The following is a 115343-nucleotide window of genomic DNA, read 5'->3' on the forward strand; positions in this document are numbered from 1 at the left end:
GCAATCAGGAACCGCCATTTCTGAAGGTAGTTCCGTTCAATCGTCCGATCGAAGCTATTGTCGCGCATCGAACCCTCCCTGCTGGGCTGGATTCGATCACCGAATTAATGAACTTGCACAATTGCGAGCGAAGCGAAGCAATCCAGAATCTGTCCGCGGAAACAGTCTGGATTGCTTCGTCGCTTCGCTCCTCGCAATGTCGATGGTTAGCGTTGGTGCAGCCTTACGCCGCGTTGAAGCCGGCGACCGCTTTCACCTCGAGGAAGTCCTCGAGACCGTACTTGCCCCACTCGCGGCCGTTGCCCGATTGCTTGTAGCCGCCGAACGGCGCAGAGCGATCGTTGGGCACGCCCTGGAGGTTGACGTTGCCGGCGCGGATCTGGCGCGCGACCTTCTTGGCGTTCTCGACCGTGTCGGCCGAGACGTAGCCCGCAAGACCATAGGGCGTGTCGTTGGCGATCTGCACGGCATCGGCTTCGTCCTTGGCGCCGATGATGGTCAGCACCGGTCCGAAAATTTCCTCCTTCGCAATCGTCATGTCGCTGGTGACGTCGGCGAAGATGGTCGGGCGGACGTAGAAGCCCTTGTTGACGCCCTCGGGCAGGCCCGGGCCACCGGCAACGAGCGTCGCGCCCTCGTCGATGCCCTTCTTGATCAGCGCCTGGATCTTGTCCCACTGGCCGCGGTTGACGACCGGGCCGATGGTGGTGCCTTCGCCGCGCGGATCGCCTGCCTTGGTCTTGTCGGCGACCGCCTTTGCGATCGCGGCCACTTCCTTCATCTTCGACAGCGGCACGATCATGCGCGAGGGCGCGTTGCAGGACTGGCCGGAATTGTTGAACATGTGCATCACGCCGCCAGTCACCGCCTTCGTGAGGTCGGCACCTTCGAGGATGACGTTCGGCGACTTGCCGCCGAGCTCCTGGCTGACGCGCTTCACAGTCGGGGCTGCACGCTTGGCAACATCGATGCCGGCGCGGGTCGAGCCGGTGAAGGAGATCATGTCGATGTCGGGATGCTCGCTCATGGCGGCACCGACCTCGGGGCCGAGGCCGTTGACGAGGTTGAACACGCCCTTCGGCACGCCGGCTTCATGGAGGATTTCCGCGAAGATCAGCGCCGAGGTCGGCGTGAACTCCGACGGCTTCAGGATCATGGTGCAGCCGGCGGCAAGCGCAGGCGCCACCTTGCAGGCGATCTGGTTGAGCGGCCAGTTCCAGGGCGTGATCATGCCGACCACGCCGACCGGCTCACGCAGCACCATGGCGGTGCCGACCGGCTCCTCGAAATGGTAGTTCTTGAGCACGTCGAGCGTGGTCATGAGGTGGCCGAGGCCGGCGCCGGCCTGGAGCTTCTCCGCCATCGGCAGCGGTGCGCCCATCTCGTCGGACACGGCGGCCCCGATCTCCTTGAGACGGCCCTTGTAGATCTCGATGACCTTGGAGAGCAGCGCAACACGCTCCTCACGGCTGGTCTGGGAATAGGTGACAAAGGCGCGCTTGGCAGCAGCGACGGCCTTGTCCACGTCGGCCTTGGAGCCGAGCGCAACTTCGTACATCGCCTCTTCCGTCGCCGGATTGACGACCGGCGTGGACTTCTTGACGGTGGGATCGACCCAGGCGCCGTCGATGTAGAATTGCATGCGATTGACCATTGTGAACCTCTTCTTGGGGAGCATTGGAGGGGGCGTTTCGGCAGGCATCCTTGCACGAAAGCCGGGGGAGTTGAACCCGCCCCCATGCCTGACCTGCGATGCGACGGACGCGCGGGAATATGATCGCGCGCCGGGGAACTGGCAAGACATCCGCTGCGTCATTCCGGGGCTCGCACAGCGAGAACCCGGAATCTCGAGATTCCGGGTTCGATGCTTCGCATCGACCCGGAATGACGGGCGGATGCCTCTAACGGCCCGGTTACTTCCGTCACACCGCCATCTTGCGATGGACGATCGGCGCCCCCGTGGTGAGGCTTTCCGCCGCATCGATGATGGCGTTCGCGTCGATGCCGTAGTGACGATAGAGGTCGGCAATGGTGCCGGTCTGGCCGAACTGCTCGACACCGAGCGCCTCGACGCGATGGCCGCGGACGCTGCCGAGCCAACCGAGCGTCGCCGGGTGGCCATCGATCACGGTCACGAGACCGCAATCGCGCGGCAGCGGTGCCAAGAGCTTTTCAATGTGGCTCAAATGCTGCACGCCGCGGCGGTCGCGGCGCAATTTCCGCGCGGCGGTCCAGCCTGCGTGAAGGCGGTCGGCCGAGGTGATCGCAAGCAAGCCGACGTCGCGCCGACTCTCGCCGATAAAGCCGGTCGCCTCGATGGCCTCCGGTGCCACCGCGCCGGTATAGGCGATCACGACTTCGGCATTGGGGCCGGGCTTGCGCAGCCAATAGGCGCCATCGGTGATGCCCTGCACGAGCTCGCCCGTCATGATCCGCTGCGCCTGCTCGATGGTGCGCGTCGAGAGGCGCAAATAGACCGAGCCGCCCTCGCCCGCCTCGCGCTGCATGTGGTCGAAACCCCAGCCCATGATCACGGCGAGCTCGTCGACGAAAGCCGGCTCGAACGATGCGAGCCCGTCCTGTGCCATGCCGATCAGCGGCGTGGCGATCGACTGGTGTGCGCCGCCTTCGGGGGCGAGCGTGATGCCGGAGGGCGTTGCCGCCACCACGAAGCGAGCATCCTGGTAGCAGGCATAGTTGAGCGCATCGAGGCCGCGCTCGATGAAGGGATCATAGAGCGTGCCGACCGGCAGCAACCGTTCGCCATTGATGTGGTGCGAGAGCCCCAGGGCCGACATCATGATGAACAGGTTCATCTCGGCGATGCCGAGCTCGAGATGCTGCCCCTTGGGCGAAGCGTCCCAGTTGAAGGTCGACGGAATTTTCTCGCTGCGGAATAAATCCGCCTTCTCGGCGCGTGCGAACAGGCCACGCCGGTTCACCCAGGGACCGAGATTGGTCGAGACGGTGACATCAGGCGACGTCGTGACGATGCGCTTTGCAAGTTCGCTGTCGCTGCGCGCGATCTCGTTCAGCACCAGGCCAAAGCCCTGCTGGGTCGACATCTGCGCCGACGGCTTGAAGGTGAGCTGCGAGGGCACCTCGACGACGGGCGCGGTCAGCCGGCGGCCGTCGTGATTGAAAGGCACGCGCGCGAGGAAAACTTCGAGCCCGGCGGCATCCTGTGCCATGCCTTCGAACTTGTCCCACTCGTGTCCGGGGCGGATGTTCTGGCTCTCGCGAAACTTCTCCATCTGCGCGACCGTCATCAGGCCGGCATGGTTATCCTTGTGACCCTGGAACGGCAGGCCGACGCCCTTGATGGTGTAGGCTATGAAGCAGACCGGACGATCGTGATCGATCTTTTCGAATGCCTCCAGCATGCTCGCCATGTCGTGGCCGCCAAGGTTCGACATCAGCGCCAAGAGCTCCTCGTCGCTGCGACGGTCGATCAGCTTCGTGATCGGCCCCTGGTCGCCGATTTCGTCATGCAGATGCTTGCGGAAGGCGGCGCCGCCCTGAAAGCACAACGCCGCGTAAAGCGCGTTCGGGCAGTTGTCGATCCACGCTCTAAGCGCTTCGCCACCGGGTTCGGCAAAAGCCTCGCGCATCAGCCGGCCGTATTTCACGATGACCACGTCCCAGCCGAAATTGCGGAACATGGTTTCGAACTTTTCCCAGAGCCCCTCGCGCACGACGGCGTCGAGCGACTGCCTGTTGTAATCGACGACCCACCAGGTGTTGCGCAGGCCGTGCTTCCATCCCTCGGCCAATGCCTCGAAGATGTTGCCCTCGTCCATCTCGGCGTCGCCGACGAGCGCGATCATCCGCCCTTCGCGGCGATCCTTCATCCAGCCATGCGACTTGACGTAGTCCTGCACCAGCGAGGAGAACAGCGTCTGCGCGACGCCGAGGCCGACCGAGCCGGTCGAGAAATCGACGTCGTCGATGTCCTTGGTGCGCGAGGGATAGGACTGCGCGCCTTTGAAGCCGCGAAAGTTCTCCAGCTTCTCGCGGGTCTGCCGGCCGAACAGATACTGGATGGCGTGGAACACCGGGCTCGCATGCGGCTTCACCGCGACACGATCCTCGGGTTGCAGCACGTGGAAATACAGCGCCGACATGATGGTCGCGAGCGAGGCCGAGGAGGCCTGATGGCCGCCGACCTTCAGGCCATCCGCATTGGCGCGGATGTGGTTGGCATGATGAATGGTCCAGGACGACAGCCACAGCACCTTGCGGGCGAGCGCGGACAATGTGTCGAGGCGGGCGGAATCGACGGGCATGGCAATGCTCCGAAAAAATGATCGCCCATGATACGCCTGCGGGGGCCGGCAAAATTCTCAAATTTTCGCACCGTATCAGCCAAGATTGGGATACTTTACCAAAATATAGCCCCTTCACACAGGTTTCATTCCAATGCCCGAGCTCGACGCCATCGACCGAAAGATCCTTGCCCTGCTCCAAGCCGACAGCCGGTTGACCATGCAGGAGCTCGCCGACAAGGTCGGCCTGTCGGTCTCGCCCTGCCATCGCCGGGTCAAGCTCCTGGAGGAGCGCGGCGTCATCAGCCGCTACATTGCGACCGTCGACCAGAAGGCGCTGGGGCTGCATGTCAGCGTCTTCATCTCGATCAAGCTGGCACGGCAGAAGGAGGAAGACCTCAACCGCTTTGCGCGAGCGATCTCGAAATGGGACGAGGTGCTGGAGTGCTATCTGATGACCGGCAACCGCGACTACCTCTTGCGCGTCGTCGCCGCCGACCTCGCCTCCTATGAGACCTTCCTCAAGACCAAGCTCACCCGACTAGAAGGCATCGCCTCGATCGAATCGAGCTTTGCGCTGAGCCAGGTCAAATACTCGATCGCGCTGCCGGTATAGTATCGTCATTGCAATGACGTCGTGTCAGCGCCACGGCTCCACGATGATCTTGGTGTGCGCCTCGGGATTGGCGAGATCGGCAAACGCTTTCGCCACGCTGTCGATGCCCACGGTCGCCGTCACCATTGCCGCCGCATCCACCTCCCCCTCCGCGATCAGGCGCAGCGAAGAGGCGAACTCCTCCGGTGTATAGCCGAGGACGTATTGGACGCTGAGCTCCTTCATGATGCCGAGCATTGGCTCGCTCTTGTCGCTCTCCATGCAGACGCCGACCACGACGATGCGGGCGTCGCGCGGGGCACCTTCGAACACCTGCTGGAGCAGGCCGGTCACGCCGACGCATTCGAAGATCAGCGCGGGCTTCAGCGCCGGCAGCATGGCCTGGAGCGGCGGCCGCGCGGCTTTCTCCTGCTCCGACATCTGCGCGTGCTCGGCCCAGGTTGCATAGGGTTGCGACGTCCGGGGATCGACGACGATGTCAGCGCCGAGTCTTGCCGCAAGCGCGCGCCGCGCCGGCGAATAGTCCGCGGCGATGATCGGGTGCAGGCCCTTGATCCTCAGCGCAGCGATCACCGCAAGCCCGACCGGCCCGCAACCGATGACGAGCGGCACTTCACCACCCTGCACGTTTGCTTTGGCGACGGCATGAACGCCGACCGCGAGCGGCTCGGTGAGCGCGGCGTGCTCCGCGGCGAGGCCGTTCGGCACTTCGAGCAGCAGCGGTTCGCTGAGCAGCATCGCCTCGGCATAGCCGCCGATGTTGTCGTTGGAGTAGCCAATGCCCTGGATGCCCGCCGGCGTCAGCAGCGCCGGCAGCGAGCAGACGCGCGCGCCGGGCTTCAGCCTGCGTTCGGTACCCGAACCGTAATCGACGATCTCGCAACAGAACTCATGGCCGAAAACGACATCGCGCGACAGGTCCATCGGCGTGCGCCCGACCTTCCTGGTCATCTCGACCATGCGATGGGCGTGCTGCCGCGCATGCAGGTCCGAACCGCAGATGCCGCAGGCAAGCGTCTTGACCAGCACCTGGCCGGGACCCGGCTTCGGTTCCGGCATCCTGTCGACGACGATCTCTCCGTTCCTGAAAACCGCGACCCGCATCCGGCTCCTCCCATTTTCGTTGGAGCCGTTGATAGCACAGGGCCAGCACTGAGATATTGCGTCAGGCGTTCGGCGAACGCTCTTCGCGTACCAAAAGATGGGCGCGGCGGACGCGCTCGCGATGGGCGATATAGAGGCCGCTCGCGACGATGAACGCGGCGCCCGTGATGGTCCAGACGTCGGGCAACTCACCGAAGATGAAGAAGCCCAGAATGCTGACCCACAGCAATTGGGTGTAGGAGAACGGCGCCAGCACCGAAGCATCGCCATAGCGATAGGCGAGCACGATGATCCACTGGCCGACCGTCGAGGCGATGCCGATGAAGATGCCGAGCCCGATGGCAGTCCAGCTCGGCGTGACCCAGACGAACGGCACCATCGCGGTAAGGAGGGCAACGCCCGTGAGCGCGGAATAGGCCATCGTGGTGAGCACAGCTTCCCGCCCGCTGATCATGCGCGTCAGGATCAGCGCAGCGGCCCAGCAAAACGCCGAGACGATCGGAAAGAAAGCGGCGACGTGAAATGCACTCGAACCCGGCCGAAGGATGATCGCAACGCCGACGAGGCCGAGCGCAGTTGCGAGCCAGCGACGCAAGCCGACCTTCTCACCCAGGAAGATGATCGAGAGCGCGGTGACGAATAGCGGAGAAACGAAGCCGGTCGCAGAGGCCTCCGCGATCGGAAGGAAACGCAGGCCGGTGATGAAGAACAACGAGGAGCCGAGCAGCGCCGCGCCGCGCATCAGCTGAAGGCCGAGCCGCTCGGTGCGCATCGCATAGAGCGGCGAGGCCGGCAACATCACCGGCGTGAACATCAGTGCGAAGGTCAGGAAGCGGATCCAGGTGATCTCGATCGACGGCAGGCCTGTCGAAAGATATTTCGCGGTAACATCGGAGCAGCCGAGGAACACGGTCGACAACAGGACCAGCGCAATGCCTTTGAAGGGATGGTCGACGCGGGCAGGTGCGCGGCGCGCGACCTGCTTCTTCTCTGGCATAGGCACGGAAATACTGTCGAGCCTTGCGGCTACGGCGGGCGGCGGTGTCACGGCTGGAACTCGGGAAAATGCGAATCGTACAAGTGTATAAAAACGCCAACTGCGCGCGCTTCACAACGTCCGAAAACAGGATGCCGATATGCGCTGATGGGCACGCGTGTAAACGCTCCATTAAGGAGGAGCGCTTTTTTGCACTACAGCATCGGCAGGCTGCGCGGCTTGCTCCCGCGCGGAAACGCCGCATCCAGCGCGGCGATGTCGTCCGTGGTCAACACGAGATCGCCGCTCGCCGCATTTTCGCCGGCATGCTCGGCGGACGACGCCTTCGGGATCGCGAACACCGTAGTTGCACGGGTGAGGAAGCTCAGCGCCACCTGACGCGGCGTCGCGCGGTGCGCTTCTGCGATGCGCGCGAGCACCGCGCCACCCTTGCTCGTCGCTGTGGGAAAATCGTCATGGCCGAACGGCGAATAGGCCACTACCGCGACACCGTGCTGCTCGCACCACGGGATCACTGCATGCTCGATCGCGCGCTCCTTCAGATGATAGAGCACCTGATTGCAGGCGATCCTGCCTTCGCCTGCGACGTCGAGGATGTCGTCGAGATCGTCGGCGTCGAAGTTGGACACGCCCCAGGATTTGATCTTGCCGGCCTTCACCAGTTCCTCGAACGCGGCAACGGTGTCATCCAACGCATAGGAGCCACGCCAGTGCAGCAAATAGCAATCGAGCCGGTCCGTCTTCAGTCGGTTGAGCGAGCGCTCACAGGCAGTGATGGTGCCGCGGCGCGACGCGTTGCTCGGCAGCACCTTTGAGACCAGGAACACCTCGTCGCGGCGACCGGCAATCGCATCGGCAATGACAAGCTCCGCATCGCCATACATTTCGGCGGTGTCGATATGCGTCATGCCAAGATCAAGCCCGCGCTGAAGCGCCGCAATCGCGCGCTTGCGGTCGCCGTGGTCGAGATACCAGGTGCCCTGTCCGATAACGGAAACATTGGTGCCGGTGCGGCCGAAGGGTTGTGTGTTCATGTTTTTCTCCACAGGCGAGAACGGGGTCGCCCTCTTCCCGCTGGCAGGGCAAGGCGAACAGCGCGTGGCTCGCGCGTCATCTCACAACGACTATCGTATGCCAGAGTTCACCGATATCGGCCTTTCCAGTTCATGATGGTTGTGTGTTGTCAGCATGTCCCGGCGGGCGATCACGCCAGCATAAGCGACAATCTCGGAACCGTCGATCGGTGCACACATCATCGCTGCCGAAGCATCGAGCCGGCGCCACACTCTCCGCCGCCCCCGGGGCAAACTTGTCGTACCGGCTCAGCACCGTCATTGCGAGGAGCATTTGCGACGAAGCAATCCAGGCTTTCCCGCAAAGATACCGGATTGCTTCGCTGCGCTCGCAATGACGCCGGGCTTACATCAGAGCAAGTTTCTTCAATGGCCCTCGCCGGTCACGCAGCACGCGCAGCGCATTCAGAATCACGGCAACGTCGATCACTTCCTGGAGGATCGCGCCCTCGACCGGGGTCAGGTAGCCGAAGGCGGCGGCGATCATGCCGAGCGTCGACAGGCCGATGCCGGCAATGACGCTCTGAAGCGCGATGAAACGTGCGCGGCGCGCGATCTCGATCGCGGGCACGATGCGGTCGAGCGTGTCGACCAGCAGCACGGCGTCGGCTGCTTCCGCCGACGCGGCGGCACCCGTCGCCCCCATGGCGACGCCGACATCGGCAGCCGCAAGCGCCGGGGCGTCGTTGACGCCGTCGCCCACCATCATGACTCGACCGGCCTTGCGCTCGGAGAGCACCACCATGACCTTCTGGTCCGGCGTCAGCTCGGCACGAACCGCATCGAGGCCGAGACCGGCCGTGATGGCCTCGGCCACGTCGCGGCGGTCGCCGGTCGCGAGCACGATGCGCTCGACACCAAGGCGCCTCACCTTGGCAAGCAACCCTTCGATGCCGGAGCGCAGCTCATCGGCCAGCACGATCCGGCCGGCAAGCCGGCCGTCAAGCGCGAGCCACACGGCGGCCGCGCCCGGCGCGGTCAGCGTGGGCTCGGCTGTGCCCCGGCTCGGATCCGGCAATTGCGATCGCACATAGCGGCGACCGCCGACGGCGACGAAGCGCCCTTGCACGCGTCCCTTGACGCCTTCGCCGGGCGTCTCCGCGACATCGGCCGGAATCGACAGGGCAAGCTTGCGGCGCCGCGCCTCGGCAACCAGCGCCTGCGCGATGACATGCTTGGAGGCCTGATCGAGCGATGCGGCGATCCGCAGCACGTCGTCCTCAACAAATCCTTCCGCGGCGTGGACCGCAACCACTTTCGCCTTGCCATCAGTGAGCGTGCCGGTCTTGTCGACGACGAGGACGCGGATGCGCGCCATGGTCTCGAGCGCCTTGCCGCCCTTGATCAGGATGCCGTGATGGGCCGCGCGCGACAGGCCGGCCACGATGGCGACCGGCACAGCGAGGATCAGCGGGCATGGCGTCGCCACCACCAGCACGGCCACCATGCGGATCGGATCCCGCGTCCAGGCCCAGGCCGTGCCCGCGATCGCGAGCGTCGCGATCAGGAAAACGATCGCATAGCGATCGGCGAGCCGCGCCATCGGCGCCCTGGCGCGCTGCGCGGCCTCGACCAGGCGGACGATACCTGCATAGGTGCTTTGCGCCGCCGGACGCGTGGCGATGATGTCGAAGGCTTCGCCCGCATTGGTGGCTCCGCTCATCACGGCTTCGCCAAACTTGCACTGCACCGGCAGCGATTCCCCCGTCAACGCAGACTGATCGAGCACGGCGAGCGGGCTTGCGAGCGTGCCGTCGGCCGGTACTATCTCGCCCTGGCGGATCAACAAACGGTCGCCGATCGCGACGAGCCCGACGTCGATCTCCTCGAGCCGATTGTCACGATGGCGCATCGCCTTGCGTGGGGCACGGGCGAGCAGCGCCGTCATCTCGCGCCGCGCGTGGCCTTCGGCAAAATCCTCGAGGTATTGCCCGCCGGCATACATCAGCGCGACCACGGCGGCCGCAAGTTCCTCGCCGACCGCCAGCGCCGCAGTCATCGAGAGCGCCGCCACGATGTCGAGCCCGACATCGCCACGCCTCAGGCTGCGCACGATCTCGACCAGGAGTGCGAGCAATACCGGCAGCGTCGCGATCGCCCAGACCAGATCCGCCCGCGCCGAAAAGCCCAATGCGCGCAGCAAGAAGCCGAACACGAGCCCCGCGGCGGGAAAGCCGATCAGGAACGGCCGAATGGGAACGTCGGACAAGGACACGGAAAACGCCGGGCGAATTGCGCGGACGGCGAGGATGACAGTGAGTGCGCGATGCAGCGATGATTTAGATCAAGCCGGTGAAGCTGCGGTCCGCTCGTTAGCAAGCAAACCAAGTGACCTGCCATGATAAGTCGTCCTGGCGAAAGCCAGGACCCGTTACCACAGGGAGATGTTGTCGCAGACGGTGATGGCCACAGCGCGTTCTGACAACGCTGACCGGGATTATGGGTCCTGGCTTTCGCCAGGACGACCGTAGTCTAGCTCGCAGCCCCCGCGAACTTTGTTTCCTTTGCCGCCCCACCCGTCTCCGCAATCAGCCGCTTCAGCTCGGGGATGCAGGAGCCGCAATTGGTGCCGGCCTTGAGTTTTGCTCCGATCTCGGCCGCGCTGCGCGCGCCGGCGGCGATGGTGTCGCAGATAGTTGCGCGTCCGACGCCGAAGCAGGCGCAGACCACGGGACCGGTCGAGGCGACGCCTTCGGTCGACTTGCCCGAGAGCAACAGGCGGCGCTGCTCATCGCTGACGACGTCTGCCGCGAACAGGCTCTTCACCACCTCCCAATCGCCGGCATCATGAGCAGGGCCGATGAACAGGCAGGCCGCGATGCGATCGCCGTCAAAGGACGCGGCGCGATAGATGCCACCACCGAAATCGCGGTACTCGGCGATGTCATCGCCCCCGATATCGTGCAGCCAGGTTGGCCAACGCGAAAGATCCGCGTTGTCGGCGAAGAGATAGCCGTAGCCGCCGCTGATCGCAACACGTGCCCACCACAGATGCGGCGGCAGCGCGAGCGCTTTCCGCGACAGCACAAAGCCGCGGAAAACGTATTCGTACGGCGCTATCGCGGCCGGGGTTGCCTTGGTTTCCGGCTGCCCCGAGAATGGATCGTTGAACGACTGCACCAGCGCGCCGATGCGGCCATGCGAGGTGTTCATCGCGCTCCAGTGGATCGGCGCGAACAGCGTGCCGCGCTGCTGCCGCTCGCTGACCACGACTTTCAAGATGCACTGGCCGTAATCGGTGGTGACGCGGGCAAAGCTGTCGTCGGTGACGCCGTATTTGCCGGCGTCATCCGGATGGATCTCGATGAACGGCTCTGGCAAATGCCCCCCGAGCCGCTGGCTGAGGCCGGTACGGGTCATGGTGTGCCACTGGTCGCGGATGCGACCCGTATTCAGCCGCAGCGGTCGCGCCGCGCTGGTCTCGCCGCGCAGCGCCGGCACCTCCGGCGCAACGAAGCGGCCCTTGCCGTCGTTGGTGAAGAAGCCGCCTCCCGCAAAGAAGCGCGCGCCGGGTTCCTGTTGCCCTTCGCGCGCGGGCCATTGCAGCGGAACGAGCGCGTCGTAGGCCTCATCGGACACCGATTGCAGCGCGCCGATATCGAAGTCACGGCTGCCATGGTTCTCGAACGCAGAGAGCGCGGCATGCTCGCGGAAGATCTCGGCGGCCGATTTGTAGTTGAAGCCCTCGCCGAAGCCGAGGCGCTTTGCGACCTCGCTCAAAATCCACCAATCCGGTCTCGCCTCGCCGGGCGCCGGCAGGAACGAACGCTGCCGCGAAATGCGGCGCTCGGAATTGGTCACCGTGCCCGACTTCTCGCCCCATGCGAGTGCGGGCAGCAGCACATGCGGCCCCGCTTCGACCGTGTCGTTGGAGAGCACGTTCTCCGAGACCACGAACAGTTCGAGCTTCTTCAGCGCCTCGCGCACGAGATCGGCATCCGGCAGCGATACCGCAGGATTGGTGCCCATCACCCACAGCGCCTTGACTTCGCCGCGGTTGATCGCCTCGAATAGCTGCACCGCCTTGAGTCCCTCATGCGTGGCGATGCGCGGCGCCTTCCAGAACCGGCGCACACGATCGATCTCGGGCGGCGTGAACATCATGTGTGCGGCGAGCTGGTTGGCGAGCCCGCCGACCTCGCGCCCGCCCATCGCATTGGGCTGTCCCGTCAGCGAGAACGGCGAGCCCCCCGGCTTGCCGATGCGGCCCGTGGCGAGATGGCAATTGAGGATCGCGTTGACCTTGTCGGTGCCCTGCGCCGACTGGTTGACACCTTGCGAATACAATGTGACGACGCGCTCAGTCTCGCGGAACATCGCAAAGAACGCCGCGACGTCGTGCTCCGACAGGCCGGTCGCGAGCGCCGTCGCAGCAACGCTGCCGGCGATGCTGCGCGCACGCGCGAGCGCATCGTCGAAACCCGACGTGTTGTTCGCGATGTAGTCCTTGTCGAGCGCGCCGCTGTCGGCGAGATGGACGAACAGGCCGGAGAACAGCGCGGTGTCGGTGCCCGGCTTGACGCCCAAAAACAGGTCGATATCGCTAGCGGTATCGGTCCGGCGCGGATCGATCGCGATGATGCGCGCGCCGCGCTCCTCCTTGTTCCTGCGCATACGCTGGAACAGAATCGGATGGCACCAGGCCGCATTGGAGCCGACCAGCACGAGCAGGTCGGCCTGGTCGAGATCCTCGTAGCAGCCGGGCACGGTATCGGCCCCGAAGGCGCGGCGATGGCCGGCGACCGACGAGGACATGCAGAGCCGCGAGTTGGTGTCGACATTCGCCGTACCGACGAAACCCTTCATCAGCTTGTTGGCGACGTAATAGTCCTCCGTCAGCAACTGGCCGGAGAGATAGAAGGCGACGGCATCAGCGCCGTCGCGCGCCACGATATGCTGCATGCGATGGGCGACATGGTCGAGCGCATCGCTCCAGGCGACACGTTCCAGGACACCCTTGCAGCGGATCATCGGATAGAGCAGACGTCCTTCGAGGCCGACAGTCTCGCCGAGCGCCGAGCCCTTGGAGCAGAGTCGGCCGAAATTGGCAGGATGCTCGGGGTCGCCGGCGATCGCCGCGCCACCGTTGCCGTCGGGCGTAGCCAGCACGCCGCAGCCGACGCCGCAATAGGGGCAGGTCGTTCTGGTCGTGCGGAGCGTCGGATCGATCGCAGTCATTCAGGCGGCATCCATCAGGCGGCTTTGGACGGAAGCGCAAGCGCGCGGCCGAACATCATATCGGTGCGGATCGCGGCGACTTTGTCGCGATTGCGGATCAGCTCGAGATACCAGAGCGCGTCCACGGTATCGCCGATCAGCACCGCACCGGTGAGCCTGCCGTCGGCGATGACCAGCTTCTTGTAGGTGCCGCGCCTGCGATCGGAGAGTACGAGGCTCTCACTGCCCTCGCCGCCGACGAAATCGCCCGCCGAGAACACGCTGACGCCGGACACCTTCAGATTGGTCGAGACCACGCTGCCCTGATAAGCGGCACTCTTCCCGGCAAGATGCCGCGCCAGGACGCGGGCCTGCTCATAGGCCGGCTCGACAAGCCCGTAAGCCGTGCCGCGATGCTCGGCGCATTCACCGAGCGCGAAGATGTCGGGCTCGCTGGTCTGGAGGCAATCGTTGACGACGATGCCGCGGTTGACGGCAAGCCCTGCCTCCTTCGCGATCGCGACGTTCGGCCGGATGCCGGCCGCAAAGATCACCGCATCGGCCTCGATGCGGCTGCCATCGGCAAGCTCGACAGCCTCGACGCGGCCGTCGCCATGAATGCATTTGGTGCTCGCATTCAGAACGACGTCGATGCCCTTGCGCTCGACCAGCGTCTTGAGCAGCTCAGCCGCCGGCAGATCGAGCTGCCGTTCCATCAGGCGGTCCATGAGATGCAGCAGCGTCACCGGCGCGCCGGCCTTCGCAAGGCCGTAGGCCGCCTCAAGTCCCAAGAGGCCACCGCCGACAACCACGACGCGCTTCTTGGCCGCTGCGAGCGTCAAGAGCAGATCGACATCGCGGCTGTCGCGAAAAGTGTGTACGCCCGTGAGATCGGCGCCCGGCAGGTTCAGCCGCAGCGGCGTCGAGCCGGTGGCAAGGACGAGCTTGGAATATTCCATGCTCTCCTCGCCGGCGATCTTCAGCTCGCGCCGGCCGACATCGATCTCGGTGACGCGATAACCGTAGCGTACGGTGACGCCCCGCTGGCGCCACCAATCGGCCGGCCTCAGCTCGATCTCGTGCGAGCCGGTCTCGCCCGCGAGCACGGACGACAGCAGCACGCGGTTGTAAGCGAGCCGCGGCTCTTCGCCGATCACAGCGACTGCGTAACGGCCGAGCGAAGTCTTGGCGAGTTCGTCGACCAGACGCGCGGCGGCCATACCGTTACCGACGATGACGAGCGGCTCACTCACTTTGCTCTCCTATTCTGCGGCCTGCGGCCGCGCGCCATAGGCCTCTGAAATCATGAAGTTCGACAGCAGTCCGTAGGCTGCGGTCCACGCCCCCGCGACGTCGGGCGTCCAGGCATCGCCCAGCCCCTTCTCCAGCGTCCACAACAACGTCGAGCCAACGACCGGATAGTGTTCGGGCTTCGCACCATAAGCGACGTGACGTTGCGCAAGCGCGGAGGCCGCCGGCAGGATCGAATCGAGATTGGTCAAACCGTTCACGACGACGGCAAGCGTCGCCATCAGCTTCTTGCGCTGCTCGGTCATGTCGGCAGGAAACATTGCCTTCACGGATGGCGCGACCTCGAACAGACGGTCGTAGAACAACACCGCAGCCGTCTCCGAAATCGGCGCGACCTTGGCGAAGCTCTGCTGAACGAGGTTGATCTGTTCGGGCGTCATATCGGTCTCCTTGCTGGTTTGAAGTCTGCCTTTGTCCGCGCCATTGCGGATAAGGTTCATGGGTCAAACTCTCCGGCAAAACTTCTCCCCGCGTACGGGGAGAAGCGAGATTCGTACCAAGTCTCTACACTCGCGCTTCGGCAAGGCTCGGCGCGCCTTCGGCCTGCGGACCACGACGCAGATAGAACCACCAGGTCAGCCCGAGGCAGGAGGCGTAGAAGACGAGATAGATCGCGAGCGCGAGCTGCGGGCCGCCAGTCAAGGCGATCGACTTGCCGAAACCGCTCGGGATCAGATAGCCGCCGACCGCACCGACCGCGCCGATGAAGCCGACAGCCGCACCGCTTTCGATGCTCGCCGTCTTCAGCGCGATCGCGCGAGCCGCATCACCCTTGCCACGCACCTTGAACAGGTTCTCCTCACGGAAAATCGAGGGAATCATCCGGTAGGTCGAGCCGTTGCCGATGCCTGTCGTGAGGAACAGGATCAGGAACATCGCAAGGAAGCCGACGAAGTCCTTCTGTCCCACGAAATACAGCGCGCCGATCGTGGCCGCCGCCATCGCGATAAAATTCCAGAAGGTGATGATGGAGCCGCCGACCTTGTCGGCGAGCCAGCCGCCGAACGGCCGCGCCAGCGAGCCGACCAGCGGCCCCAGGAACGCGATCGAGATCGTCACTGCCGGGAATTGCGTCTTGAGCAGCAACGGAAACGCCGCCGAGTAGCCGATGAAGGAGCCGAAGGTCCCGATATAGATGTAGGCCATGATCCAGGTGTGCTTGCGCTTGACGATCGCGAGCTGGTTCTTCACCGACGACTTGGCCGAGGTCAGGTTGTTCATGAAGAAGACGGCGCCGAACACGGCGATCGCGATCGGCAACACCCACATCAACCCGGCGTTCTGCAGGAAGATGCCGTCGACGGGCGTTGCCTGGAACAGGTTGATGACGCCGAGCGTCATCAGGATGGGCGTCAGGAGTTGCACGCTGGAAACGCCGATATTGCCGCCGGCGGCATTGAGGCCCAGCGCCGATCCCTTCATCCGGTCAGGAAAGAAGAAAGAGATGTTGGTCATGCTTGAGGCGAAATTGCCGCCGCCGAGGCCTGCTGTCGACGCAACGAGCAGCATCAGCCAGAACGGTGTGTCCGGCTGGCTCACGAAATAGGCAAGCGACATCGTCGGGATGAACAGGATCGCCGCGCTGAAGATGGTCCAGTTGCGGCCGCCAAAGGTCGTGACCGCGAAGGTGTAGGGGAAGCGCATCAAGGCGCCGATCAGGCCCGGCACGGCGACGAGCTGGAAGAGCTGGTCGGTGGTGTAGTGGAAACCTGCCTGCGGCAGCTTGGTGGTGACGATGCTCCAGATCAGCCAGACCGAGAAGCCGATGTGCTCGGCCACGATCGACCAGATCAGGTTGCGTCGCGCGATAGCCTTGCCAGTCGCATTCCAGAACGCCTCATCTTCGGGGCGCCAGTCTGAAATCCAGGTCGGACTTGAAGCCGGATTTCCATTCGGGTTCGTCGTCATTGATAATCCCTTCTAGGCTCACCGCTGCGTCGTTGCAGGCTTAGCCTCCAGGCATGGAGGCACGCTCCGAGGCTTCTCCCCGGTGGCGAGTTCACGATGCTGATTGATGATGTTGAGGGACGTCTTCGTTGGCGTCGCAAAATGACATTTCAAATTCCATGCCAACTGCACGCATCCTGGAAATGCAGGGATTTCAGCGAGTTATTCGCGTGGCCCGAATTTCTTGCAGGACTTTTTCGCTCGCAAATTTTGCGATTCGCTCAATCCTTGTGCGGCGCACAAGGATTGAGCGAGATGTCGATTATTTAGGCGCGGAGAATTCTCGCGTTAACCACTCGTTTACGCCGCCTCAACGAAGCGATGACGCTCGTAGAGAAATTCGAGCACGCGCTGGCGGCACTTCAGGTAAGTGACATTCGACGCGAGCTCGATACGCTTGCGGGGACGCGCAAGCGGCACATCAAGCACTTCGCCGATGCGCGCGCTCGGCCCGTTGGTCATCATCACGATGCGGTCCGACAGGAGCACGGCCTCGTCGACGTCGTGGGTGATCATCAGGATGGTGTTGCCGAGCTTCTGATGCAGCGCCATCACCGAGTCCTGGAGGTGCGCGCGGGTCAGGGCGTCGAGCGCGCCGAATGGCTCGTCGAGCAGCAGCACCTTCGGCTCCATGGCGAGCGCACGGGCAATGCCGACGCGCTGCTTCATCCCGCCGGAGATTTCCGACGGACGCTTGTCCTTGGCATGGGCCATCTGCACGAGGTTGAGATTGTGCATCACCCAGGCCTCGCGCTCGGCCCGATTCTTGGTCCGGGCGAACACCTTGTCGACGCCGAGCTTGACGTTCTCGTACACCGTCAACCAGGGAAGCAGGCTGTGGTTCTGGAACACCACGGCGCGATCGGGTCCGGGCGAATTGACCTCGCGGTTCTCCAGCAGCACACCGCCGGTCGAGGCGCCGGTCAGTCCTGCGATGATATTGAGCAGGGTCGACTTGCCGCAGCCGGAGTGGCCGATGATCGAGACATACTCGCCCTTCTCGATGGTGAGGTTGATGTCCTTCAGCACCTCGGTCGTGGCGGCGCCGCGGGTGAAGATCTTGTCGATGTGATCGAGCTTCAGATAGGCGGTCATGTGCCCCCTCCTTCAGTTCTGCGCCGTGCCGTGGGTGACGAACCTGCCGAGGCCCGCGATCAGGCGATCGAGCACGAAGCCGATGATGCCGACATAGAACAGCGCCAGGATGATCTCGCTGATATGCGAGGAGTTCCAGGCGTCCCAGATGAAGAAGCCGATGCCGACGCCGCCGATCAGCATTTCCGCCGCGACGATCGCGAGCCAGGACAGGCCGATGCCGATGCGCAGGCCGGTGAAGATGTAGGGCGCGGCCGCCGGAAGCATGATCTTGGAGAAGAACTCCAGCGGATTGAGCTGCACGACGGCGGCGACGTTGCGATAGTCCTGCGGGATGTTGCGGATGCCGACCGCGGTGTTGATGATGATCGGCCACACCGAGGTGATGAAGATGACGAAGATCGCGGAGGGCTGGCCGTCGCGGAAGGCGGCGAGCGAGAGTGGCAGCCAGGCCAGCGGCGGTATGGTGCGAAGGACCTGGAACAGCGGATCGAGCCCGCGCATCGCCCAGACCGATTGCCCGACCAGCGTGCCAAGCGCGATGCCGACGATTGCCGCGATCGAATAGCCATAGGCGACGCGCTGGAGACTGGCGGAGAGATGCCAGAACAGGCCCTTGTCGATGCCGCCATGATCGAAGAATGGGTCGAGGATCAGCTCCCTCGTATCCTTGAACACTTTCGACGGCGGTGGCAGCGTCGAGCCGGCGCGGCGGCAGACGAGTTCCCAGACCAGCATCAAGAGCGCGAGCACGACAAGTGGCGGGATAATGCGGACCGCGGTCTCCTTTGCCATCCGCGCATATGGCTCGGCGCGCGGCGGACGCTTCGGTGTCATCGCGACGACCGGCGCGGTGGCGCCGGCGGAAGGCGCAACACCTTCAGTGTCAATCTTCTTCACGGACATGTTCATCGAATCTGTTCTCCGGCTGCAATGGCGATGCGGCCGCCCATGGGCGGCCGCAGGACCCATCAGACTTCGACGCGCTTGATCGCGAGCGACTTCAGATAGGCGGCCGGATTTTCGGGATCGAACACCTTGCCGTCGAAGAAGGTCTCCTTGCCGCGCGAGGTGGAGGCCGGGATGTCGGAGGCCGCAACCCCGAGTGTCTTGGCCGCGTCCCTCCAGAGATCCTCGCGGTTGACCTTGGCGATCAGTGCCTTGGTGTCGAAGCCCGGCTCGTACTTGCCCCAGCGGATATCCTCGGTGAGGAACCAGAGATCGTGACTCCTGAACGGATAGGACGCGCTGTCCTTCCAGAAGCGCATCTGCTGCGGCGAGTTCTCGACGATACGGCCGGTGCCGTAGTCGAACTTGCCCTTCATGCGGTCGGTAACGTCCTCGACCGGGCAGTTGATCCACTGGCGCTTGGCGCAGATCGTCGCTGCTTCCTCGCGGTTCTCGACCTTCTCCGCCCATTGCTGGGCTTCCATCACCGCCATCAGCAGTGCTTTCGTCGCCTTCGGATATTTGTCGACGAAAGCCGCGCGCATACCGAATGACTTTTCGGGATGCTTGTCCCAGAGTTCGCCGGTGGTGATCGCGGTGTAGCCGATCTCCTGATGGATGAGCTGGAGATTCCAGGGCTCGCAAACACAGAAGCAATCCATGGTGCCAACCTTCATGTTGGCGACCATCTGCGGCGGCGGCACCACGATGGTTTCGATGTCCTTGTCGGGATCGATGCCGCCGGCGGCGAGCCAATAGCGGATCCAGAGGTCATGTGTACCGCCCGGGAACGTCATCGCGGCCTTCACGGCCTTGCCGGAGGCCTTCTTCTTATCCAGCGCGACCTTGAACGGAGCAGTGTCGATTCCAACCTTGATGTCGGCATATTCCTTGGCGACCGAGATGCACTGACCATTCAGATTGAGCCGCGCCAGGATGTACATCGGCGTCGGCTGATTGTTCTGCGTCACCTTGCCGGCGGAGATCAGATACGGCATCGGCGTCAGAATGTGCGCGCCGTCGATGCCATTGCCTTCGGAGCCGAGCACCAGGTTGTCGCGCGTCGTGCCCCAGGAGGCCTGCTTCTGCACCTCGACGTCGGGCATGCCGTATTTGGCGAAGATGCCTTTCTCCTTCGCAACGAACAGCGGAGTTGCATCGGTGAGCGCGATGAAGCCGAGCTTGGCGCCTTTGACCTCGGGGCCGGCATCTTGGGCGAACGCACCGGCGGGGAAATTCAGCTTGGCGGCGGCGAGAAGGGCGGCGGTGCTGCCAGTCGCCTTCAACAATTGACGGCGGCTCAGGCCGCTCTCGGAGGGCCGGCGGATGCGCTTGGTCATAAGTCGGGTCGTCCTTTGCGTCGTTGCAGAAGTAATGCGTCAGTGCACACGAGCCCGCCTGTCCGATGACGCCGCCATTGGCGCATGCGAACGCACGGCGGGAGGAACCCCCGTCTGGTGGCGTCGGCAAATTCGGATGAACAGTCTCGCGGGACGGCATCAATGGCGTCGGCACTAACTATTCAAGCTTTGTGCCAAGCGGCACGAGCCAAATAACTTATATAAATCAATAAATTATGGTATCGGAACAGATTGTCGCAGGCCGCTGTTCCGCACGCCGAATTTGCGATTTGCCCATTTCATATGCACGCACATAAAATGGGCATATACTGATACGACGCGATCAGGCGTGCTCCGCGGCCTTCACCCCGAGTGGCTTGGGAGCCAAACCGCTGCCCGGCTTGAGGTGGAATTCATAGGTCATCAGATGCCAGGGCGCGGTCGCCTTGCCGCCGTCGGGCATCGCCGGATCGGCGCGTTTCTCGACCTTGGCGACCAGCTCGTCCTTGACCCCGAATACCACGTCGGAATCGAGATATTTGTCGCCGCCGATGAAGACGTGGGTGATCAGGGGCTCGTAGCCCTTCGCGTTGACCAGGAAGTGCACGTGCGCGGGGCGCATCGGGTGACGCCTGGTCTGCATGATCATCTCGCCGACCGGACCGTCGGTCGGGATCGGATAGCTGCACGGCAAAATGGTGCGGAAGAAGAACCGGCCGTCGGAATCGGTGATGAAGCGCGCCCGGGCCGAGGCGCCGGTCTGCTCGTAGTTCGGCTTCTGGGAATCGTAGAAGCCATCGTCGTCGGCGTGCCAGACGTCGACCGGAACGTTCGCAAGCGGCTTGCCGCTCAGATCCGTGACACGGCTCTGCACGAACATCTTCTCGCCGGTCTGATTGTGCGGCGAGATGTCGGTGCCGTGCGCGGTCACCTTGTGCTCGCCGACATAGAAGGGACCGAGCACCGTCGTCTCGGTGGCGCCCTCGCGGTCGCGGTGGTTCACCGCGTCGACCAGCATGGAGACACCGAGCACATCAGAGAGCAGGATGAACTCCTGGCGGGTGTCCGTGCACTTTTGTCCGGTGCGCGTCAGAAAATCGATCGCGTAGTCCCACTCCTCGAAGGTGAGGCCTGTCTTGCTCACATATTCGTGCAGCGACTTCACCAATTCCTGGAGCAGGAACTTTGCACGCGGATTCGGCGTATTGTCGAAGCTTTTGATGACGGCTTCGGTGAGCTCGGTTTCGTTGAACTGGGTCATTTCTCTTTCCCGCTGTCCGATTTTCTCGTTGTTTGGCCTGACGGCGTTCCGCTGCGGAGCCTACACCAATCGGGCAGGCGGCGTTAAGCGCGACCGGCTTGGAATTGGGTCCGCATTTCGGCTATCACGTCCCTATAAAATCGTCCGGAGGAACGTTCCCGATGCTCGCCCCCACCCCCGCCTCACCCGAATCCGTCGGCATGTCCAAGGCCGCGCTCGACCGCGTCGATGCGCATCTGAAGAACCGGTACATCGATGCCGGCCGCTTCCCGGGAACGCAGCTCCTCGTCTATCGCCGCGGCAAGATCGCTCACCGCTCGGTGCTGGGGTTTGCCGATGTCGAGCGCGAGGTGCCGGTCAAGGACGACACCATTTACCGCATCTATTCGATGACCAAGCCGCTCACCAGCGTCGCCTTCATGATGCTGGTCGAGGAAGGCCTCGTCGCGATCGACGAACCCGTGCACAAATACATTCCGGAATGGAAGGACCTCGGCGTCTTCGTCGCGGGTACGAACCCCGCGTTCCTGACCCGGCCACCGTCACGGCCGATGCAGATCGTCGATCTCCTGCGGCACACGTCGGGACTGACCTACGGCTTCCAGCAGCGCTCCAACATCGATGCGGCCTATCGTGAGCAGAAGATCGGCGAGGTGGAGAAGGCCGGCACGCTGCAGACGATGATCGAGGGACTGACGAAAATCCCGCTCGAGTTTTCTCCGGGAGAGGCCTGGAACTACTCCGTCTCCACCGACGTGATCGGTTATCTCATCGGAAAGATCTCGGGCGTTCCCTTCGAGCAATTCCTGAAGCAGCGCATTCTCGACCCGCTCGGTATGACCGACACGGATTTCCACGTGCCGGCCTCGAAAGCGCATCGCTTCGCCGCCTGCTATTCCGCCGACCCGCAAGGCGGCATGACCTTCCACGCCGGCCAGCGCCGCCAGGGCCTGACGCTGCAGGACGACCCGACCACGAGCTCGTTCCTCGCCCCGCCCTCCTTGATCTCCGGAGGCGGCGGATTGTGCTCGACCGTCGCCGACTATCTCACCTTCTGCCGCGCACTGCTCAATGGCGGAGAACTCGGCGGTGTCAGACTGATCGGGCCGAAGACGCTGGCGTTGATGACGACCAACCACATTCCGGGCGGACGCACGCTGCCCGACGTATCCCGCTCGCTGTTCTCTGAGGCGACCTACAATGGCATCGGCTTCGGCCTCGGCTTCGCCGTGACCATGCGGCCGGCAGAGACGCTGATCGCCGGCAGCCCTGGCGAGTACAATTGGGGCGGAGCGGCGACGACCTCGTTCTGGATCGACCCGGCGGAGGAGCTGATCACGATCTTCATGACGCAGGTGCTGCCGTCGAGCGCCTATCCGATCCGGCGCGAGCTGCGCAGCATGGTCTACGCCGCGATCAGCGAGAGCAATCTGTAAGCGCAACATGAGGGGCGGGCCTCGGCGCTTCAGCGCGGAGGCCCGTTCGTTCCAACCTCGGCCTCGTCCTCCCAGTCTTCCCAGGCCACATCATTGATCTCGAGATAGCGAGAGACGGCCACCCCGATCGTTGGAAAGAAATATTTCTCACCGAGCTGCGCGAACAAGCCAAAGCGCTTCAACTTGTCCTTGACGGGATCCTTGAGCTCGGCAAAGCACAGCTCGATCTCCCGCGTGTGTAGCGCTTCATCGAGTTCGGCGACCACATCGCAGGCGGTGACGTCCACGCTCGTGACCGGCTCCGCTGCAACGACCAGCCAGCGTACGGGTGTCGGCGATGTCGCTATCGCATCCAGGATGCGTTCCTTGAAGAATTCGGCATTGGCAAAGAACAGGGGCGCATCCCAGCGAAACAGCACCAGCCCGGGGATCCGGCGTGCATCCGGATATCTTGTGATGTCGTGATAACCTTTGACGCCGTGGGCGCGTCCCAATATCGCGGAGTGTGGCCGCCAACCGTCCCAGAGGAACTCGGCGATGGCGATTGCGATTGCCAGACCTATTCCTGGAATCACTCCGAGCACCGCCACACCGACAAAGCAGGCGATCGCCAGCCAGAACTCCCACCGCTGAATGCGATAGATCCGTTTCAGGTCGGCGACCTCGATCAAGCCGATCGCCGAGGTGATGACCACGGCGGCCAGTGCTGCGCTCGGCAAATGCTGCAGCAGGTTTGGCGCCGCCAGCAAGAGCACGACGATGGCAAGTGCGCCGACGATGCTGGTGAGCTGGGTGCGCGCGCCGGCGGCTTCCGCAACGGGTGTACGCGAACTGCTACTGCTGATCGAAAACCCCTGAAAAAAGCCGGTCGCCAGATTGGCGACGCCGAGACCCACCAACTCCTGGTTGGGATCGACCCGCGTCCCCAAACGGGCAGCATAGGCCCGCGATAGCACGCTGGTATCCGCAAATGATATGAGCGCAATTGCACAACCGCCGACCAGCACAGGGACCAGGTCGCTGGAGCTGATCCAGGGAACGACGAAACCCGGTAGCCCCTGAGGAAGAGGACCCAGGACCTTCACGTCGTAAGGCGCTGCGAGCCCGAGCGCGCCGACGACGACCGTCGCGCCGAGGACTGCGATCAGAATGCCCGGGAGCCGCTTGCTGTTCTTGAGAAGCAGGATCACGATCAACGTGCCGAGCCCGATCCCAAATGCGACCCAGTTCGTCCGCCCATCATGGATCGCACCGCCGATCGCCCACAGGCTCCGCAGCGGCCCCTCGCTCTCGATCGAGAAGCCCATGAGCTTCGGCAACTGGCTGATCAATACGGTCAGCGCGATTCCGTTCATGTAACCGTAGCGTATCGGCTTGGAAAGAAGCTCGGTCACAAAGCCGAGGCGCGCGACACCCGCCAGAATGCAGACGATCCCCGAAACGATCGCCATCATGCCGGCGAGTGTCGCGGCCCGCACGGGATCACCACCGGACAGCGGAGCGACGACGCCGAGAATGACGCCTGCCAGAGCCGAGTCCGGACCGAGGACGAGGATGCGGCTTGGGCCGAACAACGCGTAGACCAGCAGCGGCACGATCGTTGCGTACAGACCATAGATGCCCGGCAACCCCGATGCCGCAGCGTAGGCAATTCCAACCGGGACCAGCATTGTCGCCAGCACGATCCCGGCGAAGATATCGTGCCTAAGCCACGCTGCCTCGTACCGACGGAGAGTGTAGAGCCCCGGCAACCATCGGATCCAATGCTTCATCGGCGATCACCCCAAACCCGGGCGGGGCTCGTTGGCCGCGCTCTATACGCTGGCCGAGATTAGAGCGGCTGGAATCCGGCGTAGGCTAGTATGCCCGCAGCAAGCTGAACAGTGGCGCGGTGTCACGCGAGCAACGCAGAATGCAGTGCAAAATTCGATGCGCCGTCATCTGCCGTGAGCTCGGAAATCCGTGGCGCAACGGAGAGGCTCCTCGTATGCTCTTTCATCTTCCGGCGCCATCGCGACGGAACCAGGGCGTCCGCGTTTGTCCAAGCTGACCTTACCTGTGCGGCTCGCGCTCCTCGTCATGGGGACGATGCTGCCCTTGATCGTCTTCGCCGTCGGTATCGTCTTCTACAACTACACCCAGGACCGCAGCGACGCGAACCGCCGCGTGCTGGAAACGGTGCGCAGCATACGCCTGGTGCTCGATGCCGAGGTCCAAAGGATGACCGGAGGCTTGCAGGTGCTGGCGCTGACCAACGCACTGCGCGGCGGTGACTTCCAGAACTTTCGCCGCATCGCCTTGGGCTTTCTCGACCAGTATGGCAAGGACGGCGTCGTGCTGGTCTCCGACCGCAAAGGGCACCTGCTATTTTCCTCGATGACGGAGGACACGGCCGGCCTGCCGCCCCGCAACAACACCGAGATCGTGGAGAAGGTCTTCGCGACCAAGCTGCCGCAATATTCCGACCTGTTCCTCGGCGCGATCAAGCAGCGCCAGGTCGTCACCGTCGAGGTTCCCGTCTTGCGCGATGGCGAAGTGATCTACGCCCTCACCTTCAGCCCGCCGCTCGACATCTTCCAGACGCTGGTCGAGAAGCAACGGCCCGATGAGCACTGGACGGTGTCGCTGCTGGACAGCAAGGGCGTCGTGTTCGCACGCGCGCCCAACGCCGGCGACACGATCGGCAAGCGCGCAACGTCCTCGCTCTATGACGAGATGTTCCGCAAGGGCGAGGCGTCACTCTCCGCGGTCTCGCTCGATAACGTCCCGCTCAGTGCCGCCTATACGCGATCGCGCCTGACAGGCTGGACGGTTGCTGCCGGCGTCGCCGAGAGCTCGCTGGTCGCGCCACTCTGGCGCGACATCGCAATCACGAGCCTGATCGGTGGCGTATTGCTGCTGACCGGGCTTGCCTTCGCCTTGCGGATGGCCGCCACCATTGCGCGTGGCGAAATGCTGCACAATCTGCTCATCGAAGAGCTCAACCACCGCGTCAAGAATACCCTTGCCTTGATGCAGGCGATCGCGGTGCAGTCGTTTCGCAGTGCGAGCCGCGACGAGCGCAAGAAGTTCGAAGGGCGCCTCGGCGCGCTCGCGGAAGCGCACAATCTCCTGAGCCAGGAGAAGTGGCAGGGTTCGGATCTGAAGGACGTCGTTTTCCGCGCATTGGAGCCATTCCTGCTGAACAATCCGGACCGCATCCGGATGAACGGACCGGCGGTGCCGCTGTCGCCACGCCTCGCCGTCGTGCTGTCGATGATCGTGCACGAGATGGCGACCAACGCCGCCAAATACGGCGCATTGTCCAACGAGACCGGGATGGTCACGCTGGACTGGCAAATCGCGTCCGATACGCCAAAGCCGCGGCTGCGGCTGATCTGGACCGAGCGCGGTGGCCCGCCGGTGACCGCGCCCGTGCAACGGGGCTTCGGCTCGCGCCTGATCGAGCGCAGCGCGCGCGATCAGCTCGGCGGCGAAGCAACCGTGGACTTTTTGCCGCGCGGCGTCGTCTACACGATCAGCTGCGCGCTGGACGAGCCGCGGTAGCGACCGGTCCTAACCGATACTCTGGAGCACTGGAAAGGTCTCGAGCAGCCAGATGCTCATGTTGCTGATCGCGCCCGTGAGAAAGAAAATGCCGGTGATCACCATGAGCACGCCCATGGCCCGCTCGACATTGACGAGATGGCCCTTCATGCGCGCGAACAGCACCGAGAATTGCTCGATCAGGAGCGCAGCAATCAGAAAGGGAATGCCGAGCCCCGCGGAGTAGACCGCGAGCAGGCCGGCCCCCTTGGTCACCGTCGCCTCCGCTGCGGCGATCGAGAGGATCGCCGCGAGGATCGGCCCGATGCAGGGCGTCCAGCCGAAAGCGAAGGCCAATCCCATGATATAGGCGCCCCACAGCCCCACAGGCTTGGGGATCGGCAGCCGCCCTTCCCGCATCAACAGGCTGATGCGAGTTAAACCGAGGAAGTGCAGGCCCATCACGATGATGACGACGCCAGCGAGGATCGAGAGCTCGGCCGACCAGGCGCGGATCACGCTGCCGATCAGGGAGGCACTGGCGCCGAGCGCAATGAAGATGGTCGAGAAGCCAAGCACGAACAGCAGCGCCGACATCATGACCGCGCGCCTGGAGGCGGAAGGCTGCTCCTCGCTCTCGACGTGCTCGATCGTGGCGCCGGTCAGATAGATCAGATAGGGCGGGACGAGGGGCAGGACGCATGGCGAGAGGAAGCTGACGAGGCCGGCAAGCAGCGCCGCCGTAATCGAAACATTTTGCATGATGCAGTCGGGACCATCTCAAGGCCCGCCCCGCGCGCAAGGGGAAGCGCGCCGGAATTGGGCCTAATGGCCTCTGGTGTAACCGATGCAGGGCAATGCGCAACAGAGGCGCGGGAAACCAGGGCTCCTCCCGATGCCGCCTCTGATCACAGATGCGGCATCGGGACGCGCACAAATCTCGCGGATGCGAGAGATGGCGGCGCGGTTATTTCACCACGCGGAGCAGCGGACGCCGGGGCTGGTCCTGCGTCTGCTTGGAACGGGAGGCGGATTCGCTGGCAGCGCCCCGCAGCATTTCGTCGCACAACGCCCGAAGCTCGGCATTGTCGACGCCTTTGAGTTTCATCCGTAAATCGAGGATGGCGATCGAGACCAACTCGACCGTCTCGCGGATCTGGTTCTCACCGAGAATCCGACGGCACTCCTCGAGCGTTTCGAGCACCGACTGCAATTGTTCATCTGAATGCGACACCGGCGTTCTTTCCGTTAGTTCAGCCTCGGAGAATGAATGGCAACGATCCCCGCGGCCCGTGGTTGCGGGCGAGGATAGCACGACGAATCCATGCCTTCGAAGGCGGATTCGGCGCGTCCAAGCTCGAAAATCGCTGTTCCATTGCAAGAAAAGCCTTGCGTGATCGCCAGAGCACACGGCGTCAGCACGATTGGATTTGTCGGCAACGATGTTTCCGCAGAGGACAATCGGAGGATGGACGCGAAGCCGGACTTGCGACCAATGCTCTTCGTTTTCGGAGAGCCCGATATCCACACGGTCTTCTCAAGGCTCGCAACGGAACGCACGCGATACCCCTCATCCGGACGATCGACCGTCCGATTCCCAGTCCTGGCGCACTCAAATACCTCCCACGACACGGTAAGTATGGAGTTAAAAACCCGCAACCCCCGCAACCCGCCGTGGTTGTGGTTTACGCAAGATTCTGCCAGTTTAGCCAGCTGAAAGGACTTGTATGCACCTCTTGGCGGAAAGGGGCGTTCCACTGGAAGAACGCCAAAAAGCACTCCTCGGCGGCCTCTCGGATTGGGATGCGGCCAGGATATTCCTTGAGGTCGTGCGCTGTGGCAGCTTCCGCTCGGCGGCCGAGCGCCTTTCGCTCTCCATTAATGCGGTCCGTCGGAAGATCGACGATTTCGAGCGCCAGATCGGCGCCACCCTGTTCACCCGCGACGTTCACGGTACCCATTTGACCGATGAAGGCGCGCTGGTGGTCTCGGCCGTGGAGCGGATGGAGGCTGCGACTTTCGACGTGCTGCGGGCCAGCGATACGCTCGCTGGCACGTCCGGCGAAGTGCGGGTCGCCGTCACCGAGGGACTCGGCACCTTCTGGCTGGCGCCGCGGCTGGTCGAATTCCAGCAGAGCTATCCGAACATCCTCGTCGACCTGCACTGCGCGATGCGCTCGGCTGACGTCTCCCGTCATGAGGCCGACGTCGCCATCCATCTGTCGCGGCCCTCGGCGCTCGACATCAAGCTGGTGCGGCTAGGCCGCATGCATCTGATGTTCTGGGCAGCCGAAAGATACATTCAGAAACATGGCGCGCCGCGCACGGCTCACGAATTGATCAAGCACCGCCTGGTGCTGCAATTCGCCGACCAGATCGCCGCCAAGGAAACATTCGAGAGCTTCTTCCCGGGCGTTGCCGAGCGTGACCTTCTGGTCATGAAGACCAACGTCTCAAGCGCCAACTATTGGGCTGTCGCGAACGGCGCCGGAATCGGCGTATTCCCGAGCTATGCCATCGCGCTTGGCGGGAAGTTGATACCACTGGAGGTCGCGTTGAACCGACCACTGGATATCTGGTTGTCCTACCATCCCGGTAGCGGCCGGATTCCAAGGGTGCGGCACATGATTGACTGGCTGATCGAAGCCTTCAGTCCGGCTCGCTTCCCGTGGTTCAAGGATGAATTCGTGCATCCGCGCGAATTCAAGGAAGTGTACATGGGCGAACCCCTGACCCAGCTCTTCGGGGGATTTTCAACCGAAGAACGGTGAGAAAAAGTATGAAAACAGCGGCGAAGAGAATGAAGCAGCGCAGTGCCGGCAAGCCGGACATTGAGCTTGGCAAGCGGATCAGGTTGCGGCGCGTCGAGATGAAAATCTCGCAGGCTGAGCTTGGCGAGAAGCTGGGCGTCAGCTTCCAGCAGGTCCAGAAGTACGAAAAGGGCGTCAATCGTGTCGGCGCGGCCCGTCTGCAGCAGATCGCTTCGGCGCTCGATGTGCCCGTCACCTTTTTCTACGATGGCGACAACAAGGCGCGCGAGGTCGAGAGCCTCCTGTTCCTCGACAGTGCCTTCAGCCTCCGGCTGCTGCGTGCCTACAGCAAGATCAAGGACCAGACGGTACAGCGTCAGCTCGTTTCGCTGATGGAATCCATTGCCGCAAACGAAAGCTGAGCGATCGACGGCTGGGCAGTCGGCCGTCCATCGGATTTGATGTTCAATCCGCCGCGTCGCGGGGGCGCGGCTGGATTGGACGGGACCTCGCCGCGCGGCTGACGCGCGGCTTTTGCGTTTTTGCGCTCCCTTCTGATCGAGCCCCAGGGGCTTTTCGTCCATTTCCGGCACGTTTTCACGAACCAATCCGAGCCATCGAACGACCAAATCGAGGGCGGATGGGCCCGACGCCTGAGTTTAATCGGACCGCAAGCCCCACGGCCTAGGCCTGCCGCCGCCTCACGAATCACCAAAAGCCGCGCCCGCGGCAGTGCTGCACGAAGAACATCATGCGAGCGCCCGTCCGGGCCTCGTCTTTCCGAGGGGAAGATCAGAGATATGTTGAAGCGCCAAGCCATCATCCTTGCTGTTGGCATGCTCGCGAGCGCCTCGGCCCTTGCACAAACCGAAACCACCGGCCAGGCCGGCCCCGCCAAGCCCGTTGCCGCAGCGCCGGGCGGCACGACGCCAGCGACCGCCAATCCGGCCCACATGACGGCACCGAAGACCGCCACCACACCTGCCTCGACCCCGGAGTCTCGCTCTGCCGCCGCGCTTGCGCTGTCGCACGAGCCGACCTTCGACGAAGGCTCGGCCCAGCGGATCAAGGATGCGGCTCTGAGCTACTCCGACCTCGCCGTGCGCGGCGGCTGGCCCACGCTCCCCGCAGACGCGAAATTCGCAGCTGGCACGCAGGGCCCCAATGACGAGTTGCTGCGCAAGCGCCTGATCGTCTCCGGCGACCTCGCCGCCGACAAGGCAACCGGCGCCTTCGACCAGGATGTGGCAGACGCCGTGAAGCGCTTCCAGGCACGGCATGGCCTGGCACCGACGGGCATCATGACGCCGCGTACGATCGCGGCCATGAACGTTTCGGTTCAAAAGCGTATCCGGCAGCTCGAGGCGTCGCTCGAGCGGCTGCAGAACAACAGTTTCAGTTTCGGGCAACGCTACGTTGTCGTCAACATTCCCGCGGCTTTTGCCGAGGCAGTCGAGAACGACGTCGTGGTACGGCGTTATCGCGTGATCGTCGGCAAGACCGAGAAGCCTTCGCCAACGCTGACGGCCGAGATCACCGGCGTCGTCCTCAATCCGACCTGGACCGTGCCCTCCTCGATCGCCAAGACCGAAATCTCGGCGCACATGCGCAAGGATCCGACCTACCTGTCGCGCATGCACATGGAGGTGCTCGACAGCCACGACACCCCGATCGATCCGCATTCGGTCGATTGGTCGGGCTCGCACACGCCGAACTTCACGGTGCGCCAGCAGAACGGCACCTGGAACGCACTTGGCGCGGTCAAGATCGACATGCCGAACTCCTATTCGGTCTACATGCACGACACCAACCAGCGCAATCTGTTCAGCGACGACTACCGCTTCGATTCCCACGGCTGCTCGCGCGTCGACAATGTCCGCGATCTCGCGGCCTGGCTTTTGAAGGACCAGCCGAAGTGGAACCGCGCCGCGATCGACACGGAAATTGCCACCGGACAGCATCTGGAAGTCCCGATGGCCAGGAAGGTGCCGGTGGCCTGGATCTACTTGACGGCGTGGATGAGCAAGGACCAGGTCATCCAGTTCCGCAACGACGTCTATAACCAGGATGAGCAGTTGCTGGAGGCCACGGCCGAAGAGGCCGCATTCTTCAGCAATGCGGCCAACCATCCGCTGACCGCACATATGGCACAATAGGCGCGGCACGGCCGCTCGACCAAAATCCCAAGGAATGGGCCCGCCACGGTTGACCTCGCTGCGGCGCCTGCCGCACATTGCACCCGCGAACGACGAGCGGGTGCGCGATGCCAGACGTTTTCCAGCCGGAGACTTCATTCGCTGACGGCAAGATCCTCAAATCGTCCGCCGACGGCGTCGGCGTGATCACCTTCAACAATCCGGACAAGCGCAACGCGATGTCGCTGGAGATGTGGGAAGGATTTGGCCAGGCGCTGACTGAGCTGCGTGATGACGATACAGCGCGCGTGGTGATCCTGCGGGGAGCCGGCGGCAAGGCTTTCGTGTCGGGCGCCGATATCAGCCAGTTCGAGAAGCAGCGCCACAACGCGGCAGCCTCCGAGGACTACGCCAAGCGCAGCGCCGCACAGCGGGCGCTGCTCGCAGACTATCCCAAGCCGACGATCGCCTGCATCCAGGGCTTCTGCCTCGGCGGCGGCATGCAAGTCGCAATGCTCGCCGACATCCGCATCGCCGCCGCAAGCAGCCAGTTCGGAATTCCCGCGGCAAGGCTCGGCATCGCCTATGGCTATGACGGCTTGCGCAACCTCGTCTCGCTGGTCGGACCGTCCTGGGCTCGGCTGCTGATGTTCACGGGCATGCGCATCGGTGCGATGGAAGCGCTGCGGATCGGGCTCGTGGAGCGCGTGATCCTCGACGATGAGCTGTGGGGCGAGACCATGGCGATCGCCAAGACGATTTCCGAGAACGCGCCGCTTGCAATCAGGGCCGCCAAGATCACCATTGCAGAGGTGCTGAAGGACGAAAGCCAGCGCGACATGGACGCGATCAAGGCAATCGGCACTCTCTGCATGGACAGCGAAGACTTTCGCGAGGGTCGCCAGGCCTTCATGGAAAAGCGCAAACCGCGGTTCCGGGGGCGCTAGGGGGAAGATGATGAAGAGCATCTCGGCGGACATGATACCCGAGCATTTCTGGCGAATTAGGTACGATCCAAACCACGATCCCAACACGCCCATGCTGCCAAGCATTTCTGAAAGTCCAAACTGCCAGAATTTCGCGTACGCTCTGCTCAAGCACTTCGGATTTGAAATATTCCCGTTCCGGTCAAGCAACCTATGGGAGGACAGCAGCGAGACCCATTTGGTATCAGACGAGCTGAGGCCGTTCGACCTTTTGCTCTTCAATCGGACCAAGAATCCCTGGGGAGCCCACGTCGCACTTCACCTCGGTGAGGACCACGCCATTCATCTGAGCAAGAAGCAGTCAGAACCGGTGATCTGGCCATTGGCTCAATTCCTCGAACTTGCTGAGTATCGAACCTTCATTGGAGCAAAGCGGCTCCGAAAAACTGGCGTTGGCCTATTAGTCGAAGGCAATACCTCGCCTTGACCGCTCCGGGATCGCAGGCCGCCGACCAGGGCCAAGCCGGGGAACTTCCGCTTTGCGGTCGAGCGCCGACTTTATGAGTACGAGTGTTAGCTCATCGCGCAGCTGAACCGATATTCAGGAAGATTAAATCCCGCTCGAGTCCGTTCGAATATTGCAACCAACTGATCGCGCGACGGTTCTCTCGGCACCAACGAGGGAGATTGTGATGAAACTCAGCTTTGCTGTGCTTGGCTTGGCGGCGATGGGCGGCGTTGCGCTCGCGTCAGGGCAAGCTCTGGCGGCAATGCCGAACGGCATTCCGCAGGCCGATCGTATCGCCAGCGGCCCGGCTGCCAATGTCGATCAGGTGCGCATGGTGTGTAACGCCTGGGGCCGCTGTTGGTGGCGCCCGAACTACTATCGTGCCTACGGCTTTTATGGTCCGCGCCGCTTCGGACCTCGCCCATGGGGCTGGGGTCACCGTCACTGGCGCCGCTGGTGAACGATGAAGGGGCCCAACGGGCCCCTTTTTCCTGTGATGCGTCTTGCCTACAACTCACTTCGTGAGATTTCAGAAACATCTCATTACGCAGACGACTGAAACAGCACGGCGCGCGCGAGCATGATGGCGACTCGCCGCTGTAGTTTTCTAGGATGGCCGCTCGACGAAGGAGACGGCCTTGTTGCTATAGGTCCATGTCGCGCCGTCGCGTTTGCTGATTCCGAGAAAGGCGGTCGGCGTTCCGGCATATGTCATGGCCTGATTGCCGCCCTCGATGCCATAAGCCCATGGGTCGAGGCACAGAAACTCGGTGACCTTGTTGTCGGCTCCCGTAGTACGGTGGCCGACGATGCCGACATAGTGAGCGCCGCCGAGGGAGGTCCGCACCGGCACCTTGTTTTCGAGATTCTTGATTGTCCAATCCACCGCTGTGCTGGGATCCCGGCCCACGCTCACCTGGTCGCGCCCCGTCGGTTCAGCCATTTTCCAGCCCATGTAACGGACGAAGACGATCTTGAGGATTGAACCGCACCAATATTCATCGTTCACCGCCTTGAGGAAGCCGCCATTGTTCTGGTTCCATGGCAGCTTGCTCTTCTTGTAGTTCTCCATCGTTGCGGCCGTCGAACTCTCGATCTTGGGATGGGTGTGCAGCGCCTCATCCACCAGCATTTCATAGACACGATGGCGGTTGTCGAGTTCGTCGGTGGGGTCTTGGTTGCTGTAGAACTTGCGATAGGCAGCAGGCGCCTTGGCCGCCGTCGTGACGGTGTGGAAATAATGCCAGATCAGATCGGTTTTCCACGAGGGGTCGCGGGTATGGGTGTCGGACATGGAGACGTTCCATATAAGGCATTCCGCCGCGGCGGCTTCGCGGCATTCCCATTTGCGGTCAGACCAGCCGCACTGAAAGATTAGTCCCCGCTCGCTTGATGACGGTTCAATCGCATTCGCTGGGGATGAAGTCCCGGGCCTCGACAGCAACATCGGCGCCGGTGCTTGGAATGATGCAATTTTGGCGCTTCGCTTTTAGCGATCGTTAGTCAATTTCGCAGGCGGAACTCGCGCGAAGCCAGCGCAGCTCCTGGCGACGCCGCAAGTCCGGCTCTGACCTCCAGCGACGCCCGCCATCAAGCCGCTGTCGGCGACCAAGCGGACATCAAGGGAGATAACCAATCAGTTTGTGAATCCACGGCCTAGAGTGCCGCAAGCACCGCTCTCGCGATGTCGGCAGTGCCGTTGTTGCCGCCAAACTCCATCGGCTTGATGCCGTCGGCATAGACCTGGTCCACCGCGCGCTCGATCTGCTCGCCGGCCTCCGCGGCGCTTTCCACGCCATGCTTGTTGGCGAGCCAGTCGAGCATCATCGCCGCCGACAGGATCATGCCTGTCGGATTGGCCTTGCCCTGCCCCATGATGTCTGGCGCGGTGCCGTGGCAAGGCTGGAACACGGCATGCTTGTCGCCGATGTCGGCCGATGGTGCCATGCCGAGACCACCGATCAGGCTGGCAGTGATGTCGGAGACGATATCACCGAACATGTTCTCCATCACCATCACGTCGAAATCCCAGGGTCGCTTCACCAGCATCGCCGAACAGGCGTCGACATAGAGGTGATCGGTCTTCACGTCCGGATGCTGCTTGGCGGCTTCGTCGAAGATTCCGCGGAAGAAGGCAAAGGCCTTGAACACGTTCGCCTTGTCGACGCAGGTCAGCGAGCCCGGGCGACCGCGCGCCTTGCGCCGCTCGGCAAGACGAAACGAGAAATCGAACAGGCGCTCAGATGTCTTGCGCGTGATCACCATCGTCTCGCGCGCATCCTCATGCGTGACGACGCCCTTCCCCATGGAGGCGAACAGCCCCTCGGTGGATTCGCGAATGACGACGAGATCGATGCCGCGCTGATCCGCGCCGACGATCGGGCTCGGCACGCCCGGGATGAGGCGTGCCGGGCGCACGCCGGCATAGAGATCGAAGATGAAGCGAAGCTCGATCTGCGGCGCGATCTCGGTATTATCGGGGTAGCGCACCGACGGCAGGCCGCACGCACCAAGCAGGATCGCGTCGGCCTGCTCGCACAGGCGAATCGTCGAATCCGGCATCGACTTGCCGGTTGCGAGATAATTATCGGCGCCGGCCGCCGCCTCGCTGAAGCGGAAGCTGAGCCCTGCCTTCTCACCGACCTTCTGCAGTATCTCCATTGCCGGCGCCATGACTTCGGGACCGATGCCGTCACCGGCGAGCACTGCAACGTGGAAGGCGTTATTTGCGGGCATGTGGGGATTTCCTGAGCAAAGACCGGAGCCACACTGTCATTGCGAGCGAAACGAAGCAATCCAGAAATGCACCCGCGAAGAGAGAGCGGATTGCTTCGCCGAGCCAGTCATCGGGCCGCGCTCCGCGCGGGTCCGTTGGCCTCGCAATGACGGAGGATAGAACGTTCACTATGGCGTCAGCACCGTGCGTCCAACTACAGCACCTTGCTGCAATTGCACGAGCGCGTCGTTGGCCTTGTTGAGCGGCAACGGCGTCACGGGGATCGGCGGCACTTTCTTCGACCGAACGAGATCGAGCAATTCCTGCGTCTCGCGCAAATTGCCAACATAGCTGCCCTGGATCGTCACCGCCTTGATCGGGATCAAGGGCAGCGCCCAGGTGGCGCCGCCACCGAACAGGCCGACGATGACGAGCTTGCCGCCCTTGGTCAGGCAGTCAAAGCCGAGTTGCGTGGTCGCGGCGTTGCCGACGAGATCGATCACCGCACGGATCGGACCGCCCGCCTTCCTCGCAAGCTGCTCCAGCGCATCCGGCACCTTGGGATCGACGGTGGCGAGCGCGCCGGCCTTCTCGGCCGCCTCACGCTTCTTCGCATCGATATCGACCATGATCGCACCTTTGCCGCCCATCGCCTTGAGCAGCGACAGCGCCATCAGACCGAGGCCGCCGGCGCCGAACATCACGATCGGCGTGTCGAAATGCTGCTCGACCTTCTTCAGCGCGCTGTAGGTGGTGACGCCCGAGCATGCGTAGGGCGCAGTGGTAGCGGGATCGAGCCCCCTGAGATTGAGAAGATAGCGCGGATGCGGCACCAGCATGTGATCGGCATAGCCGCCGTCGCAATAGACGCCGAGAGAACGCGGGGTCAGGCACATGTTCTCGTCGCCGGCCAGACACGTCGCGCATTTGCCGCATCCGATCCAGGGATAGACGAGGCCGACATCGCCCTTGTTCAGGTCACCCCGATCGGACGGTTTCACGTCGGGACCAAAGGCCAGGATCTCTCCGACCGTCTCATGCCCCATCGTCAAGGGCAGCGCGATGCCGCGGTCCTTCAACGAGAGTGGCTTGCGGCCATGGCCGAGATCATAGCCGCCTTCCCAGATGTGCAGGTCGCTATGGCAGACGCCGGCCGCCTTTACCTTGACAAGGACCTGCGTTCCCGAGGGCTGCGGCGTCGGCTCATCGAACTCCTTCAGCGGCGCTTTGAAATCAGCGACCTTGAAGCTTTTCATGGCGTCTCTCCCGCTCAATTCTTGTTTTCAAGGACAACCTTGGCACGTCCCGCCGCGCAAAACAAACGGCGCCGCCTTAAGTTACGTCAATGGATGATGGCAGGCCGCGAGCTGGCCCGGAGCGACCTCGCGCAGCTCAGGCATCTCCACAGCGCACCGCTGGTCCGCACGCGGACAGCGGGTGCGGAAGCGGCAACCGGACGGCGGCGCGATCGGCGATGGCGGCTCACCCGTGGCGACACTTTCGGCGGGCCGCACGTCGGGATCGGGGACCGGAATGGCCGCGAGCAGGAGTGCCGTGTAGGGATGCGCGGGCCTGGCGAATAGTTGTTCCGAAGGCCCGACCTCGCACAGCCGTCCGAGATACATCACGGCGACCCGGTCGCTGACAGCTTTGACCACCGCCAGATCATGCGCGATGAACAGCAGCGTGAGGCCGAACCGCGCCTTCATCTCCTCCAGCAGATTGAGGATCTGCGCGCGGATCGAGACGTCGAGCGCCGAAACCGGCTCGTCGCAAACGATGAATTCGGGATTGAGCACCAGCGACCGCGCGATCGAGATGCGCTGGCACTGGCCGCCGGAGAATTCATGCGGCAGGCGGCCGGTCACGAGATCGGGATCGAGGCCGACCGCGCTCAGGACCTCGTGGACAAGCTGCCTGCGCTTTTCCGCATCCTTGATGCCGGCGATGATCAGGGGCTCTGCGACGATGTCGCCGATGCGCCGGCGCGGATTGAGCGAGGCGATCGGATCCTGGAAGATGAGCTGGACGCGACGTCGCATTTTGCGCAGCGGCTCGCCCTGCATCGCCGTCAGGTCCTCCCCGTCGAACAGCACGCGACCGGACTTGGCGCGGCGCAGTTGCAGCACCGCGCGCCCGAGGGTCGACTTGCCGCAGCCGGACTCGCCGACCAGTCCCAGCGTCTCCCCGCGCGCGACGTCGAGGCTGACGCCGGAGACCGCGTGCACGGTCTTGTTGCCGAGGCCATATTCGACGACGAGATTGTCCACTTTCAGCAGCGGCACGTGGGACTGCGCGCGGGCGACGACCTGCATCATGCGTCAAGACCTTCGGCCATCTGGATCGGATGGAAGCAGGCGTAGAGATGTCCGGGCACTTCGGCGCCTGTCAGTTCCGGCTTCGCCTGGTGGCATCGGCCGGCGGCGTAACGGCAGCGCGGCGCGAAGGAGCAGCCTTGCAGCGGCCGGGTCGGATCAGGCGGCCGGCCGGAGATCGCCGGCAGCGGCGTGTGCGGAGCGGTCTCCAGCTTCGGGATCGCGGCCAGCAATGCCTCGGTGTAGGGCATGTGCATCCGCTTGAAGAGCGCAGGCGTCGGTGCGCGCTCGACCACCCTGCCCGCGTACATCACCGCGACCTCATCGGCGCGGCCGGCGACCACACCGAGATCATGGGTGATCAGGATCATCGCCATATGGCGGCGGCGCTGCTCGCGCGCCAGGAGATCGAGGATCTGAGCCTGGATGGTGACGTCCAGCGCCGTCGTCGGCTCGTCAGCGATCAGGAGTTTTGGCTCGCATGACAACGCAATGGCGATCGCAATACGCTGACGCATGCCGCCGGAACATTGATGCGGATATTGCACGAGCCGCTGCTCCGGCGCCGGGATGCCGACGGCCGCGAGCAGCTCGATGCTGCGCTTTCGTGCGGTCGATGCGTCGAGCTCGAGGTGCTGCTGGATCGTCTCCGTCAATTGCGTGCCGATGGTCAGCACGGGGTTGAGCGAGGTCATCGGATCCTGGAACACGACCGCGAGGTCGCGCCCGCGCAGCCGCCGCAGGCTCTCCGCATCGAGCCGCGCCAGATCCTGGCCATCGAACATGACGCGTCCGGTGAGCTTCGCCTTCTTCGGCAGGAGCTGGAGGATGGCGCGCGACAGCATGGTCTTGCCGCAGCCGGATTCGCCGACGATGCCGAGCGTGCGGCCCGCCTCCAGGGTGAGATCGACATGATCCACGGCGCGCAAGTTGCCGCGCGGCGTCGGCAGCTCGAGCGCGACGTCCTCGATTGCCAGTAGCGGCCCACTCACAGCGCCCCCTGACGCGGGTCGGTGATGGCCCGCAAGGTGTCGCCGACCAGATTGAAGGCCAGCACGGTGAAGAACAGCGCGGTTGCCGGCAGGAAGGCGAGCCGCGGCGCGATATCGAGGCTTTCACGCCCCTCCCCGATCATGCTGCCCCAGCTCGCCATCGGCGGCGGTACGCCCAATCCCAGGAACGACAGCGCACCTTCAACGACGATGGTCACGGCGACAGCGAGCAGGAAGAACGCGAGCAGCGGAAGGATGACGTTCGGCAACAGCTCGCGTAGCAGGATGCGCGCATGCGTGGCGCCGAGCGCCTCAGCTGCAATCACGAATTCGCGTCGCGCCAGCGTCAGCGTGGACGCACGCGCCACCCGCATGAAAGCGGGAATGCCGAGCACGCCGAGGATGAAGGTGAGATTAGGGATGGACTGGCCGAGATAGGCGGTCACTGCGAGCGCGAAGACCAGCGGCGGAAAGGCGAGCAGCACGTCCATGCTGCCGACCACCAGCGTCTCGAAGCGGCCACGGAAGTAACCGGCAAGCAGGCCGAGCGCGCCGCCGATGGCCAGGCCGATCATCGGCGCAAACAGCCCGACCGTCAGCGAGACGCGCGCGCCGAAAACCAGACGCGCGAACTCGTCGCGGCCGAGACCATCCGTGCCGAACCAGTGCTCGGCCGAGAACGCCGCTCGGCGCTCCAGCATGTCCATGTCCACAGGGCTTTGCAGCGGCAGCATGGGCGCCAGGATCGCGAGCGCGAAGACCACGGCAAGCCAGGCGATCGCCGTCCAGAACAACAGGCCGAGCCGCCGCCGCCGCTTTGTCTCCGACGCCGCCTCCTCACCAAGCGATAGCTCAAGCGTGGCCATGGCGTATCCTGGGATCGAGGACGGCGTAGAGCATATCGACGACGAAGTTCATGATCACGAAGCCGGATGCGACCAGCAGCACCACGCCCTGAAGGATGATCAGGTCGCGGGTGTAGATCGCGCCGACCAGAAGCCGGCCGAGGCCGGGCAGCGCAAAGATCGATTCCACGATCAGCGCGCCGCCGATCAGTCGTCCGATGTTGATGCCGGTCACCGTCACCAGCGTCAGCGACGACGGCTTCAACGCATGCACGAACAGGATGCGCGACGGCGTCAAGCCTTTGGCCTTGGCGAGCGCGATATAGTCCTCCTGCAATGTGGCGATCATGTCCGAGCGCAACACGCGCATGATGCCCGGCCATTCCGCGAGCGCCAGCGTCAGGGCCGGCAGGACGAAGAATCGCAGATTGGCGAGCGGGTCCTCCGTGAACGGAACGTAGCCGGTCGCCGGCAACCAATGCAGCTCCACTGCGAACAGGTAGATCAGGAGGATCGCAGACAGGAACGACGGCACCGACAGCATGGCGAAGGCGCCGCCGGTCATGAAGCGGTCGAACGGGCCGCCGGCGCGCGCGGCGCAGATGATCGCGAGCGGAACACCGATCAACAGTCCCAGAAATTCGGCGAGCAGCATCAGCTCGATCGAGACAGGCACCCGCTCGGCGACCGCCTGGAGCACCGTCTGCCCGGTACGGAAGGAGCGGCCGAGATCGCCCTGAAGCACGTGACCGAGCCAGCTCAGATACCGCCACCACAGCGGCTGATCGAGCCCCATGTCGTGCCGGAGCGCTGCGACCTTCTCCGGCGTCGCCTGGTCACCGAGGATGACGTAGGCGAGATCGCCGGGCAGAAGCGAAGCGATCAGGAAGGTGAGCAGCGAGACGGCAGCCAGCACCGGCAGCAGATGAACGAGGCGCCGCATGACGAAGGCGAGCATTGCGCTCAGTCCAGCCAGGTGTCCGAAACGTCGATCACGCCGTTATAGATTTTCGGAAAGCCTTTCAGCCTCGCGCTCGATAGCGCGTAATAGGTGTTCTGGAAGGTCCAGAACCAGATCGCCTCCTTGTTGATCAGGCGGCTGATCGCGCAATAGTCCTCGATGCGCTTGTCGGTATCGGCGGTGATGCGCGCATGATCGAGCAGCCGGTCGAGCTCCGGATCGGCAAAACCGGCAAGCGCCAGCGGGCTGCCGCTGTGGAAATTTGCGTACATCTGCGGATCGGGATCGGCGAGGTCGACGATGCGCCATGGCGTCAACTGGAATTGGCGCATGAAGGCGCGCGGTGGGATCGTCGCCTGGTCGACCTGTTCGATCTCCATATTGGCTCCGACCCGTTTCCAGAATTGCTGGAGCACCTGGCCGATCATGCGACCGCGCGGCGTCGCCGTGGCCAACATCTTGAACTCGACGGGCTTACCGTAGTCCTTGATCAGCGCCTTGGCCTTTTCGACGTCGAAAGGCAGCGCGCCGTCATCCTTGCATTTCACCCAGGAGCCGTCGCCGTAAGGGTTGCTCGCCGGACGGCTCAGGCCGTTGCTGATCGCCTGCGACATCTTCGGCCGGTCGATCGCCATCACCAGCGCCTGCCGCACGCGGACGTCGTCGAAGGGAGCGGTCTTGGTGTTGAAGGCGGAGACCTGCGCGCCCGAGCCCTTATAGGTGTGTACGGTCAGCTCGGGGTCTTTCTGCGCCTTCATGATGTTGTCGGCGTCGTACTCGTCGTCCCAGATGATGTCGGCTTCGCCCGACTGCAGCGAAGCGAACCGCGACTGCGCATCCGGCAGCGGCTTCAGGATGATGCGATCGAGGTAGGGATGGCCCTTGTTCCAGTAGTTGGGGTTCTTCTCCAGCACCATGCGGTCGCCCGCGGTCCATGATTTCAGGATATAGGGACCCGTGCCGACGGGATTGCGGTTGTAGTCGTCACCCCTGGTCTTCCAGGCGGTCGGCGAATGCACGACATTGTTCTGGCTTTGAATGCTGATCACAGCCGGCAGATTCACTGACGGATCGGTGAGATTGTAGACGACGGTGTATTCGTCGGGTGCCTGCACATCATGGACATTGGTGATGAAGAAGGCACAGCGGCACTTGTTGGCCGGATCCTTCTGGCGGTCAAAGTTTTCCTTGAAGGCCTGTGCATTGAAAGGCGTGCCGTCATGGAATTTCACGCCTTCACGCAATTTGAACGTCCAGCTTTTGTAGTCGTCGGAATGCGTCCAGGACACCGCGAGCTTGGGCGCCGCCTCGCCCTTGTCGTCGAGCGTGGTAAGCGTGTCGAAGATCGCCGCAGCAGCCGTGAAGGTCGAAGTGTCGTAGACGCCCACCTTGAGCGGATCGAAGCCCGGAATATCGAGCTCCTGGCCCATCGTGATGCTGCCGCCGGATTTTTGCGCGTGCGCAGGCTTCACCAGCGGAACAATGACAAATGCCGTTACAAGGAAAATCGGCGCGAGCCTGCGCGCCGCGGCAAGTGCGTTTGTCATTGTTTTCTCCCAAAGTCTTTCGTCCGGTATGTTCCAGATCCTTGATGACTTCAAATCGAGATTGGCGAGAATCGTTCGCCACGGCAAGAGGAACGCACACGGGATCAAACGCCGCAGTGCTTATTGTTGTGCAGCCGTTTTGCCTCACGGAATTAGCGCATCATCGCCGAGCCCCGCTCCGCGCAAAGTTCACGCGTGCGCTTAGGTCTGCCGGGTTGCCACGTCGAACACAGCGGCGGCTTCACCACGAGCTGTGAGCTCTACGGCTCTATCACCGTGAGCATCAGCATCAACTCGCGTCCGCATCGTCTTGCCGCCGTCGGTCTCGATCCCGATGACCTCGTCATCCATGTCGGCGCGGAATCCCGGAATGCCCTTAGGAACCGTGCGGGTTCTTGCTTGTTGATGCGCCGACGCTGGATGGCGGCGGTCTGGTAGGAAAGCCTTTACCGAACGGCAGCTTCCCAGGGGTGGGCTTGGAATTCCGAGGGCAACTGGACCCGATCTTGCATAGCAGCAAGCGGGCTCGGAAGAGGGCAGCTGTTCTTGAGGGTCTTATTCATCACGACAGAGATGGACGATTTTGTCCGCGTCGGCGGACTTGGTGCCGTTTCTGCTGCCCTTCCGAGAGCGCTCCGCCCCTTCGCCGATATCCGGATCATGCTGCCCGGCTATCGCGACATCATCGAACAACTCACGCATATTCAGATCGTTGGCCGCTGTCCGGCGTTCGCGGAGATGCCGGCCTGCACGCTCGGCCGGGCCGCGACGCGCGACGGCCTGCCGGTCTACGTGCTGCTGTGCTCGCAGCTCTACGACCGTCCCGGCAATCCCTATGGTGACGAAAGCGGGCACGACTGGCCCGACAATGACATCCGCTTTGCGCGCTTTGCATCAGCAGCCGCTGAGCTTGCGACGGGCAACCTGGACAAGAACTGGGCAGCAGACCTTGTCCATGCCAATGACTGGCAGGCCTCGCTCGTGCCCGCCTACCTCGCCTGGCGCGGCGCGACGCTGCCGTCGATCCTGACCATCCACAACCTCGCCTATCAGGGTCTCTTTCCGAAAGACGCGCTGCGGAGGATCGGCGTACCCGAGAGCTCCTTCCATATCGACGGCGTCGAGTTCTACGATCAATTGTCCTTCCTGAAGGCCGGCCTCGTCTATGCCTCGCACCTGACGACCGTGAGCGCCACCTATGCGCGCGAGATCACCACGGCGGAATTCGGTTGCGGCCTGGAGGGCCTGTTGCGCGTCCGCGCCGAGGCAGCCGAGCTCACCGGCATCCTCAACGGGATCGACGAGAGCTGGGACCCCCGCTATTGCGCCCAGCTCGCGCAGCAATTCGGCGCCGGCGACTGGGTCGGCAAGCGGGCCAACGCGGACTATGTGCGCAAGCAGTTCGGGCTCGCCGTATCGCGCGGGCCGATGTTCGGCATCGTCGCACGCCTCGTGCATCAGAAAGGCATCGACCTCGTGCTGTCGGCGGCCGACGAGATCATCGATGCCGGCGGACAGATCGTCGTCACCGGCTCCGGCGAGCCGGCGCTCGAGCAGGCGCTGATCAACGCGCATCGCAGGCGGCCGCACGCGATCGGCGTCGCCATCGGCTTCAACGATGCGCAGGCGCGGCGCATCTTTGCCGGCAGCGATTTCACCCTGATGCCCTCGCGCTTCGAGCCCTGCGGGCTCAGCCAAATGTACGCCCAGCGCTTCGGCTCGCTGCCGATCGGCCACCAGACCGGCGGGCTTGCGGAAACCATCACCGATGGCGAAACCGGCTTCCTGTTCACGCAGCCGTCCTACGAGTCCTTCCTCGGCGGGGTTCGCCGGGCCTTCACGACCTTCATGGCCCAGGACCGTCTCGACTCCATGCGCCGCAGCGCCATGTCGCGGTCGTTCAGCTGGAATATATCCGCCGCCTGCTACAGCGCGCTTTATCGCAAGATCGCGTCGGCTTGAGGCGGGTCATCCGATCGAAGACCGTCCGATCCAGGCCCTGTTGAGACATCGCGTCATCCAGCCGGGCTGGAGCGTCCCGCGCAGTCGCGCTTGAGCTTCCTGGTACGGACCGACATAGCGCAGGCGAGCGGGCAGCCGGGGGTAGACGCGCCGTATCCACTTGAGCGCGCGGTCCGCCGCCCTGTCGTCGGCTTCGTTGCAAACCAACCCAAAACCCGCAACCAGTTGTTCCGGCAACATCCGGGCCGTCAGCGCCTGGTACCACTTTGGCGGCCGCAACCAGGGGCGTCCGACACCCCCTAGAATTTGCCCGGCCACCTCGCGCGCTGCGGGGCCGACGGCCAAAACATCCGAGCATGCCATAGCTTCAGTGTAGGCGAGAAAGGATTGCCAATCCGCCGGCAGGTCGCCTGGGGTCAGCCCGAACATCGCTGCGAAAAGCCGGCATTCGGCCCAGTATCGCTCGCGCTCGTCGGCCGAGAGCGGTGGAAATACGAGATCGTGCGCCATGACCGCGCTTCCGACGAGAGTGGCGTGAACCCAACGCAGCGCCGAGACTTCATTGGCGCAGTAGTGCGAATTCGCTTCAAACGACCCGACGGCATCGGGCAGGCGGCCAACGATCGCGGCGTGACGCCGGTGCAGCTTGCGGGAAGCCGTCAGCGCCTGGTCGAGCGAGCCGAATACCATCGTAAACATGACGTCGAAGGTTCGATGGAAGCGACCGATCGGATCGGCGAGCGTCCTGGAATGCTCGGCGATGGCGGCAGCGACCCACGGATGCGCCAGTTGGAGCAGCAGCGCACGGCCGGCTCCGAGAAAGATCACGGATTCTCGGTCGATTCGCCAGGTCAGTGAGGCCGGTCCAAAAATACCCGCGGCTGGCCCCGCGGCGGCGGCCCGCACCCGATCGAGCGCGGCGCCCAGATCATTTTCTGAAACCAATTTGCAACATCCGCTTTACGTCAAATCGTGACGATAGCACGGATACGTCGTCAGCGCTTCACCTTCGCCAAATCGGGCTGCGGCTCCTGCGGCGGATCATCGTCGGCGATGGCACGCCAGGCCGCGCCGTCGAGATCGTCATACTGGCCGCTCTTGAGCGACCAGAGGAACGCGGCGAGGCCTATCAGCCCCAGCCCCAGCGCCAGGGGAACAAGGATGATCAGGACTTCCATGATGTGGTCTCCCGTGAGGCGCTGCGCGCGCGCAACGCGTTCAGCATGACCAGGATCGACGAACCGCTCATTGCGGCCGCGGCGATCAACGGCGTCACGACTCCGCTGATGGCAATCGGCACCGCCAGGACGTTGTAGCCGATCGCAAGCCAGAGATTTTGCCGCATCAGGTGCAACGCCTTGCGGGCATGATCGACGGCCGTCACGACCGGTGCCAGCGGCTTGCCGAGGAAGACGAGGTCGGCGGTCGCCTGGCTGAGATGCGCGGCCGAGATCGGCGACATCGAGACGTGGGCCGCCGCAAGCGCGGGCGCATCGTTCATGCCATCGCCGACCATCAGCACGCGCGCGCCGCGCCGCTTCAGCTCCTCGATCCGCGCGATCTTGTCGGCCGGCGTGACGCCGGCGCGCCACTCGGGAATGCCGAGCGCGTCGGCCGCCGCCCTCACCGCGGGTTCGCGGTCGCCTGAGAGGATTTCGATGCCGAGATTGCGCGCCTTCAGGGCCTCGATCACCGCGGCCGCGTCCGGGCGCAGGGCCTGCCGTACCGTGAAGAGGAATTTTTCGGGGCCCCTGCTGAAAGCGACGACGGACGCTTCCGGGTCGAAATCGGTTCCGCTGTTCAAGAGTTCTTCTGCACCGCAGAAAGACGGCCGGCCAAGACGGATCTCGGTGCCGTCGATGCTCGCGCGCACGCCCTGCCCGGCCTCCTCGACGGCGCCGACAATCGCCGATTTGGCGCGCGCGGCCTGCGCCACCGCAGCCGCCACGGGATGATGGCTCGACAACGCGAGCTGCCCGGCGAGCGCCAGGACATCGGCCGGAATCGCCGTCGCATTGACCACGTCGAGATCTGGCAGCGTCAAGGTGCCGGTCTTGTCGAAGATGATGTGATCGGCCTCCGCCAGCCGCTCGATCGCATCACCGGCGTTGAGCAGCACGCCGGATTTGAACATCGCGCCCGAGGCCACCGTCTGCACCGTCGGGATCGCAAGTCCGAGCGCACAGGGACAGGTGATGATCAGCACGGCAACGCCGGTGACGATCGCGTCGTGCCAGCTTGCGCCGGCCAGCACCCACCCGAGGATGGTCAGCAGCGCAGTCGCATGTACCACCGGCGCATAGAGACGCGAGGCCCGGTCGGCGAGCCGCCGATAGCGCGAGCGTGCCTGGAGCGCGTTGTCGAGCAGGCGCGTGATCTCCGCAAGCAGCGTTGCCTCCGACGCCGCCGAGACCCGTACCCGCAAGCTGCCGGAAATATTCATCGAGCCGGCATAGACCGGCGTGCCCTTGTCGGCCGTGACATAGAGCGTCTCGCCGGTGATCAGGCTCTGGTCGATCTCCGAACGGCCCTCGATCACGGTGCCATCGACGGCGCAGCGTTCGCCGGGCCGCAGCAGCACGATGTCGCCCGGATTGATCGCGGCGACCGGCACCTGCGAGATCTCGTCGGGACCGACGAACTTTGCCGCAGTCTCGGCCTTCAGCGCCGCCAGATTGCCGGCAACCGCACGCGTCCGCCGCCGCATGTTCTGGTCGAGAACGCGACCGACCAGAAGAAACGTCAGCAGCATGATTGCGGCGTCGAAATAGGCATGCTCGGCGTGGTGGATCGTCTCGACCACGGACATGCCAAGTGCGAGGATCACCCCGATCGAAATCGGGACGTCCATGTTGGTGGTCTTCGCCGACAGCGCGCGCCAGGCCGAGCGGAAGAACGGCTGGCCGGCATAGGCTGCGGCCGGCAGCGCGATCAGCGCCGACAGCCAGTGGAAGAAATCGCGCTGCTCGGGCAGCATGTCGCTGACATTGCCGGACCACACAGGAATCGACAGCATCATCACGTTCATGGTGGCGAACGCCGCAACGCCGAGGCAACGAAGCAGGAAGCGCGACTCCGCGACTTCAGTCTCCTCCGCGCTTGCCTTCTCGTAAGGATACGCCTTGTAGCCGAGCTCTTCGAGCCGATCGATGAAGCGCGCAGGGTTGAGCGTGCCCTTCTTCCATTCCAGCGCGACGCGGCGGTCGGTGAGATTCACCCGCGCCAGCGTCACATCGGGAATGGCGGACAGACCTCGCTCGATCTTCGCCATGCAGCCGGCACAGTGCACGCCTTCGACGGCGAGATCGATGTGCTGCAGCCCCTCACCTGCAGCACGAACATAATGGGAGAAATCGCGCGAGATCTGCATGACTAATCCCATCAGTTCAGGATCACGCGATTGCGCGACATGAACATGCGCTCGCTGCGCGCATCGCCCTCGAGCACGAGATCCCACTGGCCGGGCGCGACCGCCGCCGCGTTGCCGCCATAGACCCCGATGCCGATCTCGGCGAGCTCGAGGGAGAGATCGGCGCGCTTGTCGGCCGGTCGTTCCAGCCGGCCGGAGAATTTCAGGCCGGTGACCGGCCGGCCGGCAGCGTCGCGGGCCTCGATCCGCACCGTCGCGCCGCCATCGGCGCTGCGCTGGATCTTCGCGTCGACCCGCCAATTCCGCTCCGCCTGTCCCCGCGCCGCCGCAATCTCCTTCTCGTAGGAGAGACCGGCGGCATAGGGACTGTCGACGTCGGTGCCCGGAAGCGTCGCGATTGCAAGCTTCATCATGGTGACGTTGACGCCGATCACGACGCCGAAGAACGCGACCAGGATGACGAAGACCGTGGTGCCGGTCAGTGGCTTCGGTGCGGCGGATGCCATGGCGAACTCCAAACGATGCTTTTCAGGGCGCGACGAAATTGTCGGTGGCGGAGGCGACCTCGCCGAGCCCGATATCGGTGACGTGGAAATGCACCGGGATCGATTTCTCCGGATTTTTCTCGGCCGGCGCCGTCACGAGCAGCCGCAATTCCGCGGTCTGGTCCCGGCCGATCACGATCGTCGGCCGGTCCGGCGTCGCGGAATCAACGCCGACGACATGGACCGTCGCATCCACGGGACCGTCGACGTCGATGGCGACGACGCGGTCGAAACCGCGCTTGTTGAGCAGCCGGACCGTGTAGGCGTTGCGGATCGAGCCATCGCTGAGCCTGACCGCAACGGGGTTGCGGTCGTGCAGCACGTTGACGTCCAGCAGGCTGCGGGTCAGCAGCGCATAGAGCATGATGCCGCCGACGGCCGCGATGATCGCACTGTAGATGATGGTGCGGGGCCGCACGAAGCGATAGATCGGCGACTTGCCTTCCTGGCGGCGCTGGATGTTGATGTCGTTGTCATAGGCGATCAGACGGGTTGGCCGGCCGATCTTCTTCATCACGTTGTCGCAGGCGTCGATGCACAGGCCGCACTGGATGCATTCGAGCTGCGGCCCGTTGCGGATGTCGATGCCGGTCGGGCAGACCGCGACGCACTGGTAGCAGTCGACGCAGTCGCCGACCTGCTCGCCGAGCGCGCGCAGCTCGGCGGCCTTCTTGACCGACGTGCGCTTCTCGCCGCGATCGTAGCGGTAGGTGACGTTGAGCGCCCATTCGTCGGTAAGCGCGGCCTGGATGCGCGGCCATGGGCACATATACGTGCAGACTTGCTCGCGCATGAAGCCGGCAAGCACGTAGGTCGTCGCGGTGAGGATGCAGATCCAGATATAGGCGATCATCGGCGCCTGAAACGTGACGAGCTGCTTCACCAGCGTTGGCGCATCGTTGAAATAAAGCACCCAGGCGCCGCCGGTCCACCAGGCGATCAGGAGCCAGATCGAATGCTTGAGGACGATCTCGGATATCCGCTCGAGCTTCATCGGGTCAGATGACTTGTCCTTCTTCATGCGCTCGCGCCGGTCGCCTTCGATCAGACGCTCGACCGCGTAGAAGAGATCGGTCCAAACCGTTTGCGGACAGAGATAGCCACACCACAAGCGGCCGCCGATGGAGTTCATCAGGAACAGCGCCACCGCGGCGACGATCAGAAGGCCGGTGAAATAGTAGACCTCCTGCGGCCACAGCTCGATGAAGAAGAAATAGAAGCGGCTGTTGGGCAGATCGATCAGGACCGCCTGGCTGGGGGCGCCCAGACCACGGTTCCAGCGCACGAAGGGCAGGAGGTAGTAGATGCCGAGGCAGAATGCCATCAGCCCCCATTTGATGCGGCGGAACGTGCCCGAGACGCTCTGGGGGTACACTTTCTTGCGAGACGCGTAGAGCGGCCCGTAGTCGTCGTCGTCGGAAGTAAGCTCGTTAGCGTTCACGGCGTTATTCATCGCTGGCTACATCTTGCAAGGTACGATCGAACCTAAGCTGAACGCCGACCCGCCAGTTGATCCAGCTCAAACGGGGGCGCGCTTTTCGCGGCCCCGTCGATCTCTGTTCAACTATTTTCCGCCGCCGAGCGAGTGGACGTAGACCGCCATCGCCTTGAGGGTGGCGGGATCAAGCCGTCCCTCCCACGCCGGCATGACACCGGAGCGGCCCTGGCTGATGGTCTCGATCAGGGTCGCCTCATCCGAGCCGTAGAGCCAGATCTTGTCGGTCAAATTGGGCGCGCCCATCTCCTGATTGCCCTTGCCGCCCTCGCCGTGACAGGCGACGCAATTCTCAGTGAATATCTTTTCGCCCTTGGCGGCGTCAAAGCCCTGCCGGGTCGGCAGGCCCGACAGCGAGCGGACGTAGTTGGCGACCGTGACGATCTCGTCGGGCTTCAGCACCCCGTCCTTGCCGAAGGCGAGCATCTGGCCCTCATGGGTCTTGGCGTGACCGGACCGCGCACCATACTGGATGGTCTGCATGATCTGCTCGAGCGTGCCGCCCCACAGCCAGTCATCGTCGTTGAGGTTCGGGAACCCCTTCGCGCCCGCAGCGCCGCTGCCATGGCATGGCGCGCAATTGTCGCCGAACACGACGCGGCCCTTGGCGCGCGCCAGGGCAAGCAAGGCCGGATCCTTCTCGATATCGGCAAGCGGGGCCGCAGCGAGCGCCGCCATCTTCTCGCCCCGGGCCGCCTCGAGGTTCGCGAGTTCCACCGCGAGGCTGGCGCGCGTCGAATAGCCGAACAGACCGGTGGTGTTGCTCGAGATCAGCGGCCAGGCCGGATAGACGATCCAGTAGCCGATCGCCCAGACGATGGTGAGGTAGAACGTCACCAGCCACCAGCGGGGCAGCGGCGTGTTCAGCTCCTTGATGCCATCCCATTCGTGTCCGGTCGTGGTCTTCCCGGAGACACTGTCGAATTCACCGTGGTCGGTCATGATCCCTTACTCCTCGCGCAACGGCAGCCGCGCCGCTTCGTCGAAAGCGGCCTTGTTGCGCGGCCAGAATGCGTAGGCGACGATCGCGAGGAAGATCGCGACGAAGGCCGGCGTCCAGATCGTCGTCACGAGATCGGAGGCGAGGTTATGGACTGTCAGAATTGCTTTCATCGTTCGTGCCTTCTCAGCGGAGATTGGCTTTCTCGTTGTAGAGCTTGAAGTCGACGAGCGTGCCGAGCATCTGCAAATAGGCGATCAGCGCGTCCATCTCGGTCGGGGTGCCCGGCTTGCCATCGAAGTTGCGCACCACCGCCTTGGCATAGCGCTTGGCGAAGGCATCGCTGCCGGCATTGTCCGGATCGGCCTGTGCCTTCAGGTCGGCGGCCGCGTTGGCGATCTGGTCGTCGCTGTAGGGAACACCGACGGCGCGCAACGTGCGCATGTGATCGGCGATCGTTGTCGGATCGACCTCGTTTTCGGCCAGGAACGGGTAGCCCGGCATCACCGACTGCGGCACGATCGCGCGCGGGTTGGTCAGATGGGTCACGTGCCAGTCGTCGGAATATTTGGCGCCGACGCGGGCAAGATCGGGGCCGGTGCGCTTGGAGCCCCACTGGAACGGGTGATCGTACATGCTCTCGGCGGCGAGCGAGAAGTGTCCATAGCGTTCGACCTCGTCGCGCAAGGGACGGATCATCTGCGAGTGGCAGAGATAGCAGCCCTCGCGGACGTAGATGTTGCGGCCGGCGAGCTCGAGCGGCGTATAGGGCCGCACGCCGTCGACCACCTCGATCGTGCTCTTGAGGTAGAACAGCGGCGCGATCTCGACGAGACCGCCGATCGAGATCACCAGCAGGATGCCGACGATCAGGACGATCGAGTTCTTTTCGAATATTTTGTGGCGATTCCAGAAAGACATTGTCGAGCTCCTCATTCCGCCGGCTGAAGAGCGATGGGCGAGGTGACTTCCGCCTCGCCGGCACGCACGGTCATCCAGAGATTGTAGGCCATGATCAGTGCGCCGATCAGGAACAGCGCGCCGCCGGCGGCGCGGATGACGTAGAAGGGATGCATCGCCTCCACGGTCTCGATGAAGGAATATTCGAGGAAGCCCAGCGAGGTGTAGGCGCGCCACATCAGGCCTTGCAGGATGCCGGACACCCACATCGCCGAGATGTAGAGGACGATGCCGAGGGTTGCGATCCAGAAGTGCCAGTTGACGAGCTTGAGGCTGTAGAGCCCCTTCCGATTCCACGCCCACGGCACCAGGCAATACAGCGCACCGAAGGAGACGAAGCCGACCCAGCCGAGCGCGCCGGAATGCACGTGGCCGATGGTCCAGTCGGTGTAGTGGCTGAGCGAGTTGACGACCTTGATCGACATCATCGGACCTTCGAAGGTCGACATGCCGTAGAAGGCGACGGAAACCACCAGCATGCGCAGCACGGGGTCGGTGCGCAGCTTGTCCCAGGCACCCGACAGTGTCATCAGGCCGTTGATCATGCCGCCCCAGGACGGCATCCACAGCATGACCGAGAAAGTCATGCCGAGCGTCTGCGTCCAGTCCGGCAGCGCCGTGTAATGCAGATGGTGCGGGCCGGCCCAGATGTAGAGGAAGATCAGCGACCAGAAGTGGATGATCGACAGCCGGTAGGAATAGATCGGTCGATCGGCGCGCTTGGGGATGAAGTAGTACATGATGGCGAGGAAGCCGGCGGTCAGGAAGAAGCCGACCGCGTTATGGCCGTACCACCACTGGAACATCGCGTCCTGGACGCCGGCCCAGGCGACGTAGGACTTGGATCCGAACACCGATACCGGCAGCGCAGGATTGTTGCCGAGATGCAGGACGGCGATCGTCACGATGAATGCAAGGTAGAACCAGTTCGCTACGAAGATATGCGGTTCCTTGCGCTTGATCACCGTGACGAGGAAGACGAGCAGATAGGTCACCCACACAATGGTCAGCCAGAGGTCCGCATACCATTCCGGCTCGGCATATTCCTTCGACTGGGTGACGCCGAGCAGATAGCCGGTGCCGGCGACGAGGATGAAGAAGTTGTAGCCGACGACGACGAACCACGGCGCGAGATCGCCGGCGAGGCGCGCGCGGCATGACTTCTGCACGACGTAGAACGAGGAAGCGATCAGCACGTTGCCGCCGAAGGCGAAGATCACTGCCGATGTGTGCAGTGGACGCAGGCGGCCAAAACTCATCCAGGGCAGATCGAAGTTGAGCGCGGGCCAGGCGAGCTGCGAGGCGATGATCAGGCCGACCAGGAAGCCCGCGATGCCCCAGAACATCGACATGAAGGCGGAGAACTTGATCGGCCCCATATTGTAGTTGGGCCGGCCGTTGATTTCCTCGGGCGGCAGCTCCGCAGGGCGCTCGAAGTAGCGATTGAGGATGACGAAGACAGCCGCGATGCTCGCCGCAGCGCTCAGCGAGGCATGGAAGGCGAAGGGCGCATCGATCGCCTTGGCTGCCGCGACCACGCAGAGGAAGGCGGTGACTGCGAACACCGCCGCCAGGCCGCTTTCACCGATGGTCATGGATTTGGAAATTGAGGGCTGGCTCATGCGGATTCTCTCTCAAAGAACACGCAGCCAGAAACCACATTCACGCTCGCGGGGAATTGATTGAAATCAAGATAATCGGATTTCCGCCGGCCCCGATCGACAGGACATCGGGAAGCAATATCAGACGCTTACGCGGTTTTGCCCACGCGCCACTGACCGCGCCCCTGGAAAATCGCGGAGCGGGTCTGTCGCAGAAATGAGACAGCCGATCAGCTAGTCGCGCGAGGTCGCCTTGAGCGCGGTGATGACGTCCTCCCGCGCGATGATGCCGACGAGCTTTTGCGCACCGTCGAGCACGATGATGCTGCGGATCCGGTGCTCGACCATGAGCTGAAGCACGCGGGTCAGGCGCGTGTCCGGTCGGACGTAGATGAACTCCGGCGTCATGACGTCGCCGACCTTGCGATTCATCAGGTCCAGATAGCGCGGGACCATCTGGCTCGGCGAGAGGGCGAAGCATTTCAGGATGTCGAACTTGGTGACGATGCCGACGACCTGCCCGTCCTCTTCGACCGGATAGCCGTTGAAGTCGTCGCGCTCGAACATCTCGCTGAGCTCGAGCATGTCGAGGTCGCGCACCACGGTCTTGACGTTGCGCGTCATGTAGCCGTCGGTGGTCTGTTCAAGGAATCTATACACGGCGCGTCCTCATTGGTCTTTCAGTCAACCGACGTCAGTGCGACAGCAGCACGCAGCGGGCTGACTGGGTGAGCAGATATTGCGTGACGCCGCCGAGGACCAATTCGCGGAACCGCGAATGGCCGTAGGCGCCGGCCACGATCAGGCCGGCTCCGACGTCTGCGGCCACCTTCCCCAAATGGTCAGCCGCACTTTCGTTCCGGCCGGCTTCCGAAACTCGGGCGGTTGCCGTGACGCCATGACGGGCGAGCCAGGCGACGACATCGGTGACGGAGGCCAGCACCGCTGGGCGATCGTCATCCGACTCGGGGATCGCGACGATCGTGATCTCCCTCGCCTTGCGCAGCAGCGGCAGTGAATCGACCACTGCCCGCCGCGCCTCCGGCCCATCCTTCCAGGCCACCAACACGCTGCGCAGATCGAGCCAGTCGATGCCGTCAGGCACGACCAGCAGCGGTCGGCCAGCCTGCATCACCAGATCCCTGGGGCTGGCGAGCGAGAACGCATCCGAGAAGGCCGGGCTTTGCCCGCCGCTGACGACGATGTCGGCGCAGCGCGCCTGCTGCAGCGCATAACGCGCCGGGAAATCGACCGCGCCGCGCCACTCGACGTGCCCACCGCGATTCCTGGTCGCGGCACGGAATTGATCCTCCAGCTCCGCAAGGCGCTGCCGAACCGAGGCCTCGCCGCGGTCGATCAGACGCTGGGCTTCCGCACCTTCGGTGAAATAGAGGGGCGGCGCGAACTGCGCCGCAGCAACTCCGACGATCGCCGCCTCGAAACGCTCCGCGAGCTCGCCCGCGACCTGAAGCCTCGCCTCATTGGGCTCACCAAGCGCCAGGCTGACCATGACGGTCGCGTATGTCATTCCGTGCCTCCCGAACCTGCGGATGCTGGCTATGCTAGGCGAGCCACGGAGGGAACGGGATGAGATAGATCAAGCCGGCAAGAGCTCCGGACCGTGGCTGGACCGCTCGCGCCATCGCGTGGTAGCCGATCGCCGAACTTGCCTCCGGGGCGGCCATGCGCGAAATTGCGGTCGCGGAACCGCGCCCCGGACCCACGACGCAAGGATGGAAGCAAATTGAGCCCGACCCGCGTAACTCATCCGGCAGATGACGGTCGCGGCGAACATTTCCGGGTCCGGATCGAGGGATTCGGCGTCGGCACCTGGGACCTCGACCTCAAGACGCAGGAATTCGAGTGGTCGGACGCCGCCGGGGCCATGTTCGGCGTCGCCCGCGACCAGCCCGTCACCTACGAGCTCTTCCTGTCGCGCCTCGAGCCGAGAGACCGCGAGCGCGTCGAAGCTGCAATCAGGCGCGTCGCCGAGCGCGGCGGCGGGTTCGACGTGTCGTTCCGGATTTCCGCCAGTTCCGGCAGAGGGCAATGGATCCGGGCCCGCGCCGGCCTGATCCGGGACGAAGCCGGCAGCGCACGCCATCTCAGCGGGATATTCCTCGACATCGACGAGGAGAAGCAGGTCGAGGAGGCGCTGCGCACGCGCGAGACGCACCTCCGCTCGATCCTGCATACGATTCCGGACGCGATGATCGTCATCGACGGCCATGGCATCATCCAGCTGTTCAGCACGGCCGCCGAGCGCCTGTTCGGTTATTTGGAGCATGAGGCAATCGGCCAGAACGTCAGCATTCTGATGCCCGAGCCGGACCGCTCCCGCCACGACGGCTACATCTCCCGCTATCGCACCACGCGCGACCCTCACATCATCGGCATCGGCCGCATCGTCACCGGCAAGCGGCGCGACGGCACGACGTTTCCGATGCACCTGTCGATCGGCGAGATGCAGTCCGGAGGGGAGCCCTATTTCACCGGCTTCGTCCGCGACATGACCGAGCACCAGAAGACCCAGGCGCGGCTACAGGAGTTGCAGTCCGAACTCGTCCATGTCTCGCGCCTGAGCGCCATGGGCGAAATGGCCTCGGCGCTCGCACACGAGCTCAATCAGCCGCTGGCGGCGATCAGCAATTATATGAAGGGTTCGCGCCGGCTGCTGGCGGGCAGCAGCGATCCGAACATCGAAAAGATCGAGAGCGCGATGGACCGCGCCGCCGAGCAGGCGTTGCGCGCCGGCCAGATCATCCGCCGCCTGCGCGACTTCGTCTCGCGTGGCGAATCCGAGAAGCGGGTGGAAAGCCTCTCCAAGCTGATCGAGGAAGCCGGCGCCCTCGGCCTTGCCGGCGCGCGCGAGCAGAACGTTCAGCTCCGCTTCAACCTCAATCCGGAGGCCGACCTCGTCCTGGCCGACCGCGTCCAGATCCAGCAGGTGCTGGTCAATTTGTTCCGCAACGCGCTGGAAGCCATGGCGCAGTCACCACGACGCGAGCTCGTCATCACAAACACCGAGGTGATCGACGACATGATCGAAGTCGAGGTTTCCGACACGGGATCGGGCTTCCACGACGACGTGATACCGAACCTGTTCCAGACCTTCTTCACGACGAAGGAGACCGGTATGGGCGTGGGACTTTCCATCAGCCGCTCGATCATCGAAGCTCACGGCGGCCGCATGTGGGCCGCGAGCAACGCATCAGGCGGCGCAACGTTTCGTTTCACCTTGCCGGCAGCCGACGAGAACTGAGCCATGACTACCAAAGGACATGTCTACGTCATCGACGACGACGAGGCGATGCGGGATTCGCTGAACTTCCTGCTGGATTCGTCTGGCTTCAGTGTCCACTTGTTCGAGACGGCGCAAACCTTCCTCGATGCGCTGCCGGGCCTCTCCTTCGGCTGCGTGGTCTCCGACGTGCGCATGCCCGGGCTCGACGGGATCGAGCTCCTGAAGCGCATGAAGATCACGCAAAGCCCGTTCCCGATCCTGATCATGACCGGTCACGGCGACGTTCCGCTGGCGGTCGAAGCCATGAAGCTTGGCGCTGTCGATTTCCTCGAAAAGCCGTTCGACGACGATCGCCTGACCGCGATGATCGAAGCCGCTATCCACCAGGCTGAGCCCGCTGCCAAGAGCGAGGCGATCGTGCAGGACATTGCCGCGCGTGTTGCTTCCCTCAGCCCGCGTGAGCACCAGGTCATGGAGGGGTTGATCGCGGGCCTCTCGAACAAGCTGATTGCGCGCGAATACGATATCAGCCCGCGCACCATCGAAGTGTATCGGGCGAACGTCATGACCAAGATGCAGGCGGGCAGCCTGTCGGAGCTGGTGCGGCTGGCGATGCGGGCGGGCGTACTGAAGGACTGAGGCTGATCCTAAATTGAGGCAGGTCAATGCCCTCCCCTCGCCACGTGCTAGCAAAGCTCCCATGACCGAGATCAGCTTACGCCATAGGCGGGATCCGATGTCGTCCCCACTCAAGCCTACCGTTTACGTGGTCGACGACGACGACGCCGTCCTGGGATCACTGCGATTCCTGCTGGAAACCGACGGCTTTGCGGTGCGGACCTTCAGGAGTGCCACGGCTTTGCTCAATGCCCCCCACTCCCCAGGCGCGGACTGCTACGTGATCGACTACAAGATGCCCGATATCAACGGCGTCGAGCTCGCCAGGCGCCTGCGCAAGTCGGAGGGCGACACGCCCGTGATCCTGATCACAGGATATCCGGACGAGAATATCTCGACACGGGCTGCCGCCGTCGGGATCAAGGATGTGGTCTTGAAGCCGCTTCTCGACGAGAATCTCATCAAGCGCATCCGCGGCGCCATCCAGCGCAGGCCCAAGAGCTGACGGCCGACCTACGGGACTCTACGTAGGTACACCTCCTTAAGATATCGCTCGAAATTTTCGCGCCTCGCAACCCGCTGTAACCATGTGCCATCTGAAATGGAGATGGCCAACATGCTCACCCAGTCGCTCAACACCCAGGTTCACGGCAGCAAGATCGCCCCTGCCGCCGCCCATCCCGTCTCCGATCAGTTCGGCGCCATCACCGGCCATGTCGGTCTTGTCGCCACCGAGTTCTCCTACCGCAAGGATGAGGAGATCTACGGCGAGGACGAGCCGGCTGAATACGTCTACCAAGTCGTCTCCGGTGCGGTACGCAGCTACAAGCTCCTTTCCGACGGCCGCCGCCAGATCGGCGCCTTCCATCTCCCCGGCGACATGTTCGGCCTGGAATCCGGCGCCACCCATCGGCTCGCCGCCGAAGCCATCATCGACACCAGCGTGCGCCTCGTGAAGCGTTCCAGCCTTGAGAAGGCCGCCGGCACCGACGTGCAGGTCGCGCGCAAGCTCTGGGCGATGACCGCGGGCGAGCTGCGCCACGCCGAGGATCACATGCTGCTGCTCGGCCGCAAGACCGCAATGGAGCGGGTTGCGACCTTCCTGCTCGAAATGGACCGCCGCCTCGCGGTCGCCGGAATGATGGCGCTACCGATGTGCCGACGCGACATCGGCGACTATCTTGGCCTGACGCTGGAGACGGTGTCGCGTGCGCTGTCGCAGCTCCATTCCCAGGGCATTCTGGGCTTCTCCGGTGCCCGCCAGATCGTGCTGCGCAACCGCCAGCGTCTGCACAATCTCGACGCCTGAGTTCTTCCTCGCTGCCATCTTCCCAACTGGCCGGCCGAATCCGTTTCGGCCGGCCGTTTTCTCAACGGGGGCCGCGCCGCGTCTCCGGCATCACCAGGAGAATAAGGACGAGCCCGACTGCCGCGACGCAGGCGAGGCCAATGAACGCGGTGCTGCTGCCGAACTTGTCGCTGATGAAACCGCCGAGCACGGTACTCAGGGAAGCACCGATGCCGGTCGCGGTTCCCACGACGCCCTGCGCAAGATTGAAATGGCCGCTGCCGAACGCAACGTCGGCGACGATCAGCGGAATCATCACCGCGAACACCGCCGCCGTGATGCCGTCGAACACCTGCACCAGCACCAGAAGATAGGGATCGCGGACGGTTGCGAACAACAGGCCGCGAATCGCGAGTGCTGCGAATCCGATCAGCAACAGCGGACGCCGGCCCCAGGCCTGCGCCTTGCGTCCGACCGTCGGCGACATCAGCGCAACGATCGCCTGCGGCACGATGATGCAGCCCGCGATCAGAACCGTTGCCCACTGGCTCGACCGCGTCGTCACCACGCTCGCCATCAGCGGCAGCATCGCCGCGTTCGCGAGCTGCAACAGCATCACGCTACAGGCGAAGATCAGCAGCGGCCGCTGCCTCAGGAGATGCCACACATTCGTGTCCGCGCCTTCCGCGGCTTCGCGCGGCATTTCGCCGTGCGCGCGCGCCACATCGACCTCCTCCTCGCGGATTCGCGACAAGGCGATCAGGGTCGGAATCGCGAGCAGGAAAGTGACCAGGAACACCGAGCGGCTCGACAGCAGATAGCCGGCAGTGCCCATCACCGCGGCCGCGACGCCATTGCCAAGCGAGGCGAAGCGTGCGTTGCGGCCAAGCCGTTCGCCGATCGCGAACGGCCCGACGAGGCCAAGGCTGATCGCGGCGATCGCAGGCCCCAACACGCAGCTCGCGGCCGCATGCAGAGTGGCCGCCGTCACCACGACCGGAAAGATCGGCATCGCCGCATAGGCAAGCGCGCAGCAGCCGATGGTGGCGATGGCCAGCCCCGCGACCAGCCGCTCGGATTTCGCCGCATCGATGATCGCGCCGCCCGGCATCTGGCCGATCAGGCCGACGATGCCGCCGATCGACAGCACGAGGCCGATCTCGACCTGCGTCCATTTCTGTGTCGTGAGATAGACCGCGATGAACGGGCCGAAGCCGGTCTGCACGTCGGCCAAAAAGAAGATGAACCAGTCCAGCGCACGCAGGCTTTGCTTTGACGGCGCAGGTTGCGGAAGCGCAGGGAAAGTGTTGCGGCTCTCAGGTGGGCCACGTTGATCGTTGCTCGGATGGCTCGGCTTCCTGGACAAGCGCACCGACAGTCTGCCCTCCCCTTTCCTTACGGAATGAACTGCAACGGTTGCAGCGTGCCGGACGCGCCCAGCACGACGATCGGTGTGTCCTCCTTGTATTCCGGCGCAGCCGCGACCTGCGCCTTGGTCAGCTCCAGGCTGATGCTGTCCTTCTTGTTGGCGATCTTGCCGAAATGCAGGGCGTTCCAGTCGACCACGATCTTGCGGCTGCCGACGCCGAGAAAGCCGCCGAAATCGATCACCGCCGCCCGCACCTTGCCGGTGCGATCGACGACGACATCGACGATGCGTCCCATGTCCTCATCGGCGGCGCTGCGCACGTCACGTCCAAGCACGCCATGGGCATCGCTGGCGCCGATGATGGTGACCGACGGCGGCGGCGCTGCATCCTTCGGAACAACGGGCGCGGCCGGCGCCGGCGAAGGCGGCGCGTTCGGCTCGCCTTGCGCCGGAGGTGGCTCCTCGGCCGCGAACGACGCCGCAGGCACGATGCTACCGACCATCACCGCAACCAGCATCAACCGCGTCATGGCGCGCATGCGACGTCCTCCGACTGATTGCGCTAGCGCGCCAACACGATCGATACCTGGATCTGGCCGCGCGTGCGCAGCACCTCGAGCGCGACATCGTCGCCGTGGCGGCGAATCCGCAAATCGACGCTGGACGAGCCCAGTTGCAGGTCGTGCAGCACCACCTCGTTCAGGAACCCGGGCAGATGCGGATTGCGCAGCCGGATCTCGCTGCGCGCGACGTCGAACTCGATGCCGAGAGCGGCCTCCAGCAGCGTGAACGGCGTCGCGCTGGCCCAGGCCTGCGGCGCGCAGGCGACCGGATACAGCGTCGGGCCGCGGCGTTTCTCGCGGCGGAAGCCGCAGAACAACTCCGGCAGCCGCCGCAGATCCATATAGGTCGCGGCCTCGAACAGGCCCTTGAAGACATGTGCCACCGAATGCTTCAGGCCGTAGCGCGCGAGCCCGAGCGTGATCAGTGCGTTGTCATGCGGCCAGACCGATCCGTCGTGATAGGACATCGGATTGTATCTGACCTCGCCGAGCGCCACGGTGCGGATGCCCCAGCCGGAAAAGAAATGCGGCCGCATCAGGTCGGCGGCGACCTTGCGCGCGCGGTCCTCCCTGATCATGCCGCTGAACAGGAGCTGGCCGGCATTCGACGTCCGTACCCTGCAGGGGCGCTTGGCGCCGTCGAGTGCGAGCGCGTAGGTGCCGAGCTCCTCGCACCAGAATGCCTCCTCGAAGCGCGCCGCGAGCGCCTTGGCCTCGGCTTCGAGCTTCCTCACCCTGTCCGGCTTGCCCAGTCGCAAGGCGCAGCGTGCGGCGAGCTGCTTGGCGGCAAAGACGTAGCCCTGCACTTCGGCGAGCGCGATATAGCCCTCCGCAAGCGTGCCGTCGGCATGGAAGATCGCATCATAGGAATCCTTCCAGCCCTGGTTGGCGAGCCCCTGTTCGGAAGCACGCTGATATTCGACGAAGCCGTCATGGTCGGGATCGCCGGGTCCGTCGATCCAGGCCAGCGCGGCCTCGATCGCCGGCCACAATTCCAGCAGCGTCTCAACATCGCCGGTACGCTCGAAATAGCGGCCGGCGAGCATCACGAACAGCGCGGTCGAATCGACGCTGCCGTAATATTGCGCGAACGGCACCTCGCGCAGCGCCGCCATCTCGCCGCCGCGCATCTCGTGCAGGATCTTGCCGGGCTCGGCGTCGGCGAGCGGATCTGTGGCCTTTGCCTGGAAGTGCGCAAGGCGCCGCAGCACGCCCCTGGCGACCCTCGGATCGATCCACAGCATCTGCAAGGCCGTGATCAGGCCGTCGCGGCCGAACGTCGTCGAGTACCAGGGAATGCCGGCATAGGGATAGCGGCCCTGCGGCGTATCCGTCATCAGCATGTTGAGGTCGGCCATCGCCTGGCACAGCACCTCGTTGAAAATGTTGTTGGAGGTCTCGATGCTGGCCGTCCCCGCCGTACAGGAACGCATCTCGCGGCGATGCGCCAGCATGGCCGGAAAGAACCGCACCGGCTTGAGCGTCTGCGGACGGTTGCAAGACACGGCCACGAACAACGACCTCGTATGATGCGGCTCGAGCTCGAGCTGCCAGGTCGCAGCATTGACCGAGAGCCGGGTTGGCCTTGGATCGAAATGCAGACCTGTCGTGCGCAGAGCATTATCGAGCCCGCGATATTCGAACAGCACGTCGGTCGGGCCAAGCAACTTGCTCGAGCCGGCCCCCCGTCGCGGCCGCTTCTCGCCGCGCACCTCGAACAAATCGGCAAAATCGCTGTCGAACAGCAGCGTCAGGTCGAAGCTCGCCGGCCGGTCGCCATGGTTCTGCAGGCCGATACGCTGATAGGCCGTGCCACGCCACAGGAACACCGTGCGCACGATGTGCAACATGTCCTTCTGAAGGACGATGCGGCCGTTGCGGTAGATGTCGGGATTGGTGAGATCGATGGTCAGGGCCGAGTTGTCGTCGCGCAAATTCGAGCCGAGCAGCAGCGGCTGAAGATCGTCGAGCACGAGCTCGAGCCGCGCGAGATAGCGCGTGTCGCAGTTGAACAGGCCATCCGGGCCACCGGCAGAGGCACCGATATCGCCATGGCTGTCGAGCACGATGAAGGTGTCGTCGTGCTTGAGCGAACGCCGCGGTCTCGCCGCAGGTCCCGTCATGGGAATGTAGAACGGCTGCTCCTCCACGACTTCCACGCTTCGCGAGGCCGCGACGAATTGGGTGACGACTTCGGCTGACATGCGCTATTCCCCTGCGCCGTTATTCAAAACGCAATCGACCTGAACGCGACGATTTGGACGCGACTTACGCGGCAAACTTCGAGAGCCGGTTCATCTCCTGCGTTACCAGCTCGCGGTAAGGCCCGTGGTTCTGCATCAGGCGGTCGGGCGAACCGTCCTCGATGATCTTGCCAGCCTTCAGCACCACCACGCGGTCGAAGTTGCGCAAGGTTGCCAACCGGTGCGCAATCGCAATTACGGTGCGGCCGCGCATCAGGCGCGACAACGCCTCGCGGATCGCCTCCTCCGCCTCGCTGTCGAGCGCTGCGGTCGCCTCATCGAGCAGCAGGATCGGCGCGTCCTTCAGGAAGGCACGCGCGATTGCGATGCGCTGGCGCTGGCCGCCGGAGAGTTTTACGCCGCGGTCGCCGACCATGGTGTCCAGGCCCTCGGGCATGCTCTCGACGAAATCGCAGCGCGCCGCGATTGCCGCGCGCAACACCTCGTCGTCGGTGGCATTGGGACGGCCATAGCGGATGTTCTCGCGGACCGAGCGATGGAACAACGAAATGTCCTGCGGCACCACTGAAATCGCCTCGCGCAGGCTCTGCTGCGTCACACGGGCGACGTCCTGCCCATCGACGGTGATGCTGCCGTCATCAACATCATAGAACCGCTGCAACAGCGTGAACAGCGTCGACTTGCCGCCGCCGGACTGCCCGACCAGACCGACGCGCTGGCCGGGTTGCAGCCGCAGACTGAAGCGCTCGAAGATCTTCGAAGCTCCGGGATAGCCGAACGTCACGTTGTTGAAGGCAATCGCGGCGCCGCGCTTGACGAGCGGCTCGGCTTCCGGGTGGTCGCGCAATTCATGCGGCACAAGGAGCGTCGCGATCGCCTCGGTCAACCGCGCGACGTGCTGAGTGACGTCGACCAGCGCGACCGCAAGATCGCGCGTGGCGTTGAGAATCGAGAGTCCGAGAGTACAGACCAGCACAACCTCGCCGGTTGTGGCTTCGCCCTTTTGCCAAAGCGTGATCGCCCAGGCGAGTAGCCCGAGGGTCAGGACCACGGTGACCGCGGCGTGAGTCAGACGCAGCTTTTCGAGGTAACGCAGGCTGCGGCCACGCGCGGTCAGTTCCCGGTTCACGGTTGCATCAAAGCGCTGATGTTCGTGGGTGATGCCGCAGAACGCCCGCACCAACGGCATGTTGCTGATGACGTCGATCATTTCGCCGTCGACGACGGCGGCCTTGTCGGCAAAATCGTCATGCAACGGCTTACCGGCCGCAGCGAGATGGAACATCGCGATTACCATGCCACCGGCGATAACGATCAGACCCGCTGCCATATAGGGGCTCACGGTTCCAATCAGCAGGATTGCCGCAACTGTGGCAATGCATGGCGGCAAGACATTCCAGACGAACATGTTCTCGACCGTGAACACGGCGTTGGAGGTCGCAGTGATCCGACTTGTCAGCATACCCGGCATGCGATCCGAGAAGTAGCTCGGCGCGTGGCCGGTCAGATGTCGGAAGATGTCGCGGCGCAGATCGCCGGTCACGCCGACAAAGGTGAAGCTCGCTGTCCAACTTGCGATCCGCCACAGGAAGTTATCGGCGGTGATCAGCGACATGAGGAAAGCGAATGACAGCCATACGCCTCCGCTATGCGAGGCGCCGGCAGAAAGACTGTCGACCAGTGATTTGACGCCGTATTGGGTGCCTACGGAGCAGGCAACGGCCGCGACCACGGCGATCAGGATCACCAGATGCGACGCGAGCCGCCGGCGAAGATAGCGCAAAACAAAGGCAAACGGCCGCCTCGCGTAGCCTGATAGTTGATCCATATGGCTGCCACCCCGTCATAACAATTGTCAGTCGTGCCTTGCGCGGCACTGGCTGAGTGAACATCGACCGGTTCATTCCGGTTCCCTTGCAATGCGATCACGACATGACGATGCGGACGATCTGAGAAGCAGTCGTGACATCATCAAGACCAGATTGCGGACGAGTCACGCCGCATTGCAGACGTGTCGAATAAGTAACCTTCCAGGTGTGGAACTTCGCAGATGCGGGAACGTTCCCATGGCTGGCATGCCGGTGCCGAAGTGAGCTGGGGTTCAACTTTCATGATCGCGACAAGGAGATGGTGAGATGCGCATCGCGCAGGTAGCTCCGTTGACGGAGGCTGTTCCACCCAAGCTGTATGGCGGCACCGAACGGGTGGTGCATTGGTTGACGGAGGAACTGGTGGCGCTGGGGCACGATGTAACCCTGTTCGCCAGCGGCGACTCGCATACTTCGGCCAAGCTCGACGCGACATGGCCCAAGGCGCTGCGCCTGGACGGGGCGGTGCGCGATCCCAACGCGCTGCACATGGTGATGCTGGAGCGGGTGCGGCAGAAATGTGACGACGAGGAATTCGACTTCCTCCATTTTCATCTCGATTACTATCCGTGGTCATTGTTCTATCGCCAGCCGACACCATTCCTGACGACGCTGCATGGTCGGCTCGACCTGCCCGAGCATCAGCCGGTGTTTAATACGTTCTCTAAAATCCCGGTCATCTCGATCTCGAACTCGCAGCGGCGGCCGGTGCCGCAGGCCAATTGGGTGCGCACAATTCATCATGGCCTGCCGGAAAATCTGCTGACGCCCGTGCCTGCTAAACAGGACTATCTCGCGGTGCTCGGCCGCATCGCGCCGGAAAAGGGCGTCGATCGGGCAATCAACATCGCGACGCGCTGCGGCATCCCGCTGAAGATCGCAGCCAAGGTCGATCGCGCCGACCAGGATTATTACGACGAGCTGATCCGGCCGTTGATCGAGAACAACCCATTGGTCGAATTCATCGGCGAGATCAGCGACAATGAGAAGTCGGAGTTCCTGAGCGGCGCGCTCGGTCTTCTGCTGCCGATCGACTGGCCTGAGCCATTCGGACTGGTGATGATCGAAGCCATGGCCTGCGGCACGCCGGTGATCGCCTTCAATCGCGGCTCGGCACCGGAGATCATCGACGAGGGCCTGACCGGCTTCGTCGTCGAGGACGAGATCAGCGCGGTCGCGGCGGTCGGCCGCCTGCCGCAACTGAACCGTAGCGCGATCCGCAACCAGTTCGAGACGCGCTTCACTGCACGGCGCATGGCACTCGACTATCTCGCCGCCTACCGCGGCCTGATGGAAGCCACCGCGCCGAAGATCAAGCTGGTGAGCAGCGCGGAGTAGCGGCCAAAATCTCAGGTGTCGTCCCGGCTTTCGCCGGGACGACGTCTGCGTGTGCTGCAGCTTCAACGCGTCGCTGACGATGACTTGCTATGTCACCACTGCCCGCTTCGGCTCGACAATTTCGAACATGCGCGGGAATTCATCCATCAGAGCCATCAGCTCGGCAAGGCGTAGCGCATTGCCCAACAGCTTGATCTTGCCGGCAGCGACTGCTTCCGGGAAGGTCGTGAGCTTGGCGATCACTTCGTCGAGCGTGGCACGGGCGAGCGTGAAGCTGGCGTCGGCCTTTTCCGACTGCGTGCCTTCGATGTAAGTGAGCGCTGAATTCTCGAGGTTGAGCACGAAGGTCTCACCGGTGTCGGAGAAGCTCCAGTTCAGCACGATGTGCTTGCCCTCTGCCTTGGGACCGTTGAGGCGGATGCCGAGCACATCCCATAGCTGGGAGGTACGAAGTGCGGCCAGCGTCTCGCGCGGCATCGGCGGGCGTGGCGGGGTCTTCGGCATGCCCTGGCGCAGTTCCTGGGCGCCGAACAGATAGGCGTTGCGCCAGGTCGCGCTTTCCGCGGCATAACCGAGCTGCTCCAATGTGTCGGCGAGCAGGCTTCGTGCCGCGGCATGATCGGGCTCGGCGAAGACGAGATGGCTGAGCGCCTGCGCCACGAAGCGAAACTCACCTTTATCGAAGTCCTTGCGCGCCCGCGCGAGGATCGCGTCCGCGCCGCCCATATACTCGACGTACTTCTTGCCGGATTCGACCGGCGGCAGCGGGTCGAGATTGACGGGGTTGGCGTCATACCAGCCGAGATATTTCTGATAGATCGCCTTCACATTGTGACGGATATGACCGTAATAGCCACGACCGTGCCAGGCACCTTCCAGGCTTTGCGGCAGCCTGATCGTCTCGGCGATCTCGCTTGCGGTGAGGCCGTGATTCATCAGGCGGATGGTCTGGTCATGCGCGAATTTGTAGAGGTCGCGCTGCTGGCGGATCATGGTGTCGATGCGATTACGTCCCCACACCGGCCAGTGATGCTGGCCGCACATCGCCTCCGCCTTGCCGCCCCAGAGAGACAGCGCCTCATTCAGGTATTTCGACCACGCCAGCGCGTCGCGCACGTCGGCGCCGCGGAACGGCAGCAGATTGTGAAAATTATGCGTGCAATTCTCGGCGAGGTTCAGCAGCTTGTAGCGCGGGATGAAGAAATGCATTTCCGCCGGCGCCTCGCTGTTCGGCGCCATCTGAAATTCGAATTCGACGCCGTCGATCACCCGCCTGTCGCCGGTCGCCATGATCAGATCGGTGGGACGCAGCAGCGCCACTGAACCAGCCGCCATCGACTTGCCGAGGCCGCAATCGACCTGCCCGCGCGGCCCCTTGGCGAGGAATGGCCCGAACTGATATTGCGCCCGGCGCAGCATCGCCGGTCCCGCGATGATGTTCTCGGAGACCGCGTGCTCCATGAACAGATTCGGCGCGATGATCGGCACGCGCTCCGTGGCGAGCGCGTCCTCCTCCAGAACGCCGCGCGCACCGCCCCAGTGATCGGTATGGGTGTGGGTGAAGATGACGGCTGCGACGGGCCGCGAGCCGCGATGCCTGAAATAGAGATCGAGCGCAGCGCGGGCCCCCTCGATCGAGGTCAACGTGTCGACCACGATCACGCCGCTGTCGCCTTCGATTAGCGTCATGTTGGCGATGTCGAGCCCGCGCACCTGATAGACGCCGGGCACCACCTCGAACAGGCCGTGATGCATGTTGAGGCGCGACTGCCGCCACAGGCTCGGATTGACCGTCGACGGCGCCTGCTCGGCCGACAGGAAGCCGTAGGGCTCAAAGCTCCAGACCGTCCGGCCTTGCGGGTTGATGATCTTCGCATTCTCGATGCTGCCGAGAAAGCCCCGCGCAGCGTCTTCGAAATCCCGCGTGTCGGAAAACGGCAGCGCGCTCAGCATCGCCTCGTGCTGCGCGGTGACGGGCGACGTTGCATCTTTCGGCTCGCTGCTGGCGATCTCGGTCATCGGGCCGGCTCCCTTCCTGATTGGGTCGGGCGCCATCTAAGCGTATTCGCGCGCTGGTTCCAACAGCAGGCGACCGGCCATGCCGGTCGGTGGGGCTGCGACGCCCGATCCTAGTGCATCCCGAGCACTCTCGGCAGGAACAGCGTCAGCTCCGGCCAGTAGGTCACGACGACCAGGAAGGCGAGCATCGTGAGCAGCCACGGCATGACGGCCACCGCGAGCTCGGTGATGCGCATTCGCGCGATCATCGACGCCACGTAGAGATTCAACCCCACAGGCGGGTGGCAGAGGCCGACCTCCATGTTGACGTCGATGACGATGCCGAAATGAACGAGGTCGATGCCGAGCTTTTTCGCGGCCGGCGCAAGGATCGGCGCCATGATCAGGATGATCGAGTTCGGCTCCATGAAATTGCCGGCGAGCAGCAACAGCACGTTGACGACCAGGAGGAAGCCGACCCAGCCGAGATTCTGCGCCGCGATCCAGTCGGCGAGCGTTGCCGGCAGGTTCTCGTTGGAGAGCACGAAGGAGAACAGCACGGCGTTGGTGACGATGTAGAGCAGCATCGCGCTGGTGTTGGCGGCCCGGAGCAACACGCGCGGTACGTCCTTCATCCCGATCGCCCTGTAGACGAAGACCGAGATGAAGAAGGAATAGACCGCCGCCATCGCGGCCGCTTCCGTCGCGGTGAACAGGCCGCTATAGATGCCGCCGATGATGATGACGACCAGCATCAATCCCCAGATGCTCTCGCGGAACGTACGCACCGTCTCGCCCCAGCTCGCTTTGGGCAGGCGCGGATAATCGCGCTTCTTCGCGAGCCACCAGGTGACGATGCACAGCATCGTGGTCAGCATCATGCCGGGCAAAAGGCCCGCGACGAACAGGGCACCGATCGAGGTGTTGGTCGAGACCGCGTAGACGATCTTCGGGATCGACGGCAGCATCAGGATGCCGAGCGAGCCAGCGACCGTGATGATGCCGGCACCGAAACGCATGGGATAGCCGTGGCGGACCATCTCGGGCAGCACGATGGCGCCGATCGCAGCCACCGTGGCGACACTCGAGCCGCACACCAGCGCGAACATCGCGCAGGCGACGATGCCGGCAAGCCCGAGGCCACCATGCCAGTGGCCGATCAGCGAGGTCGCGAAATTGATCATGCGGCGCGCGACACCGCCATGCGTGAGGAAATTTCCTGCCAGGATGAAGAACGGGATCGCCATGATCTCGAAGCTCTCTATCCCGGTGAATAGCTTCATCGAGACCGCCTCGATCGGTACCGCCGTCAGCGTGAACAGGAACGTCATCACGGTAAGGCCGAGCGCGATCGAGACCGGGATGCCGGTCAGCATCAACGCGATCAGCAGCGCAAACACGGTCGCGGCGCGCATCCAGTGCGGCAGCACGATGACGCCGGACTTTTCGGCAAGGCACAGCGCGAAGATCAGGATCGGCGCCATAATCAGGATCACGCCGAGCGGTGAAACCTTTCGCGAAGCCGCTTTCGTCGCAGCACCCGCCGGCTGCGGATGCAGCGCGGGCGAAGCGTCGGCCTGCACGCCCTCGACATGGGTCTCGTCGTGATGCGGCAGCTCGCCGGTCCAGAAATAGAACCAGGCGACCTGGAGGAAGCGGAAGCACATCAGGCCCGAGCCGAGCGGGATCGCCAGATAGACGATCCACATCGGCGCCTCCAGATCGTTCGACTGCTGTCCGGTGTGGAACATCTCGCCGACGAAGGAGGCGCCGAAGGCCGCGATCATGCCGGTGAAGATCGCGCCGCAGAGCAGCGCGAACAGGATCACGTGCTTGCGGGAATGTTCGGGCAGACGGTTGACGAGCAGGTCGACGCCGACATGGATGCCGGTGCGCACGCCATAGGCCGCGCCGAACTTCGCCATCCAGATGAACATGTAGATGCAGAGCTCCTGCGCCCAGGACAGGTCGAGCTCGGACAGGAAGGTGAATGCGGCCTTCGACAACGCCGCGAGCCAGGTCAGCCCATGCGCGGCGGCCCATCTGGAGAGCGCGATCGACTCGCCGGCGCCATAGCGATGCAGCACCGCGATGAAGATCAGGCCCGTTGCAGCCGCAATGAGCGTCGCGATCAGCCACTCTTCGAGATGATTGAGCGCACGATTGAGCACGCGAAGCAAATCAAGTCCCCCTATCAGACCGAAACGGCCGGGAGTGCGTTCACTCCCGACCGTTCTTATTGTTGTTCTGCGCCAGGCCGCGTCAGTTCATCTTGACGTCAAGTTCCTTGGCGACGAGGTCGAGCACCTCCTGCCCGACCCGGCCCTTGGCCCATTTATATGTCGGCTGCATCGCCTCCTGCCACGCCTTGCGGTCGGCATCGGAGAGATAGTGCAACGTGGTCTTGCCCGACTTCTTGATCTCGGCGAGCGCGTCTTCGTTCTCCTGGCGCGCGATCGAATTCGTGTAGTCGGTCGCCTCGGCCATCGCCTTTTCGAGCTGGGTGCGGACATCCGGCGGCAAGCCGGCCCAGAACTTCGAGTTGACGATCACGGCGTATTGCAGATGCGCGTGATAGGACACGGTGATGTCCTTCTGCACCTCGTAGAACTTCTGCGTCAGGTAGTTCGATGCCGTGTTCTCGCAGCCGTCGACGACGCCCGTCTGCAGGGCCTGATAGACTTCGGAGAACGCCATGATCTGCGGGATCGAGCCGACGAGACGGAAATACTGGTCGGCGATCTTTGAGCCGGAGATGCGGAACTTCAGTCCCTGGAAATCCGCGGGCTTCATCAGCGGGCGGTTGGCTGAGACCATGTGGAAACCGTTGTCCCAATAGGCCAGACCGGTGATGCCTTTAGCCTCCAGCTTCTGGAACAGCCACTTGCCGACGGTGCCCTTCATGGCCGCAGCGTAGGTCTCATCGTCCTTGAAGAGCCAGGGCAGATCGAGCGCCTCGAACTCCTTCACCCCGAGCGGCGCGAATTTCGCGGTCGAGGGCGCAAGCATCTGCACCGAACCGAGCTGAAGCGCCTCGATCTCCTCCTTGTCCTTGTAGAGCGAAGAGTTTGGATAGACCTCGATCTTGACCTTACCGTCGGTGTATTTCTCGGCAAGCTCCTTGAACTTGAGCGCGCCCTTGCCCTTGGGCGTATCATTGGCGACGACGTGGCTGAACTTGATGACGATCGGACTCTGGGCCAGCACAGCGGCGGGCGCCAAAACGAGCGCGGCCGCAGCGGCCGCAAGCAGCAGTTTGCGCATTAAGTACCTCCCAACAACCTCTAAAGCCGATTCTTTTTTGTTTTCCGGCTTCAGTAGTGGCAGCAAACCACCAGGCGAACAACTAGACCTAAGCCCAATTTGCCACAGCAAAATCGTCTCGACGGCTCTTGTATACGCAAGTTTGCGCCCGCTCCAGCCCCGACTGGCGAGCGCTTATGTCGCATCGGCGAACGAAGTTAACCCTTGCGCCGAGCGACCATGAACAGCCGGCGGAACGGGAACAGCGTCTGCCCCGCGGCGTTTTTCGGATAGGCCTTTGCGACGCGCGTTCCATAGGCCGCCTCGAACGCGGCCTTCTCCTCGCCCTGCAAGACGTCGAGATAACGAGTCAGCCAGGTGCCCTTGGTCCACTCCTTGACAGGATTGTCGCCCTCCAGGACCTGGAGGTATTCGGTCTCCCAGATGTCGATGTTCTGCGAGAGGGGCGCAAGCAGATCGTGATAGAACGCCGGCCCCTCGACCGGCGGCGGGGTGACGAGATGCTCGACCTTGGCCCGCCACGGCCCGTTCAGCGCGGTCTCGCCGATCAGGACGTGCGAGGGCGCGGTGAAGTTGCGCGGCATCTGCACTGCAAGCATGCCGCCGGGGGTGACCTTCTCCATCACCGAGGGGAAGAGTGCCGCATGATTGGGCAACCAGTGCAGTGCGGCATTGGAATAGATCAGGTCATATCGCTTGGTCGGGCGCCAATGGCCGAGATCCTCATGTGACCATTCCACCTCCGGTGCGGCCTTGCGGCCTGCGGCAACCATCTCGGCCGAACCCTCGACACCGGTGACGGAAGCATTCGGCCAGCGCTCCTTGATCAGTTTCGTGACGTTGCCGGCACCGGCGCCGAGATCGGCAATATCTGAGACGGCAAAATCCGGAATCCGCATCAACAGATCGACCGCCGGCCTCAACCGGTGGCCGGAGAATTTCAGATATTGCTGCGGATCCCACACCATCTTCGCGAACCTGTTTTTCGTGTTTCCTTCGCCTTAGCTCTTCGTTACCACTGCTCGTCCCGGTCCGGCAAATCGCCGCGGGACGGGTTGGAAACGAACACAACAAAAGCAAACAAGAGAGCGTGTGACCATGGACCTCGGGCTCAAGTCGAAAACCGCAGTCGTCACTGGAGCGAGCATCGGCATCGGCCGCGCCATCGCCAAGGGCTTGGCAAGTGAAGGCGTGCGCGTTGTGGCGGTGGCGCGGCGCAAGGACCTGCTCGACCAGCTTGTGCAGGAGACCGGCGCAGGGCTGATCACGCCGTTCGAGCAGGACGTCATGGCGAAGGACGCTGCCGAGCGGCTGACCGCCTTTGCGCTGAAAGAGCTCGGCCATGTCGACATCCTCGTCAACAATGCCGGTGGCAGCCGTCCTCTGCCGGTCGATGCGCCAGACAGCAAATGGGACGAGGCGATCGCGCTGAATTTCACCAGCTACCGTCGCATCGCGCATGCGCTCTTGCCGCAGATGATGGAGCGCAACTGGGGCCGCATCATCAACATCACCGGCAAGTCCGAACCGGAAGGTCTCAACGCCGCCTTCGCGGCCAAGGCCGCCGTGCACGCCTGGGCCAAGGGCCTGTCGCGCGAGATCGGAAAGCACGGCATCACCATCAACTGCATTCCGCCCGGCCGCATCATGAGCGAGCAGATCCGCCGCAACTACGCGCCCGATTATCGGGAGCGCTTTGCGGAGGAAGAGATCCCGGTTGGCTATTGGGGCGAGCCGGAAGATCTTGCAGCGCTGGCGGTGTTCCTGGCGTCGCCCGTGGCACGGTACATCACGGGCACGGTGATCCCGGTGGATGGCGGGTTGCGGCGGTATCAGTTCTGAACTGCGATACGCTCCCTCCCCCCGTACGCGGAGAGAGGCGACGAGAGCGCGATCTCCTCACTCCGCCCGCAAGATCTCCGCGATCGCGGCGCCCGCCGCGATCGTGCCGAGGTTGCCACCGACGTCGCGGGTTGCCTTCCCCTGCTCAATCGCCTTCGCCGCCGCCGCCTCGATCGCGGTGGCGGCCTCCTCATAGCGAGCCGCACCGTTCCTTTCGCCGTGCCGGGCCAGCAGCAGCGCGGTCGACAGGATCAGCGACACCGGATTGGCGACATCCTGCCCAGCGATATCGGGCGCCGAGCCGTGCGCGGCCTGCGCCATGGCGTGACGGTCGCCGACATTGAGGGAGCCGCCGAGGCCGAGGCTGCCGGACAACTCCGCGGTGAGGTCGGAGAGGATGTCGCCGAACATGTTGGTGGCGACGATGACGTCGAAGCTGGCGGGGTTGCGCACGACATGCGCCATCATGGCATCGACCAGGACGTCGTCGACCTCGAGGCCCGGATAATCCTTCGCCGCCTCCCGGCAGATGTCCAGAAACATGCCGTCGCCGATCTTGAGCACATTGGCCTTGTGCACAATGGTGAGGTGCTTGCGCCGCTTCATCGCAAGCCGGCAAGCCGCGTGCGCGATGCGCTCGCAGCACAATCGCGTGATCCGGCGCAGCGAGATCACGACATCAGGCGTGACCAACAGCTCGCCATTGCCCTCTTCCATGTTGCGGTCGGCATAGAAGCCTTCGGTGTTCTCGCGCACCACGACAAGATCAAAATCGCCGAGCCGGCCGGGCCGCCCCTGATAGGTGCGCGCAGGCCGGATGTTGGCGAACAGATCGAGGTTCTTGCGGAAGTATCGCGACGGATTGATCTCGCCGCGCGCCTCGTCCTTGAAATCGAAGGTCGCGGTGGGCCCGAGGATCAGGCCGTCGGCGGCGCGTACCGTGTCGAGCAGCTCCGGACGCACCGTCGTGCCGAACTGCGCAAGGCTGGCGTGACCGATTGCATACTCCTCCAGTTTGAGATTGAGCTGGAAGCGTTCGGACGCCACGCGCAGCACGCCCGTGGTCGCGGCCGTGATCTCCGGCCCGATGCCGTCACCCGGCAGCACGACAATTTGCATCGAACATCCCCTCTTTGCCTGCCGATCCGATCATACGCGATCATGCACAATCACCGCACGACCTTCGCGCATACCCGCATGCAAGCTTATGCCTGTGGCACGCAGCGCTGCCGTAGTACATCCCGTATAGCAACACTCAACCCACTCTTTGCGGAGACAGCGCAGGCAATGACAATCACGTTACCTGCACTCAGCAAGGAGCCGGGACGCCCCCTCGCCGACGGCCTGCCGATCGAACGCCGGCGCTGGGCGATCGCCGCGATCTTCACCGCGCTCGCGATGGCCTCGCTCGATACCGCGATCGCCAATATCGCCCTGCCCGCCATCGCAGCCGACCTCCATGTCAGCCCCGAGCAGGTGGTCTGGGTCGTCAACGTCTACCAGATCGCGCTGGTTGCCACGCTGCTGCCTTTGGGGGCGCTCGGCGAGATCGTCGGGCATCAGCGCATCTATCTCGGCGGCCTGCTTCTGTTCACGATCGCCTCGCTGCTCTGTGCGGTGGCCTGGTCACTGCCGAGCCTGCTGGTGGCGCGCACGCTGCAGGGCCTCGGCGCGAGCGGCATCATGAGCGTCAACACGGCGCTCGTCCGCTTCGTCTATCCCGGGCGGATGCAGGGCCGCGGCTTCGGTCACAACGCGCTGGTGGTCGCGACCGCCTTCACTTTCGGGCCGTCGATTGCGTCAGCAATCCTCGCGCTCGGGCCCTGGCCCTGGCTGTTCGCGGTGAACATTCCCTTCGGTCTCGTCGCCATGGGCATCGGATTTGCGATGCTGCCCAAGACGCCGCGCGCCGATCACGGCTTTGATTTCCTGGGTGCGGTGCTGGCGGCGATCTGCCTCGGCCTGTTTATCACCGGGATAGGCAGCGCGGCACATAATCTCTCCCCTTCCCTGGTGGCGGTCGAGCTGGTCGCAGCCCTCGTGATCGGCTTCATCCTGACGCGCCGGCATGCCGATCATCCGGCGCCGATGCTGCCGATCGACCTGTTCAGCCGTCCGATGTTCGCGCTGTCGGCGGCCACCGCGGTCTGCTCGTTTGCCGTGCAGGGTCTCGCCTTCGTCTCGCTGCCGTTCTATTTCGAGGACGTGCTCGGACGGTCCCAGGTCGAGACCGGCTTCTTCATGACGCCATGGCCGCTGGTCGTTGCCGTCATGGCGCCGATCGCGGGGCGCCTCTCCGACCGTCACGCGGTCGGACTGTTGGGCGGCATCGGGCTCGTACTGCTCGGCATCGGCATGGCGCTGCTGGCGACGCTTCCGGCCAATCCGTACATCCCTGACATCATCTGGCGGATGGTGATCTGCGGCATGGGGTTCGGCTTCTTCCAGGCGCCGAACATGAAGGCGGTGATGGGAAGCGCGCCGCCGCATCGCAGCGGCAGCGCATCTGGCATCGTCGCTACCGCGCGACTGACCGGACAGACCACCGGCGCGGCACTCGCCGCGCTCTGCTTTGCCCTTGCCGGCCATAACGGTGCCACCGTTGCGCTCGCGCTCGGCGCGGGCTTCGCCGCGCTCGGCAGCGTGATGAGCTTCCTCAGGCTGGCGGTGAAATAGAGTGTGACGCGGACGCGACCGCCGCCGGGATCGGCACCTGCTCGTCCAGCGTGGCAAGGCGCGCGTCGATGGCTTCGATGACCCGGCGCGAGAACGGTCCGAGATGCGCATAGGCCGCGATCATCGCGACCGCGATGCGCGCTGAGGACGTGTCGCGCTTGGCGCAGCTGAGAAAAGTCTTCCAGAGCGGACCGTGCGCTTCGGGAATGGCCGATGTCACACGATGGACGGTTTCCAGCGCGCGCACCTTGTTGCGAATGTCGCCCTCGGGGAGCTCTGGCCGTTGCCGCGAACGGTCGAGCATCGTCATCAACCGGTCGACACGGCTCGCATAGGCGACCGGGTCGTAGATCCTCTCCAGGACTTGCCTGTAGTCCATCAGGATGTCCCGTAAGGGACGGATCGGATCGAAATTGATCCCGGCGGTGCACTGATCGCCGCCGCTCATGGTCGATGCCGCCGAATCATGATCCGGGCGCAAGCGGCCTTCGCGGGCGAGACGCCGCGTCAGCTGTGTGTTGGGCAAGGCAAAGAGCAGGCCGACCATGCAGACAGGAATGGCCGCCTCCTCGATGAATTCGATCATGGCGTCGGCCATCGAGACCTTCTCGCTGTCGAAGCCCACGATGAATCCGGCAGTGACGAGCATCCCGGCGCCGTAGATCCTGTGAATGCTCTCGGCGATGTCGCGCCGCGTGTTCTGCTTCTTCCGCATCGCGACCAGCGTCGCCGGGTCGGGACTTTCGATACCGACGAAGATGCCGAAGAAGTTTGCCGCCGCCATCAGGTTGAGCAGCTCCGCATCGTCGGCGAGATTGACCGAGGCTTCGGTCGAGAACTCGAAGGGATAGTCGTGCGCGCGCTGCCATGCGGCGAGATCGGGAAGGAACTGCTTCAGCGACTTCTTGTTGCCGATGAAATTGTCATCGACGAAATCGAGATGACCGCGGTAGCCCATCCGGTACAGCGTCTCGAGCTCGGTGAACATCTGCGACGTCGTCTTGGTGCGCGGGACGCGTCCGTAGAGCTCGATGATGTCGCAGAACTCGCAGGTGAAGGGACAGCCGCGGGAATACTGTACGCCGAGATAGAGATAGTCCTCGAATTTCAGGAGATCGAAACGCGGCACCGGCGTCCTCGTCACGTCAGCCTGGAATTTCGGCGCAGTGAATACGGCCGATCGCACGCCACTCTCCCAGGCGGCGACGAACTCGTCGATGACGCCTTCGGCTTCGCCGAGCACCTGGAAGTCCGCCCCCGCGTAGAGATGAGGGCTGGATGTCGGATCGGGGCCGCCGACAACCACAGGCTTGGCCTTCGCGCGGCAAAGCTCGATCAGCCGCAGCGTGTCGGTCTGTTGCGGCAACATCCCGCCGGTGAAGACGACATCCGCCCAGCCAAGATCGTCATCGCCGAGCGGCGTCGTGTTGCAGTCGATGAGGCGTATCGTCCAGCTTTCGGGCAACATCGCCGCGACGGTGATCAGCCCCAGGGGCGCTGCGGGGCGGCGGACACCCATCAGTTTGCAGGATTCGCCAAAACTCCAGAACGATTCCGCGGTGAACAGCGGATAGAGCATGAGCACGTTGCAAGGGCGCGGCACGTTCATGGAACCCCCTGAGTCTTCGTGCCGAATGTACCAAAGCGCGCGTGTATTGCATCACTGCAACGCGGGGCGAGCTGTCACTTTCTGTTCCATTGCCGTTAGCCGCTGTCGTCGGCATGGCGTCGTATCAGGCCATCCTTCTGACGCTTGGGGCGAAACGGCTGCCCAGCGCCGCGCGGAACTGACCGCGACCAAAGTCTATCCCTGCGGCGCTCATTCATCGGGAACCCAGCGACCGCCATGGGCTTTCCTGAAGTATCCTCACGCGCAGGAGGTGCGTCATGAGCAAGTGGCAAGAGCGCGAAACGGTACCCGACCTCTACAACCTGTTTCTCGCCGCCGTGCTGTTCTTATCGCCGTGGCTGTTCAGGCTGACGAACGAACAAGGCAAGGTTGATCTCTGGATCACCGGCATAATCATCGGCCTGGTCTCGCTGGCGGCCGTTATCACCTACCGGGATTGGGAGGAATGGCTCAACGTCCTCATGGGCGCCTGGCTCATCGTCTCGCCCTGGCTCCTTGGATTCCCGCATACGCGGGCCATGCACATCAGCATCGGAATAGGCGTGGTCGTCGTGCTTCTGGCCTTGCTCGATCTCTTCCTCCACTACGAGAAGAGGCACATCGAGGACGACGTTCCCTCGCGATCCGGACAAGAGAAAGCGCACCAGTAAGAGACGGCGCCGACCCACGTGACGGCAAGCATTCGCGCGTGGGTCGTGCAACGACAACCAGAAATTCGTGTCAGGCCTTCGCCTTGTGGCGCGCGATGAGTTGGTCGGCGACCTCATCGAGGCTGTTGCCGACGATCTGAGGTTGCGGTCCTACTCCCAGCACATCATTGCCGGGACGCTTGATCAGTGCCGCTTCCCAGCCCGCCGCAACGGCGCCGAGCGTATCCCAGGTGTGACAGGCGATGAGAAAAAGCTGCGACGGGTCTACTCCAAGTTCCCTTTCGACATAGGCGTAAGCCTCGCGAGACGGCTTGTGGTGCTTGACGCCGTCCGCGCTGAAACGACGCTCAAAGAGATCCACGATGCCGCCGTGCTCGAGCTGGCGGGGCTGGACCTCGAGCAAATTATCGGTGAGCGTGAACAATCGGAAACCTGCTTCGCGCAGCTTGCGCAATGCCGGCGGCACCTCGGTATACGGCGGCATCGTGGAGAACTTTTCCGTCAGCTCTTTCCTGTCGTCATCGCCGATTCTGATCCCGCGCGTATCCGCCAGCATCTTCATGACCGCCGATCCGATGTCGGTGAACGGGACATAGCAGCCGGCTACCGTGAGAGCGGCCGAGTACATGATGAAGTTGGCGAACCATAAGCGCATGGCGCTCCTGTCACCGAAAATGCGCGTGAAGGTCGGCTCCATGGTTTCGAGATCGAGAAGCGTCTCGTTCACATCGAAAACGATCAGGGGACGTGCCGACATGTTGGACTCCTTTTGTGCGTCCGGTGTTGGCCCCAGCCTTTCAGTGCTTACCCTTCAGCCTGTCGCGATGCGCAGCCTGCTTGGCGCGGTTGCCGCAGATCGCCATACTGCACCATCGTCGCGCGCGACGCGGCGTATGGTCGGCGAACATCAAGGTGCAGCGATGGCCCTCACACGCCTTCACGTCGGCAAAATCCACCTCGCACACGAACTTCGCCATGGCCTCGCCGATTGGCAGTAACAGTGTGTCCAGAGACCGCCAACGCCGCATCGTTCGCACCTCCAGGCGATCGTCCATGCTGTCGCGCTGCCGTGTTATCTGGCTGAACGTTTCGTCGCGTTCGAGAAGCTTGTTGAGATAGCCGAGCTCGTTGAGCGCCTTCGGCGCGAGCGACCGACCAGCATGCTTTCGCACGAAGCCGCGGAACCACTCGCGCAACGCACAGGCCTGCTCGGCAACCTTGTCCAATTCTCCTGGCATCGCGCGCGCCTTCAACTCATCCCGTACATCGGCCGGCACGAGCCCAGCTTGAGCCAGCCAGTCCAGCAAGCCATCACCATTGTCCAGCCAATCGATCGGCGTATCGATCGGGGTGGCGATGGAGTTCAGAAAATCGAGGCCGAGCGAGTCGGCAATGAAGATTGCGGGCGGTTTGCGTTGCACGATCGGCTCCCCAGCCAGGAAACGAGCTCCAATCGCATAACCGGCCAACCGCCGCTTGACAAGTTAGGCATCGCTTTCGTAACCTGTCAACTACTATTTGTTAGGTTACTAGCCGGCGACGCCACGAGCTCGGGAGCGATGGCGATGAAGGATGTGAGCGTCGTGCTGACCCATGGCGCCTGGGCCGAAGGGTCGAGCTGGTCACGGGTCATCACCGGGCTGCGGGCGCAGGGCGTCAAGGCGGTGGCCGCGCCGCTGCCGCTGACGTCGCTTGCCGACGACATCGCGGCCCTCAACCGCATCCTGGAGCGGACCAAGGGACCGATCGTGCTGGCGGGGCATGCATATGCGGGCGCTGTCATCGCGCTCGCGCGTCCCGAGCGGGTGAAAGCTCTTGTCTACATCAGTGCGCTTGCGCCCGACGAGGGCGAAAAAGTCGCCGACGTGTTCTATCGCCTGCCACCACATCCCCAGGCGCCGAAACTCGTCCCCGATGACGATGGATTGATCTGGTTGCCCGAGGCAGCATTCGGAACTGCCTTTGCGCAGAACGCATCGGCCGAAGACCTCGCAGTGCTGGCTGCCGTGCAACGGCCGATCTCGCTTGCCTGCATCACGGTTCCCGCCGGGCGCCCGCTCTGGAAGGATATTCCGAGCTGGTTTCTGCTGGCGGAAGACGATCGATGATCGTTCCCGAAACGCAGCGCTTCATGGCGGACCGCATGAAGGCCGAAATCAGGGCGCATGCCGTCGATCACACGCCGAGCGTCACGGCCCCCACGCTGGTTGTCGACGTCATCAGCGAGGCCGTCCGCGCCGCGGGATGAAAGCAGCACTGCGCGCCACATCGGGCGCCGTGAGAACGCATCCCGGTGCCCCTCCCCACCGCAAACAGAGGAGCGTCGTATGACCTCAATCAAGTACACCACGGCGGACGTCGACGGTTTCAAGATCTTTTATCGCGAGGCCGGACACGCAGGTGCGCCGAAGCTCCTGCTGCTGCACGGCTTCCCGAGCGCTGGCCACATGTTCCGTGATCTCATTCCGCTGCTGGCCGACAGATTTCACATCGTTGCGCCAGACCTCCCCGGCTTCGGTCAGTCCGACATGCCGTCGCGCGAGAGTTTCAAATATACCTTCGACAACATTGCCGGCGTGATCGACCGCTTCACGGAGGTCATCGGGTTCGACCGATTTGCGGTGTACGTGTTCGACTATGGCGCCCCGATTGGATTCCGGCTCGCGCTTCAACACCCCGAGCGGATCACCGCCATCATCTCGCAAAACGGCAACGCCTATGAGGAAGGATTGAGCGAGGGTTGGACTCCGATCAAGGCCTATTGGCAAGATCCTTCGCCCTCCAACCGCGAAGCGCTGCGCGCCTTCCTCACCCCCGAGACGACCCGCTGGCAATACACCCATGGTGCTCCCGATCCGAGCGTGGTGTCACCGGACGGCCAGAACCTCGACAATTTCTACCTCGCGCGGCCGGGTGCGCATGAGGTGCAGCTCGACCTGTTCGGTGACTACAGAAGCAATGTCGCGCTGTATCCGTCATTCCAGAACTACTTCCGCTCGCACAAGCCGTCCTTCCTGGCGGTCTGGGGCAAGAACGATCCGTTCTTCCTGCCGCCCGGTGCCGAGGCATTCAAGCGGGACAATCCGCGCGCGACGGTCCGTTTCTTCGACACCGGCCACTTCGCGCTTGAAACGCACGCTCGCGAGATCGCGCAGAGCATCCGCGGCTTCCTGACCTGACCAATCGGTCGCGCCGGCGCATATCGCACATGCCGGCGATCATGGCGCCGTCGACCGATCAGCCAGTCCGCCATGCATGCATGGCAACGGCGCCATGAGCTTTTCGCGTCTCGCCGTTGCCCACACCGCATAGCCGCAAAGCATAGCCGCAAAGACCATGTAACACCGCGTCCTCGACAATCTTCCCGAACCCTCAAGAATCTTCGCGGGCCCAACCCCAGATTGTTGATTTGAAACGGTTCCGTTTGCCGGACAAATTGCACGCCTTGAGCCTCATCGGTGGATGGGCCAATCAGGGGACTGCGATGGCAAACCTTACGATCAACGGAAAATCAATCACTGTCGACGTCGAGCCGGATACGCCGCTGCTCTGGGCGATCCGCGAGAACGTCGGCCTCACCGGCACCAAATATGGCTGCGGCATCGCGCAATGCGGCGCCTGCACGGTTCACATCGACGGCGTCGCCACCCGCTCCTGCGGGATTGCGGTCAGCGAGGCCGTGGGCAAGCAGATCACCACGATCGAGGGCCTGGCCAGCGGCGGCACGCTGCACAAGGTGCAGCAGGCCTGGATCGCGCACGACGTTCCGCAATGCGGCTATTGCCAGAGCGGCATGATCATGGCGGTTGCGGCGCTGCTCAAGGAAAAGCCGAAACCGAGCGACGCCGATATCGACGAGGCCATCACCAATATCTGCCGCTGCGGCACCTTCCAGCAGGTGCGCGAAGCGATCCACACGATCGCGAACGCTTGACGGAGGCGGCCATGAACAAGCACGTTTCGCCCGCCATGAATCGCCGTGCTTTCGTCATCGGTACCGCCGCGGTCGGCGCCGGCCTCGCACTCGGCCTCGACATTCCCTTCGGTGGACCGGCCATGGTCCGCGCCGCCGACGGCTCGCCCGAAGTCAATGCATCTGAAGTTAATGCCTGGGTCGTGGTGCGGCCCGACGACACCGTGGCGATCCGCATCGCCCGTTCCGAGATGGGCCAAGGCTCGCTGACCGGCCTTGCCCAGCTCGTCGCCGAGGAACTGGAATGCGACTGGTCGAAGGTCACGACCGAATATCCGACGCCCGGCCAGAGTGTCGCCCGCAAGCGGGTCTGGGGCGATTTCTCGACCGGCGGCAGCCGAGGCATCCGCTCCTCGCAGGACTATGTGCGCAAGGGCGGCGCTACCGCCCGCGTGATGCTGATCCAGGCCGCGGCCGATGAGTGGAAAGTGCCGGCGTCCGAATGCATCGCCGCGAAAAGCGTCATCACTCACACGCCGTCGGGCCGGACCACGACCTACGGCAAGGTCGCCGAGGCCGCGGCGAAGCTGACACCACCCGCTGAGGTCAAGCTGAAGGATCCGAAGGACTGGACGATCGCAGGCAAAGGCCTGCAACGCCTCGACACCGCCGACAAGACCACCGGCGCGATGATCTACGGCATCGACGTCAAGCTGCCGGGCATGCTGAACGCCGCCATCAAGGACTGCCCGGTGTTCGGCGGCAAGGTGAAGAGCTTCGACGAAGCCAAGATCGCCGATATGAAAGGCGTCAAGAAGGTCGTCAAGGTCGGCGATACCGCGGTGGCGGTCGTTGCCGATACCTGGTGGCACGCCAAGACTGCCCTGGAAGCGCTGCCGATCGTCTGGGACGAGGGCGACAACGCAAAGGTCTCCAGCGAGTCGATCGCGAAGTGGCTGGCCGAGGGTCTCGACAACGCGCAGCCGGCCTATGTCGGCAACAAGAACGGCGACGCCAAAGCGGCGATTGCCGGCGCCGCCAAGAAAGTCGAGGCGGTCTACAACTATCCCTACCAGAACCATGCCACCATGGAGCCGATGAACGCCACCGCGCTCTACACGGCGGACAAATGCGAAGTCTGGTGCGGCACGCAGAATGGCGAGGCCGCCTTCGCGGCGGTGCTCGAGGCCTCAGGCCTGCCGGCGGAGAAGTGCGACGTGCACAAGCTGATGCTCGGCGGCGGCTTCGGCCGGCGCGGCATGACGGACTATGTCCGCCAGGCGGTCACGATCGCCAAGCAGATGCCGGGCACGCCGATCAAGCTGCTGTGGTCGCGCGAGGAGGACATGGCGCACGGCAGGTATCACCCGATCACGCAGTGCAAGATGACCGGCGCGTTCGATGCCGACAACAATCTGGTCGCGCTGCACTACCGCCTCTCGGGGCAGTCGATCCTGTTCTCGCTCCGCCCAGAGGCGCTGCAAAACGGCATGGACCCGGCTGCGTTCCAGGGCGTCGCCCAGTCCGGCGAAGCCGCGTTCGGCTATTCGGTGCCGAATCTCCTGATCGAGCATTCCATGCGCAACCCGCACGTCCCGCCCGGCTTCTGGCGCGGCGTCAACATCAATCACAATGCCATCTACATGGAATGCTTCATGGACGAGCTGGCCCATGCCGCAGGCCAGGACCCGCTCGAATTCCGCCGCAAGCTGATGAGCAGTCACCCCAAGCATCTGGCGGTGCTCAATGCCGTGGCCGAGAAGATCGGCTGGAGCAAGCCGGCGCCGCAGGGCGTCTATCGCGGCATCGCGCAGATCATGGGTTATGGCAGCTACGTTGCCGGCGCCGCCGAAATCTCGGTAACCGACGGCAGCAAGATCAAGGTGCATCGCATCGTCGCCTCCACTGATCCAGGCTACGTCGTCAATCCGGCGCAGGTGGAGCGGCAGATCGCGGGCTCCTTCGTGTTTGGCCTCTCCGCACTGTTCTATGGCGGCTGCACCGTGAAGGATGGCCGCATCGAGCAAACCAACTTCGACACCTACAACTCGATGCGCATCAACGAGATGCCGAAGGTGGAAGCGGTGATGGTGCCGAGCGGCGGGTTCTGGGGCGGCGTTGGCGAGCCGACCATAGGCGTCGCGGCCCCCGCGGTGCTCAACGCCTATTTTGCAGCGACCGGCAAACGTATCCGCTCGGTGCCGCTGCGCGACCAGAACATCACCTTCGCTTGAGGAAGGCGCGGCTGCGGCGACCCAGGGCCGCCGCAGCATTTTCCGGATGACGCTCATGACCACGCGCTCCGTGACACGGCGCAAGGCCGTCCTCGGCATCGCGGCCGCATCGCTGGCCCTGCCGACGATTGCGCGCGCGCAAGGCACGGCGCGCGTCGTCGTGATCGGCGGCGGTTTTGGCGGGGCTGCGTGCGCCCGCGCGCTGAAACGGAGCGAAGCTAATCCGGAGGTCACGCTGGTCGAGCCGAACCGGACCTTCACCGCCTGTCCGTTCAGCAACGAGGTGATCGCGGGCCTGCGCGAGATCGAGACGCAGCAGTTCGGCTATGAGAGGATCGCCGCTGATGGTGTAACTGTCATCGCGCAGGCCGCGACCGCGGTCGATCCGCAAGCGCGACGCGTCACGCTGGCCGATCGCTCATCCCTTCCTTACGACCGTCTCGTGCTCTCGCCCGGCGTCGACTTTCATTTCGAGGCCCTGCCCGGCTATGACGAAGCCGCAAGCCAAAAAATGCCGCATGCCTGGAAGGCCGGCGAGCAGACGCTGCTCCTGCGCAGGCAGTTGGAGGCCATGGAGGATGGCGGCCTCGTCGCAATCGCAGTGCCCGCCAATCCCTCGCGCTGTCCGCCCGCTCCCTACGAGCGCGCCAGCCTGATCGCGCATTATCTCAAGACGAAGAAGCCGCGCTCGAAGGTGCTGATCCTGGATGCCAAGGACAATTTCACGCAACAAAGACTGTTCGAAAAAGCATGGACGGAGCTTTACGGCACCATGATCGAGCGCGTATCGCTGTCGCAGGGCGGCCGCGTCACGTCCGTCGACCCCGCGAGCAATACTGTCATCACCGAGTTCGGCAATTACACGGCGCAAGTCGCCAACGTCATTCCACCGCAGCGCGCCGGGCGCATCGCGGCAATTGCCGGCGCCGCGGATACGACAGGGTGGTGCCCGATCGATCCCATGACCTTTGAATCCAGGCTCGCGTCGAACATTCACGTCATCGGCGACGCCTGCCTCGGCGGCGGCATTCCGAAATCCGCCTCGGCCGCCAGCGCGCAAGGCAAGGCCTGCGCGAACGCGATCGTCGACCTCATCGCAGGCCGAACGCCACAGATGCCGCGGCTGACAGGCGTCTGCTACAACACCGTCGCACCCGCTTACGGCTTTTCACTCGCCGGCAACTATCAGCCCAAGGGCGACATCTTCGCCGAGGTCGAGGGCGGCGCCACCAGCCCGCTCGACGCCCCGCCGGAGCGGCGCGCTCGCGAGGCTGCGGACGCCGAGCACTGGTTTCAGGCCATCACGGCGGCGACCTTTGGGTAAGGCAAGATGAGACCAAGCTGTCGCCACGAGCATGGTGCGCTCCCTCCCCCGCCTGCGGGGGAGGGCTGGGGAGAGGGTGCCTCCGCAATCGATAATCCCCAAGAGGAAAGAGCCCTCACCCGCCGCATTGCGGCGACCTCTCCCGCAAGCGGGAGAGGTAAGTGGAGCGCTTGGCGACATCAGTCACTCCATCGCGCAGTTGCGATTATGGCGCTGATCGCAGCAAGCGTCGCTCTGCCTATGGCCGCAGACGCTCAAACGCTTGTCCCCTACACCATCGTCGGCGACGGCATTCCGGAATCGCTCACCGGTACGCCCGGCGATGCGGCACGCGGGCGCGCGTTGGTGCTCGATCGCGGCACGACCTGCATCCTCTGCCATTCCGGGCCGTTTCCGGAAACGCGGTTCCAGGGCGACCTCGCGCCTGATCTTGCGGGCGTAGGGAACCGCTGGTCGACAAGTCAGTTGCGGCTGCGATTGGTGGACGCATCGCAGTTCAACCGAGAGACCATCATGCCGTCCTACTATCGTAACGACGGGCTCGTTCGCGTCGGCCGCAACATCGTCGGCAAGCCGATCCTCAACGCGGGCCAGATCGAGGACATCGTGGCCTATCTTGCAACGCTTCGGAACTAGGACAGGGAATGCCAAGCACGCGTCGACAATTTTTGTACCTCACCGTCGCCGCCGGGACGATCCCCATCGTCACGATCCGCTCGCTCGAGGCGACGCCGGCGATGCTGAGCACGGCGATCCGCAATGTCGTTGGCGAGGCACAACTGCGCACCGGCAAGGTCAAGCTCGACATTCCGCCGCTGGTCGAGAACGGCAACACCGTGCCGATGACGGTCAGCGTCGCGAGCCCGATGACGGCGACCGACTATGTGAAGAGCATTCACGTCTTCAACGAGAAAAACCCGCAGCCGAACATCGGCAATTTCCATCTCGGCCCATGGGCCGGACGCGCGCAGGTCTCGACCCGCATCCGCCTCGCCGACAGCCAGAAGGTGGTCGCGGTCGCACGCCTGTCCGACGATACCTTCTGGCAAGCCGCGGCCGACGTCGTCGTGACGCTCGCCGCCTGCACCGAGGAGGTGAACTGATGGCCTCGGCCCTGATCAACGTTCCCCCGAAAGCGAAGCGCGGCGATATCATCGAGATAAGGACGCTGACCTCGCACATCATGGAGACCGGCTTTCGCCGCACGGCAGCCGGCGATCTCGTGCCGCGCGACATCATCACGAGCTTTACCTGCCGCTATAATGGCACCGAGATCTTTCGCGCCGACCTCTTTCCCGCGATCGCCGCCAATCCGTATCTGTCGTTTTTCACGATCGCGAAGGAGAGCGGCAGGTTCGAGTTCGAATGGATCGGCGACAACGGTTTCGTGTCGACGGCCTCGGCGCCGATCACGGTCGAATGAGTTTTCCGCGCACGATAGTTGCGGCGATGCTGCTGCTCGGTGCCGCACCTGCCCTGCTCGCCGGCGAAATCGCGCTTGACCAGCGCCGCTCGGGCTATTTCTTCATGGGACCCGATACGCGCACGATGCAGGACGACGACACGTCCAATCCGGGCATGCTGTTCGTGCTGGACGGCGAAACGCTGTGGAAAACGAAAAGCGGCAGCGCTGGCAAGGCGTGCGCCGATTGCCATGGCGATGCGCGCGAGACCATGAAGGGCGTCGCCGCGCGCTATCCCGCCTTCGACAAGACGCTGAGCCGCCCGGTCGCGCTCGACCAGCGCATCAATCTCTGCCGCACCAGCCATCAGCAGGCAACGGCGCTGCCTTACGAGAGCCGCGACCTGCTCGCCCTGTCCGCGTTCGTCGCCCGCCAGTCGCGCGGGCTGGCGATCACGGCGGGCGATGATCCACAGCTCAAGCCGTTCGTCGAACAGGGCCGCGCGCTGTTCATGCAACGCGAGGGACAGCTCAACCTCGCCTGCACAAATTGTCACGACGACAACTACGACAAGCATCTGGCGGGCGCCCCGATCACGCAGGGACAGCCGACCGGCTATCCGCTCTATCGCCTGGAATGGCAGGCGCTGGGATCACTGGAGCGGCGGTTGCGAAGCTGCATGAGCGGTGTCCGCGCGCAAGCCTACGACTATGGCGCGCCCGAGCTGGTCGCGCTCGAGCTCTATCTGATGGCGCGTGCGCGTGGCATGCCCATCGAGAGCCCGGCCGTGCGGCCTTAATCCGCAGTGGAATATTAGGACTAGGCAGGCGCGGCGCGGACGCTAGTATCCCCTCCCAAGAGACGAGTCACAGGGAGGTTAAAGTGGCTGACCATCGTATTTCGCGCCGCACGCTTTTGCAGGGGACCGCCGCGGCTGGCGCGCTCAGCCTGACCGGATTCCCGGCGCATGCCGAGGTCAATTGGAAAAAATATGCCGGGACCAAGCTGGAGGTGATCCTTGCCAAGGGTCCCCGCGGCGACAACCTGCAAAAAAACATCAAGGAGTTCACCGACCTCACCGGCATCCAGGTCGAATCGGAGCAGATTCCCGAGCAGCAGCAACGCCAGAAGTGCGTCATCGAGCTCACTTCAGGCCGGCCAAGCTTCGACGTCGTGCATCTCAGCTATCACGTGCAGAAGCGGCAGTTTGAAAAGGCCGGCTGGCTTGCCGACATCACGCCCTTCATGAAGGATCCGACGCTGACCGCGTCCGACCTCGTCGAGAGCGATTTCTCGGCCGCCGGCCTGCAATACGCCAAGAACGACAAGGGTCAGATGCTGTCGCTGCCCTGGTCGGTCGACTATTTCATCCTCTATTACAACAAGGAGTTGTTCCAGAAAAAGGGCGTTGCAGTGCCCAAGACGCTGGACGAGATGGTCGCGGCCGCCGAAAAGCTCACCGATGCCAAGGACGGTACCTACGGCTTCGTCGGACGCGGCCTGCGCAACGCCAACATGACGTTGTGGACCAATTTCTTCCTCGACTATGGCGGTGAATTCCTCGACGCCAAAGGCAACATCCTGACTGACGGTCCCGAAGCCGTCGCGGCGACGAAGCTCTACCAGACGCTGCTGACGAAGGTTGCTCCGCCCGGCGTCGCCGGCTTCAACTGGATGGAGTCGATGGCCTCGTTCACGCAAGGACGTTCGGCGATGTGGATCGACGGCGTCGGCTGGGCGCCGCCTCTGGAGGATCCGGCAGCCTCGCGCGTTGTCGGCAAGGTCGGCTACACCGTCGTGCCAGCCGGGCCGAAGGGGCAATATTCGGCCACTTATGGTGACGGCCTCGGCATTGCCGCCGCGAGCAAGAACAAGGAGGCGGCCTATCTGCTCTGCCAGTGGGCGGTCTCCAAATCCCAAGGCGCGCGGCTGTTGCAGGCCGGCGGCGGCGTGCCGTTCCGCAACTCGATCCTGAACGATCCCGAGGTGCAGAAGGGCGTGAAGATGCCGGCTGAGTGGCTGCAATCGGTGATCGATTCCGCCAAGATCAGCAAGCTTGGCTTGCCCGTTGTGATCCCGGTCGCCGAATTCCGCGATCTCGTCGGCGCCGCGATCACCGCGACCCTGGCCGGCGCCGATCCGGCGACCGAGCTGAAGAAAGCCCATGAGCAGTACCGGCCGATCCTGGAGCGTAGCGAAAAAGCGTGAGTGCGTTGACACAAACTGATCCGGCCGCGGCACAATCGGATGCCGCGCCGGAGAAGGAGCTGCGGCCGCCGTCCTACTGGCCGTTCGTGGTGCCGGCGCTGGTCGTCGTGCTCGCCATCATCGTCTTCCCGTGGCTGTTCACGATCTGGATGAGCCTGAACGAGTGGAAGGTCGGCTCGCCGACAACCTTCGTCGGGCCTTCCAATTATCTGCGGCTGACGAGCGATCCGCGCTTCCTCGAGTCGGTGGGCCACACCATCGTCTACACCGTGCTATCGGTTGTGCTGCCGCTGATCCTCGGCACGCTCGCCGCCGTGGTGTTTCACCAGAAATTCCCCGGCCGTGGTTTCCTGCGCGGCATCTTCATCATGCCGATGATGGCAACGCCCGTGGCGATCGCGCTGGTCTGGACCATGATGTTCCATCCGCAGCTCGGCGTGCTGAACTATCTGTTGTCACTGGTCGGCTTGCCGGCACAGCTTTGGGTGTTTCATCCCGCGACCGTCATTCCCTCGCTGGTGCTGGTCGAGACCTGGCAGTGGACGCCGCTGGTCATGCTGATCGTGCTCGGCGGCTTGGCTGCGATTCCGACCGAACCTTACGAAAGCGCGCAGATCGACGGCGCCAATCTCTGGCAGGTGTTCCGCTTCATCACGCTGCCGCTGATCATGCCGTTCCTGTTCATCGCCGGCATGATCCGCATGATCGACGCGGTGAAAAGCTTCGACATCATCTTCGCGATCACGCAGGGCGGACCGGGTTCGGCGTCGGAGACCATCAACATCTATCTCTACAGCGTCGCCTTCACCTATTACGACCTCGGCTACGGTTCGGCGATCGCGGTGGTGTTCTTCCTCCTCATCGTCGCACTCGCCGCCCTGATGCTCTACATGCGCCAGCGCATGCTGTGGACCGAAATCGCGAGGGGCGCATGACCGCACGTCAGATTTTTGGTCAAATCGGCCTGTGGTTTTCGGTGCTCGTCATCGTGTCACCGGCGATCCTGTTCTTCCTCTGGATGGCCTCGCTGTCGCTCAAATTCGAGGTCGACAACGCCGCCTACCCGCCGGTGTTCTTCCCCGAGCATATCGCATGGAAGAACTATGCCGACGTGCTCGCCTCCAACCGCTTCCTGACCTATTTCTTCAACAGCCTGATCGTGACCGGCAGCGCGACCGCGCTGGCGCTGATCGTCGGCGTTCCCGCCGGCTACGGGATCGCGCGGATGGCCGCGCACAAGTCCGCGATCGTGATTTTGATCGCCCGCATCACGCCCGGCCTGTCCTACCTGATCCCGCTGTTTATCCTGTTCCAGTGGCTCGGATTGCTCGGCACGCTGGTGCCGCAGATCATCATCCATCTCGTGGTGACGGTACCGATCGTAATCTGGATCATGATCGGCTATTTCGAGACCACGCCGATGGAATTGGAAGAGGCGGCGCTTATCGACGGCGCAACGCGCTGGCAGGTGTTCAGCCACGTTGCCCTTCCGATCGCGAAACCCGGCATCGCGGTCGCCTTCATCCTGGCCGTGATCTTCTCCTGGAATAATTTCGTCTTCGGCATCGTGCTGGCCGGACGCGAGACGCGCACCCTGCCCGTCGCCGTCTACAACATGATCTCATTCGACCAATTGAGCTGGGGCCCGCTCGCGGCCGCAGCGCTGATCGTCACCTTCCCCGTGCTGCTGCTGACGGTGCTTGCTCAACGGCAGATCGTCGCCGGGCTCACTGCGGGAGCCGTCAAGGGCGGGTAAGGCAGTGCTTCGTCCTCATCGGTCTAGCCGAGCGAACGATGAGGCGAGCCGCTGCGCATGCAGGATCATTCCGAAAAAGAAGAGATTGGGACCATGGGACCAAACACGGGTGACGCCGACCGTACCAAGCGAAGCCACGTCCTGTGCCGCGCGTCAAAGGTCGCGGCCAGCGTGGCTTTCTGCGCGATCGCCGTGAGCAGCGGAGCATCGGCAGCCGACGAGTCGCTTCAAAGCGCCTGCGCGAGTCTCGCCGGACGAACGATCCCGGCACGATTGATCGGACTCCCGAGCGGGGATGCTGTCGTCTCGTCGGCAAGCTTCACACCGGCGGCACCGGCAAAGGCGGCCGCTCCCGCGACGCCCGACTTCTGCAAGGTGACGGGCACCATTGCGCCGGTCGACCCCGCCGCGCAGCTGATCAACTTTCAGCTCAACCTGCCGGCCGCGTGGAACGGCAAGCTCCTGCAATATGGCGGCGGCGGTTACAACGGCACCCTGGTGAGCGGCCTTGCGCCCTTGCGCGATGCGGCGCCCGACGATGCACTGCCGCTGACGCGCGGCTATGCCACGCTCGGCACGGATTCCGGCCATCAGGCTGCGAGCTTTGCCCCCGATCGCATCGGCCAGTTCGGCCTCAACGACGAGATGCTGACCAATTACGCTTATGCCTCCTACAAGAAGGTGCGCGATGCCGCGGTCGCGCTGGTCGGCGCGTTCTATCGGAAGCGACCGGCCAAGATCTATTATTTCGGCGGCTCGGAGGGCGGCCGCGAGGGTCTTACCATGGCCCAGCGCTTCCCGGCCGATTATGACGGGATCATCAGCGTGGTACCCGTGGTGCAGCTCTCGATGCTGTTCCAATCCTACATCCCGAATGGCCTGCCGCAATTCAACGGCGGCTGGCTCAATCCGGCCAAGAGCGAGACGCTTGCGAAGTTCGTTGCCAACGCCTGTGACGACCTCGACGGCCTGCGTGACGGCATCGTCAGCAATTATCTCGCCTGCCAGCCGAAGGTGAACGTGCAGGCGCTGCGTTGCCCGGAAGGCGCGGACACAGGCGATGGTTGCCTGTCGGACGCGCAGATCACAGCGGTTCAGACCGTGCACGCGCCACATCCGTTTCCATTTGCGATGGCGAACGGCGTCACGGCCTATCCGCAATGGCTTTACGGCAACGAGATCACACCGGACCCGCAGCGAATGACGATGACGCGTTGGGTCATGGGCACGGCGGCGCCGACGGAGCAGCTCGACGTCGCCACGGTGTCGCAGCACTGGCTCTACGGCAGCAACGCCGTGCGCTTCATGCTGACGCGCGACGAGACATTCGACCAGCGCACCTATCGTCCGGAAAACTTTCGGGCTCGCATCGAGGAGGTGTCGAAGATTCTCGATTCCACCGATCCTGACCTGTCGGCCTTCTTCGCCCATGGCGGCAAGCTGATACTGCGCGAGAACATGGCCGACCTTGCGCAAAGCCCGCTCGCCGGAATCAACTATTTCCAGTCTGTCGTGGCGCGGCTTGGCGAGGCGACGGTCGAGGCTTCGGCACGGCTCTACGTTTCGCCCGGCTCGACGCATACGGGACACGGCACAAGCGTGCTCGACGGCTCAGCGATCCCGACCATGGTCGACCTGCTCGAACCGCTCGATCGCTGGGCGAGCGACGGTGTCGCTCCTGCCGACGCGCTGGTCCAGACATCGAAGGAGCCGGCGCCGCCCTTCGCGCTGAAAGCGGCCCGGCCGATGTGCCGCTATCCGAACTACCCGCACTATGTTGGCGGCGACAAGGCGGCAGCCGAAAGCTACGTCTGCAGGATATCGACGCCGTGACAAACGGCGGGCGGCGCTCGACCGCCCGCGCGCTCCCAAAACCTCGCAACACCGCCACCGACGCTCTACCTGGCGTTGACGCAAGGTTTGCATGCGCGTATGCTACAGTATGTAGCACTACATAATGTGACGCGCACCCAAACCGCGAGAGACGTCAGATGTCAGCTCGTCCCCTGATTCCGCGCCGAAAACTGTTTGGTAATCCGACCTACGTCGGAGCCAAGTCGTCACCGGACGGCCGATGGCTGTCCTGGCTCGCCCCCGTTGACGACGTTCTGAACATCTGGGTGTCGCCGGTCGACAGCCTTTCGGCAGGCCGCCCCGTGACACGCACCAGGGGCAGACCGATCAACTGGCAGGATTGGAGCCCGGACGGTCGCTACATCATGTTCCTTAATGACGAGAACGGCGATGAAAATCTGCACCTGTTCGTCGTCGACCCCAATACTTCGGAGCTCAGGGATCTCACGCCCCTGGCCAATATCCGCGCCTTGCCGACCTACTGGTCGCGCATCGTGCCCGACAAGATCGCGATCGGTCTGAACGATCGCGATGTGCGATGGCACGACGTCTTCCTGCTCGACCTCTTGACCGGCGAACGCACCCTGGTGTGGGAAAATCGACAGGAGTTCGACCACATCGGGCTCGACTGGCAATTGAGGCCCCGCCACGGCCGTAGCAACGCGCCCGACGGAGGCACGCGGCTTTGGCGCCTCGATGATGATGGGACTGTCACGCATTGGCGCGACGTCCCGTTCGAGGCCTTTGCGAGTACGCGGCTCTGGACGTTCGATGCTGCCGGCAACCACCTTCATATGAGCTCGAGCCTCGCGCACGACAAATCTGCGCTGATGCGGATCGACTGGGCAACGGGGGAAGAGCGCGTACTGTTCGAAAGCGAGCGCGCCGACGTTACCGGCGCCATCTTCAATGCCCGAACGTTCGAGCCGGAAGCGGTTTGCATCGACCCCGGCCGGCCGGAATGGACGGCCTTGACGCCGGCGGTAACAGGCGAGCTCGACCTGATCCATGCGAAGCTTCCCGGGCATGCGTTTTACCTCGAGAGCCAGAGCAATGACGGTCGTCGGTGGATCGTGGGAAGTCATGCACCGGAGCAGCCGGTCGCCTACCATCTCCTCGACCGCGACAGGCAGACTCTCACGGAGCTGTTCACGGCACGACCGGAGCTGAAACCGTATCGGCTGGCGTCGATGCAGGCGGTGCAGGGCAAATCGCGCGACGGCCTTACGCTGGTCTCATACCTGACTCTGCCGGCCGACATCGAGGGCGGCCGCCCACCCCGGCCGCTGCCGATGGTCCTCATCGTCCACGGCGGTCCCTGGGCTCGCGATATCTATGGCTATCGCCGCGATCATCAGTGGCTGGCCGATCGCGGTTACGCTGTGCTGTCGGTGAACTATCGGGGATCGACAGGCTTCGGCAAAGCGTTCGTCGCCGCCAGCGAAAAAGAGCATGCCCGCAAGATGCACAACGATCTCATCGACATGGTCGATTGGGCGGTCACGGAGGGCATCGCGCAAAAGGACAAGGTCGCGATCTTTGGAATGTCCTACGGCGGATTGGCCTCGTTCGTCGGCGCGACCTTCACGCCGGAGGTTTTCTGCTGCTCCATTCCGGTCGTCGGCATTTCCAATCTCAAGACGCTGCTGGAATCGATGCCGCCCTATTGGGCCGGCTTCGCGGAATTCATGTATCGCAGCTACGGCGATCCCCGCACCGAGGAAGGCCGCAAGCTGCTCGCCGAACGCTCGCCGATCAACAAGGTCGACAATATCAAGAAGCCCATGCTGATCTTCCATGGCGCCAACGATGTTCGATGCAAGGTCGCCGAAGGCAACACCATCGTCGCCGCCATGCAGGCCAAGGACATTCCGGTGACCTACATCGTCTATCCCGACGAAGGACATGGATTCCAGAGGCCGCCCAATCAATTCTCCCACCTCGCGATCACCGAGGCCTTTCTGGCCCGGCATCTCGGCGGCGCCTGCGAGCCCGTCGGCGAGGATTTTGAAGGATCAAGTCACGAGGTTCGCGCCGGCGCGGATATCCTGTCCGATCTGGGCGTGGCCTGAACTGACCGGATAAAGATGCGGCCAGGCGACGTAACGTCACCCGGCCGCGATCGATGCGGGCGAAAGTCTATTCCGCAGGCGCAGCCGACATCTCCGGATGCGAGACGTAGTGCCCGCTGGTGCCAAGGCGGGCGAGCGCGAACAAGCCCGCGGCCATCACGGCATAGGAGAGCGCCACCGCAGGCGTGACGCCGAAGCCGCCGCCGACGCCGACGGCTTCGCCATGCATGAAGCCGAAATAGGTCAGCACGGCACCGACCAACGCGAAGCCTGATGCCTTCTCGAAGTCACGCTCGATGACGAAGACGCCGATCGCCCCCAGGATCAGGCCGGCGAGGATTGATCCGCCGCCCATTACCTCGAGGCCGTGATAGAACACGCCCTGCTGCGGCAACGCGGCGATTGCGGCGGCCTTGACCGCATCGGCCTTGTCATTGGCCATTCCGCCCACGGTCGCCGCTGCCGTCATGGTCGAGGCCAGCATGGTGTCGATCTGGAGCTTTGCCCAAGCGGCGAGATGCGGGGTCAGCGCCAGCACGATCGCCGGCGCTTGCTTGACCGGCGTGGTCTGGAACGCCTGCGCGCCGATCAGCATGCCGATATAGAGCAGGATCGGCGAGATCGCGACGACGGGCACGAGCGCCAACAGCACCGAGATGATGCCGAACCAGGACAGCACCACGACCATCACGCCGGTCGCGGCGGAATAGCCGATCCGGCCACCCATCGCCTTCCAGCCGGGATGGCCGATATAGACCGCGTTGATGAAGGGATTGCCCATCAGGCAGCCGATCAGGCTGACGACGCCATCGGCAGTGAGCACGCGCGTGGTCGGATATTCGTCGCCTGCGGCTTCGGCGCTCTCGACATTGTCCATCGCCTCGACGAGATCATAGATGCCGAAGGGAATGGCGGTGACCAGGATGACGCCGAGGAACTCGAAGCCGGAGAACACGTAGCCCACCGCAGGAAGTGGCACCGAGAAGCCGAAATTGGCGAAGGCATCACTGAGCCCCTTCACGCTCAAGCCCCCGAGACCAAGCCCGAACAGGTTCGAACCCCATGCGATGATCATGCCGACGGCGATCGCGACGAGGCCTGCCGGAATGCCGCGCGGATATTTCACGCCGCCGAACCAGCTTGCGAGGATGATGGCGAAGCAGACGAGACCAATCTGCGGCGTCATGTACATCTCGAGCGCGGGTCGCATCGAGATGAAGGTGACGGAGACGCCGGCAAGCGTGCCGAGCAGCGCCGCGCGCGGCGTGATCCTGCGGATGAACGGCGCGATGAAGCCGCCGATCATCAGGATGAAGCTCTGGAAGAACACCCAGACGAGGCCGGCCGACCAGCCCTTCAGCGGATCGCCCGTCTTGATCGTGATCGGCAGCATGATCACGAAGGTGACGATGAACATATGCGGCACGCTGACGCCCGAGGGCAGCGCGCAGACGTCGCTGCGACCGGTCTTCTGCGCCAGCCGATAGGCGAGGAAGGCATAGTAGAAGGTCGACAGGCACATCATCAGCCCGAGCGCGGGCAGGATGCGGCCAAAGACGAGACTGTCCGGCATCTTCAGCACGAAGCGCAACAGGCCGGTGAGCACCAGCATGTTGACGAGGATGTTGGTGCCGAAGCCGAAAAACGCGTTCCAGTCGCCCGTTGTCCAAAGTGCCGGCTGAAAAGCGGACTTGTTGATCTCAGGTTTACCGGCCGTCCCCGTCAATGTGCTCATGGTGATCCCCTAAATGGTCGTGGTCTGCAACGCCTCCAGTACTGCGGCCGAGCTTGCGACCCAGCCGAAGATTCCGCCCTGGGCCTTGATCATCTTCAGGCCCATCTCGTGAAACTCGGGGAAATAGGATGCGCAGCCATCCGAGACGACGACACAGCGATAGCCGCGGTCATTGGCCTCGCGCACGGTGGTGTTGACGCAGACTTCCGTCGTGACGCCGCACACCAGGAGATTTTCGATGCCGTATTTCTCCAGCACGTCGCTAAGCTCGGTGGCGTAGAATGCGCCCTTCCCGGGCTTGTCGATCACGACCTCGCTGTCGAGCGGATAAAGCTCGGGAATGATGTCGTGGCCTGCCTCGCCGCGGATCAGAATGCGGCCCATCGGGCCGGGATCACCGATGCGCAAGGAGGGCGCGCCGCGCTCGACCTTCGCTGGCGGCGCGTCGGAGAGATCCGGCAGGTGGCCTTCGCGGGTGTGGATGACCAGCATGCCCGTGTCGCGCGCGGCCTTTAGCACCACGCCGATCGGCTTCACCGCGCGGGCGAGCCGGGAGACGTCGTTGCCGAGCGTCTCGCCAAAGCCCCCCGGCTCCATGAAGTCGCGCTGCATGTCGATGATGACCAGCGCGGTGGTCGACCAGTCGAGCTTGATCGGCTCGGGCTCGGCGTCGATGACGCCAAGTGTCGGCTTCGCTGAGTTCAACATGCACGCCCCTCGCAAGAACTCCCGTTACCAGCAGTTCTGCAAGCGCCGTGCCATTGTGTACAATGGCGACGGCGACGTCCGTGCACGGGAATTCTATGCGCTATCAGTGCGTTATGCCGGAAACTAGCGGCTGCTTATTCCCTGTGCGACGGCTTCACGACGGGCATCTGCTCAAAGGATGAGCGACGCCGACTCTCGCTGCGCCCGTCGAGTGGGAATTGGCGCCTATCGCGCGCTACCATACAACCGCCGATACTCCTCCTCATAGGGCGCGTAGGAATCCTTGATCGTCGCCATGTTGAGCAGCATGGTCGCGACCAGCGCGTTCGTCTTGTCGAACACGCGCGTCTTCACCCAGGCGCTTTCGGTGCGGCGGCTGCCGGAGAGCGCGACCACCTCGCGCTCGACTTCATAGTCTTCGTCGACGAAGAGCGGGCCCTTGATCAACCGGATCTCCTGGTCGGCGAACAGGCCGACCGCCGGGCCCTTCGATGGCAGCGGATCGTCCTTCGCGCGATACTGGAACAGTACGCTCAGCATCTCCATCGGGATGATCGCTTTCCGCCAGGAATTATCGGGGCTTGAATAATACGGCGAGTTCTCGGTGATGACCGCGAGCTTCTGCCGCAGCGAGAATGGATAGAGGTCGCCCATGTTCTGGTCGAAGCCCATTCGCACGGCCTGACGCTTGCTGGTCTGCGCCACCTTCACATCGCGCAGGATGACGGGGTCGGTGAGCGGCCTGACCTCGGTGAGGCGCGTCTCGAGCGCGGTCGCAACCTGCGGATCGCCGACCGAGGCCGAGCCGCGCAGCACTTCCGTGCCGTCGCGCTTGACCATCTGGATCTGGCACTGGCTCGTACCGGGGAAAGGCTTCGACAGGATCGCCTGCACCTCCTCGCCCTCGAAACAGGCGTTGCGGTAGTGCGCGGAGAGACACCCCGTTTCGAACCAGGCCCGTCCCCACAACCGCGCCCCGAGCGGCGCGAACTGGCTGAAATGCGTCGGCCCTTCGATGGTGCCGCCCTTGAAGCCGAGCTTTTGCGCGGTGGCATCGTCGTGAATGGAGGCGTGCGCATCGTAGACCTGCGCCTGCAACATTTGGCGCGGCTGGCGCCATGGTCCGACCAGGGCGTTGTCAGTTTCGGTGATGTCGGTGTCGAACGCTTGTACCGTCATGGTGGCCTCCCTCGCAGCCATGACTAGCAGGATCGATACGGATGCGGCCAGCGATATTGACTTCGCCAGTGCGAGGAGCGAACCGAGGAAGCAAGCCAGACTGTTCCCGCGGAAAGAGACTGGATTGCTTCGCTGCGCTCGCAATGACGAAATTGTGGGGTGAGCGCGCCAGATACCCGGCCGTCATCGCCGGCGACGGCGGGCGAGCTTGCTCGTCCGGTCACAGGCTAGCGTGCCGGCTTGCGCTCGACGGGATCGATGTCGATCGCCCGCAGGCGGCCCAGGCGCAGCACGTCCATAGCAAGCCGCCGGCCGATGCGGTCGCGGTCGAGCACGCGGATCAGGTCATCGACACCGTTGATATCGACGCCGTCGAGCCTGATCACGACATCGCCGGGAAACAGCCCCGCCTTCGCCGCCGGCCCGTCCGGCTCGATCTGCGCCAGCAGCGCGCCCATCTTGTTCTCGACACCGGCAAGCACCGCATGCCGCCGCGGGATCGGGGCGGTCTGGCCGGCAACACCGATATAGGCGCGGCGGACATAGCCGTGGCGGATGATCTCCGACAGCACGAACTGCGCGGTGTTGCTCGCAACCGCAAAACAGATGCCCTGTGCGCCGTTGATGATGGCGGTGTTGATACCGATCACCTCGGAATTCGACGAGACCAGTGGCCCGCCGGAATTGCCGGGGTTGAGCGCGGCGTCGGTCTGGATCACGTCCTCGATCGTCCGGCCACTCACCGAGCGGATCGAGCGTCCGAGCGCCGAGACCACGCCGGCGGTCACGGTGGACTCGAAGCCCAGGGGATTGCCGATCGCGATCACGAGCTGGCCGCGCCGCAAGCCCTTCGAATTGCCGAGCGAGGCATAGCGGAGATCGCGCACGCCATTGGCGCGGAGCAGCGCCAGATCGGTGTCGGGATCGACGCCGAGCACCCTGGCATCGCCCACATGGCCCTCGACATCGCGCAGCCGGATCTCCTTGGAGGAGCCAACCACATGGCTGTTGGTCAGCACCAGGCCATCCGGCGAGATCACGATGCCGGAGCCGAGCCCGCCGCGCTCGCGACCGTTCGGCACCTTTGGGCCGGTCTCGACGCGCACCACCGCCGGCCCGACCCTTTCCGTCACGCCGATCACGGCGTTGGAATAGGCGTCGAGCAGCTGCTGGTCGTCGACAGGGGTGGATTGAACAGGTTGCGGTGACAGGCCGCCACCGCTGAGATCTGAGGTAAAATCTAACATGGCGAATTTCCTTCGCGCGTCAGATGGTTACCTCGGACTTATAATGCAAGCCGGCCGCTCTTCACGAACCGCTTAACTGACCTGACGCATCGTGTGAGCTCGGGCCTTGACCGGGTCGAGCAGCGACCAATCGCCGTCTTCCAGCACGTGTCCTTTGGGGAAAGGCGCGCGCGGCTCTAGCCCCAGGGAGCGCAGCACGCGGTCATCGCGGTAGTAGCATTGCAGCACGACGCGGACGAGGGTTGCCGCTGGCGCGCCGCCATCGGCGCGGAATGTGCTGATGACGCCGTCCCGCGTCGCCGGGTCGAGCTCGGCAAGCGGCATGCCGGCGAGCCGCGCCAGATGATCGAGCGCCGTGACCACCGGCTTGGCATCGCGGCCGAGCGTCGCGAGGATGTCGGCCTGGATGAGTTCGTCGTCCGCGCCCGGCACGCGATACTCCTCGCTCGCCGGGATGATCATGGCCGCAGTGGTGCGCAAGTCCTGGCGCTGTCGCGGTGTGAGGGCGATCTGGTCGGGCATGAGGTCCTCTAGTCGAACAAATTGGCGAGGCGCTGCTTCATCTGGTCGGCGACGTAGAGCGCGATGGCCTGGATGGTCGAGGTGGGGTTCACCCCGCCCGAGGTGACGAAAACACTGCCGTCGACGATGAAGAGGTTCTTGACGTCGTGCGAACGGCCCCATTCGTTGACGACGGAGCTCTCGGGGTCGGTACCCATCCGCGCGGTGCCGAGCAGATGCCAGCCGCCCCAGGGAATCGGGCTGTTGACGCAGATATCGGTGGCCCCTGCGGTTTCGAGAAACTCCCGGCCGCGGGCCAGCGCATGCTCCATCATCTTCCGGCTGTTCTCGCTGATCGTGTAGTCGATCCTCGGCGCGGGAATGCCGTGGCTGTCCTTCAGGACGGGATCGAGCGTGACGCGATTATGCGCTTCCGGGAGATCCTCGCAGATCGCGGAGAATCCCAACCGGTGGCCGTTGAGCTTGCGGAAGACGCGGTGGTGATCCGGCCCCCACGGCAGAATGCCCTTCTGCTCGCTCACGACGGCCTCGAACACCGGTCCTGCGCCGCGAACGAACTGGACACCGTAGCCCCGCACGAAGCCGCGTGACAGGTCGGTGTCGTAGAACTCCTTGCTCCAGAGGCAGGTCGGCGGCGCGCGATTACTGTCAGTCGGCTCCGTGACATAGCCGTAGATCTGCGCGTAAGGGTGGAACATCAGGTTCTTGCCGACGAGGCCGGACGAATTGGCAAGGCCATTCGGGAAACGTCCCGAGGCGGAGTTGAGAAGCAAGCGCGGCGTGCCGACACCGTTGCATGCGATGATCACGACATGCGCGGCCTGGAACTGCTCGACGCCGTCCTTGTCGTAATAGACAACACCCGAGGCCATGCCGTTGTCGTCGGTCGTGATCTCGCGCACCCGGCAATGGGTGCGCAGTTCGACGCCGGCGCGGATTGCTTGCGGCCAGTAGGTGATGTCGGTCGAGGCTTTTGCGCCTTGCGCGCAGGCCGGCGTGCAATGGCCGAGATTGATGCAGCGCGCCCTGCCCTCGTAATCCATCGTCGCAACCGTCGTATCCGATGGCCACCAGTGCCAGCCGAGCTTGTTCATGGCCTTGGCGACGAGTGGACCGGAGAGCCCGAGCGGCTGAGGCGGCATCGGCGGATGGGTCAGCGGCGAGAGCGGATCGCCCGATAGCCCCGATGTGCCCATGATCCGGTCGTTCTCCTCGAAGAACGGCACCAGCGTGTCGTAGTCGATCGGCCAGTCGTCGGCGACGCCATCCAGCGTTTTCACCCTGAAATCGGACGGATGCAGCCGCGGCCAGTGCGCGGTGTACATCACCGTCGAGCCGCCGACCGCATTGAAATTGACGACCTTGATCGGGGAGTTGTCGTCGTTGATCGGATAGTCCTCGGGTCGGCCACGGATGTTCGGACTGGTCGACCACTCGCCGTAGAACCTGGCTTCCCAGTCCCGGCCGGTGCTCGGATAATCCGACGGCTTCATCCAGTCGCCCTGCTCGAGGCAGAGGATGTGCATCCTGGTCTCGGCGAGTGACCAGGCGACCGCGGCTCCGGAGGCACCGGCGCCGATGATCAGGACGTCCACGGGGTCGTTCATGCCAAAGTCATCCTCCCGCCCTCGCCGCTTCCCGGACGATTGAGCCTTGCGTGCAGCGTCAAACGATAGGGGCAGAGCGGTCGGCGAGTAAAGCCGCAGGGGACGAATGTCAGGCTTCGCTGGGCGCAGACCATTGGTGTTGCAATGTCGAGATGCTAGAGAACCCCGGCGAAAGTGCAAATCGATAGCGAGAACGTATGTCCTTCCAAAATTCCTTTGCCGCCGGCCGCGCTGCCGCGCTTGTCTTGTTTCTCGCTATCCTCGGCTGCATCGCCGATACCGGACCCAGCTTCGCCATAACGGCCAGCGCGACGGCGCGAGACGGCAACTCCATCCAGCTCGGCGATGCGACCTACCGGCTCGACGGTGTCGACGCGCCGGAACTGGACCAGGTCTGCATCGACGACCACGCCGATCCCTGGACCTGCGGGCTCGAGGCGCGCGATCAACTTGCAAAGCTGATCAACGGCCGCAACGTACGCTGCGACGATGTCGGGCCCGAGAAGAGCTTTGGCAAGCGTCATCGTGCCATCTGCACGGCCGAGGGCGACAAGACGAGCCTGAACGAACAGCTCCTTCGCCTTGGCTTTGCCACTGCGCGCGAGCCGATCAAGGCGAACGTCAAGCCGGCCGCTGCCGAGGCCAAGACGAATTCGGCCGGCATCTGGAAGGGATGTTTTGTTGCACCGCAAGAATTCCGCACCGGCAAGAAGGACGGCGCGCTGCTCGGCGCGGCCTGCCGCCCCGACCGCGACAAGGAAATCCGCGCGGTGCTGTTTCCGGACGAGCCGACCATGCCGCCGAATTGCAGCATCAAGGGCAAGCTCGCGGTGCGCGCACGCGTCACCGGCAATATCGGCATCTATCATCTGCGGGGCTGCCCCAGCTATCCGGCGACGACAAAGCCGGACCGCTGGTTCTGCTCGGAGGACGACGCTTTGGCTGCGGGCTTCCGCAAGGCGTACAATTGCCGGCGACCGAAGTGATCTGAGGGGGGCGGCGCGATCTTCGCCGCTCCGCGCAAGCGGGGCGAGGGAATCCGAGCGCCGTGCTCGCCTCACTGCATGCGCATGATCTGGTCCATTGCCGGCATGTTCTCGTTCAAATGCGACATGATCCAGACCGAGCCGCCGACCACCAGGAATACGATCAGCAGCCCGAACGCCAGCGCCAGCACGTTGTTGGTGTTGTCGGGGCCGGTGGTGATGTGCAGGAAGAACACGAGATGCACGCCCATCTGGGCGATCGCGAGCACGATGATGGCGATGGGGATCGAAGGCTGCCAGACGAGGTTGGTGCCGGCGATGAAAAACGACGTCGCCGTCAGCAGGAGGGCAAGGACAAGGCCGACGACATAGCCTGTGATCCGCTCGCCGACGCTGTGTACCTCTTCCTCGCCAGGCGCGAGGTCATGTTCGACCGGGCGGTGCGTCAGATCGCTCATACGCCACTCCCAAGCAGATAGACGACGGAAAAGACCGCGACCCAGATGATGTCGAGCGCGTGCCAGAACAGCGCAAAGCACATCATGCGGCGCAGAATGTCGGCGCGAAAGCCCTTGGCGAAGACCTGGGCCATCATGGTGAGCAGCCACAGCACGCCAGCAGTGACATGCAGACCGTGGCATCCGACGAGCGAGAAGAAAGCCGTCAGGAACGCGCTGCGCGAAGGTCCGTAACCACGGGAAACCAGATCGGCGAATTCGCGGAATTCGATGGTGAGGAACGCTAGCCCCAGCACACAGGTCACAGCCATGCCGAGGTAGAACCAGAGCCGGTTGCGGATGTCGGCGGCAATGCTCGCCATGCCGCAGGTGAAGCTGGACAGCAACAGGCAGACCGTCTCGATCGCCACATTCCGCTGCTCGAAGATTTCCGAGCCCTTTGGGCCATCGGCCGTCTGCCCTACCAGCACCGCATAGGCCGCGAAGAAGCAGGAGAACATCACGATATCGGAGAGCAGGAAGACCCAGAAACCGTAGGCCGTCACGATACGCTTCGGCGCAGGTCCCAGATGCTCGGTGGCGCGACCGATATGATGCGGATCAGCCTGCGCGTGCCCCAAGGTTGCGGTCATGGACATCAGAGCGCCCCCGCCAAGCTGACCATGTTGCGCCGTTCTTCGAGATTGGCGCGATCGATCGCTGCGACTTCGGCGGCCGGAATGACGTACTCGTCATGGTCGCGCCAGGCGAACACGACGAAGGTCGCGAACGCCCCGAGGCAGCCCAGAATCACCATCCACCAGATGTGCCAGATCAGCGCAAAGCCCGTGACCGAGGCAAAGAAGGCGCAGACGAAGCCCGTCGGCGAATTCCGCGGCATCTCGATATCCTGGTATTCAACCTCCTCGTGCTCCAATTGTTGCTGCTTGGCGTGCAGCTTCAGAGCCCAATAGGCGTCCTCACCGCGTACGTCCGGATAAAAGGCGAAGTTGAACACCGGCGGCGGCGACGACGTCGCCCATTCCAGCGACCGGCCATCCCAGGGATCGCCGGTGCGGTCGCGGAGCTGCTCGCGGTTGCGGATGCTGACGACGAGCTGCATGACCTGGCAGACGACGCCGACCGACAGCACGGCCATGCCGATCGCCGCCACGAACATCCAGGGCCGCCACGCTGCGACATCGTAGTGCTGCAAGCGCCGCGTCATGCCGAGCATGCCCGCGACATAGAGCGGCATGAAGGTGACGTAGAAGCCGATAAAGGTGAACCAGAACCCCGCCCTGCCCCAGCGCTCGTCGAGGCGGAAGCCGAAGGCCTTGGGGAACCAGTATTCGAAGCCGGCGAAGACGCCGAACAGAACGCCGCCGATGATGACGTTGTGGAAGTGCGCGACGAGGAACATGCTGTTGTGCAGCATGAAGTCGGCCGGCGGCACCGCGACGAGGACTCCGGTCAGGCCGCCGATGATGAAGGTCACCATGAAGCCGACCGACCACAGCATCGGCGTCATGAAGCGGATGCGGCCGCCATACATCGTGAACAGCCAGTTGTAGATCTTCACGCCCGTCGGCACCGCGATGATCATGCTGGCGATGCCGAAGATGGCGTTGACGTCAGGCCCCGCGCCCATCGTGAAGAAGTGATGCAGCCACACCATGAAGGAGATGACGCAGATGGCCATGGTGGCGAGCACCATGGAGCGGTAGCCGAACAGCGGCTTGCCGGAGAAGGTCGACACCACCTCAGAGAAGATGCCGAAGGCCGGCAGCACGAGGATGTAGACCTCGGGATGCCCCCAGGCCCAGATCAGGTTCATGAACATCATGACGTTGCCGCCGGCTTCATTGGTGAAGAAATGGAAGCCGAGATACCGGTCGAGCAGCAACATCGCGAGCGTGGCGGTGAGGATCGGGAACGCCGCGACGATCAGCAGGTTTGAGGCCAGCGTCGTCCAGCAGAACATCGGCATACGCAGATAGCTCATGCCCTTTGTACGCAGCTTCAAAACCGTCGTGACGAGATTGATGCCAGCCACCAGCGTCCCGACGCCGGATATCTGGAGCGACCAGGCATAGTAGTCGACGCCGACACCGGGCGAGTAAGTCAGCTCCGATAGTGGCGGAAAGGCGAGCCAGCCGGTGCGCGCGAACTCGCCGATCACGAGAGACATGTTGACCAGCAGCGCGCCGGTGGCCGTCAGCCAGAAGCCGACCGAGTTGAGGGTCGGAAAGGCGACGTCGCGCACGCCGAGCTGCAAGGGGACCACGAGGTTCATCAGGCCGATCACGAACGGCATCGCCACGAAGAAGATCATGATGGTGCCGTGGGCCGAGAAGATCTGGTTGTAGTGCTCCGGCGGCAGATAGCCTTGCGACTGGTAGGAGACGGCCTGCTGAATCCGCATCATGATGGCATCGCTGCCGCCGCGCAGCAGCATGACCGAGGCGAGCAGGATGTACATGACACCGATGCGCTTGTGATCGACGCTGGTGATCCATTCGTGCCAGAGATAGGGCAGATGCCCCTTCGCCACGACCCAGGCCAGCACCGCGAGGATCCCGACCAGCACCACGCCGCCTGCGACCAGCGGGATCGGCTGGTCGAACGGGATCGCCGACCAATCAAGCTTACCGAGCATCGTGATCTCCGCTGTGCTCCCGCCCGGCGTCCGAGGTCAGTTGCGGGCCCGGTCCCGGTGGAATGTGCTGGGTCGCGATCAAGTCGAACAGGCGCGGGTCTTCGAGACGATAGATCGGCCTGCCCCGCTCGACGGACTGCTGCATCAGCTTCTTGTAGCTGTCCTCGTTGAGCACCTGGTCGGATTTCGCCGTGCCCGTCACCCAGTCCGGAAAAGCGAGCGGCGAGATCACGTTGACGTCGAACATCATCTCGGGAAAGCCGTCGCCGGAGAAATGCGCCGACAGGCCCTGCAGCTTGCCTTCATTGTCGGCACGTAAATTGAGCCGCGTCACCATGCCGTTCATGGTGTAGATCATGCTGCCGAGTTGCGGGATGAAGAACACGTTCATCACGCTCGACGACGTGAGCTGGAAGTTCAGCTCGGCACCGGCAGGCACCGTCAGGGAATTGATGGTCGCGATCCGCTGGTCGGGATAGATGAAGAGCCATTTCCAGTCGAGCGACACCGCCTGGATGCGCACCGGGCTCCCGGTCCCCGGCACCGGCGCGCGGGGATCGAGCTGGTGCGAGCCGATCCAGGCCACACCACCGAGCAGGATGATGGTGAGCGCCGGGATCGCCCACACCACCATTTCCACGCGTCCCGAATAGACGAAGTCGGGTTGATACTGCGCTTGGGAATTGGAGGCGCGAAACCACCAGGCGAAGCCGAGGATGGCGACAATCGTCGGCACCACGATCGTCAGCATGATGAAAACGGAATCGACGAGAATCGTACTGTTGGCGACAGCAACAGGCCCTTGTGGATCGAGCAGATTCATCGGCAAGCCACTGGCGATTGGGAAGCCCCGGACGACAGCCTAGCGCGGAATGATACCGGCAACAAACGTCGTTCACGTGATCGAGTTCCGGCGCAACCGCAAGTGATTGCGCGGGCATGCGCTTTGGCCGGTTCAACGGAGCCATGCAGGTTTGGCGGGACATCGGGCAGCAGGCGGCGCAGGGCCGATCTTCTCCTGACGGAGAACGATTGCTATCGTGATGAAAAAGCAGGGAGAAAACGTCATGCGCTTGAAGGACAAGGTCGCTATCGTGGTGGGTGCCGGGCAGAGCCCCGGCGAGGGCATGGGCAATGGCCGCGCCACCGCGCTGACCTTTGCACGCGAGGGCGCGAAAGTTGTCTGCGTCGATCACAATCTCGAATCGGCACAACAGACCGTCGCGATGATCGCTGCGAGCCAAGGCACGGCCGCTGCCTTCAAGGCCGACGTGACCAGGACTGCCGACATTAAGGCCATGGTGGCCGACGCGCAGGCGCGCTGGGGACGCATCGATATCCTGCACAATAATGTCGGCGTCAGTCTCGGCGGCGGCGACGCCGAGCTCCTGAAACTGACCGAAGAGGCATTCGACCGCGTGGTCGCCATCAATCTGAAGAGCTGCATCCTCGCGGCAAAGGAGGTAATCCCGATCATGCGGGCGCAAGGAAGCGGCGCGATCATCAACATCTCCTCGATGGCCGCGATCACCACCTATCCCTATGTCGCCTACAAGGCGACGAAGTCGGCGATGATCGCCTTCACCGAACAGCTCGCTTATCAGAATGCCGAATACGGCATCCGCGCCAACGTCATCCTGCCGGGCCTGATGAACACGCCGATGGCCGTCGAGACCCGCGCCCGCGAATGGAAGAAAACCCGCGCCGAGGTCGAGGCCGAACGCGACAGCAAGGTGCCGCTGCGCAGGAAGATGGGCACGGCATGGGACGTCGCAAACGCTGCGCTGTTCCTTGCCTCGGATGAAGCGAACTTCATCACCGGTGTGACGCTGCCCGTGGATGGCGGGGCGAGTGTGATCAGGGGATGAGCTGGAGCGAGCACGATGCGCTCTTCCTTCTCCCTTGCGGGACAAGGTGGCGCGAAACGCGCACTTGGCGTGAGGAAAGGTGAGCGCTCTCGTCGGAGAGGCTGCAGCGTCACTGCGGCGCGTGCGTCACGCGCCAGATGGTGCCGTTGCCGTCTTCCGAGATCAGCAGCGCGCCGTCTTTCGCGACAGCGACGCCGACCGGCCTTCCCCAGACGTCGCTGTCGTTGACGACGAAGCCGGTGACGAAGTCTTCGTACTCGCCGGTTGGCTTGCCGTCCTTCATCCTGATGCGAACGACCTTGTAGCCGGTGCGCTTGGACCTGTTCCATGACCCGTGCTCGGCGGCAAAGGCGTCGCCTCGATAGTCGGCCGGGAAATTGCTGCCCTGATAGAATGTCATGCCGAGCGATGCGGAGTGCGGCTGGAGCAGCACGTCGGGAATCGTCACCTTGTCCTTCAGGTCCGGCCGCGCGCCGGCATGGCGCGGGTCTTCGTTGGCACCGATATAGAACCACGGCCAGCCATAGAACGCGCCTTCCCGTACGCTCGTCACGTAATCCGGCACGAGATCGTCGCCCAGGCCATCGCGTTCGTTGGTCGAGCACCACGGCAGGCCGCTTCGTGGCTCGATGGCAAGGCCGACGCAGTTGCGGATGCCGGTGGCGTAGAGCTTTCTGTTCTTGCCGTCCGCGTCGAAAACCAGCACCGCTGCACGCTCGGCTTCATAGCCCCAGGATGCACCGAGCGGCTGCGCGCGTGACCACGCCTCGAGCCCGCCAGGCGGATTGCCCATGCCTTCGCCGGCATTGCCAGCCGAGCCAACCGAGACGAACATGCGCTTGTTATCCGGCGTGAAGACGATGTCGCGGGTGGAATGGCCGGTGCCGTGCGCGAGGTTCGCGACGACCGTCTCCGCCTTGCCGGATGCCTTGAGGTCGCCGCTGCGATAGGCGAAACGGACGACGCTGTCGGTGTTGGCGACATAGACCCATTGCGGATTGTCACCGTTCGGGAAGAAGGCGATGCCGAACGGTCGGTTCAGCCCGCTGGCGAATATCTCATTCGCCACGATCTTCGCGCCGTCCGCGCGCAGCGCGCGGACGCGCCCTGCCCGTGTTTCAGCGACGAAAATGTCGCCATTCGGTGCGACGCGCAGGATGCGGGGGCCGGACAGGCCCTCGGCAAGCAGCTCGATCTTGAAACCGTCTGGCACGAGCGGCATCGCTTCCGCGGGCCGCGCCACCACGGAGGAGGCATTGGCGACCGATCGCGACGCGCCCGGCGCAGGCAGATCCTCTGGCCGGATCAACCTGACCGTGCCGGGCTTGTCGGCCTGCCAACTGCCGTAGGCCTCCTTGCCTTTCAGCACCGGTTCTGCCGAAGCGGCGGTACCGATCGCAGCCACGAGCAGTGCAGACACAAAAGCCGGCTTGACCGGACGTCCAGGGTACTTCGTCACGAGTTCCTCCGCAGCCTTCGAGTGCCGAATCGCACATCAACTCATGCCCGCAGGATGTGCAATGCGTAATGCCGTCCTGCTGGAAAATCCTGTCGATCAGTGCGACACATTGTAAGGGCGGGGCCGCCGGTTGCGGTCATCAAAGCTGCGGCATCGACGTCGCGACGGATGGGGTAAGCATGTGGGGATCCATCATCTCGGAATGGGCGAGCCTGCTCCTGCGCTGGCTGCACGTGGTCGCAGCGATCGCATGGATCGGCAGCTCGTTCTACTTCATCCATCTCGACCTCAGCCTGAAACCGGAGCGCGATTTGCCTGGCGGCGTGCAGGGCGAAGCCTGGCAGGTGCATGGCGGCGGCTTTTACCGGATCATGAAATATCTGGTTGCCCCAAGCCAGATGCCGGAGGAGCTCACCTGGTTCAAATGGGAGGCCTACACCACCTGGCTCTCCGGCTTTGCGCTGATGGTGGTGGTCTATTATCTCGATGCCGACCTGTTTCTCGTCGACAAATCGATCCTTGACCTCACACCAGCTCAGGCGGGCCTGTTCAGCTTTTGCAGTCTCGCGCTAGCGTGGCTGCTCTACGAAATCGCCTGCCGCACCGGCCTTGCCCAGCGCGAGCTCGGCTTTGCGATCGGCGGCTATCTGTTTCTGGTCGCGCTGACCTATGCCTTTACGCATGTGCTGAGCGGCCGCGGCGCGTTCAACCAGATCGGCGCGATCATCGGCACCATCATGGTCGCCAACGTCTTTGCGGTGATCATCCCGAACCAGAAAAAAATCGTCGCCGCTCTGATCGCGGGGCAATCGCCCGATCCCAAGCTCGGCAAGACCAGCAAGGAGCGATCGGTCCACAACAACTATCTGACGCTCCCCGTCGTCGTGCTGATGATCAGCAACCACTACCCCCTGCTGTATGCGACGCGCTTCAACTGGATCATCGTCGCGATCGTGCTGGCGCTGGGGCCGGTGATCCGGCATTTCTTCAACGAGCGCCATGCGGGCCGCAAATCCCCGTGGTGGGTGTGGGGCGTGGCGGCAGCCGGCGTGATCGCGATCGGCTTTCTCTCGGCCGCCGGCCCGCGCGAGGTGAAGACCAGCACGCTTGCCGCGCAGCCGACGCTTGCCGATGTCGAAGAGATCGTGATGTCCCGCTGCAGCATGTGCCATGCCGCAGAGCCTGTGTGGGCCGGCATCGTCACCGCGCCGAAGGGCATCCTGCTCGATGCGCCCCAGCACATTCAGCGCAACATCAGGTTGATCGGACGCGTCGCTGCATGGTCGAGCGCGATGCCGCCCGGCAACATCACCGAAATGACCGGCGAGGAACGCGCGGTGCTGGCCGCCTATATCGCGCAGACCGACCGCTGACGCCAATCTCGGTGACGCGTCCATGCGACGCTTTGCGGAAGGATATTCCGCAATTGCAGACCATTTCAAAATGACTTGAGCGCCCGTCCGGCGTAGATAGGGAACCCGTGCGGCCGCAGGTCGGACTATAAGTCAGTTTGGAGACGTCCTATGGATTTGACCCGCCTCGAAATCAATCGCCGCACGGCGCTCCTGACCTCGGCGGCGATCGCCGCCAACGTCATCAACCCGATGCGGGCGTTTGCGCAGGAGACCCCGAAGAAGGGCGGCGTGTTCAACGTCCATTACGGCGCCGAACAGCGTCAGCTCAATCCGAGCATTCAGGCGTCCACCGGCGTCTACATCATCGGCGGCAAGATCCAGGAGAGCCTGGTCGATCTCGATGCCGACGGCAAGCCTGTCGGCGTGCTCGCCGAGAGCTGGGAATCCTCACCTGATGGCAAAACCATCACGTTCAAGCTGCGTAAGGGTGTGACCTGGCACGACGGCAAGCCTTTCACGTCAGAAGACGTCGCGTTCACCGCGATGAACATGTGGAAGAAGATTTTGAACTACGGCTCGACGCTGCAGCTCTTCCTCACCGCCGTCGATACGCCCGATCCGCAGACCGCGATCTTCCGCTACGAGCGGCCGATGCCGCTCAACCTGTTGCTGCGCGCCCTCCCCGACCTCGGCTACATCTCCGCAAAGCATCTCTATGAGACCGGCGACATCAGGCAGAACCCGGTCAACCTCGCCCCGGTCGGCACGGGCCCGTTCAAGTTCGTCAAGTATGAGCGCGGACAATACATCATCGCCGACCGCAACCCCGACTACTGGCGGCCCAATGCACCCTATCTCGACCGCATCGTCTGGAAGGTGATCACCGACCGAGCGGCAGCCGCGGCGCAGATGGAAGCCGGCGAGCTGCAATACTCGCCGTTCTCCGGGCTCACGATCTCCGACATGGCGCGACTTGGCAAGGACAAGCGCTTCATCGTCACCACCAAGGGCAATGAGGGCAACGCGCGCACCAACACCATCGAGTTCAACTTCCGCCGCAAGGAATTGTCCGACATCCGTGTGCGCCGCGCGATCGCGCATGCGATCGACGTGCCCTTCTTCATCGAGAATTTCTTGGGCGATTTTGCCAAGCTCGGCACCGGCCCTATTCCGTCGACCTCGACGGATTTCTATCCGGGTCCGAACACGCCGCAATACCCCTACGACAAGGGCAAGGCGGCCGCGCTTCTTGATGAGGCCGGCTACAAGGCCGGCGCCGGCGGCGCCCGCTTCTCGCTGAAACTGCTGCCCGCGCCATGGGGCGAGGACATCTCGCTGTGGTCGACCTTCATCCAGCAATCGCTGAAGGACGTCGGCATCACCGTCGACATCGTGCGCAATGACGGCGGCGGCTTCCTCAAGCAGGTCTATGATGACCACGCCTTCGATCTCGCAACCGGCTGGCACCAGTACCGCAACGACCCCGCCGTCTCGACCACTGTGTGGTATCGCTCCGGCCAGCCTAAGGGCGCGCCCTGGACCAACCAGTGGGACTGGGAGGACAAGCAGGTCGACAAGACGATCGACGATGCCCTCACCGAGCTCGATCCCGCCAAGCGCAAGACGCTCTACGCCGAGTTCGTCAAGGAGGTGAACACGGAGCTGCCGGTCTGGATGCCGATCGAGCAGATCTTCGTCACCGTGATCACGGCCAAGGCCCGCAACCACTCCAACACCCCGCGCTGGGGCTCGTCGAGCTGGCACGATCTTTGGCTTTCCGCGTGATCGGTTTTTCGTCAAGATGATGCCATGCGCATCATAGGCCTTGCGGGGCGGCGGCTCGCCGCCTCGATCCCGACACTGTTCCTGATCCTGATCGGCGTCTTCCTGCTGCTGCAACTCGCGCCGGGAGACACGGTCGACGCCCTGATGGCCCAGATGGGCGGCGGCGACGCCGCGACTGCGCGCGAGCTGCGCAAATTCTACGGGCTCGATCTGTCGATCCCTGCGCAACTCGCCAACTATCTCTGGCATCTGGTGCGGCTCGATCTCGGCTTCTCCTCGATCTACGGCAAGCCGGTCGCGACCGTGATCATGGAGCGGCTGCCCCCGACCATCCTCCTGATGACGGCCTCGCTGTCCTTCGCATTCTTCTTTGGCCTCGTATTCGGCGTGATCGCCTCGCGCGCCGTCAACAAATGGCCGGACACGCTGATCTCGACGCTGGGCCTGATCTTCTACGCCACGCCATCGTTCTGGTTCGGCCTGATGGCGATCGTCGTATTCTCGATCTATCTGCAATGGCTGCCCGCCGGTGGCTTCGAGGATATCGGCGAAGTGCGGACTGGCATCTTCCGCATCATCGATATAGCGCGGCACCTCATCCTGCCGACGCTGACGCTCGGGCTGATCTTCCTTGCGATCTACCTGCGCATCATGCGTGCCTCGATGCTCGAGGTCTTGAACCTCGACTATGTCCGCACCGCGCGGGCCAAGGGTCTGGACGAGACCCGCGTCGTCACGGGGCACGTGCTGCGCAACGCGCTGCTGCCGATGGTGACGCTGATCGGCCTGCAGGCCGGCACCATGCTGGGCGGCTCGGTGGTGGTCGAGAGCGTGTTCTCGCTGCCCGGTCTCGGGCGGCTCGCTTACGAATCCGTGATCCAGCGCGATCTCAACACCCTGCTCGGCATCGTTTTCGTCTCAGCGCTCCTGGTCATCGTCGTCAATTTCGTCGTCGACCTCCTCTACGCGCGGCTCGATCCGCGCATCTCGGCGGAGGGCTGAGATGGACATCGCAAAGCGATATTTCCGCAGCCCCGCGGCCGTGATCGGCCTGGTGCTCCTGCTCGCCGTGATCGCGATAGCGATCTCGGCCGGCGTGCTCTATCCGCGCGATCCGCTCGCGCTCGCCGGCCGGCCGCTGGTGTGGCCGTTCACCAATCCGCGATTCCCGCTCGGCACCGACAATTCGGGACGCGATATCGCGGCGCAGATATTCTACGGCGCGCGGATCTCGCTCCTGATCGGGGGCGTTGCCACCGTGATCGCGGTTGCGATCGGCACGCTGATCGGGGCGTTTGCCGGCTACTATGGAGGCTGGGTCGACAACATCCTGATGCGAATTACGGAAGCATTCCAGACGCTGCCGAACTTCGTGCTGTTGCTCGTGCTGGTCGCCGTGTTTGGCTCGACGCTGACGACCGTGACAATCGCGATCGGCATCGTGTCCTGGCCAGCGCCGGCGCGGCTGACCCGCGCCGAATTCCTGTCGCTGCGCAACCGCGAATTCGTGCAGGCCGGACGCACGCTCGGCATGAGAGACCTCCAGCTCATCCTCGGCGAGATCCTGCCCAACGCGCTGCCGCCGGTGATCGTTTATGCCAGCGTGGTGATGGCGCTCTCGATCCTGCTTGAGAGCGCACTCGCCTTCCTGCGGCTTTCCGATCCCAACGTGGCATCCTGGGGCAACCTCATCGGCCTCGGGCGCGACGTGCTGCGCGTACAGTGGTACGTCTCGGCCATTCCCGGCATCGCCATCCTTATCACCGTGCTTGCGGTATCGCTGGTCGGCCAGGGCTTGAACGACGCACTCAATCCGAGGCTAAAGCGCCGATGAGCGAGCAGCCGGTTCTCATCCTGGAAGGCCTCAGCGTGCGCCTGCCCAAGGGGGCCGATCGCACGCATGCGCTGAACGACGTGTCGCTGTCGATCGCCTCGAACGAGATCCTCTGCGTCGTCGGCGAATCCGGGTCGGGCAAGTCGATGATGGCCAATGCCATTATGCGGTTGTTGCCGGGCGAGGTCGGAATCGAGGCCGGCCGGATGATGTTCGACGGCCGCGATCTCTGCACGGCCGATCCGGCTGCGATGCGCGAGGTGCGTGGCGCCGGCATCGCCATGATCTTTCAGGAGCCGATGACGGCGCTCAATCCGCTGCGGACCGTCGGCGACCAGATCGCGGAGATGTTCCAGATCCACACCGATCTCTCCAAGGCGCAAATTGGCGCGCGGGTGCAGTCGCTGCTCGAAGACGTCCGCATCCCCAATCCGAAGGCTGCGGCCAAGGCCTATCCGCACGAGCTTTCCGGCGGCCAGCGCCAGCGCGCGATGATCGCGATGGCGCTGGCGCTCGACCCGAAGCTTCTGATCGCGGACGAACCGACCACCGCGCTCGACGTCACCACGCAAGCGCAGATCCTGAAGCTGATCCGCGATCTCCAGCGACGCAAGAAGACGGCAGTGCTGTTCATCACCCACGATTTCGGTGTCGTCGCCGAGATCGCCGACCGCGTCGTGGTCATGCAGCACGGCAAGATCGTGGAGCAGGGTACGGCCGATGACGTGCTGAATCGACCGACGCACGCCTACACGAAGCAGCTCATCGCCGCCGTACCGCCGCTGACGGCGCCGCCGCCCCGGCCGCTGTCAGCCGACAACATCCTCACCATCAGCAACGTTGCCAAGACCTATCGCACCGGCGGCTTTCTCGGTCGTGGCGCGCGCGTCACCACGGCGGTGAAGGACGCTTCGTTGACGTTGCCCAGGGGCGCGACGCTCGGCATCGTCGGCGAGTCCGGCTCGGGCAAGTCGACGCTGGCACGCTGCATCGTGCGGCTGATCGATCCCGACAGGGGTGCGATCCTGCTCGACGGCAAGGATTGGGCGAAGCTGCCGCGCGACCGGATCCGCCGCGAGACCCGTCACATCCAGATGGTGTTTCAGGACCCCTTTGCCTCGCTCAATCCGCGGCGCAAGGCCGCCGAGCTGGTCGCGCAGGGCCCGATCGTCCACGGCACGCCGCGCGCGGCCGCGATGACGGAAGCAAGGGAGCTGTTCGCGCTGGTCGGGCTCGATCCGTCTGCCGGCGACCGCTTCCCGCACGAATTCTCCGGCGGGCAGCGCCAGCGCATCGGGCTCGCGCGGGCGCTTGCGCTCAAGCCGGATGTCCTGATCGCGGACGAGCCGGTATCCGCGCTCGACGTGTCGGTACAGGCGCAGGTGTTGAAGCTGCTCGGCGAATTGCGCGAACGGCTCGGGCTCTCGATCGTCTTCATCACCCACGACCTGCGCGTAGCGGCGCAGGTCTGCGACCTCGTCGCGGTCATGAAGGACGGCGAGATCGTCGAGCACGGGCTCGTGGCCGACGTGTTCGGCCGGCCGGAACATCCCTACACCCAGGCGCTGCTCGCCTCGGTCCCGGGCGGCGCGTTCGCACGGGAACATCAGACGGCGGTGTAGCAGGGCGGGCTTGCGTCATTTGGCCGCGGCGTTTCACCCTAGAGCGGGCGCCGGAGCGGCCTTTCCGACCAGCGCGGTTTCCGGCGCCAGGGGCAGAGTGAATTGGAACGCCGCTCCTCGCGGTTCGTTCGCGCCGGCCCACATCTTCCCGCCATGCGCCTCGATGATCGAATGGCAGATGGCGAGCCCCATCCCCATGCCTTCAGACTTGGTAGTGTAGAACGGCTCGAACACGCGACTCACGCTTTTCGGATCGAGGCCCGGGCCGGAATCCCTGACGCTGATGACGATGCCGTTCGTGTCGTTCCTGGTGGTGGAGATGAGCAGCTCGCGCGGGCCTTCGCGAACGTGGCTCATCGCCTCCACGGCATTGATGATCAG

100 protein-coding genes and 2 pseudogenes (1 of these 102 running past the window's edge) are annotated in these 115343 nt (G+C 63.7%); 40 read left to right on the top strand and 62 right to left on the bottom strand.

Going from position 1 to position 115343, the window contains the following annotated elements; genetic code table 11:
* Positions 1-223: 223 nt before the first annotated feature.
* Both ACV1FX_RS12760 and ACV1FX_RS12765 read right to left on the bottom strand, forming a co-directional pair.
* On the bottom strand, positions 224-1654 hold the full coding sequence (locus ACV1FX_RS12760) for an aldehyde dehydrogenase family protein (protein WP_473117911.1): 1431 nt from the start codon (positions 1652-1654) through the stop codon (positions 224-226).
* Between the two features lie 268 nt (positions 1655-1922).
* Positions 1923-4286, bottom strand: a complete 2364-nt coding sequence (locus tag ACV1FX_RS12765) for a transketolase (protein ID WP_473117912.1) — start codon at positions 4284-4286, stop codon at positions 1923-1925.
* Positions 4287-4419: 133 nt separating this feature from the next.
* Here ACV1FX_RS12765 and ACV1FX_RS12770 point away from each other — a divergent pair, with 133 nt between their 5' ends.
* Positions 4420-4881, top strand: a complete 462-nt coding sequence (locus ACV1FX_RS12770) for an Lrp/AsnC family transcriptional regulator (protein ID WP_473117913.1) — start codon at positions 4420-4422, stop codon at positions 4879-4881.
* A gap of 24 nt (positions 4882-4905) precedes the next feature.
* On the opposite strand, the gene ACV1FX_RS12775 is transcribed toward ACV1FX_RS12770, so the two are convergent.
* The 12 genes from ACV1FX_RS12775 to ACV1FX_RS12830 form a co-directional block, all read right to left on the bottom strand.
* Entirely contained in the window at positions 4906-5985 is a 1080-nt protein-coding gene (locus tag ACV1FX_RS12775) for a zinc-binding dehydrogenase (protein ID WP_473117914.1), read from the bottom strand.
* Between the two features lie 61 nt (positions 5986-6046).
* On the bottom strand, positions 6047-6982 hold the full coding sequence (locus tag ACV1FX_RS12780) for a DMT family transporter (protein ID WP_473118186.1): 936 nt from the start codon (positions 6980-6982) through the stop codon (positions 6047-6049).
* A 194-nt stretch (positions 6983-7176) separates the two neighbouring features.
* Positions 7177-8016 (bottom strand): aldo/keto reductase, encoded by an 840-nt coding sequence (locus ACV1FX_RS12785; RefSeq protein ID WP_473117915.1) that lies wholly within the window; start codon positions 8014-8016, stop codon positions 7177-7179.
* A gap of 385 nt (positions 8017-8401) precedes the next feature.
* Positions 8402-10270 (bottom strand): heavy metal translocating P-type ATPase, encoded by a 1869-nt coding sequence (locus tag ACV1FX_RS12790; protein ID WP_473117916.1) that lies wholly within the window; start codon positions 10268-10270, stop codon positions 8402-8404.
* Between the two features lie 257 nt (positions 10271-10527).
* Positions 10528-13233 carry a molybdopterin-dependent oxidoreductase gene (locus tag ACV1FX_RS12795; protein ID WP_473117917.1) on the bottom strand — a complete coding sequence of 902 codons (2706 nt, stop codon included), beginning with the start codon at positions 13231-13233 and terminating at the stop codon, positions 10528-10530.
* 14 nt (positions 13234-13247) lie between these two features.
* The gene (locus ACV1FX_RS12800; protein WP_473117918.1) at positions 13248-14465 is read right to left on the bottom strand and encodes an NAD(P)/FAD-dependent oxidoreductase; all 1218 of its coding nucleotides are present in this window, start codon (positions 14463-14465) and stop codon (positions 13248-13250) included.
* 9 nt (positions 14466-14474) lie between these two features.
* The gene (locus tag ACV1FX_RS12805) at positions 14475-14903 is read right to left on the bottom strand and encodes a globin family protein (protein ID WP_473117919.1); all 429 of its coding nucleotides are present in this window, start codon (positions 14901-14903) and stop codon (positions 14475-14477) included.
* A gap of 124 nt (positions 14904-15027) precedes the next feature.
* Positions 15028-16431: an MFS transporter gene (locus ACV1FX_RS12810; protein ID WP_473117920.1), complete on the bottom strand. Its 1404-nt coding sequence runs from the start codon at positions 16429-16431 to the stop codon at positions 15028-15030.
* A 339-nt stretch (positions 16432-16770) separates the two neighbouring features.
* A complete protein-coding gene (locus ACV1FX_RS12815) occupies positions 16771-17565 on the bottom strand; it encodes an ABC transporter ATP-binding protein (protein ID WP_473117921.1) in 795 nt (264 codons plus the stop codon).
* Positions 17566-17577: 12 nt separating this feature from the next.
* The gene (ntrB, locus tag ACV1FX_RS12820; RefSeq protein ID WP_473117922.1) at positions 17578-18477 is read right to left on the bottom strand and encodes a nitrate ABC transporter permease; all 900 of its coding nucleotides are present in this window, start codon (positions 18475-18477) and stop codon (positions 17578-17580) included.
* A gap of 59 nt (positions 18478-18536) precedes the next feature.
* A complete protein-coding gene (locus tag ACV1FX_RS12825; RefSeq protein ID WP_473117923.1) occupies positions 18537-19853 on the bottom strand; it encodes a CmpA/NrtA family ABC transporter substrate-binding protein in 1317 nt (438 codons plus the stop codon).
* Positions 19854-20196: 343 nt separating this feature from the next.
* Positions 20197-21114, bottom strand: a complete 918-nt coding sequence (locus ACV1FX_RS12830) for an intradiol ring-cleavage dioxygenase (RefSeq protein WP_473117924.1) — start codon at positions 21112-21114, stop codon at positions 20197-20199.
* A 161-nt stretch (positions 21115-21275) separates the two neighbouring features.
* Between ACV1FX_RS12830 and ACV1FX_RS12835 the strand changes: the two genes are divergently transcribed.
* Positions 21276-22550, top strand: coding sequence for a serine hydrolase domain-containing protein (locus ACV1FX_RS12835; RefSeq protein WP_473117925.1), 1275 nt, complete (start codon positions 21276-21278; stop codon positions 22548-22550).
* A 29-nt stretch (positions 22551-22579) separates the two neighbouring features.
* On the opposite strand, the gene ACV1FX_RS12840 is transcribed toward ACV1FX_RS12835, so the two are convergent.
* The gene (locus ACV1FX_RS12840; RefSeq protein WP_473117926.1) at positions 22580-24322 is read right to left on the bottom strand and encodes a SulP family inorganic anion transporter; all 1743 of its coding nucleotides are present in this window, start codon (positions 24320-24322) and stop codon (positions 22580-22582) included.
* A 316-nt stretch (positions 24323-24638) separates the two neighbouring features.
* Here ACV1FX_RS12840 and ACV1FX_RS12845 point away from each other — a divergent pair, with 316 nt between their 5' ends.
* Positions 24639-26096 (top strand): sensor histidine kinase, encoded by a 1458-nt coding sequence (locus ACV1FX_RS12845; protein ID WP_473118187.1) that lies wholly within the window; start codon positions 24639-24641, stop codon positions 26094-26096.
* A gap of 9 nt (positions 26097-26105) precedes the next feature.
* Here the strand turns inward: ACV1FX_RS12845 and ACV1FX_RS12850 are convergent, their stop codons facing one another.
* Positions 26106-26837: a cytochrome c biogenesis CcdA family protein gene (locus ACV1FX_RS12850; protein ID WP_473117927.1), complete on the bottom strand. Its 732-nt coding sequence runs from the start codon at positions 26835-26837 to the stop codon at positions 26106-26108.
* A gap of 205 nt (positions 26838-27042) precedes the next feature.
* Positions 27043-27603, bottom strand: coding sequence for a hypothetical protein (locus tag ACV1FX_RS12855; RefSeq protein ID WP_473117928.1), 561 nt, complete (start codon positions 27601-27603; stop codon positions 27043-27045).
* 199 nt (positions 27604-27802) lie between these two features.
* Here ACV1FX_RS12855 and ACV1FX_RS12860 point away from each other — a divergent pair, with 199 nt between their 5' ends.
* The 6 genes from ACV1FX_RS12860 to ACV1FX_RS12885 all read left to right on the top strand — a co-directional run bounded on the left by ACV1FX_RS12860 (position 27803) and on the right by ACV1FX_RS12885 (position 32854).
* The gene (locus ACV1FX_RS12860; RefSeq protein WP_473117929.1) at positions 27803-28846 is read left to right on the top strand and encodes a LysR family transcriptional regulator; all 1044 of its coding nucleotides are present in this window, start codon (positions 27803-27805) and stop codon (positions 28844-28846) included.
* A gap of 29 nt (positions 28847-28875) precedes the next feature.
* Entirely contained in the window at positions 28876-29247 is a 372-nt protein-coding gene (locus tag ACV1FX_RS12865; protein ID WP_020608151.1) for a helix-turn-helix domain-containing protein, read from the top strand.
* 378 nt (positions 29248-29625) lie between these two features.
* The gene (locus ACV1FX_RS12870; RefSeq protein ID WP_473117930.1) at positions 29626-30981 is read left to right on the top strand and encodes a L,D-transpeptidase family protein; all 1356 of its coding nucleotides are present in this window, start codon (positions 29626-29628) and stop codon (positions 30979-30981) included.
* A gap of 107 nt (positions 30982-31088) precedes the next feature.
* Complete coding sequence (locus tag ACV1FX_RS12875; protein ID WP_473117931.1) at positions 31089-31907, top strand: enoyl-CoA hydratase; 819 nt, start codon at positions 31089-31091, stop codon at positions 31905-31907.
* 10 nt (positions 31908-31917) lie between these two features.
* A complete protein-coding gene (locus tag ACV1FX_RS12880; protein WP_473117932.1) occupies positions 31918-32373 on the top strand; it encodes an NlpC/P60 family protein in 456 nt (151 codons plus the stop codon).
* 205 nt (positions 32374-32578) lie between these two features.
* Positions 32579-32854, top strand: coding sequence for a hypothetical protein (locus tag ACV1FX_RS12885; protein WP_473117933.1), 276 nt, complete (start codon positions 32579-32581; stop codon positions 32852-32854).
* A 147-nt stretch (positions 32855-33001) separates the two neighbouring features.
* On the opposite strand, the gene ACV1FX_RS12890 is transcribed toward ACV1FX_RS12885, so the two are convergent.
* The 9 genes from ACV1FX_RS12890 to ACV1FX_RS12930 all read right to left on the bottom strand — a co-directional run bounded on the left by ACV1FX_RS12890 (position 33002) and on the right by ACV1FX_RS12930 (position 42121).
* Positions 33002-33688, bottom strand: a complete 687-nt coding sequence (locus ACV1FX_RS12890) for a hypothetical protein (protein WP_473117934.1) — start codon at positions 33686-33688, stop codon at positions 33002-33004.
* Positions 33689-34050: 362 nt separating this feature from the next.
* A complete protein-coding gene (locus ACV1FX_RS12895) occupies positions 34051-35130 on the bottom strand; it encodes an isocitrate/isopropylmalate dehydrogenase family protein (RefSeq protein ID WP_473117935.1) in 1080 nt (359 codons plus the stop codon).
* A 168-nt stretch (positions 35131-35298) separates the two neighbouring features.
* Positions 35299-36366, bottom strand: a complete 1068-nt coding sequence (locus ACV1FX_RS12900; RefSeq protein ID WP_473117936.1) for an alcohol dehydrogenase — start codon at positions 36364-36366, stop codon at positions 35299-35301.
* An 81-nt stretch (positions 36367-36447) separates the two neighbouring features.
* On the bottom strand, positions 36448-37428 hold the full coding sequence (locus tag ACV1FX_RS12905) for an ABC transporter ATP-binding protein (RefSeq protein ID WP_473117937.1): 981 nt from the start codon (positions 37426-37428) through the stop codon (positions 36448-36450).
* Positions 37425-38417 (bottom strand): ABC transporter ATP-binding protein, encoded by a 993-nt coding sequence (locus ACV1FX_RS12910; RefSeq protein WP_473117938.1) that lies wholly within the window; start codon positions 38415-38417, stop codon positions 37425-37427. The genes ACV1FX_RS12905 and ACV1FX_RS12910 overlap by 4 nt, the downstream gene beginning before the upstream one ends.
* Complete coding sequence (locus tag ACV1FX_RS12915) at positions 38414-39283, bottom strand: ABC transporter permease (protein ID WP_473117939.1); 870 nt, start codon at positions 39281-39283, stop codon at positions 38414-38416. Before ACV1FX_RS12915 ends, ACV1FX_RS12910 begins: the two co-directional genes overlap by 4 nt.
* A complete protein-coding gene (locus tag ACV1FX_RS12920) occupies positions 39270-40220 on the bottom strand; it encodes an ABC transporter permease (protein ID WP_473117940.1) in 951 nt (316 codons plus the stop codon). Before ACV1FX_RS12920 ends, ACV1FX_RS12915 begins: the two co-directional genes overlap by 14 nt.
* A 5-nt stretch (positions 40221-40225) precedes the next feature.
* Positions 40226-41770 carry an ABC transporter substrate-binding protein gene (locus ACV1FX_RS12925; protein WP_473117941.1) on the bottom strand — a complete coding sequence of 515 codons (1545 nt, stop codon included), beginning with the start codon at positions 41768-41770 and terminating at the stop codon, positions 40226-40228.
* Positions 41771-41971: 201 nt separating this feature from the next.
* Complete coding sequence (locus ACV1FX_RS12930; RefSeq protein ID WP_473117942.1) at positions 41972-42121, bottom strand: hypothetical protein; 150 nt, start codon at positions 42119-42121, stop codon at positions 41972-41974.
* Positions 42122-42316: 195 nt separating this feature from the next.
* On the opposite strand from ACV1FX_RS12930, the gene glgA reads away from it, so the two are divergent.
* On the top strand, positions 42317-43732 hold the full coding sequence (gene glgA, locus ACV1FX_RS12935) for a glycogen synthase GlgA (protein ID WP_473117943.1): 1416 nt from the start codon (positions 42317-42319) through the stop codon (positions 43730-43732).
* A 6-nt stretch (positions 43733-43738) separates the two neighbouring features.
* Here glgA and ACV1FX_RS12940 read toward each other — a convergent pair whose 3' ends face one another.
* The 11 genes from ACV1FX_RS12940 to ACV1FX_RS12990 form a co-directional block, all read right to left on the bottom strand.
* The gene (locus tag ACV1FX_RS12940; RefSeq protein WP_473117944.1) at positions 43739-44677 is read right to left on the bottom strand and encodes an oxygenase MpaB family protein; all 939 of its coding nucleotides are present in this window, start codon (positions 44675-44677) and stop codon (positions 43739-43741) included.
* A gap of 50 nt (positions 44678-44727) precedes the next feature.
* The gene (ccoS, locus tag ACV1FX_RS12945) at positions 44728-44910 is read right to left on the bottom strand and encodes a cbb3-type cytochrome oxidase assembly protein CcoS (RefSeq protein ID WP_473117945.1); all 183 of its coding nucleotides are present in this window, start codon (positions 44908-44910) and stop codon (positions 44728-44730) included.
* A complete protein-coding gene (locus tag ACV1FX_RS12950; RefSeq protein WP_473117946.1) occupies positions 44898-47102 on the bottom strand; it encodes a cation-translocating P-type ATPase in 2205 nt (734 codons plus the stop codon). Before ACV1FX_RS12950 ends, ccoS begins: the two co-directional genes overlap by 13 nt.
* 11 nt (positions 47103-47113) lie before the next feature.
* Entirely contained in the window at positions 47114-47608 is a 495-nt protein-coding gene (locus tag ACV1FX_RS12955) for a FixH family protein (protein ID WP_473117947.1), read from the bottom strand.
* Between the two features lie 22 nt (positions 47609-47630).
* A complete protein-coding gene (gene ccoG / locus ACV1FX_RS12960) occupies positions 47631-49100 on the bottom strand; it encodes a cytochrome c oxidase accessory protein CcoG (RefSeq protein WP_473117948.1) in 1470 nt (489 codons plus the stop codon).
* A gap of 111 nt (positions 49101-49211) precedes the next feature.
* Positions 49212-50084, bottom strand: coding sequence for a cytochrome-c oxidase, cbb3-type subunit III (gene ccoP / locus ACV1FX_RS12965; RefSeq protein ID WP_473117949.1), 873 nt, complete (start codon positions 50082-50084; stop codon positions 49212-49214).
* Positions 50085-50090: 6 nt separating this feature from the next.
* Complete coding sequence (locus ACV1FX_RS12970; RefSeq protein WP_283036562.1) at positions 50091-50255, bottom strand: cbb3-type cytochrome oxidase subunit 3; 165 nt, start codon at positions 50253-50255, stop codon at positions 50091-50093.
* Between the two features lie 13 nt (positions 50256-50268).
* The gene (gene ccoO / locus ACV1FX_RS12975; RefSeq protein WP_473117950.1) at positions 50269-51003 is read right to left on the bottom strand and encodes a cytochrome-c oxidase, cbb3-type subunit II; all 735 of its coding nucleotides are present in this window, start codon (positions 51001-51003) and stop codon (positions 50269-50271) included.
* Positions 51004-51014: 11 nt separating this feature from the next.
* Positions 51015-52664, bottom strand: a complete 1650-nt coding sequence (gene ccoN, locus ACV1FX_RS12980; protein ID WP_473117951.1) for a cytochrome-c oxidase, cbb3-type subunit I — start codon at positions 52662-52664, stop codon at positions 51015-51017.
* A gap of 213 nt (positions 52665-52877) precedes the next feature.
* Entirely contained in the window at positions 52878-53303 is a 426-nt protein-coding gene (locus ACV1FX_RS12985; RefSeq protein ID WP_473117952.1) for a CBS domain-containing protein, read from the bottom strand.
* A gap of 34 nt (positions 53304-53337) precedes the next feature.
* Entirely contained in the window at positions 53338-54171 is an 834-nt protein-coding gene (locus tag ACV1FX_RS12990; protein WP_473117953.1) for a universal stress protein, read from the bottom strand.
* 216 nt (positions 54172-54387) lie between these two features.
* Between ACV1FX_RS12990 and fixL the strand changes: the two genes are divergently transcribed.
* From fixL to ACV1FX_RS13010, 4 genes are all read left to right on the top strand, one after another.
* Positions 54388-55905 (top strand): sensor protein FixL, encoded by a 1518-nt coding sequence (gene fixL, locus ACV1FX_RS12995; protein ID WP_473117954.1) that lies wholly within the window; start codon positions 54388-54390, stop codon positions 55903-55905.
* A gap of 3 nt (positions 55906-55908) precedes the next feature.
* A complete protein-coding gene (gene fixJ, locus ACV1FX_RS13000) occupies positions 55909-56526 on the top strand; it encodes a response regulator FixJ (protein ID WP_473117955.1) in 618 nt (205 codons plus the stop codon).
* Between the two features lie 97 nt (positions 56527-56623).
* A complete protein-coding gene (locus ACV1FX_RS13005) occupies positions 56624-57010 on the top strand; it encodes a response regulator (protein WP_473117956.1) in 387 nt (128 codons plus the stop codon).
* A gap of 111 nt (positions 57011-57121) precedes the next feature.
* The gene (locus ACV1FX_RS13010; protein ID WP_473118188.1) at positions 57122-57814 is read left to right on the top strand and encodes a helix-turn-helix domain-containing protein; all 693 of its coding nucleotides are present in this window, start codon (positions 57122-57124) and stop codon (positions 57812-57814) included.
* A gap of 61 nt (positions 57815-57875) precedes the next feature.
* Here the strand turns inward: ACV1FX_RS13010 and ACV1FX_RS13015 are convergent, their stop codons facing one another.
* The 4 genes from ACV1FX_RS13015 to ACV1FX_RS13030 form a co-directional block, all read right to left on the bottom strand.
* Positions 57876-59165, bottom strand: coding sequence for an MFS transporter (locus ACV1FX_RS13015; protein ID WP_473117957.1), 1290 nt, complete (start codon positions 59163-59165; stop codon positions 57876-57878).
* 23 nt (positions 59166-59188) lie between these two features.
* Positions 59189-59701, bottom strand: a complete 513-nt coding sequence (locus ACV1FX_RS13020) for a PRC-barrel domain-containing protein (protein WP_473117958.1) — start codon at positions 59699-59701, stop codon at positions 59189-59191.
* A gap of 23 nt (positions 59702-59724) precedes the next feature.
* Positions 59725-61929 (bottom strand): amylo-alpha-1,6-glucosidase, encoded by a 2205-nt coding sequence (locus tag ACV1FX_RS13025; protein ID WP_473117959.1) that lies wholly within the window; start codon positions 61927-61929, stop codon positions 59725-59727.
* A 64-nt stretch (positions 61930-61993) separates the two neighbouring features.
* On the bottom strand, positions 61994-63757 hold the full coding sequence (locus ACV1FX_RS13030; protein ID WP_473117960.1) for an ABC transporter ATP-binding protein: 1764 nt from the start codon (positions 63755-63757) through the stop codon (positions 61994-61996).
* A gap of 307 nt (positions 63758-64064) precedes the next feature.
* On the opposite strand from ACV1FX_RS13030, the gene ACV1FX_RS13035 reads away from it, so the two are divergent.
* Positions 64065-65135 (top strand): glycosyltransferase family 4 protein, encoded by a 1071-nt coding sequence (locus tag ACV1FX_RS13035; protein ID WP_473117961.1) that lies wholly within the window; start codon positions 64065-64067, stop codon positions 65133-65135.
* An 87-nt stretch (positions 65136-65222) separates the two neighbouring features.
* On the opposite strand, the gene ACV1FX_RS13040 is transcribed toward ACV1FX_RS13035, so the two are convergent.
* From ACV1FX_RS13040 to ACV1FX_RS13060, 5 genes and pseudogenes are all read right to left on the bottom strand, one after another.
* Complete coding sequence (locus ACV1FX_RS13040; RefSeq protein ID WP_473117962.1) at positions 65223-67154, bottom strand: alkyl/aryl-sulfatase; 1932 nt, start codon at positions 67152-67154, stop codon at positions 65223-65225.
* 110 nt (positions 67155-67264) lie between these two features.
* On the bottom strand, positions 67265-68548 hold the full coding sequence (locus ACV1FX_RS13045) for a TRAP transporter large permease (RefSeq protein ID WP_473118189.1): 1284 nt from the start codon (positions 68546-68548) through the stop codon (positions 67265-67267).
* A gap of 237 nt (positions 68549-68785) precedes the next feature.
* Positions 68786-69304 (bottom strand): annotated as a pseudogene (locus ACV1FX_RS13050) (TRAP transporter small permease); the annotation flags it as partial.
* A gap of 91 nt (positions 69305-69395) precedes the next feature.
* Positions 69396-70397 (bottom strand): DctP family TRAP transporter solute-binding subunit, encoded by a 1002-nt coding sequence (locus ACV1FX_RS13055; RefSeq protein WP_473117963.1) that lies wholly within the window; start codon positions 70395-70397, stop codon positions 69396-69398.
* A 197-nt stretch (positions 70398-70594) separates the two neighbouring features.
* Positions 70595-71365: a methyltransferase domain-containing protein gene (locus ACV1FX_RS13060; protein ID WP_473117964.1), complete on the bottom strand. Its 771-nt coding sequence runs from the start codon at positions 71363-71365 to the stop codon at positions 70595-70597.
* A gap of 130 nt (positions 71366-71495) precedes the next feature.
* Between ACV1FX_RS13060 and ACV1FX_RS13065 the strand changes: the two genes are divergently transcribed.
* Positions 71496-72239 carry an SDR family NAD(P)-dependent oxidoreductase gene (locus tag ACV1FX_RS13065; protein ID WP_473118190.1) on the top strand — a complete coding sequence of 248 codons (744 nt, stop codon included), beginning with the start codon at positions 71496-71498 and terminating at the stop codon, positions 72237-72239.
* Between the two features lie 57 nt (positions 72240-72296).
* Here ACV1FX_RS13065 and ACV1FX_RS13070 read toward each other — a convergent pair whose 3' ends face one another.
* A complete protein-coding gene (locus ACV1FX_RS13070) occupies positions 72297-73358 on the bottom strand; it encodes an isocitrate/isopropylmalate dehydrogenase family protein (RefSeq protein ID WP_473117965.1) in 1062 nt (353 codons plus the stop codon).
* Between the two features lie 168 nt (positions 73359-73526).
* On the opposite strand from ACV1FX_RS13070, the gene ACV1FX_RS13075 reads away from it, so the two are divergent.
* Complete coding sequence (locus ACV1FX_RS13075; RefSeq protein WP_473117966.1) at positions 73527-74915, top strand: MFS transporter; 1389 nt, start codon at positions 73527-73529, stop codon at positions 74913-74915.
* On the opposite strand, the gene ACV1FX_RS13080 is transcribed toward ACV1FX_RS13075, so the two are convergent.
* Positions 74896-76524 (bottom strand): B12-binding domain-containing radical SAM protein, encoded by a 1629-nt coding sequence (locus ACV1FX_RS13080; protein ID WP_473117967.1) that lies wholly within the window; start codon positions 76522-76524, stop codon positions 74896-74898. The genes ACV1FX_RS13075 and ACV1FX_RS13080 overlap by 20 nt on opposite strands.
* Positions 76525-76802: 278 nt before the next feature.
* Between ACV1FX_RS13080 and ACV1FX_RS13085 the strand changes: the two genes are divergently transcribed.
* On the top strand, positions 76803-77195 hold the full coding sequence (locus tag ACV1FX_RS13085; RefSeq protein WP_473117968.1) for an SPW repeat protein: 393 nt from the start codon (positions 76803-76805) through the stop codon (positions 77193-77195).
* A 70-nt stretch (positions 77196-77265) separates the two neighbouring features.
* On the opposite strand, the gene ACV1FX_RS13090 is transcribed toward ACV1FX_RS13085, so the two are convergent.
* Positions 77266-77952, bottom strand: a complete 687-nt coding sequence (locus ACV1FX_RS13090; RefSeq protein WP_473117969.1) for a haloacid dehalogenase type II — start codon at positions 77950-77952, stop codon at positions 77266-77268.
* A gap of 40 nt (positions 77953-77992) precedes the next feature.
* Positions 77993-78616, bottom strand: coding sequence for a CGNR zinc finger domain-containing protein (locus ACV1FX_RS13095; protein WP_473118191.1), 624 nt, complete (start codon positions 78614-78616; stop codon positions 77993-77995).
* A 144-nt stretch (positions 78617-78760) separates the two neighbouring features.
* On the opposite strand from ACV1FX_RS13095, the gene ACV1FX_RS13100 reads away from it, so the two are divergent.
* From ACV1FX_RS13100 to ACV1FX_RS13170, 15 genes are all read left to right on the top strand, one after another.
* On the top strand, positions 78761-79303 hold the full coding sequence (locus tag ACV1FX_RS13100; RefSeq protein WP_473117970.1) for an alpha/beta fold hydrolase: 543 nt from the start codon (positions 78761-78763) through the stop codon (positions 79301-79303).
* Positions 79300-79443, top strand: coding sequence for a hypothetical protein (locus ACV1FX_RS13105; protein WP_473117971.1), 144 nt, complete (start codon positions 79300-79302; stop codon positions 79441-79443). The genes ACV1FX_RS13100 and ACV1FX_RS13105 overlap by 4 nt, the downstream gene beginning before the upstream one ends.
* A 79-nt stretch (positions 79444-79522) precedes the next feature.
* Entirely contained in the window at positions 79523-80374 is an 852-nt protein-coding gene (locus ACV1FX_RS13110) for an alpha/beta fold hydrolase (protein WP_473117972.1), read from the top strand.
* Positions 80375-80679: 305 nt separating this feature from the next.
* Positions 80680-81129: a (2Fe-2S)-binding protein gene (locus tag ACV1FX_RS13115; RefSeq protein WP_473117973.1), complete on the top strand. Its 450-nt coding sequence runs from the start codon at positions 80680-80682 to the stop codon at positions 81127-81129.
* A gap of 11 nt (positions 81130-81140) precedes the next feature.
* Positions 81141-83342 (top strand): xanthine dehydrogenase family protein molybdopterin-binding subunit, encoded by a 2202-nt coding sequence (locus ACV1FX_RS13120; protein WP_473117974.1) that lies wholly within the window; start codon positions 81141-81143, stop codon positions 83340-83342.
* Positions 83343-83388: 46 nt separating this feature from the next.
* On the top strand, positions 83389-84666 hold the full coding sequence (locus ACV1FX_RS13125; RefSeq protein WP_473117975.1) for an FCSD flavin-binding domain-containing protein: 1278 nt from the start codon (positions 83389-83391) through the stop codon (positions 84664-84666).
* Between the two features lie 207 nt (positions 84667-84873).
* Entirely contained in the window at positions 84874-85302 is a 429-nt protein-coding gene (soxX, locus tag ACV1FX_RS13130; protein ID WP_473117976.1) for a sulfur oxidation c-type cytochrome SoxX, read from the top strand.
* Positions 85303-85310: 8 nt separating this feature from the next.
* Positions 85311-85769 (top strand): SoxY-related AACIE arm protein, encoded by a 459-nt coding sequence (locus ACV1FX_RS13135; RefSeq protein ID WP_473117977.1) that lies wholly within the window; start codon positions 85311-85313, stop codon positions 85767-85769.
* Positions 85769-86089, top strand: a complete 321-nt coding sequence (gene soxZ / locus ACV1FX_RS13140) for a thiosulfate oxidation carrier complex protein SoxZ (RefSeq protein WP_473117978.1) — start codon at positions 85769-85771, stop codon at positions 86087-86089. The genes ACV1FX_RS13135 and soxZ overlap by 1 nt, the downstream gene beginning before the upstream one ends.
* On the top strand, positions 86086-86868 hold the full coding sequence (gene soxA, locus ACV1FX_RS13145) for a sulfur oxidation c-type cytochrome SoxA (protein ID WP_473117979.1): 783 nt from the start codon (positions 86086-86088) through the stop codon (positions 86866-86868). Before soxZ ends, soxA begins: the two co-directional genes overlap by 4 nt.
* An 83-nt stretch (positions 86869-86951) precedes the next feature.
* Positions 86952-88277, top strand: a complete 1326-nt coding sequence (locus ACV1FX_RS13150; protein WP_473117980.1) for an ABC transporter substrate-binding protein — start codon at positions 86952-86954, stop codon at positions 88275-88277.
* Complete coding sequence (locus ACV1FX_RS13155) at positions 88274-89212, top strand: carbohydrate ABC transporter permease (protein WP_473117981.1); 939 nt, start codon at positions 88274-88276, stop codon at positions 89210-89212. The genes ACV1FX_RS13150 and ACV1FX_RS13155 overlap by 4 nt, the downstream gene beginning before the upstream one ends.
* Complete coding sequence (locus ACV1FX_RS13160; protein WP_473117982.1) at positions 89209-90033, top strand: carbohydrate ABC transporter permease; 825 nt, start codon at positions 89209-89211, stop codon at positions 90031-90033. Before ACV1FX_RS13155 ends, ACV1FX_RS13160 begins: the two co-directional genes overlap by 4 nt.
* A gap of 93 nt (positions 90034-90126) precedes the next feature.
* The gene (locus tag ACV1FX_RS13165) at positions 90127-91866 is read left to right on the top strand and encodes a tannase/feruloyl esterase family alpha/beta hydrolase (RefSeq protein ID WP_473117983.1); all 1740 of its coding nucleotides are present in this window, start codon (positions 90127-90129) and stop codon (positions 91864-91866) included.
* Positions 91867-92024: 158 nt separating this feature from the next.
* Positions 92025-93959, top strand: a complete 1935-nt coding sequence (locus ACV1FX_RS13170; RefSeq protein ID WP_473117984.1) for a S9 family peptidase — start codon at positions 92025-92027, stop codon at positions 93957-93959.
* A 67-nt stretch (positions 93960-94026) separates the two neighbouring features.
* Here ACV1FX_RS13170 and ACV1FX_RS13175 read toward each other — a convergent pair whose 3' ends face one another.
* From ACV1FX_RS13175 to ACV1FX_RS13200, 6 genes are all read right to left on the bottom strand, one after another.
* Positions 94027-95694, bottom strand: a complete 1668-nt coding sequence (locus ACV1FX_RS13175) for a regulator (RefSeq protein WP_473117985.1) — start codon at positions 95692-95694, stop codon at positions 94027-94029.
* Positions 95695-95703: 9 nt separating this feature from the next.
* A complete protein-coding gene (locus tag ACV1FX_RS13180) occupies positions 95704-96402 on the bottom strand; it encodes a cysteine hydrolase family protein (protein WP_473117986.1) in 699 nt (232 codons plus the stop codon).
* 225 nt (positions 96403-96627) lie between these two features.
* Positions 96628-97581: a hypothetical protein gene (locus ACV1FX_RS13185; RefSeq protein ID WP_473117987.1), complete on the bottom strand. Its 954-nt coding sequence runs from the start codon at positions 97579-97581 to the stop codon at positions 96628-96630.
* Between the two features lie 227 nt (positions 97582-97808).
* On the bottom strand, positions 97809-98828 hold the full coding sequence (locus ACV1FX_RS13190) for a S1C family serine protease (RefSeq protein ID WP_473117988.1): 1020 nt from the start codon (positions 98826-98828) through the stop codon (positions 97809-97811).
* 72 nt (positions 98829-98900) lie between these two features.
* Positions 98901-99350, bottom strand: a complete 450-nt coding sequence (locus ACV1FX_RS13195; protein ID WP_473117989.1) for a hypothetical protein — start codon at positions 99348-99350, stop codon at positions 98901-98903.
* A gap of 8 nt (positions 99351-99358) precedes the next feature.
* Positions 99359-100957, bottom strand: a complete 1599-nt coding sequence (locus ACV1FX_RS13200) for a GMC family oxidoreductase (protein ID WP_473117990.1) — start codon at positions 100955-100957, stop codon at positions 99359-99361.
* Positions 100958-101154: 197 nt separating this feature from the next.
* Between ACV1FX_RS13200 and ACV1FX_RS13205 the strand changes: the two genes are divergently transcribed.
* Entirely contained in the window at positions 101155-101943 is a 789-nt protein-coding gene (locus tag ACV1FX_RS13205; protein WP_473117991.1) for a thermonuclease family protein, read from the top strand.
* Positions 101944-102014: 71 nt separating this feature from the next.
* On the opposite strand, the gene cyoD is transcribed toward ACV1FX_RS13205, so the two are convergent.
* From cyoD to ACV1FX_RS13225, 4 genes are read right to left on the bottom strand one after another with little or no spacing between them, the layout of a single operon-like run.
* Positions 102015-102401, bottom strand: a complete 387-nt coding sequence (gene cyoD / locus ACV1FX_RS13210) for a cytochrome o ubiquinol oxidase subunit IV (RefSeq protein WP_473117992.1) — start codon at positions 102399-102401, stop codon at positions 102015-102017.
* Complete coding sequence (locus tag ACV1FX_RS13215) at positions 102398-103039, bottom strand: cytochrome (ubi)quinol oxidase subunit III (protein WP_473117993.1); 642 nt, start codon at positions 103037-103039, stop codon at positions 102398-102400. Before ACV1FX_RS13215 ends, cyoD begins: the two co-directional genes overlap by 4 nt.
* The gene (gene cyoB, locus ACV1FX_RS13220) at positions 103039-105039 is read right to left on the bottom strand and encodes a cytochrome o ubiquinol oxidase subunit I (RefSeq protein WP_473117994.1); all 2001 of its coding nucleotides are present in this window, start codon (positions 105037-105039) and stop codon (positions 103039-103041) included. The genes ACV1FX_RS13215 and cyoB overlap by 1 nt, the downstream gene beginning before the upstream one ends.
* Positions 105029-105862, bottom strand: coding sequence for a cytochrome ubiquinol oxidase subunit II family protein (locus ACV1FX_RS13225; protein ID WP_473117995.1), 834 nt, complete (start codon positions 105860-105862; stop codon positions 105029-105031). Before ACV1FX_RS13225 ends, cyoB begins: the two co-directional genes overlap by 11 nt.
* A 244-nt stretch (positions 105863-106106) precedes the next feature.
* Here ACV1FX_RS13225 and ACV1FX_RS13230 point away from each other — a divergent pair, with 244 nt between their 5' ends.
* Complete coding sequence (locus ACV1FX_RS13230) at positions 106107-106907, top strand: SDR family NAD(P)-dependent oxidoreductase (protein WP_473117996.1); 801 nt, start codon at positions 106107-106109, stop codon at positions 106905-106907.
* Positions 106908-107016: 109 nt separating this feature from the next.
* On the opposite strand, the gene ACV1FX_RS13235 is transcribed toward ACV1FX_RS13230, so the two are convergent.
* On the bottom strand, positions 107017-108327 hold the full coding sequence (locus ACV1FX_RS13235; RefSeq protein WP_473118192.1) for a PQQ-dependent sugar dehydrogenase: 1311 nt from the start codon (positions 108325-108327) through the stop codon (positions 107017-107019).
* A 218-nt stretch (positions 108328-108545) separates the two neighbouring features.
* On the opposite strand from ACV1FX_RS13235, the gene ACV1FX_RS13240 reads away from it, so the two are divergent.
* The 5 genes from ACV1FX_RS13240 to ACV1FX_RS13260 all read left to right on the top strand — a co-directional run bounded on the left by ACV1FX_RS13240 (position 108546) and on the right by ACV1FX_RS13260 (position 114962).
* Positions 108546-109739 (top strand): urate hydroxylase PuuD, encoded by a 1194-nt coding sequence (locus ACV1FX_RS13240; RefSeq protein WP_473117997.1) that lies wholly within the window; start codon positions 108546-108548, stop codon positions 109737-109739.
* 150 nt (positions 109740-109889) lie between these two features.
* Positions 109890-111506: an ABC transporter substrate-binding protein gene (locus ACV1FX_RS13245; protein WP_473117998.1), complete on the top strand. Its 1617-nt coding sequence runs from the start codon at positions 109890-109892 to the stop codon at positions 111504-111506.
* A gap of 24 nt (positions 111507-111530) precedes the next feature.
* Positions 111531-112508: an ABC transporter permease gene (locus ACV1FX_RS13250; protein WP_473117999.1), complete on the top strand. Its 978-nt coding sequence runs from the start codon at positions 111531-111533 to the stop codon at positions 112506-112508.
* 1 nt (position 112509) lies between these two features.
* Positions 112510-113340, top strand: a complete 831-nt coding sequence (locus tag ACV1FX_RS13255; protein ID WP_473118000.1) for an ABC transporter permease — start codon at positions 112510-112512, stop codon at positions 113338-113340.
* Positions 113337-114962: an ABC transporter ATP-binding protein gene (locus ACV1FX_RS13260; RefSeq protein WP_473118001.1), complete on the top strand. Its 1626-nt coding sequence runs from the start codon at positions 113337-113339 to the stop codon at positions 114960-114962. Before ACV1FX_RS13255 ends, ACV1FX_RS13260 begins: the two co-directional genes overlap by 4 nt.
* Before the next feature lie 33 nt (positions 114963-114995).
* On the opposite strand, the pseudogene ACV1FX_RS13265 reads toward ACV1FX_RS13260, so the two are convergent.
* A pseudogene (locus ACV1FX_RS13265) lies at positions 114996-115343 on the bottom strand (sensor histidine kinase) (its annotated part continues 837 nt past the right edge of the window); the annotation flags it as partial.

Source organism: Bradyrhizobium ingae, assembly GCF_055791185.1.

Excerpts from the sequence above, each read along its gene's own strand:
- fixJ (WP_473117955.1), top strand. The coding sequence starts at position 55,909 with ATGACTACCAAAGGACATGTCTACGTCATCGACGACGACGAGGCGATG.
- ACV1FX_RS13075 (WP_473117966.1), top strand. The coding sequence starts at position 73,527 with ATGACAATCACGTTACCTGCACTCAGCAAGGAGCCGGGACGCCCCCTC.
- ccoN (WP_473117951.1), bottom strand. The coding sequence starts at position 52,664 with ATGAGCCAGCCCTCAATTTCCAAATCCATGACCATCGGTGAAAGCGGC.
- ACV1FX_RS12815 (WP_473117921.1), bottom strand. The coding sequence starts at position 17,565 with ATGACCGCCTATCTGAAGCTCGATCACATCGACAAGATCTTCACCCGC.
- ACV1FX_RS13230 (WP_473117996.1), top strand. The coding sequence starts at position 106,107 with ATGCGCTTGAAGGACAAGGTCGCTATCGTGGTGGGTGCCGGGCAGAGC.
- ACV1FX_RS13245 (WP_473117998.1), top strand. The coding sequence starts at position 109,890 with ATGGATTTGACCCGCCTCGAAATCAATCGCCGCACGGCGCTCCTGACC.
- ACV1FX_RS12955 (WP_473117947.1), bottom strand. The coding sequence starts at position 47,608 with ATGGCATCCGCCGCACCGAAGCCACTGACCGGCACCACGGTCTTCGTC.
- ACV1FX_RS12950 (WP_473117946.1), bottom strand. The coding sequence starts at position 47,102 with ATGCAGATCTCGCGCGATTTCTCCCATTATGTTCGTGCTGCAGGTGAG.
- ACV1FX_RS12850 (WP_473117927.1), bottom strand. The coding sequence starts at position 26,837 with ATGCAAAATGTTTCGATTACGGCGGCGCTGCTTGCCGGCCTCGTCAGC.
- ACV1FX_RS12825 (WP_473117923.1), bottom strand. The coding sequence starts at position 19,853 with ATGACCAAGCGCATCCGCCGGCCCTCCGAGAGCGGCCTGAGCCGCCGT.
- ACV1FX_RS13215 (WP_473117993.1), bottom strand. The coding sequence starts at position 103,039 with ATGTCCATGACCGCAACCTTGGGGCACGCGCAGGCTGATCCGCATCAT.
- ACV1FX_RS13035 (WP_473117961.1), top strand. The coding sequence starts at position 64,065 with ATGCGCATCGCGCAGGTAGCTCCGTTGACGGAGGCTGTTCCACCCAAG.
- ACV1FX_RS13240 (WP_473117997.1), top strand. The coding sequence starts at position 108,546 with ATGTGGGGATCCATCATCTCGGAATGGGCGAGCCTGCTCCTGCGCTGG.
- ACV1FX_RS12895 (WP_473117935.1), bottom strand. The coding sequence starts at position 35,130 with ATGCCCGCAAATAACGCCTTCCACGTTGCAGTGCTCGCCGGTGACGGC.
- ACV1FX_RS13040 (WP_473117962.1), bottom strand. The coding sequence starts at position 67,154 with ATGACCGAGATCGCCAGCAGCGAGCCGAAAGATGCAACGTCGCCCGTC.
- ACV1FX_RS12930 (WP_473117942.1), bottom strand. The coding sequence starts at position 42,121 with ATGGATGACGAGGTCATCGGGATCGAGACCGACGGCGGCAAGACGATG.
- ACV1FX_RS12865 (WP_020608151.1), top strand. The coding sequence starts at position 28,876 with ATGAAGCAGCGCAGTGCCGGCAAGCCGGACATTGAGCTTGGCAAGCGG.
- ccoO (WP_473117950.1), bottom strand. The coding sequence starts at position 51,003 with ATGTCTTTCTGGAATCGCCACAAAATATTCGAAAAGAACTCGATCGTC.
- ACV1FX_RS13110 (WP_473117972.1), top strand. The coding sequence starts at position 79,523 with ATGACCTCAATCAAGTACACCACGGCGGACGTCGACGGTTTCAAGATC.
- ACV1FX_RS12810 (WP_473117920.1), bottom strand. The coding sequence starts at position 16,431 with ATGACGACGAACCCGAATGGAAATCCGGCTTCAAGTCCGACCTGGATT.
- ACV1FX_RS12875 (WP_473117931.1), top strand. The coding sequence starts at position 31,089 with ATGCCAGACGTTTTCCAGCCGGAGACTTCATTCGCTGACGGCAAGATC.
- ACV1FX_RS13065 (WP_473118190.1), top strand. The coding sequence starts at position 71,496 with ATGGACCTCGGGCTCAAGTCGAAAACCGCAGTCGTCACTGGAGCGAGC.
- ACV1FX_RS12770 (WP_473117913.1), top strand. The coding sequence starts at position 4,420 with ATGCCCGAGCTCGACGCCATCGACCGAAAGATCCTTGCCCTGCTCCAA.
- ACV1FX_RS12805 (WP_473117919.1), bottom strand. The coding sequence starts at position 14,903 with ATGACGCCCGAACAGATCAACCTCGTTCAGCAGAGCTTCGCCAAGGTC.
- ntrB (WP_473117922.1), bottom strand. The coding sequence starts at position 18,477 with ATGAACATGTCCGTGAAGAAGATTGACACTGAAGGTGTTGCGCCTTCC.
- ACV1FX_RS13200 (WP_473117990.1), bottom strand. The coding sequence starts at position 100,957 with ATGAACGACCCCGTGGACGTCCTGATCATCGGCGCCGGTGCCTCCGGA.
- ACV1FX_RS13260 (WP_473118001.1), top strand. The coding sequence starts at position 113,337 with ATGAGCGAGCAGCCGGTTCTCATCCTGGAAGGCCTCAGCGTGCGCCTG.
- ACV1FX_RS12860 (WP_473117929.1), top strand. The coding sequence starts at position 27,803 with ATGCACCTCTTGGCGGAAAGGGGCGTTCCACTGGAAGAACGCCAAAAA.
- soxZ (WP_473117978.1), top strand. The coding sequence starts at position 85,769 with ATGGCCTCGGCCCTGATCAACGTTCCCCCGAAAGCGAAGCGCGGCGAT.
- ACV1FX_RS12990 (WP_473117953.1), bottom strand. The coding sequence starts at position 54,171 with ATGACATACGCGACCGTCATGGTCAGCCTGGCGCTTGGTGAGCCCAAT.
- ACV1FX_RS13115 (WP_473117973.1), top strand. The coding sequence starts at position 80,680 with ATGGCAAACCTTACGATCAACGGAAAATCAATCACTGTCGACGTCGAG.
- ACV1FX_RS12840 (WP_473117926.1), bottom strand. The coding sequence starts at position 24,322 with ATGAAGCATTGGATCCGATGGTTGCCGGGGCTCTACACTCTCCGTCGG.
- ACV1FX_RS13045 (WP_473118189.1), bottom strand. The coding sequence starts at position 68,548 with ATGCGCGCCGCGACCGTGTTTGCGCTGCTGATCGCGTTGATGCTGACC.
- ACV1FX_RS13135 (WP_473117977.1), top strand. The coding sequence starts at position 85,311 with ATGCCAAGCACGCGTCGACAATTTTTGTACCTCACCGTCGCCGCCGGG.
- ACV1FX_RS13165 (WP_473117983.1), top strand. The coding sequence starts at position 90,127 with ATGGGACCAAACACGGGTGACGCCGACCGTACCAAGCGAAGCCACGTC.
- ACV1FX_RS13120 (WP_473117974.1), top strand. The coding sequence starts at position 81,141 with ATGAACAAGCACGTTTCGCCCGCCATGAATCGCCGTGCTTTCGTCATC.
- ACV1FX_RS12920 (WP_473117940.1), bottom strand. The coding sequence starts at position 40,220 with ATGCTCGCCTTCGTCATGCGGCGCCTCGTTCATCTGCTGCCGGTGCTG.
- ACV1FX_RS12830 (WP_473117924.1), bottom strand. The coding sequence starts at position 21,114 with ATGACCCAGTTCAACGAAACCGAGCTCACCGAAGCCGTCATCAAAAGC.
- ACV1FX_RS13225 (WP_473117995.1), bottom strand. The coding sequence starts at position 105,862 with ATGAATCTGCTCGATCCACAAGGGCCTGTTGCTGTCGCCAACAGTACG.
- soxA (WP_473117979.1), top strand. The coding sequence starts at position 86,086 with ATGAGTTTTCCGCGCACGATAGTTGCGGCGATGCTGCTGCTCGGTGCC.
- ACV1FX_RS12870 (WP_473117930.1), top strand. The coding sequence starts at position 29,626 with ATGTTGAAGCGCCAAGCCATCATCCTTGCTGTTGGCATGCTCGCGAGC.
- ACV1FX_RS12925 (WP_473117941.1), bottom strand. The coding sequence starts at position 41,770 with ATGACAAACGCACTTGCCGCGGCGCGCAGGCTCGCGCCGATTTTCCTT.
- ACV1FX_RS13020 (WP_473117958.1), bottom strand. The coding sequence starts at position 59,701 with ATGCGCGCCATGACGCGGTTGATGCTGGTTGCGGTGATGGTCGGTAGC.
- ACV1FX_RS13090 (WP_473117969.1), bottom strand. The coding sequence starts at position 77,952 with ATGTCGGCACGTCCCCTGATCGTTTTCGATGTGAACGAGACGCTTCTC.
- ACV1FX_RS13055 (WP_473117963.1), bottom strand. The coding sequence starts at position 70,397 with ATGCGCAAACTGCTGCTTGCGGCCGCTGCGGCCGCGCTCGTTTTGGCG.
- ACV1FX_RS12900 (WP_473117936.1), bottom strand. The coding sequence starts at position 36,366 with ATGAAAAGCTTCAAGGTCGCTGATTTCAAAGCGCCGCTGAAGGAGTTC.
- ACV1FX_RS12880 (WP_473117932.1), top strand. The coding sequence starts at position 31,918 with ATGAAGAGCATCTCGGCGGACATGATACCCGAGCATTTCTGGCGAATT.
- ACV1FX_RS12780 (WP_473118186.1), bottom strand. The coding sequence starts at position 6,982 with ATGCCAGAGAAGAAGCAGGTCGCGCGCCGCGCACCTGCCCGCGTCGAC.
- ACV1FX_RS13105 (WP_473117971.1), top strand. The coding sequence starts at position 79,300 with ATGATCGTTCCCGAAACGCAGCGCTTCATGGCGGACCGCATGAAGGCC.
- soxX (WP_473117976.1), top strand. The coding sequence starts at position 84,874 with ATGGCGCTGATCGCAGCAAGCGTCGCTCTGCCTATGGCCGCAGACGCT.
- ACV1FX_RS12890 (WP_473117934.1), bottom strand. The coding sequence starts at position 33,688 with ATGTCCGACACCCATACCCGCGACCCCTCGTGGAAAACCGATCTGATC.
- ACV1FX_RS13180 (WP_473117986.1), bottom strand. The coding sequence starts at position 96,402 with ATGTTGAACTCAGCGAAGCCGACACTTGGCGTCATCGACGCCGAGCCC.
- ACV1FX_RS13030 (WP_473117960.1), bottom strand. The coding sequence starts at position 63,757 with ATGGATCAACTATCAGGCTACGCGAGGCGGCCGTTTGCCTTTGTTTTG.
- ACV1FX_RS13255 (WP_473118000.1), top strand. The coding sequence starts at position 112,510 with ATGGACATCGCAAAGCGATATTTCCGCAGCCCCGCGGCCGTGATCGGC.
- ACV1FX_RS13070 (WP_473117965.1), bottom strand. The coding sequence starts at position 73,358 with ATGCAAATTGTCGTGCTGCCGGGTGACGGCATCGGGCCGGAGATCACG.
- ccoG (WP_473117948.1), bottom strand. The coding sequence starts at position 49,100 with ATGAATAACGCCGTGAACGCTAACGAGCTTACTTCCGACGACGACGAC.
- ACV1FX_RS13125 (WP_473117975.1), top strand. The coding sequence starts at position 83,389 with ATGACGCTCATGACCACGCGCTCCGTGACACGGCGCAAGGCCGTCCTC.
- ACV1FX_RS12885 (WP_473117933.1), top strand. The coding sequence starts at position 32,579 with ATGAAACTCAGCTTTGCTGTGCTTGGCTTGGCGGCGATGGGCGGCGTT.
- ACV1FX_RS12775 (WP_473117914.1), bottom strand. The coding sequence starts at position 5,985 with ATGCGGGTCGCGGTTTTCAGGAACGGAGAGATCGTCGTCGACAGGATG.
- ACV1FX_RS13025 (WP_473117959.1), bottom strand. The coding sequence starts at position 61,929 with ATGTCAGCCGAAGTCGTCACCCAATTCGTCGCGGCCTCGCGAAGCGTG.
- ACV1FX_RS12905 (WP_473117937.1), bottom strand. The coding sequence starts at position 37,428 with ATGATGCAGGTCGTCGCCCGCGCGCAGTCCCACGTGCCGCTGCTGAAA.
- ACV1FX_RS13195 (WP_473117989.1), bottom strand. The coding sequence starts at position 99,350 with ATGCCCGACCAGATCGCCCTCACACCGCGACAGCGCCAGGACTTGCGC.
- ACV1FX_RS13010 (WP_473118188.1), top strand. The coding sequence starts at position 57,122 with ATGCTCACCCAGTCGCTCAACACCCAGGTTCACGGCAGCAAGATCGCC.
- ACV1FX_RS12765 (WP_473117912.1), bottom strand. The coding sequence starts at position 4,286 with ATGCCCGTCGATTCCGCCCGCCTCGACACATTGTCCGCGCTCGCCCGC.
- ACV1FX_RS12845 (WP_473118187.1), top strand. The coding sequence starts at position 24,639 with ATGCTGCCCTTGATCGTCTTCGCCGTCGGTATCGTCTTCTACAACTAC.
- ACV1FX_RS13080 (WP_473117967.1), bottom strand. The coding sequence starts at position 76,524 with ATGAACGTGCCGCGCCCTTGCAACGTGCTCATGCTCTATCCGCTGTTC.
- ACV1FX_RS13170 (WP_473117984.1), top strand. The coding sequence starts at position 92,025 with ATGTCAGCTCGTCCCCTGATTCCGCGCCGAAAACTGTTTGGTAATCCG.
- ACV1FX_RS13060 (WP_473117964.1), bottom strand. The coding sequence starts at position 71,365 with ATGGTGTGGGATCCGCAGCAATATCTGAAATTCTCCGGCCACCGGTTG.
- ACV1FX_RS13085 (WP_473117968.1), top strand. The coding sequence starts at position 76,803 with ATGAGCAAGTGGCAAGAGCGCGAAACGGTACCCGACCTCTACAACCTG.
- ACV1FX_RS12795 (WP_473117917.1), bottom strand. The coding sequence starts at position 13,233 with ATGACTGCGATCGATCCGACGCTCCGCACGACCAGAACGACCTGCCCC.
- ACV1FX_RS13175 (WP_473117985.1), bottom strand. The coding sequence starts at position 95,694 with ATGAGCACATTGACGGGGACGGCCGGTAAACCTGAGATCAACAAGTCC.
- ACV1FX_RS13160 (WP_473117982.1), top strand. The coding sequence starts at position 89,209 with ATGACCGCACGTCAGATTTTTGGTCAAATCGGCCTGTGGTTTTCGGTG.
- cyoD (WP_473117992.1), bottom strand. The coding sequence starts at position 102,401 with ATGAGCGATCTGACGCACCGCCCGGTCGAACATGACCTCGCGCCTGGC.
- ACV1FX_RS13190 (WP_473117988.1), bottom strand. The coding sequence starts at position 98,828 with ATGTTAGATTTTACCTCAGATCTCAGCGGTGGCGGCCTGTCACCGCAA.
- cyoB (WP_473117994.1), bottom strand. The coding sequence starts at position 105,039 with ATGCTCGGTAAGCTTGATTGGTCGGCGATCCCGTTCGACCAGCCGATC.
- ACV1FX_RS12835 (WP_473117925.1), top strand. The coding sequence starts at position 21,276 with ATGCTCGCCCCCACCCCCGCCTCACCCGAATCCGTCGGCATGTCCAAG.
- ACV1FX_RS12760 (WP_473117911.1), bottom strand. The coding sequence starts at position 1,654 with ATGGTCAATCGCATGCAATTCTACATCGACGGCGCCTGGGTCGATCCC.
- ACV1FX_RS13205 (WP_473117991.1), top strand. The coding sequence starts at position 101,155 with ATGTCCTTCCAAAATTCCTTTGCCGCCGGCCGCGCTGCCGCGCTTGTC.
- ACV1FX_RS12970 (WP_283036562.1), bottom strand. The coding sequence starts at position 50,255 with ATGAAAGCAATTCTGACAGTCCATAACCTCGCCTCCGATCTCGTGACG.
- ACV1FX_RS13250 (WP_473117999.1), top strand. The coding sequence starts at position 111,531 with ATGCGCATCATAGGCCTTGCGGGGCGGCGGCTCGCCGCCTCGATCCCG.
- ccoS (WP_473117945.1), bottom strand. The coding sequence starts at position 44,910 with ATGGAAGTCCTGATCATCCTTGTTCCCCTGGCGCTGGGGCTGGGGCTG.
- ACV1FX_RS13005 (WP_473117956.1), top strand. The coding sequence starts at position 56,624 with ATGTCGTCCCCACTCAAGCCTACCGTTTACGTGGTCGACGACGACGAC.
- ccoP (WP_473117949.1), bottom strand. The coding sequence starts at position 50,084 with ATGACCGACCACGGTGAATTCGACAGTGTCTCCGGGAAGACCACGACC.
- ACV1FX_RS12785 (WP_473117915.1), bottom strand. The coding sequence starts at position 8,016 with ATGAACACACAACCCTTCGGCCGCACCGGCACCAATGTTTCCGTTATC.
- ACV1FX_RS13185 (WP_473117987.1), bottom strand. The coding sequence starts at position 97,581 with ATGACGGTACAAGCGTTCGACACCGACATCACCGAAACTGACAACGCC.
- ACV1FX_RS13100 (WP_473117970.1), top strand. The coding sequence starts at position 78,761 with ATGAAGGATGTGAGCGTCGTGCTGACCCATGGCGCCTGGGCCGAAGGG.
- ACV1FX_RS12915 (WP_473117939.1), bottom strand. The coding sequence starts at position 39,283 with ATGGCCACGCTTGAGCTATCGCTTGGTGAGGAGGCGGCGTCGGAGACA.